We start from the raw sequence: 88,463 nt of genomic DNA on the forward strand, positions 1-88,463 counted from the left end.
AGACCTTCGCCAGGCGTGCAATATCGAGTATCGTGACTTTGTGGGCCATAGGTGTTTGCTTTTCGCCTCCGCTGCATGTGGAACATAACTGCCTCAAGGCAGGCAGGCCGGTGGAAACCTGCCTTCATGTCGTCTCTACTCTGCTTTGCTGCTCCGGGTTCCTGCTCTACTCCGTGAGAGTTGACAGGTGACCTGCTCCGGTTACCTGCTTACGAGATAAGTATACCGAAACGCTAGCATAAGCACAAGCATCCCGACGGTTCCATCCTGCCTGCTATTGTCCCACTCTTGACAATCAAAAACCTTCCAAATTATATACTTGCGTAATCGATTACGGTAACGGTTACGAAAAAGGGCACAGCCACGCGCCTCGCTTGAAGGACGGAGAGACGCACCGGGGTGAGCCGGAGAAGGTCGGAGAGCTAGCGTGGCCTGTGTAGGATCCCTTCCCTCCCTGCTCGGGCCGGGCTGGGTCGGAACAGGCGAGACGAGACGCGGCGCACGATCGGCCAGCCAGTCAGTCTGCTACCTCTCCGGAGAAGAGCGCGCGTGTCCGCGCCGGCTCATCAGCAAAGGAGGACCAGCAATGGCAGGGAAGTCTCCATCGCCGAGGGAAAGCCAACGCGGCTGAGCGAAGCTCCTGGCCGTTGCCGTGCTGCTGCTCCTCTGCCTTGGCAACGTTCCCGCGGTCGCGGCTCGGACGAAGGGCGGAGGGCCGCAGGAGACAGGACGGCAACCATCTCGGCGAGGGCTGCCATCCGCGTTCTTCCCCAGCAGGCGGCAACCCTTATTACCCCTCTAGCCTTTGACGTGAAGAATGCCGTCTGGTACGGCCATCTTCTCGACGCCCAGGTGCCTGCCCTTCTGCGGGCCGGCGGAGTACACGTCATGCGCTATCCAGGTCGGTCGGCCACTGATGTTTTTCAGTAGCAGAGCAACACCATCGAGCCAGACCAGGACAATGCTGGTCTCGTGACCTTTGACCGTTTCATGCAAGTTGTACGCCAGGTGGGGGGCCACGCCCATCATCAGCGTCAACTACGGTTCTGGAACACCCCAAGAGGCTGCTGCCTGGGTGAGGTACGCTAACATCACCCATCACTATGATATCAAATTCTGGGAGATTGGCAACTAAGTTTACCTCAACAGGACCTGTCAACGACTCCTGGCCCAGGCCAGGAGCTTGCCCGCGGCCTGATTAGGCCAGGCTTCAGAGCTGATTGACAGCAGTTCGCAGTTCACTGCCCCACAAGGCAGTCCAGGGTGTACGCCCGCGAATGTTCCGCACCACATTGACATTGGCCTGCTCCCCGTCCCCGCACTGGGGGGCGGGTGCAAAGGTGCCGGCGACGGCTTCCTCGTCGCCCTCAGCGGAAACAGATACGACGGGTATAGGCCGGGTCGACCTCCACGACGCGTAGCCCACGCTCCTGGGCCTGCTGCGCCGCCCAGGGCCGGAGCGCTTGCCCCCTGACACGCGAGCGGGTCCGGGGGCATCGGCAGCCGCTCGAAGGCCAGAACCGCCTGTGGCGGCGCCGACTGCACGAGCCGCTTCGCCACGGTCTGGGCAAAGGTCTGGGCGCGGTGCCGTTGCCGACGGCCGAGCCGTTTCAGCGCCCACCGGACACTCTGCTTGTCCCAGTGCTGGGCCTTGCGAGCCGCCGGCTTTCGCTACAGGCGCGCCCGCGGCCTGATGGTCCGGCGGGTCTGGACCTGCACTGCCTTCCCGCTCACACAGTGCCTCCGGTCCTGGCCATCCACAGCTCCCAGCACCTTGCTCTCGTTGAGATCACTTCCGACCACGCGGGCAGCCTCGGGATCCTCTGTTGGAGACCCGACGCCCCTGCCAGCGTGAGGGTGAGCCGCCCCACAAGCGGTCCCTTGCGCTCGATGGCTGTGAAACCCTCGATGGTCCTGGCCTGGGGGTCAGCCACTGCTGGAAGGGCGCTGGCACGATGAATGGAAGAGGCTTGTGTCCGGTGACGATCCAGAGCGAGAGGGTGCCCTTGACCTGCGTCCGACGGGGGGACAATGGCCGCAGGCGCACCGGGGCTGGTGAAAGCGCCAATGATTGCCATTTCTCCCTCCCTATTCTCTCACCGTGCTCGTGCTGCTCTTCTGGCTCGCATCTCTAAGGGCCTGAACGGCGGTCTGGCAGCCGGGCCGCTAGCTGGCTTTCGATAAAAAGGTGGCCGGCGCTCTCGCTGGCTGTCCCAACTGTCTGCCTGGCCTGTCTGGGAGGGTGCGAAGTCCCGGCATGACCGCGTGGAGTGGCTCCTCCCCCCTATTGACCCGCCAGGGGATGGGACAGGGCTGGCACTCTAGCAGGCCAACCGTCTCATCCCCTGACGCCGCCTCTGGTCCTCCTTGGTGCCCTTGACAGGCTCTACCCTGGCTGCTCCGGCTTGAGGTTGAGGGGCAACTTCTCGCTCAGGCCAGCGCCGCCTCCAGGCGTTCTTGCTCGACCGCGATGGGGCGCTTGAGCACGAAGAGCATGCCGGTGGTCACCAGCGTTCCCACCACGATAGAGAGCAGGTACTGTGGCAAATTACCGACCACGCCCGGGAGGAACATGACCCAGATCCCTCCGTGGGGCACGTGGAGCTGGCAGCCGAAGAAGGCCGAGAGCGCTCCAGTCACAGCCGAGCCGACCATGATAGAAGGAATGACCCGCAACGGATCGTTGGCGGCGAAAGGAATGGCGCCCTCCGTGATGAACGAGAGGCCCAGGACCCAGGCGGCCTTACCGGCCTCGCGCTCATCGGGGGTGAAGCGATTCTTAAAGAGCAGGGTGGCCAGAGCCAAGCCGAGGGGTGGCGTCATGCCGGCGGCCATTGCCGCGGCCATCGGCAGATAGACAGGATTATGGGGGTCGAGCAGCAGACCCGTTGAAAAAGCGTAGGCCGCCTTATTGACCGGGCCTCCCATATCGAAGGCCATCATCAGACCAATAATCAGGCCCAGCACAGCGGCGTTGGCCCCCTGCAGATCCTTGAGAGCGTTGACCAGGACCTGATTGAGCAGGGCCACCGGCGTGCCGATCACGTAGAGCATCAGCAGGCCCACGATCAGCGAACCGAACAGAGGCAGGATCAGTACCGGCATCAGTCCAGCCAGATTGCTGGGCAGGCGAATGCTACGGTTCATCCAATAGACCAGGTAGCCAGCCAGGAAACCGGCGATGATCCCACCCAGGAAGCCCGAGCCGGTCAGGCTGGCCAGAACCCCCCCGATCATGCCTGGGGCGATGCCAGGTCGATCGGCGATCGAATAAGCGATGAAGCCCGAGAGGATGGGCACGAAGAGCAAGAAGCCCGCCTTAGCGCCGATCACGAAGAGGGCGGCCCCCACCGACTGCAGGGGATTGGCGGTAAAGCCCGTAGTCAAGGTAGTCAGATTGGAGGTATCGTAGAAAGCGATACGATAGCCGGCGATAGCGAAGGCCAGGGCGATCAGGATTCCTCCGGCCACAACAAAGGGGATCATATAGGAGACGCCGGTCAGCAAGTGCTTGTAGGGACCACGCCGGGCCTGAGCGCGCGCTGCCTTGGCCTGTTGGACCCGGGCCAGATAGTCGCTGCCCTCGCCTGACTCGGCCCTGGAGGCGCCGCTTGCACTCGTGGTGGTCGCCTGGCGAGAGGCGGCCTCGGCCCGTGCGAGGGCCTCCTGAATGACGCTTTGGCCGTCCTTGATAGCGGCGCTGGTTGAGGTCTCATAGATCGTCTTGGCACCGAAGCGGCTCAGATCCACCTTGGTATCGGCGGCGATAATCACCACATCGGCAGCGGCGATCTCCTCTGGAGTCAAGGTATTCTGGGCCCCTACCGATCCCTGGGTCTCGACTTTGATAGTATGGCCCAGAGCCTCGGCCCCGCGCTGCAGGCCCTCAGCGGCCATAAAGGTGTGGGCAATGCCCGTAGGGCATGAGGTGATGGCTACAATCCGTGCCATTGCGAACTCCTTTGTGTGTGCTAGGCTAGGTGTAGACGAAACGACGCTGCTTCGTTGCTCGTAGATAGAGAGAGTTGGCACAACGCTCAGTCGCTGATCGGCCGATTGCCTGCCTTCCCGAGCTGTTCTGCGCCGGGGCGGACCTGACCTGACCAGTGGGAGAAGACTGGCCCGCTGGTGACCAGGCCAACTGGCGGCCTGGCCACCAGCAAGGACCATGCCGTCCGGTTGCCCAGCTCGCTGCTCACAGCCCAGCCAGCGCAGCGACTCAGCCTCCAGAAACGAGGGCGGGAATGGACCAGAATGCGGGCGCGAGAGACCAGGCTAGCCTTCCGCGGTCAGCAGGGCCAGCGGAGCGAGCTGCACGCGCTCGCTATAGCGCTCCAGTACAGACGGTGAGGGCAAGCTCCCATCGAGGCGCGTAATGCGGGCCAGGGCATAGGCCGTCGCCAGACGGGCTGTGGAGGCCAGATCGAGGCCCTTCAGCTCGGCCAGCACCAGGGCAGCCACCATCGCATCGCCGGCCCCGACCGTGCTCTCGACCGTCACCGCTGGAGGAACGGCCTGCAGAACCTGCTCGCGCTCCACAAAGAGCGCCCCTTGCTCGCCGAGTGAGACCACGACCCGCCGAATATCGTGTTGCAGCAGCGAGCGAGCTGCCTGGGCGATCTCAGTCAGGCTGGTCAACGACCGACCGACCAATTGCTCTAGCTCCGCGCGGTTCGGCTTAACCAGCGTAGGGCCGGCCAGAATGCCCTGAGCGAGGGCCTCGCCGCTGGCATCGAGGACCGTCAACCGGTCCAGAGCCTTCAGGCGTGCGATGAGCATGGCATAGAGGGAGCCAGGGACCGCTGGCGGCAGGGCGCCGGCCAACACGAACCAGCGGCACTCGGTGGCCAGTTCCTCGATGGTTTGCCAGAGCGCTGACAGCGCCTCCTCCGAAGGAGCCAGGCCCGGCAAATTGATATCGGTCGTCTCACGCCGTTCCTCGTCAACAATCTTGATATCGATGCGCGTCTGGCCTGGCAGACGCACAAAGGCGTCGCTGATCCCGCGCTCAGCAAAGAAGCGTTCGAAGAGGGCGGCATTCTCGTCTCCCAAGAAGCCCGTCGCCGTGACCGGGCAACCGCTGGCAGCCAGAAAGGCTGCCACATTAATTCCCTTGCCGCCGGCCTGTAGCAACATCGTCCGGGCCCGGTGGACATGGCCTGGCTTCAGGGTAGCCACCCGCACCGTCTGATCGATTGCCGGATTAAGAGTTACCGTGGCCACCTTCATAAGGCGCGTACCTCCTCTGCTGTGTGGCAGCGCAAAGCCCGTTGAGCCAACGTTTGCAGTTCGGCCAGCGAGCGGCTACGAATCTGGGCTTTGACCGTGGCCAGGGCGGGGATCGTCACGCTTAACTCTGAAACACCAAGGCCGACCAGGAGCGCGGCCCCCAATGGCTCGCTCGCCAGTCCGCCGCAGACACCGACCCACTTACCAGCGGCGCGCGCCGCCTCCACTGTGCGCGCGACCATGCGCAGGACGGCAGGATGAAGGGCGTCGGCCTGGCGGGCCAGCCGTGGATGAAGGCGATCCATGGCCAGCGTGTACTGCGTCAGATCATTCGTACCGATCGAGAAGAAATCGACCTCCGCGGCGAACTCCTCGGCCAGCAGGACTGCCGAAGGCACCTCGACCATCATGCCCAATGGCAAACGCGGCGCATTCAGTTCCTGCCGCACGCGCTCGGCATAGTCACGGGCCTGGGCAAAATCCTCCAGAGTAGCAATCATCGGGAACAGAATGCTGATCGGCCCACAGGCCGCAGCGCGATAGAGCGCGCGCAGCTGTGTCACAAAAAGATCGGGGTAGGCCAGACACAGGCGAATGCCGCGCAGGCCCAGAAAAGAGGAATCCTCGGCAGACAACTGAAGGTAGGGCACCTGCTTATCACCGCCGATATCCAGCGTGCGGATGATCAGAGGACGCCCATTCAAAGCACGGGCCATTGCGCAGTAAGCCGCGTACTGCTCATCCTCCGAAGGGGGAGCGGCCCGGCCCAGAAACAGGAATTCCGTACGCATCAAGCCGACGCCCTCAGCGCCGGCGTCCAGGGCCTGCGGAACCTCCTCAGCGCGGTTGACGTTAGCCGCAATCTCCACATGGTGGCCGTCGCGCGTCACCGCCGGAGCGAAACGCTGCCGCTGAGCCGCCTCCTCCTGCCGGAGCAGCCGCTCCTGGAGGGCGCGGGCCTCAGCCAGATCGGCCTCACTGGGCTTCACATAGAGGCGTCCATTGAAGCCGTCGAGAATAGCGGGCGTCCCATCGGCGAGGGCCAGCACCCCCTCGCCGGCGGCCACCACGGCGGGAATGCCCTGTGAACGAGCGATAATAGCCGTATGCGAGGTTGGACCGCCGCGCGCCGTACACAGTCCACGCACGATGTCCGGATCGAGGGCGGCCGTATCCGAAGGGGTCAGATCCTCGGCCACCAGGATCACCGGGCCACCGCTAGAGAAAGCCCCGGCAGGCTGACCTGATGTGGCCACTCCCAGCAAGTGGCGCAACACCCGCTCACCGACGTCGCTCAGATCCACTGCCCGCCCAGCCAGGACCGGATCATCGATCTGCTGAAGCTGGCTCACGCGCCTGCTGATGGCCTGCTGCCAGGCCCAGGCCGCCCCCTGACCGGCATAGATCAGACGCACGGCCTCCTGAATAAGCTCGGCATCCTGCAAGAACTCGCGATGAGCGCGGAAGATCGCCGCCCGGCTTGAACCGAGGCGCGTCCGCACCTCCTCGTAGATCCGGTCCAGCTCAGCCTGAGCGGCATCGAGCGCGCGCTGCAGGGCCAGGCCGTCGCTGGCGGGATCAAGCGGCTGATCGACAACCTCCAGCCGCTCACGACGGTAGCGCTGCAGGGGAGCGATCGCCAGGCCGCTGGAAGCCCCGAGGCCACTGTAAATGGCCGCCGCCGAGCGCGCAGCCCAGCGCAGTCCAGCATCTGAGGGAGACTCGTCGCGCGCTGGCGGCGGCTCCAGCTCGTCGCCCAGCCCAGTGGCGATAGCCGCCTGCAAGGTGGCCAGAGCCTGGGCTGCATCGGGACCTTCGGCGGAGACCCGAATCCTGGCGCCGCGCTCGGCCCCAAGCTGAAGCAGAGCAATCAGGCTCTTACCATCGGCGACACGCTCGCCATAGCGCACGCGAATGGCTGCCTGGAAGGCGCGAGCTAGCTCTACGAAGCGCGCCGCTGGCCGGGCGTGTAGCCCGGTACGATTCTGAATTACTGCCTCGAACGAAGCGGCATAGTCGGTCACGGCGCTGGGGACAGCGGGCCGCTCACCGGTGAGGGCCTCGATAATATCGCGGGGGTCAGTAGTCTGGATCAGGCGTTCGACAGCGGTCGCATCGCCAAGCACCCGTGTCAGCCGCCGCAAAGCGTCGATATGCTCGTCAGAGCGGGCGGCAATGGCAACAACCAGATGGACGATCTCACCGGGGTTCCAGGTCACGCCAGCGGGCAACTGCAGCACAGCGATCCCTGTGCGATGGATCAGCTCTTGATCGCGGGGCAATCCGTGGGGAATAGCAATGCCGTTGCCAAGATAGGTATTGGCGACCTGCTCACGCTGCAGCATACTGTCAATGTAGCCTGCCTCGATGCAGCCACTGCGCACCAGGAGGTCACCCGCCTGGCGAATGGCTCCTTGCTTATCTGCGGCCTGCGCCCGCAGCCGCACTTGCTGCTCACTTATGCGAATCATGGTTGCCTCCAGGGATAGGAGCCAGGGCACACACTCTTCTCTATTTGTAAACGATTACAATAAATTTGTCAAGTATCCCTCCTTGTGGCGCGGCCTGGAAGGCCAAAAAACTGGCCTTTTTGGCCGATAATGGCAGAGATTTTTGTAAACGATTTCAAGATAGTTACTGGAATGGCCGCATGGTGATATGCCGAGATACAAAATTGTGGTATAGTAAGATTCAAATCGACTGGAGTCAGGTCAGCCCGAGCAAGCGAAGCAAGGCAATCACAAGAGGCATTCGGAGAGCGTGCATGGCGAGCATCAAAGAGGTAGCCAGAGCAGCGGGCGTATCGACGGCCACCGTGTCGCGGGTGCTGGCCAACAGTCCCCACGTGCGTCCGGCCCTGCGCGAGCGAGTCTTGAAAGCCATCAAGGAGCTAGAGTATCGGCCCAATCTGATTGCGCGCAGCCTGCGTGCTCAGCAGACCACGACCATTGGCCTCATCGTCTCAGACATTCGCAATCCTTTTTTCACGGCTATCAGCCGGGCGGTTGAGGATACGGCCTACGAGGAGGGCTACAGTCTGATTCTCTGCAATACCGACGAGGATCCCAAAAAGGAGAGCATTTATCTCAATGTCATGCGCGATGCCAACGTGGCGGGGGTTATTCTCTCGCCGACCGGGCCGACGGCGGCGGGGCTGCGCGAGCTGGAAGCGGGCTTTGCGGTCGTTGTGATTGATCGCTCGATTCCTGACGCTGACGTTGATATGGTCTTACTTGACAACGTGGATTCGGCCTATCGTCTGACCAGGCACCTGCTGGATAATGGCTATCGGCGCATTGCCGCTATCTGCGGCGAGCGCAGTACCACCGGGAGGGAGCGCTGTACCGGCTATGAGCAGGCGTTGCGGGCCTATGGGGTGCAGCCGAGTGCCGAGCTGGTGCGCTTTGTGCCGCCGCAGATCGAGGCTGGCTATGCGGCTGCCCTGCGCCTGTTAGAGTTGGCCGAGCCGCCCGAGGCTGTGCTCACCACCAACAGTCTGCTGGCGGCGGGGGCTTTGGAGGCCATCCGTGAGCGGGGCCTGCGTATTCCCGAGGATGTGGCCCTGGTGACCTTTGATGAAACAACCTGGGCCTCGCTGGTGCAGCCGCCGATTACGCTCATCGAGCAGCCAACCTATGAAATTGGCAAAACAGCCACCGAGCTGCTGCTGCAGCGGGTGGCCGAGCCTGAGCGTCCGACGCGGCGGGTCATTCTCAAGGGCCGCCTGCTGGTACGCGGCTCGAGTGCTCCGCGTCTGCGTTGTGGTTGAGTCCTGTCTGAGGAGAAAGGGGGGGACGGCTGGCTGAGCGGAGCGCTGATCGAAGAAAGAGGAGGGTGCTGGCCATGCGTTACCTATGGCCTGAGTATGTCTACACGTCCCAGGGCTGGCAGAGCGATGTGCTGGTGGCCCTCGCCGAAGATGGGCGTATTGCTGGACTGCAGCCGCGGGTGGTCGCTGGCAGGCCCTTTGTTTTGCCTGCGGGGGCTGTGCTGGAGCGGCTGCCTGGTAAGGCGCTGCTGCCCGGCTTTGTGAATGTCCACAGCCATGTCTTCCAGCGCGCGCTGCGCGGTCAGGCTCAGCGGCCTGTCAGCGGGCGAGATACCTTCTGGAGCTGGCGCCAGGCCATGTATGCCGAGGCCCAGCGTCTCGACCCTGAGCGCCTCCGCGTCCTGGCACGGGTCACCTACCGCGAGATGCTGGCCGCAGGCTACACGACGGTCGGCGAGTTCCACTATGTTCACCATCGGCCCGACGGCCGGCCCTACAGCCCTCCGACCCTGATGGCCGAGGCCCTGCTGCAGGCCGCTCGCGAAGCGGGTATCCGGCTGGTGCTGTTGCTGGCCGCCTATATGCGCAACGACTTTGGCCAGCCAGCCTTAGAGGAGCAGCGTCGCTTCTGTGATCCCTCGCTGGCTGCCTATCTGGAGCGCGTTGAGGCTCTGCGCGCTCTGGGGGTGGCGATAGGGCTGGCGCCGCACTCGGTGCGGGCGGTTCCCGAGGACTGGCTGCGCGCCATCGCTGCTTACAGCCGGCAGCATCGCCTGCCGCTGCATATCCATGCCGACGAGCAGCCGGCGGAGATCGAAAGCTGCCTGGCGGCCTGTGGGTGCCGTCCAATAGAATTGCTGGCGCGCTGTGAGGTACTTGGGCCGCAGACCACTGTTGTCCATGCCACGCATGCCGATGGCAACGAGCTGGCCCTCCTGGCCGATTCGCGCACAACGGTCTGCCTCTGTCCCACAACCGAAGGCGACCTGGGCGATGGTATCCCGCCCTATCGTGAGTTGCGTGCCCAGGGCATTGCGCTGGCCATTGGCTCCGATAGCAATACGCGTCTGGATCCATTTGAAGAACTGCGCTGGGCCGAATATACGGCGCGCCTGCGCTATGGTCAGCGGCGCGTCCTGGTGACCGAGCCGGATGCCTCGCCAGGCCCCTATCTGCTGACCTGTGGCTGCGAGCATGGAGCGGCGGCACTGGGAGTTGAGGGTGGGCGCCTCGAAGCCGGTCGCCTGGCCGATCTGGTAGCGGTTGATCTGGAGCACCCTATGCTCCAGGGCTGGACCCCTGATAGCCTGCTCGATAGCCTCTTTTTCGGTGCCTCAGCGGAGGTCGTGGCCGCCGTCTGGGTTGCGGGAAGGCAGGTCTATACGCGCTGAAGACCGACCCTCCCTTGGGGCGGCGGAGAGAAGCCGCGCCGCGGAAGGTTCCTCAGTTGGAGCCTGGCGGCTCGTTTGCCAGGCCGCTCCCTGCCTGTGGGGCCTTCCTTCATGGCCTCTGATCCTGCGCGCTGGCCTGGTGCGGAGAGAGGACATCTGGCCGCCGTGAGCCGCGTCTGCTGGCAAGTCCGGAGCGGGACAGCAGTTCGCTCGTCAGCCGGGGGCAGAGCAGAGGAGAGGGCGACCGCCGTCCCGCAAGCCATCCAGCTCACTCAGTCGGCCGCCGTCTCCATATCGTCGGCGGGTGCGGAGTCGCTGCCAGAGGCGGCCTCCTCTCTTGGAGAAGAGCCAAACAGACGAGGGCGAGAGCGGCGCGGGCGTTCGCCGGGCTTAGGCTCCAGCAGCGGGTAGCTCTCCAGCAGGCGCAGGGCTTCTGCGACGGCGCGCTCTAGCTGGGGGTCATGGCCGGTGGCGTAGTCCTGGGGGGCGATATCCACCTCGATATCGGGATCAGTGCCGTAGTTCTCGACATTCCAGCCCACATCTTTGAACCAGAAAGCAAACTCCGGCTGAGTGGTACGTGTCCCATCGACCAGGCGATGGCGGGGGCTGATACCGATCACCCCTCCCCAGGTGCGCTTGCCGATCAGCGGTCCCAGGCCCATCAGCTTAAAGCAGTGGCTAAAGATATCGCCGTCCGAGCCGGCCTGCTCGTTGGTCAGGGCAACCATTGGGCCGCACGGCGACTCCGGTGGATAAGGAATCGGCTGGCCCCAGCGGGGGAAATCGTAGCCGAGGCGGCGACGAGCCAACTTTTCGAGCAGCAGCGGTGAGACGTGGCCACCCTCGTTCCAGCGTACATCGATCAAGAGGGCCGGGCGATCGTACTCACTGAGGTAGCTGCGATGAAACTCGGCGTAGCCTTCGGCGCCCATGTCGGGGATATGGATATAGCCGACCTTCCCCTCAGATAGCTCATGGACCAGGCGTCGATTGTGTTCAACCCAATCACGATAACGAGCGCGGCGCTCGCTGGCCAGGGCCTTCACCGTGATTGTGCGTACCTCGCCGGTGGTAGCGCTCTCGATCGTCAGCTGCACCTCGTTATGGGCTTGGTTGACCAGCAGCTCCTCGGGGCTGCGCCGGGCTCCCACGCGCTGACCGTTGATAGCCAGCACCGCGTCACCCTCAGCCACCTGCAAGCCTGGGGCCGTAAGAGGGGAAGAGGCGCGACTATCGGAGGGGTCTCCCCGTACAATGCGGGCGATGCGATAGCGCTCGCTTTCGGAATCGTAGAGCCAATCGACGCCCAGGAAGCCCTGGCGATAGCGTGGTCCGTGGCGATATTCCCCGCCCATCTCATAGGCATGGGAGGTGCCCAGCTCGCCCTGCAGCTCCCAAAGCAAATCGGACAGCTCCGAGCGCGAAGCGACCCGCTCCAGCAGAGGAGCATACTGGGCATGGACCGCCTCCCAATCGATGCCAGACATATCCTCATCCCAAAACTGCTCGCGTTGCAGGCGCCAGGCCTCGTCGAACATCTGGCGCCACTCGGCAGCCGGCTGCACCGAGACCTTGACACGGCTCAGGTCCAGCCAGCCCGTCTCTCGGCTGGCTCGCTCGCCGTTCTCGCCTTTAGGGGCCTTCTCACCGGCCTTAATGACACGCAGATGATGACCAGCGCGGTAGATCAGCATCCGCCCATCGCGGGCCAGCTCGAAATCGTCGACGCCATCGACCAGCCATTCGTACTTCTGGTTCTCCAGGTCGTAGCACTCGATGTGGCCGCGCGCGGGAGGGGTCTGGCCGTCGTTCTGATTATGCAGGGCGCCCTCAATCGGGAAGCTCAGAAAGAGCACCTTGCCCTTCAGGCCGCGTACCTTGCGATAGCGCCCTTCGGGGACAGGGAACGGCAGGACGCGCTCGCTGATCCCTTCCAGGTCGATAGTGATGGGCGCGGGCCGCCGCTGAGCCTCCTCGCCGCTCTCCTCCTCGCCCTCTTCTTTGCGCTCTCCCCGAGCAGCGGCCTCGCCCCCTGGGGGAGGAGTGCGCCGTTCCTCTTTCTCGCGTCCATTCGGCTGGGGGGCGCGTGGCTCCGGCGTAAAGGGTGAGCGCTGATCACGGCGCAGCATAATGGCGTAGGGCTTCACGCCCCGCGGGAAATTCAGGTCGAACTGCAGGGCGTCATAGACAGGGTTGAAGATGCGATAGCCCAAGAAATAGAGAAACTTCCCCTCGGGATCAAAGGAGGGGGCCACATCCCGCAGCAGCGGGTGCGTCGCAAAAGCCAGCTCGCCGCTCTCCAGGTGGCAGAGCTTGATGGCCGTTTGCTGGGGACTGGAGGGGAAGCTGTAGGCCAGCCAGCGCCCGTCGGGCGACCAGGCCACCTGCTCGATCTGGCCAAACGAACTGCGGTCAAGGAGGCGGGCCCGCCCCTCGACCAGATCGACAAGCAGTAGCTCGTTGCGATGATTGGTGATTGCTACCTCATCGGCTACCGGGGAGACCTCCAGGGTTAGGGCCCGCCCAAATTCGATCTCCGGGTAAAGACGAGGCTCAGCAGCGCTCTCTGGATCGAAGATCACCAGCGTTTCGCGTCCAGGAGCGTCGCAGATCGCCACCAGGCGACGCCCATCGTTGAGCCATTTCAGAAAGCGGTAGCGCACGCCGTCAGGCTCGCCGTGCTGAATGACCGGACCTTCCCAGTTCCCGAAAGAGAACGCCTTGCCGCGCGTCGTGAGGGCCACCATATGGCCCTGAGGGTGGAGGGCGTAGGTATCGAGATAGTGCGCTGCCGGGACGAACTTGCGATTGCGCTGCGGGCGCTGACTCGGGAGGAAGACCTCCAGGCGGCGCGTCCGCTCGCTGCTCGGGTCAAAGAGGTAGAGATCGGCCCCCGCGTGATAGACCAGGCGCAGACCATCGCTGGAAAGGTTGCGGGCGTAGAAATCTTCGTGATGGGTATGGCGGCGCAGATCCTCCCCCTCGGGAGTACAGGAATACACATTGCCGATCCCTTCATGGTCGGAAAGGAAATAGATGCGCTCTCCCACCCAGCAAGGAGAACTGATGTTGCCATCGATGCGCAACAGGCGCTCAAAGTGCCCCGTCCCCTCGCGATCACACCACAGGTGGCCGACGGTGCCGCCGCGGTAGCGTTTCCAATAGGCGGCCTCGCGAATGTTGCGCCCAAGGACAACCCCGCCTTTTGGCCCAAAGGAAATTTCGTTGGCGGCCCCATAAGGAAGCTGGCGCGGCAGGCCGCCGGCGGGACTGACGGCGTAGATTACCTCGTAGTGCTGGCTCATCTGAGCGGCGCTGCTGGCGTAGAGAATGGCGTCGCCCGTTGGGGTCCAGCCCAGGACTTTGCAGGGCGACGCCTGATAGGTCAAACGGCGGGCCGGGCCTCCTGCCGCCGGCATCAGAAAGACCTCGCTAGGACCCTCCTCGTGGCCGACAAAGGCCAGTTGGCTGCCATCGGGCGAGAAATGGGGATGGCTGATCGCCCCCGCCCCCGCGGTTAAGCGCTCAGCCCGTCCTCCCTCGCTCGAAACAAGCCACAGGTCATCTTCAGCCACAAAGACAATTTGGTCGCGGTAGATCGTAGGAAAGCGCACATATCCCTGGGAAGGCATACTCTCTCCTTTAGTTGGATCAGAAGTCAATCGCTGCTGAGTCCCCTCAATGACAAGAGCATGGCGTCTAACGCCTTTGCCATATTATATGAGATGAACTATGCTGCTGTGCAGTAGTAGAGAGACTCTAGTGACGCTGCTAGAAGCATTCTAGCATAGATTGCTTCAATTGTCGAGTTTTAGCTGAGAGACGAACGACCAGGCTCGCGGGCGGCCTGCAGCTCTCGTCCGGATCCCCTGATTGAAAGGAGATGGGGCGAGGTGGGCCGCTGGCCGGGAACGGGCGGCTTGCGCAGGCTTGCTCTTGTCAGAGTGGAGGAAACATGTTAATCTCAGCGTAACAATGCACCACCATCACCACCGGGGCAGGCATTCATCACTCACAGATCGACAGAGGAGAGTGTATGACGCAGACAGCACAAGGGAAAAAAGGAGGGTCGCCGAGACAGCGCCGTCCGGGGCAGCGCCAGCAGGAGCGCATCAGGCGTCAGGTGCGGCGTCGGAGGCGTCAACAGTTGATCATCGCCACTACTGTTACGCTCGTCATCGTTGTGCTGGCCGCGCTGGGCTTCTGGCAGTATCAGCGCGTCAGCGCTCAGCAGGCAGCCTCGCGTGAGGCTACCGCCACCGCTGTCAGCAAAGCGCATGCCAACGCCACCGCCACGGCGCTGGCGCGCAACTGCTTTATCGATAGCAGCGCCTCTGCCCAGGTGCCTTCGATCTACAGCGCCACGGCCACGCCAACGGCAGGGCCGGCGACGGCGCCGGCGGTCAATGGGACGCCTGTGGTCAAGAGCGACGGTCTCAAGTATTTAGATATTCGTACCGGCAGCGGCCCGGCGGCCAGGAATGGCAGCACGGTAGAGGTGGAGTACGTTGGCTGGTTGGCCAGCACCTGCAAGAAGTTCGATAGCTCCTATGACAACAAGGGCCAGCCCTTCTCGTTTACGCTGGGCAAGGGGCAGGTCATTAAGGGTTGGGATGAGGGCCTGGTCGGCGTCAAGCCGGGGACGATTCGCCGCCTCTATATTCCGGCCAAGCTGGGCTACGGTAACCAGGCCCAAGGCTCGATTCCGGCTAACTCGGACCTGATCTTCGATGTCATCGTCCTCAGCGTCAAATAGGCTGGCTGGTTAATGTGCCTGGTGGTCTCCGGCGGGCTGGTGCGCGTCACCCTGCCAGGCGTGGGAAAGAGGATGGGGGCGCTCTTAGCCCTGGCGGAGGCCCCAAACTGGGCAGAAGCCCAGCCGGCCGGAAAGAAAAGCGTTGTTTCATCTGGTGGATGTTATGAATGATACGACGGGTGCGGTTTGATGATGGAAGGAAGCGAGCTGCAGGCGCTCTTTGAGCGTCTGGGCGTTGTCTCGAAAGGGCACTTTGTGCTGACATCTGGGCGGCACAGCGACGAGTACTGGGAAAAGTTCCGCCTGCTGGAGTGGCCGCGTGTGACCGAGCAGCTCTGTGCTGAGATTGTGGCGCGCCATGGCCGCCAGGAGATCGAGGCCGTGGCTGGCCCCACGACCGGCGGGGCGCTGTTGGCTCAGGAAGTAGCCCGTCAGCTTGGGGCGCGCTGCCTGGTGGTGGAGCCGGCGGCTGGGGGCGGGAGGGAGCTACGCCGAGGCTTTAGCCTGCGGCAGGGCGAGCGCGTCCTGGTGGTCGACGATGTCCTGACGACAGGGCTGTCGCTGCAAGAGACGCTGCAGGCCCTGCTGGTCTATGAGCCGACGGTGGTGGGAATCGCGGTACTGCTGGATCGCAGCGGCGGCGCAGCAGCGGGCCAGTTTCCTGTGCCCTGTCAGGCGCTGCTGACGGTGGCGGCGCGCACCTATGAGCCGGCTGCCTGTCCGCTCTGCGCCCAGGGACTGCCGTTGACGAAGCCCGGCAGTCGCGGCCTGGGTAGGCCGGGAGGGAGGGCGTCATGAGCGGGCCGGGCTTTTTGGAGAAGTGGCAGCGGGCCAGCCGTGAGCGCGAGAGTCTGCTATGTGTTGGGCTTGATCCCGAGCTGGAGCGCCTGCCGGAGCCGCTGCGTGGGGGCGGCCCGGAGGCCCTGGTGCGTTTCTGTCGCGAGATCGTGGAGGCAACGCTGCCCTATGCCTGTGCCTACAAGCCCAATCTGGCTTTCTTTGAGGCCCTGGGGCCGCAAGGCTGGTCGCTACTGAGCGAAGTTCTGGCGGCCATTCCACCGGAGGTGCCGGTAATTGCTGATGCCAAGCGCGGCGATATCGGACACACGGCCCGCGCCTACGCCAGGGCCATTTTCGAGCAGCTTGGTTGCGATGCCGTGACGGTGCAGCCCTACCTCGGCTACGATGGTCTCCAGCCCTTCCTGGCCTATCGTGAGAAGCTGGTCTTTGTGCTCTGTCGCACCTCGAATCCGGGTGCGCGCGACTTCCAGGACCTGCTGGTGCAGTCTGCTGAGGTGGGCGAGGGAGCGCCGGAAGGGGCAGGCTCTCAGGCCACACCACTCTATCTGGTGGTGGCGGAGCGCGTGCGGCGCTGGCAGGAGCAGCACGGCAACTGTGGCCTGGTGGCCGGGGCGACCTACCCGCGCGAGCTGGCGGCCATTAGAGCGCGGTGTCCGGAGCTGCCGCTGCTGGTCCCTGGCGTTGGAACCCAGGGGGGCGAGCTAGAGGCCGCGGTCCGGGCCGGCCTCGACGCCCACGGTGGGGGAATCCTGGTGGCGGTCTCTCGGGCAATCCTCTATGCTGATGCCGGTCACGACTACGCCGCGGCGGCCGGAGAAGCGGCGCGACACCTGCGCGCTGCCATTAATCAGGCGCGGGGGAGCTGAAATGCAGCTCGCGGTCGAACTGGCGGCGGGACGCAAGAGCAGTCTATGGCTGCGCAATCCGGTGATGTTGGCTGCCGGAACCTGCGGCTATGGTCTGGAGTATGCCAGGATCGCTGAGATTGAGCGCCTGGGGGCCATTGTCAGCAAGGGAACGACCCTGCGCCCGCGCCGCGGCAATCCGCAGCCGCGCACGCGCGAGGTGCCAGCGGGGCTGCTCAACGCCATTGGCCTGCAGAACCCTGGCGTCGAGGTGGTGATTCGCAAGTATGCTCCGATCTGGGCCACCTGGCAGACGCCGGTGATTGTCAACATCGCCGGAGAGACGGTCGAAGAGTTCGCCGAGCTGGCTGAGCGCCTGGAGGGTGTGCCGGGCGTCGCGGGTCTGGAGGTCAACGTCTCCTGCCCCAACGTGCGCGCGGGGGGCCGGGTCTTCGGCGATAGTCCCGAGGCGGTGGCTGCTGTGACGGAGGCCGTGCGTCAGAGTACGACCCTGCCGGTGATTGTCAAGCTCTCGCCTAATAGCGGCGATGCCCGTCCGACCGCTCTGGCGGCCGCTGAGGCTGGGGCCGATGCCGTCTCCCTCATCAATACCTTGACTGCCCTGGACATCGATATTGAGGCTCGGCGCCCCCTCCCGGCCCACGGAACCGGAGGTCTGTCGGGACCGGCGATCAGGCCGCTGGCTTTGCGCATGGTCTATGAGGTGGCACGCGAGTTGCGCGGCCAGGGTGGCCAGGGGCCTGCCGTACCGGTCATTGGCATTGGCGGCATTGCCTCGGCCTCAGATGCCCTGGCCTTTATCATGGCCGGCGCGCAGGCGATCCAGATCGGTACGGCCAACTTTGTCAATCCACGGACCGGGGTGCTGGTGCTCGAGGGGATCGAGCGCTTCATGCAAGAGCATGGGGTGAAGGATATCGCCGAACTGGTGGGAGCAGCTCTACCCTAAAGCCGGGCGGGAACACCTCCAACCCTCAAGGGCCGGCGGCTCAGTCTCATGCGCGCGGGATGGAACGCGCTCCGGCTGCTCGGGACCTTCATGGCTCCCAAGCAGCCCTTTGTTTGGGGACCTGGAGGAGAGGGAGGCCGGCAGCAAGGCTGTGCCGCTCTCGATGGTCCCCTGCGGGCCGCTGCTCAGGTCAAGGGACGCTGCTGCAGCAGGCGCCAGCAGGCTTCGGCGATCATCCAGTCTTCTTCGGCGCGAATGACCAGGACGCGCACGGCTGAGTTGGGGCTGGCGATATCGGCGTCGCTGCCAGGGTTGGCGTTGCGCGCAGGATCAAGGGCCAGGCCGAGGAAGCCCAGGGTCTCGCAGGCGGCGGCCCGGACCTCGGGCGCGTGCTCGCCGATGCCGCCGGTGAAGACGAGGGCGTCGACCCCGCCCAGGACAGCTAGCATGGCGCCAATCTGCAGCCGCAGGCGGTGGATAAAGGTGTTGAAGGCCAGACGCGCCCGCCGGTTCCCTTCGGCGCGTGCCTGGAGGATGAGGCGCATGTCACCAGAGAGGCCCGAGATCCCCAGCAGGCCGGATTCGCGGTTGAGGATGCGGTCGAGATCATCGGGGCTGTAGCCGCCGTGACGCAGCAGATAGAGGAGCAGGCCGGGATCGAGAGAGCCGGAGCGGGTCCCCATCATCAGCCCTTCCATTGGGGTGAAGCCCATCGTGGTTTCGATGCTTTCTCCGCCGAGGATGGCCGCCAGCGAGCAGCCGTTGCCGAGGTGGCAGGTGATGAGGCGCAGGCTGCTCAAGTCGCGGCCCAGGAGCTGGGCCGCACGGCGCGCACTGTAATGGTGGCTGAGTCCGTGGAAGCCGTAGCGGCGCAGGCCCTGGGCGAACCACTCGTAGGGACCAGGGTAGATTTGGGCCGGCAGGGGAAGGTGACGGTGAAAGGCCGTGTCAAAGACGGCGATCTGCTGTGCCTGGGGAAAAGCTTCCTCGGCGATGGCGATGGCTTCCAGACTGGCGCGGTTGTGAGATGGGGCCAGCACTTGCAGACGCTCGATGGCGGCTTTCAGCTCGGGAGTGATGAGGCTCGGTTCGCTGTAGTGGGCGCCGCCGTGAACGACGCGGTGCCCAATCGCTGTAATCTCTTCAGCCCCTTCAATAGCCCGCGTTGGTCCACTGGTGAGGCTGGCCACGATGCGCTTGAGGACGGCTGGCCGCTCGCTAAAGGCCAGCGTCTCGTGGTGCTCTTCTGCTCCCTTTCTGCGAATGGTCAGCTCGGTTTTGCCCGCTTCGTGCGACCAGTCGGCGCTGGCTTCCCATAAGGGGGCTGGCGCTTCGGACGGCAGTGAGGTCTGTACTTCGTATAGTCTGGTCTTCTGGCTGCTGGAACCGGCGTTGAAGACAAGGATTTTCATGGTTGGGCCCTGTCCTTTCGGCTGCTCTGGCTGAGAGCGACTCGTGCGCTCTACTCGCTTCTGTGCTGTTGTGCTCTCTTTCTCTCTATTATCTGATACGGACGGCGAACGTGGCGAGACACAGCCGCTGGCCGGGAAGGCGAGATTGTGAGGGAAGCGAGAGGTGGGGGGGCGGACCTTGTTCGGCCAGGTGGCTGGGTGGTAGCATGAAGTGATCGGTGCGCCGGGGTGAGCGCGCCGATGACGCGCCTATGCAGAAAGGTGGGTGAGCAAAAGGAGATGACGGAGATTCAGCAGCAACCGGCGGTGCCGCCAGTTTCGCCGGATCAGGCCGAAGAGCGCCTCGTCTACTCTGGCTACCATAGCATCATTAGTGGCGTTGAACGCCAGTGGGAGTACGGCGGCTTCCCGCTGCCGGACGGCAGTTTCTGGCGCTACCGCGAGCCGAATGCGGTAGTGGTCGTCGAGGGCGATCGTCTGCGTGTGTCAGCGGTTCCGCTGACACGCTTCCATAACGAGGTACAGATCCTGGATAACGCCAAAAATATGTTTTTCTCGACGCGCCGCTTTACGATGCCGGAGGAGGGGGAGATTCTCTTTGAGTGGGAGATGCGGGGACGCGGCATCAATACGAAGCCGCACGATCTCTACGATGGCTTCGTTTCGGCCCACCTGCTCGATTTCGCGACGGGGATGGCGCTCGATTTCTTTGTTTCGAACGATACGATCGCAACGGTTTATGCGCTCTTGCCCTTCCCCGGGGTGCCAGCCCCTCCCGATCCCGAGCCGGAGCGGGCCGTCAGGCCGAAGTACTTCTGTGATTTTAATGAGCTGCCGGTGGAGACGGCGCCCTGGCAGTGGCATCGCTACGGGATCAGCTACTGTAAGGCCCGCGATGAGGTGCGTTTCTTCCTCGATGGGCGGGAGGTTGGCCACTATAGTGAGGTGCCGTGCAAGATCGAGGGCTGTGTTCTGGCGCTGGGCCTGATGACGGAGAAGAGTATCGAAGATGGGCGCAGTGTCTCCCTCCACGGCCAGGGGCTGATCGGCGAGTGGGGACCCTTCACGGTCACGCTGCGACGGGGCTAACCCTCCCCGGCTTCAGCCGGAGGCTGGCCGAGAGCGAAGGCGAGAGAGCGCCAGCCCTCTCGCCCGTCGCCTGGGTGGGTTGGATGGCCAGGCGCGAGCGCGGACAGCCAGGAGCACCTGGCCGCCCAGATCGCTGGCTGGCTGGTTAGCTGGCTGGCACTGCTCGCGCCGGTCTTCTGCTCCGGCGACCGGATAGACCCCGGCTAACTGGGGTCAGTTGCCAGCTCCGGCCAGCTCTTGCAGAACGCTCAGGACGCGCTCGATCTCGGCGGGCGTGTTGTAGTGGCAGAGGCCGAGGCGCAGGGCGCCGCCGCGTCCTTCGAGACCGAGGCGCTCCATAAGGCCCAGGGCATAGTAGTTGCCGTCCCAGGCAAAGATGCCGCGCTCGCCCAGGGCCGTCGCCAGGGCGCGCGGATGATGGCCGTTGATGGTGCAGGCGACGGTCGGTACTCGCTGTGCCAGCTCGTCGGGCGCTGTGCCGCTGATCCCGTAGATGCGCAGCCCTTTGATCTCGCGCAGGCCAGGCAGTAGCTGGGCTGAAAGCTGGCGTTCGTAGTCGCTGATGGCCTGCATGGCCACTTTGAGGCTGCGGCGTCGACCCTGGTAGGGGCATAGGCGGGGATCGGCAGCGTAGTGGGCCGCCTGCTTCTCTCCGAGGAGGGTCAGGTAGTCTATGGCCCCGATCAGGCCGGCCACTCCCTCGTGGTTTTGGGTGCCGGTCTCCCAGCGCTCGGGGACGGCGTTGCTGGCGGGCCGCACCTTGTAGGCCGGAAAGTGCTCCAGGTGCTGGCGCTTGCCGTAAAGGATGCCCAGGTGCGGCCCAAAGAATTTGTAGGCCGAGCAGACCAGAAAGTCGACGTCGAGGGCCTGGACGTCGATCGGCCCATGGGGAGCATATTGAACAGCATCGATCCATACCAGGGCGCCAGCGGCGTGGGCGAGCTGGGTGATGCGCTGGACGTCGTTGATGGTGCCGACGGCGTTGGAGGCATAGCCGACGGCCACCAGGCGGGTGCGCTCGTTGATCTTCTCCTGCAGATCTTGCAGGTTGAGGGTGACGTTCTCGGGATGGATATCGACGGTGCGAATGACTACGCCGCGCTCCTGGAGGGCGAGCCAGGGGGCGACGTTGGCGTCGTGGTCGAGGACGGTGACGATGATTTCATCGCCCGCCTGCAGCGTTTGGCCGATAGCCCGGCTGAAGGCGAAGGTCAGGGTTGTCATGTTGGGGCCGAAGACGATCTCCGCCGGGCTGGCAGCGTTGAGGAAGTCGGCCATGGCCTGGCGCGCGGTGGCGATGATCTCGTCGGTGCGCTGGCTGGTGAAGAAGGTGCCGTGGGCGTTGGCGTTGGCCTCGCGCAGGTAGCGGGTCATGGCCTCAATGACTTGCTGGGCGACCTGGGTGCCGCCGGGGTTGTCCCAGTAGATGACCGGCTGGCCGTTGATCTCTCGCTGGAGGGCTGGGAAATAACGACGGTAGGCGCTGAGGTCGATGTGGGCTGTCATTGGCTGCTTTCCTCCTTAGCGAAGTCCCTCTTTTTCTCATGATATCACCCGTATGGCTGCCTGGATGGGCTGGCCTGTGCTATAATAGGCCCGAATGTCGGCGGGAAGTCGAGCGAGAAGGGAATGTCAAGTACCCTCACCGCCTGCAGCAGGCGGTGGCTTGCGAGAGGGACGGTCTTGCCAGGCTGCGAAAACTGCGAGGCGGTCACCGACCGCGAAAGACCAGCCCGGCCAGGCAGCCGGACCTGGCGAGGGGATTCCGGGGCGTCTGAAGGCGACTGAGCCGCCCGCCCGTGGCGGGGCAGGGATGTCGCGGATGCTCCTCTAGTTCGCGACCTCTCTGGCGGCCAGCGGCGGCGAGGAGCAATTGCCGCTCGAAAGGGCGAGAGGGAGGGGAACCTCCATGCAGTCTGTTCCTGTCCTGTCCGCTGATGGAAAGCCTCTCATGCCATGTCATCCAGCAAGGGCGAGGGAACTCGTCAGCAAAGGCCGGACGGGGCGACGGTTCCGGAAGGGCTTCTTCTCCATCCGGCTTCTGGACCGCACGGATGGCGCGGTGCTGCCCGTCGCCTGTGGGATCGATCCCGGCTCAAAGTGGAAAGGCTTCAGCGTCGTCGGTCCAAAACGCACGTGCTTGAATATCTATGCCGATGCCGTCACGCATGTAAAGAAAGAAGGCAATGGCAACCCGGCAGGCATTGCGACGGCACCGGCGTGATCGAAAGACACCGAACCGGAAACCGCGGTTGAACCGTTCCCGCGCTTCAAACCCGCTGTCCACGCAAGTCCGCTGGGGATGGAAACTCAAGATTGCGGCCTTCCTCGCGGAGCTGTATCCCATCACGACCTTTGTTGTCGAGGAGGTCAAAGCCGAAACCCGAAAGCGATGGTTCTATGCAGAACTGTTCCGGATGACGCCCGTCGTCACCCGATCCGACTGGAAAACGAAACAGTTTCGGGAGACGTTTGTGTTGCACAAGGTGAGCCGGAAATCCGCCGAGACGTTTTTTGCGCACGCAGTAGACGCCTGGGTTTTGGCCGCCTCTGAGGTTGGTGGAACGCAACCGGACTGCGCGGGGCTTGCCAGGATGGTACCCTGGCGATTCCGCTGCCGGAGCCTGCACTTGCAACATCCGGGCCAAGGCGGCGCAAGAAAGCGGCATGGCGGGACGGTCAGCCTTGGCCTGCGCCGCGGAGCGCAGGCGCTTCATCCGAAGTTTGGCTTCTGCTACGTCGGTGGGCAGATGGGCAATCGGCTCAGCTTGCTCGTAATGCGGGACGGGAGACGGCTGACGCAAAACGCCCGCCGCGAGGGCATCGTTGCGCTCGCTCCATGTTCTTGGCGGGTGTGGATACCAAAAGAAGGGAGGTGAGCGGCGCTCCTCCCCACGGATAAAGCCGGGGGTCTCCGCGCCGCTGCTGGTTGATGAGTATGGCTACGTTGCCACCAACGTATGAGGGGCCGCCACCTGCTTCGCCTGAGCATGTGCGGGCGGTGATCGCTGAACTGCGTCGTCTCTATCCCGAGGCGAAGTGCACTTTGAATTACGAGAATCCGCTACAGTTGCTGATTGCGGTCCAGCTTTCGGCCCAGTGTACGGATGAGCGCGTCAATGAGGTGACGGCCCAGCTCTTTCGCAAGTATCGCACGGTTGAGGATTTTGCGACGGCTGATCCGCAGGAGCTGGAGCAGGATGTGAAGCCGACCGGCTTCTATCGCAATAAGGCGCGCAATCTGCGGCTGACCTGCCAGCGCTTGATCACTGACTATGGCGGCGAGGTGCCACGCAGTATGGAGGCGCTCTTGAGGCTGCCAGGGGTGGCGCGCAAGACGGCCAATGTGGTCTTGGGCAACGCCTTCGGGATTGTGGAGGGGATCGTGGTGGATACACATGTGAAGCGCCTGGCGCGCCGCCTGGGCTGGACGGTGAGCGAGGACCCGGAGCAGATTGAGCGCGATTTGATGGGGATTGTGCCGCGCAAGGATTGGCTGGACCTGTCGCATTTGTTGATTTTCCACGGGCGGGCCCTTTGCCGGGCGCGCGATCCGCGCTGCGCCGACTGCCCGCTGGTGCCGCTCTGTCCTTCGGCCTTTCGGGCCAATGGAGAGTCTTCTGCTGCTGCCACCACCAGGCGCCCGCGCCGGACCTCCCACCGTCAGCCGTCTTCGTAAGGTAAGAGAGCGCACCAGCAGCAGCCAGCCCGCTCCGGCCTTTTGATCAGCACCGTCCGGGCTGGCTCTTTTTTTTGTGGAGATTGCCTTCCTAATTAGTAGATAGAATGGCACAGCCGGGTGACCGCGCTGCTGATCAGGAGAGGAGATAGACGGGCTGGCTGACTTCCTTGCCTGGGTTCGGTCCCCGGCTGGTCTGGCTAGCGGCGCACCAGGAGAGCCTGGGGAAGGACGCGAATCTCGTAGCGCTGGCCGTGGAAGACTTCGCCGTCCATCTGAACGTTCAGGGGAAGGCGGCTTTCGATGGTGAGCTGTTGGAGACGGTAGAAGTGGACTTCTGGAAGTGCGGCATGCTCGCCGCGTTTGACGACGGGGAGGAGTCTGAGAGCGCGCCCCAGCGGCGCGTAGCGAATGGCACACAGGTCAAGCAGGCCGTCGTCGGGACTGGCGCCAGGGTTGATGCGGAAGCCGGAGCCGTAGGTAGGGCCGTTGGTGACGGCCAGCAGAACGTAGCGCTGGAAGGTTGCTGCGGGCGGGGCGGCGGAATCGACGGGGACGAGGCTAAAGCGCAGCCAGGGACAGCGCCGGTAGCCGAAGAGGAGTTGGCGCAGGGTGGAGCTGTAGTAGAGGCGCATGCCGGTCATAAAGGGGATCTTTTTGAGCTGGCGGGCACCGGCGGCGATGTCGGCGTCAAGGCCGACGCTGAAGGAGTTGGCGAAGTAGCGCTCGTTGGCCTGGCCAGCGTCGATGGGCTTGGGTTCGCCGTCAAAGGCGCGCTCGACGGCGGCCTCGGGATGGCGAGGGAGGTTGAGGGTGTTGTAGGCGAAGTCGTTGCCAGAGCCGGCGGCGATGATGCCGAGGGGAACGCGCTGGCCACTGCTGAGGATGCCGTTGACGACTTCGTGGATGGAGCCATCTCCGCCAACGACGATGATTGGCCGTCCCTGGCTGGCGGCCTCGCGCGCCAGGCGCTCGGCCTGACCGGCCTGGGTGGTTTCGCAGTAGTCGGCGCCGGTGGCGGCGGCGCGCTGGCGTACCAGGGCTCGGTAGCGCTGCATGCGGCCCTGGTTGGCGGTGGGATTGAGGATGACCAGGGGCGCTCGGGTGGCAAGCGGAGATGATGAGGGTGAGGTAGTAGAAGCGATCTCCATTGAGGGCCTCCAGGCGGCAGAGTGTGATGAGTGTGATGCGCCTGGATTGTAGCATGTTTGTGCTCTGCCGTGAAGAAGGGAAGGGCAGCCCCTTCCCTTGTCTGCTTCCTGCCCGCTTGCCTGTTGTTGCTCTTGCTTGATTGCTACGCTGCCCACCTGTCTCCCGACCGGCTGGTAAGCGGCTGGGCTGGTGACAGGGAAAAGGCTGACTAAAGGGCGGCGCTGGCCTGGGTGAGGGGAGGACTCTCGGGAGTATTGTTCTGAGCGCGCTGCAGGATGGCGTGCAGCTCGGCCAGACGCTGGCGCCGTTCGGGGCGGCTCTCGGGCTGCAAAGGTCCACTGAGGTAGCCCGCGATCAGGCCGATCACGTTGGCAACGCCCTCTGGCAGGCTAGTGAGCAGATCGCCGTCCTGCTCTAGCTGATAGCGGCCCTGCTCATCGGGGGCGGCGATGAGCCAGAGCAGCTCTGTGGCAGCCAGTTGGTTGCTCCTGGCTCGCGAGGAGACCAGGCTCTCGAAGTAGTATTTCCGACCTTCGCGAAAGCCTCGGGCGAAGGCTTCGTCGTTCAGGACGAGGGTGCTACGACCCCATTGCAGTTGTTCTACCATCTCGGTGTACTCCTTTCGCTCAGCCTGACAACCTCCAGCAATAGCGGTCCTGTGGGACTCTTACCGGCACCTCTGTGCCTCCGACAAGCGAACGGATGGCCAGCTACCAGCGCCATTCGGTCCCCGGCTGGCCTGCTCCGCTCCTTGCCTCTCTCAAAGTATAGCATGGTCAATCTGAGAAATCAATACAAAGTGGTTATAAAGGTCAAATAGATATAATATAAATATTGTTAAAATTGATTAAAGGTGGTTAAAAAGATATAAATGGTCTATTGCTTACTTTTAGAAAAATTTGGTAAAATGGTAAGAGCAAGACAACCTCGAGGGGTTAGCCGTAAATGGAAGACCAGAGAAACCACAACGATGAGTGGCTCACTGCCACTGAGGCCGGAAAGCTTATAGGGGTCACGCGCAGAACGGTGGTGAGGATGGTAGAGAGAGGGGAAATAACGGGGTACCGGGTGGCCTCAGCCTGGAGATTCAAGCGCAGCGATCTCGAGGCATACCTTGATCAGCACCGATATGGTCCGGGGCGCAGTCCGAAGGAGGGGCAGGATCAGGCTGGCGCGGGTGCCGATGGGACGACTGCTGAGCCATAGCTGAACGGGAGAGGCGTGGCCTCAGGAGGGTGCTGGGCAGACAGGAAGTGAGCCGGGGCGGCCAGGGAGTGGCCATGGCCAGGCCAGGATATGGTTGAGCCTTGGGCGAGCTGACCTGGTTAGTCTGGCTGTTCTGGCGGCTCCGGCTCGCTGTTGGCCTGCTTTTGGTCTGCAGCTTCCGGGGACGGCAGTGACCCTTAGGGGGGTATTTCTTCCACCATCGGCTCTGCTCGGGCGGTCTCCCTCAGAATTGTGGAACCGCCTGAAACGTTGGCCTGGCGGCGCAGCACCTCCCAGGCTTCGGCGTGTGCTGGCCTGGATTTCTGCGAGGCATGCAGACTTGCTGTGCCTTGGGGTCTTGGCTGGTTACACTCAGGTGCTGCAGTGGAGGACCTCCTCTGGCCGGCGTGCCCGCGGGCAGGTCAGGACGCGCTGCAGGCGCTGGTGCCGTTCGCTCTCCTCTGGGGGGAAGCGGGTCGAAATCTCTCATCAGGGGGTGGGTAATCTCCTCGCGCTCGCTGGAGCTTGTTTCATCCTGCTCTCCCTCCTGAGCGGGCAGGGTGAGGGATGGCGGGGACGAGTCAGGCACCTGGAGGGAAGCTCCCCCGCCACAGATTGGTGCCTGAGGGGGGCCGCTTCGAAACTCGCCGGACAAGCCCTCAGGAAAAGGGCGTTGAGAGCCTGTAGAGGGCCAAGAAGCTGCCTCTTCTGCAGCTCTGATTATGGAGAGTAGGTTTATGACCGCTCGGAACTTGCCCCTTGAGCGCTGCAGCCGATGAGTTTCGAAGTGAGTCGTGGCAGGGGGGGAATGGAGAGGGAAACGGAACAGAGCGAGGCGCTCAGCTGCCAACAACGGGGCCTGAATCGTTAGGGCAGATGGAAGATGTACCCCAGAGGGGTTTTCGGGGGGTCGGTTGCAGAGGCATCGATCCGCGTGGGGATACTGAAAGTTGGATGTCTGCATACATGCATAGAGCGATAGTAACGTTGCAGAGGCAATGATCCACGTGAGGATACTGCAGGGAGGATACTGAAATGACGGCAAGGGCAACTTTGTTGGCGGGGGCGTCTTCCCGATGGGAGAAAACTGGCGCTTGTGTCTGGAAGTTTGCACACCCGATCGCCGGCTGCATGAGGGAGAGATCCGGCTCCTGATCCGCCAATAAATGGCGGTTTATCCGCGGGCGACCGGCTGAGCCTGGGAGGAGCGAGGGGCCTTCGCTAAGGAGAAAGTGGGCGCTGCCTCCTCGCTCCTCTCCTACCAGGACTAACAGTGCTCGTTGGGGAAGGGAAAAGGTCTAATCTCGGCGACCCGCAAGCCGGCTACGGTGATCAAGGGCCTGGCGAGCGCTCCGGCTGGTGCCTCCCCTGGCGGCAAAGCGGGCGGCGGTCTGGCTTACGAAGTGATAGGCACGTTCCAATTGCCGCCGCCATTGTTATCCCAATTATTGGCATCGTCGTGGAAAGCGAAATTGATCTGGGTAGCATCGGTTGGCACGCTGATCGTCACCTGCCAGAAGCCATCGCTGCGCTTCACCAGGGCTGCATCGGGCGGAATATTCTGCCAGCCGTTCTCGCCCCAGCGGATATAGACGTGGGCATGCGAGGCCAGCCAGCCATTGTAATAGATCGTCAGGGCCTTACCGGGATGGAGCTGGTTGGGATCGTAGTCGACTACCCAGCCACTATGAGGCTGATAGGCATTGGTCACATAGCGGCTGTAGGTGATCGAAGGCATATCAACCACACGGTGGTTAGCCTGTGAGAAGAGCAAGACGATGTACTCGCCCATAGCCCAGTTGAGAGGATTCATCGATTTCGTTGGCGTCCCGGCGGTATAGCCACTGGGGGCGGCCAGGTCCCAGATCTGTTCTGGAATCATCCCTGAGGAATTGGCTGCTGCCATCAGCGCGCTCAAGTACAGGTCGGCATCGCCACCGGCGGCGATGGTGTAAATGCCGCGCTCTGCCGTCAGTACGGGCCACAGGCGTCCGATGCCGGTGCCATTGTAATTGGAGCCGTCGCTATGCTCACCGTAGCCGTCGTGATTATAGCGGAACCAATAGGGGTAGCCGTTGACGGTCTCCTTGATGGTCGCATCAACCACCGGCAAAGAGAGCGTAATATAGGGTGAGTTGGCCGGCATCACTCCCAGGCGCACCAGCTCCAGAAAGCCGGCGTCCACAACGGTCCGCTCATCGTAGGTGCCGCCGCCGTTGGCGATCGTAATGGAGGCGCCATCGTTCGGATTGCCGTTGCCATCGATGCGCTCGAAGTAGTAGCCGCCGCCCAGGGGACCGCTGGTTGTGAAAGTCCAGTTCTGCACCATTCCCTGGTAATAGTCGGCGGTATTCGTATAGCGTGTCTGATCGGTCGTATCGCCGTTGACACGTGCGATGTCGGCGGCGCAGAGCAGGCCGGCGATCTCCGCAGCGATGGTTGAGGGACTATAGCCGCTGTTCTCCTCCCAGCGCTCTTGGCCGGTGCGCGGACCGTTGCTGACGATATAGTCGGCGGCCTTCTTGATGTGGTTCACAAAGGTACTATTATCGGTCAAGCCCAGCTTCCAGGCCAGGATGATGGGGAAAGCCTGCTCATCCATCTGGATCCCATTCCAGTAGGGCGTCCCATTCACATAGCTGTTCTGGGGGAAATGCCCATCGGCCTGCTGCTGGGTATTAAAGGCCCACTGGACAGCGCGCAGGGCGTCAGCGCTATCGCCAGCCACGATCAGGGCACTGGCGATCTTGTACATATCGCGTTCCCAGACCAGGTGATAGCCAGCGTCGCCATCGCCATTGGTATCGCCCCAGGGCGTGCCCAGGCCGGCCACGAAGGCTCCCGTCTGCTTATCCTGAGAAGCCTTCAGCACATTGACAGCCAGGTAGTACTCCTGCTGGCGGGCCTGCTGAATAGCTGTCGTACTGCCAACCGCTGGGGGGCTGACGAGGCCATTGTCGAAACTGTTCCACTGGGAGACGTAGGTTGCCAGCATATTCGAGCTGTCGCTCAGGGTGGCGTTGAGCGTCTGCTCAGCGACCGTTGCGGCGGAGGTACTGCCGCTGGTCTGACCGAAGGAGAGCACGAGCTTAAAGGTGATCGTCGTGGCGGTGCTCGTATTGACGCTGCCGCCGTTCGAGAGGTCGAGCAGGCCCATCTGGGCAGTGTTGCCGTTGCTGGCCAGGCTGTACGTATAGTTCATCGTATAGTCTGGACAGCTACTGCTCCCGCAGTTGCTGGAGGCTTTCAGATCGGTCCAGCCATCGTTGACACCGACAAAGCCCGAGCTGGTCATCCCCGAGACGTAGGGGAGCGAGGCGGCCAGAGCGCTGGCATAGTTGCCCGAGCTATCGGTCGTCACCAGCATCGTGCGCCCGTTGTAGGTTTGGGTAGAGCTGGTATTGTTGTTGCCGGCATTGTGAATGGCCGGATTGTACAGAACGTAGAGGAGATAGTTCGAGAGCGTGCCGCTGAGGGCCGTGAAAGTCACCTGTTGAATCAGCGAGTTGCGAGCGGGATCGGTATAGATGATCTTCGTAATGCGGTAACGCCCATTCTTGGCGGTGTTGGTTACCTGCCAGGCCAGCGAATGAGCGTTGTAAAGTTGGACGCTGGAGGTGGTGGCGACCTTCTCCTCGTCAACCCAGCTATGACCGCTATCGCCGATCAAGAACTGGAGATCGGTGGTGTTGGCCGTATCGGCGGTGGGGAAAAAGACCTCGCTGATAATGCCGTTGAAGCCGGTGAACCAGACATCGCTGGTGGTATTGGCGGCGGTGCCAAGGAAAGCCTTGTTGGAGGGCGCCCAGATAGAAGAGTAGCCCGGCCCATTGGGAGCCGTGCCCGCAGCCCTCACCTGCCGGGCGCCACTGGGAAGAAGCAGCGCACAGACGAGCAAAAAGGCCAGCAGGCCAGTGCGCCCAAGACGGAGCAACCAGGCAGCGTGCCAATGCACGGAGTCGGACGATACTGCATCAAGCCTCTTGCTGCCCATACTTTCTCTCCTTTTTCGACGTTGGCGGCTCAAATGGTCACCAGTGACACAAATCAAGCCAATGAGCAATACACAGGAGCCGCTGCCCCTGGCGACACTCTTCAATAGCTGCAACAATCATGCCAATTTCTGTGTGACACACTGTGACACTCGAGAGGGGCTGACGTCACCAGGAATGGCTGCCCTGGCTGCTGAAGAGGACTCAACGGAGCAGAGGAGGCCGGAAGAGCCGGGCGAGAGGGATAGGAGAGACCTTCGTGAGCCGCTCTTCTGCTGCGAACTGGCTCACTTGACAGTAGCAAGCAAGAGGAGTACCCTGTCTTTGAAGGCTCGTATACCGGGCAAGTGAGGTATGCTGAGCGTATTGCGCAAGATGGCCTGCCGCTTCTGAGAAGCGAGGCGCTAGTTAGCAGCAATCGAGGAGCCTGGCAATGCTGCAACCGGGCCAGCGGCTTGGCAATTACCGGCTGATTCGTCTGCTGGGCAGCGGATCGTACGGCACGGTCTACCTGGCCGAGCATCTTTATTTGGAGACTCGGGTCGCCATCAAAGCTCTTCCCCAGCTTCCGAAAGAGGAGGACGAGCAGGCTTTTTTGCGCGAGGCTCAGATCCTGGCTCGCCTGCGTCACAGGCATATCCTGCCGGTGCATGAGTTTGCCATCAAGCGTGGTCAGCCCTATCTGGTCATGGATTACATCCGTGAGGGAACCTTGCTGGATCGGCACCCCCGTGGCTCACGTCTTCCTCTCCGTACGGTCGTCGGCTATGTCCAGGAGCTGGCAGAAGCTTTGCAATACGCCCATAATCATAGCATTGTCCATCGCGATGTCAAGCCGGAGAATATCCTCCTTGGAAGTGAAGGGCTGTTGTTAAGCGATTTTGGCATTGCTCTCCCCCTCTTGGAGCAGGGGCGCCAGCCTGGCGGTGAAACCGCCCTGGCAGGCACGCTGGCCTACATGGCGCCCGAGCAATTGCGGGGCCAGCCGACCTATGCCAGCGATCAATACGCCCTGGCCATTGTTGCCTATGAGCTGCTCTGCGGTGTACGGCCTTTTCAGGGCCGGGCCGTTGAAGTGGTCAACCAGCATTTCACGCGCGAGCCGCCGTCGCTGCGCGAGCACGATCCTGCTCTGCCGGAGGCCGTTGACCGGGTCATTCGCCGGGCCCTCTCCAAAAAGGCCGAGGAGCGCTATCCGGCTGTCCTCCTCTTCGCCCAGGCCCTGGGCCGGGCTGCCAGGCAGGCGGAACTAAAGTCAGCGATTGAGATCGGGGGGAAGGGAGCTGGCGGCGGTAAAGGCAACGCCTGCGCGATTGTGGCCTTTGGGGATGAGCAGCTTCCTGTCTGTCAGCGTCTCTTGCAGGATCTGCACGAGTGCGGCCTGACGGTTATCTCGGCCCGCAGCTGTGAGCAGGCCGAAGAGCTGGCTCTTCGCCAGATGATGCGTGCTGCTCAGCTCGTGCTGGTAGTCCTGACCATCCAGGATCAGGAGATGCCTGTTTCTGAGCGGCTGCTCCAGATGGCCAGACTCTATCAACGTCCGGTACGCTATTTCCTCATAGGCCAGAGACCCCCGCCTGGGAACGCCTGGCCGCTCGCGGAAGCAGTACCGCCGGCCTTTCTCAGCGATGGTTGCGGTGCCAGGTACGGGGAGGCGCTGGCAGAAATTATCTGGCAGATCAACAGCAGTGAGCGCCGGGAGAAGCAGGAGATCATTGCCATCGATCAAGGGACCGAAGTGCGCAATCCCTACAAGGGACTGCGGGCCTTCACCCAGGAAGATCAGGGCGATTTCTTTGGGCGTGGGAGACTTCTGCAGGAGCTGTTAGCCCGGCTGCTAACCCTGCTGGGTGGAGGAGCGGCAGGCCCCGCCGCGCGCCTGCTGATGCTCATCGGCGGAGTTGGGGTCGGTAAATCCAGCCTGCTCATGGCCGGCCTGCTTCCCCGGCTGCAGGCGGGGGCTTTGCCAGGAAGTCAGAACTGGTGCTATCTGCCCATTTTCAGGCCAGCCTATCAGCCTCTAGAGGCTCTCGCAGAAGTACTGGCTGCTAGTGGAAATCAGGTGGAGAAAGAGGCTATCCGCACCGCCCTTCTCCAGGGAGATAGCGCTGGGCTGCATCGCCTTGCCTTCACGCTCGCTCCCAGCCAGCCCTATCTTGTTCTGGTGATTGACCAGTTCGAAGAACTCTTCACCCCTGAAGTCAGCGAGGCCGAGCGGCAACGCTTCATAGAGCTGATTGCCACCGCAGTTACTGCCCCTCATGGCAAGCTGCTGCTACTGCTTACCCTCCGGGCCGATTGTTACGATCGACCCCTGGCTTATCCTGCTCTGGCCCAGCTCCTGCAAGGGCCGGCCCATTGCCCTGTAGGGCCAATGGGCCTCGACGAGCTGCGCGACATAATCGAGCAGCCGGCTATGCTGCCCGATGTCCGGCTCGTTTTCGACGAAGATCTGGTGGCTGATCTGCTCCTCGATATACGCGACCAGCCTGGCGCTCTGCCTCTGCTCGAATTCACCCTTGACCAGCTCTTTCACCAACGAAGTGGCCGTCGTCTCACCCGGCGTGCCTACGAGGCCATCGGAGGAGTGCGTGGTGCTCTGGCGCGCCATGCTGAGAGCACCTATGCCGCTCTCCCCTCGGACCAGCATCGTTTTCTGGCGCGCCAGCTCTTCCTGCGTTTAGTCCAGCCAGGACGGGAAGGGCAGGCTCCGCTGCGTCGCTGGGTCCGCCAAAGTGAATTAGCTTTTGAAGACGAACGCCAGACCCGTCTGATGGAGGAGACAGCGACCGCCTTTATAAAGGCCCGACTGCTCACGAGCGAGCGCCGGGCGGGAGAGGTCGTGCTCGAAGTCAGCCATGAAGCACTGCTGCAGGAATGGCCACGGCTGGTGGACTGGATGCGTCAGGTCGGTGAAGATCTTCTTCTCCAGCACAGAGTCAGCGCCGATGTCCAGGAATGGTGGCGGCGGGGCAAGCCGCGGGATCGCCTCTATCGTGGCTCGCAGCTCAAGGAGGCCCTGCGCTGGCAGGAGCGATCTTCTCTGAACGTCCATGAGGTCGCCTTTCTGCAAGCCAGCCGGCGGGCCAGCACACTCAGGCGCGTCGGCCTTGTCCTAATCGTCTTGATCATACTAACGCTGCTCATACCTGCAGGCGGACTCCTCTATCTACAGGTTGCGCCGCTGCAGGTCACCTCGCTCCAGGATGACGGACCAGGCTCGCTGCGGCAGGTCATTGCTGAAGCGAAGCCCGGCCAGGCCATCAGCATCCAGTCGGGCCTGACCGGCGTCCTCTCTCTCACTCACAGCCTCGACATCAATAAGAATCTCACCATTCGTGGCCCGGGGGCCGACAAGCTCACGATCAGCGGCCAGCCGGACGCCGAGAATGGCTATGCCATCCACATTCTCGGTCGGACGGAGGTTCTCTTCAGCGACCTCAGCTTCAGCGAGCGGCAGCCCAGTCCCAACAGTTTCTTTTTCAATCAGGGAAAGCTGACCTTGCAGCGCTGCCGTGTCAGCCGAATCACTGTGACCTCTATTACCAGCAGCAACGGGTCGACCCAGGTGGAAGGCAGTGCCATCGAAAATAGCCCGCAGGCCGAGCTGTTTCTGCTACAGAGCAGTATAACCCACGTCCAGAGCAACGGCTTTGGCGCTCATGCCGCGGCCATTCTCAACAATGGAGGAAGCGTCGCTCTGAGCGGAAGCCAGATTACCGATAACAGTGTCAAAGATACGGATAGTCGAGGAGACAGCGCCGGGGGAGGAGTTATCGTCACCCTCAAAGGCAGTCTGACCCTGACTGACAGCATCATCGCGAATAATCAGGTTAGCAGCCAGGAGGACGCCTATGGCGGTGGCATCTCTGCCCTCAATAGCAAAGTGCAGCTCACCAATACGCGACTGGTTGGCAACACCGTCATCGCAGCCCATCGAGGAGTAGGGGCGGGCCTGCAAGCCTCGGGAGGCCAGGTCATCTTGAAAAACAGCCTGGTCAGTGGTAACGTCGCGCAGGCCCAATTTGCTTCTGGGGGAGGTCTCATCATGATTGATGGGCAAATGACCCTTATAGATAGCACGGTGACGGGCAACAAGGCCAATGGCCAGGGAAACGCTGCTACGGGAGGTGGCCTGGTAGTTGAGGGAAGCCTGACGGTCACTGCCAGCACCATTACCAGCAACGTGGCGACCTCAACCACCACAAGCCCAGGCTCTGTTGGTGGTGGGGGACTCACCATTATGGGCAGCCTGATGATGACAGCCAGTACGGTAGCGAATAACCTGGCTCAGGCGCAGGCTGGCGATGCTGAGGGTGGCGGTATCCTGGCCATTCCGCCCTCGTCAGACACGGGATCACAGCAGAGCAGCTTCAGCCTGGTCAATACCACGTTCTCGGGCAATAGCGCCCAGGGACGTCGTCAGAGCTTTGGCGGCGGTCTGGCCCTTGACGAAATCAATGGCCGTCTCGACTTCTGTACTATTTATGGCAACCACGCCGCTGCTGGCGGCGGCCTGGTGGTTGCCACAACGAGTCAGAGCCATTCGCAGATCACGCTTGCCAACTCCTTGCTCGCGGCCAACATTGCGGCGCGTGCCCCCGATCTGTTGGGACGTGTGACGAGCGAAGGCTATAACCTCGTCCAGCAGACTGAGGGAGCCATCTTCTCTGATCCGCTGCAACGCCACCACCTGGATCTGCTAAACATCAGCTCATCCGCGCTCGACGTAGATCCGCTCCTGCGCGCCAATGGAGGAGCCACGCCCACCCATGCTCTGCAGCAGGGAAGCCCAGCCATCAACCGCATTCCTCCCGCCGACTGCGACGTGGCTGCCGATCAGCGCGGCGTGCGCCGGCCCCAGCAAGGCGCCTGCGATATCGGAGCGTACGAATATAGCCCGTCGACGCACTGAAGGTGATCGACCCGCGCCAGACCGGCTCACACTCCGGCTTTCTGGCCGGTGACCGTCCTCCTCAGCCGGTCCGTCCGTCCTTGATACATTACCTCTTCTGCGCCCTTTTCACCCGCCCGCCGCTCAGCTACCGGAATCGCTGTCCTGCTGACCTTGATCATTTAGTTTGAATGTAGTATAGTTGGTAAGTGAGATAATTTGAATATCAAATTAAAGGCTGGTCGCTTGAGGAGGCTGATGCGAGGAGAGCGTTGGCCTGGCGGCCAGAGGAAGGAGGCAGGGTATGAGTGGAGAGTCCAGCCTCATCAACCAGATGAGGGCGGTGACCATCTCGCGTGAGTATGGGAGTGGTGGGGGAGAGATTGCCAGGAGGCTAGCGGAGCGGCTGGGTTGGCATCTGGTGGATCACGAAGTTGTGGTCCAGGTAGCACGGGAGCTGGGAGTCAGCGAAGAGGAAGCGGAGGCGCGCGATGAGCGAGTTGAGGGTCTGCTCTCGCGCATTCTCACCAGCATGCAGGGCATTGCCCCAGCGGTCTACCCAGCGATCTATGATGAGAGCGCGCCGGTGGCCCTCTTTACCAACCCCGAAGAATATCGCGAGGCTGTCAACCGGGTTATCAAGGGGGCCTTTGCTGTCGGGAAGGTTGTCATAGTGGGGCGGGGGGCTCAGGTTGTCCTGGGCGAGCGCCGCGATGTACTGCACGTACGCATTGTGGCCTCACTGGAGAGGCGCATCCCCTACGTCATGCGCCGCGAGGGCCTTGACGAGCATGCTGCTCGATCGCGCATCCAGAGCAAAGACCACGATCGCGAGCGCTATCTGCAGAGGGAGTATCGGCGCCATCCGGCTGATCCCCACCTCTATGACCTGGTGCTCAATACCGATGTGCTAGACCTGGATAGCGTGGTCGATCTGATCGTGCTGGCCCTGGAGCGCAAGGCCCGCCGCCTGGCTCTGCCAGAGCAGGAGCTGGGGCCGGGGGCCGGCCTGGCCCCCTACCGTGGGCGCCCGGGCGATCTGCGCCTTCCTTATGATGAGGAGACGCCTGGGAGAGCCTAGGGAGAGAGACGCGCCGGCCAGGGACGACGCTCGCGCGGCGCCAGCTCAGCGAGTCAGGCAGACCGAACTGAGCTGGCGCTCTCTCTCGGGCTGAGCTGTCTGTCTGAATCGGGCCAGGGAGCGGCTCTTTCTCTCCTCAGTGTATTCATGTAGTGAAATTTATTATAGTTTGAGTGAAAGTAAGAGAGAAGGTGAGCGAGAGCGGTATGGCACGGAGTGAGACGTTACAGCAGCAAGTGCAAGTGAGCGGAGAGCAGCCCCGAATCAGTCCGCACTACAAATGGATTGCGCTGTCCAATACCACATTGGGCATGCTCATGGCAACGGTAAACTCGAGTATTCTGCTAATTGCCCTGCCAGCGATCTTCACCGGTATCGGCATCAACCCGCTGGCGCCTGGGGAGACCAACTATTTCCTCTGGCTGCTGTTGGGTTACATGGTTGTCACGGCCACGCTCCTGGTGACTCTTGGGCGTATCTCCGACATGTTCGGGCGCGTGCGCATGTACAACCTGGGGTTTGCCATCTTCACCCTGGGGAGCATCCTCCTCTTTTTAACGCCGGGCACGGGCAACACCGCGGCCCTGGAGCTAATCATCTTCCGTCTCATCCAGGGGGTTGGAGGGGGATTCCTCTTTGCCAATAGCACGGCCATTCTGACCGATGCCTTCCCTCCACATCAGCGAGGGATGGCGATGGGCATCAACCAGATTGCTTCCATTCTCGGCTCCATCATCGGGCTGATCCTGGGAGGTATTCTGGCCACCATCAACTGGCGAGTTGTCTTCCTTGTCAGCGTCCCCTTTGGTCTCTTTGGAACCGTCTGGGCCTACTGGATGCTGCGCGAGACAGCGACCATTCGCGGTCATCAAAAGATCGACTGGCTGGGAAACATTACCTTTGCCCTGGGTCTGACCATTCTGCTGATCGGCATCACCTATGGCCTTGAGCCGTACGGCAATCAGCCGATGGGCTGGACCAACCCGCTGGTCATTTTGGCGATCGTGCTCGGGGTTGTCCTACTGGTAGCCTTTGTCTTTGTCGAGCTGCACGTCAGTGATCCCATGTTCCGCCTCGATCTCTTCAAGATCCGCATGTTTACGGCCGGGAACCTCAGCAGCCTGCTGGCCAGCATCGCGCGTGGCGGCCTGCAGTTCATGCTGATCATCTGGCTGCAAGGGATCTGGCTGCCGCTGCATGGCTACAGCTTTGAGGAGACGCCGCTGTGGGCCGGCATCTACATGCTCCCTCTGATGATTGGCTTCATTGCCTTTGGCCCCTTGAGTGGCTGGCTCTCCGACCGCTTTGGGGCGCGTCTCTTCTCGACCCTGGGCATGATTGTGCAGGCCCTGGGTTTTCTGCTCTTGACCTTTCTGCCAGCCAATTTCGACTACATCTGGTTCGCTCTGATCCTGCTGCTGATGGGTATTGGGCAGGGAATGTTTGCCGCTCCCAACACGACGGCGATCATGAACAGCGTGCCTGCGGACAGGCGCGGCGTGGCTTCGGGCATGCGCTCGACCTTCCAGAACTCGGCCACGGTCATGAGCATCGGTCTCTTCTTCAGCGTGGTGACGATTGGGCTGGCCTCTGCCTTGCCGCCTGCTCTCTCCTCGGGCCTGACGGCTGCCGGTGTGCCTGCGGCTGTAGCGGAGAAGATCGCCCATCTGCCGCCTACCTCGGCTCTCTTCGCGGCCTTCCTGGGCTACAATCCGATGGCTACCCTCCTGCCTGCCCCAGTTCTGCAGCATATTGCTCCAGCTCAGCGTGCCCACCTGCTAGGGAAGATGTTCTTTCCGAACCTGATCGCCTCGCCCTTCATGTTCGGGCTGCGCTCGGTCTTCTACCTCTCGCTGGTCCTCTGCCTGGTGGCAGCCGTGGCATCGCTGTTGCGTGGCCGGCGCTACATCCATGACATCGAGGCTGCAGCCTCACCGACTGAGGTCGCACCTGCTCCTTCCGCCGGGCGCGACCCTGGAGAATGAGGCACCAAGCCGAACTCTGACCGCTACCTGAAAGCGAGCGTGGGCCTCCGCCGTATCTATGTCCCACGCTCGCTCTGGTCAGCGGTGGTGACTGGAATGCCCCTTTACCCCAGTGCGCGACTCCGGTCTTCTTGCTCTCTCTGACTACCTCCTGGCTACCTCACCGTGACTTTGTACTCAATCCTCGCTACTTGACAGTTTCTCCTGGCCGAACTTACACTCTCTTCTGCTGAAAGGTTGTTCTCCTGTTCCCTGGAGAAAGGTCTATGGTGCTCCTGATTCTTTTGGGCGCTTTCGCCCTCATGCTCGTCCTGATTCTCCTCTGGCGGCGCACCATTCAGGCTAGCGAGCGGGCGTTTCGGCTGGAGCTGGAGTCTACCAGTTACGACAATGGTCTTGGGTCAGCCGGTGAGAGGCTCTTGCCCCTCTTGATCGAGCGCGGCGAGAGGATCGCAGCCATCAGGCACTATCGCCAGCTCACCGGCGTTAGTCTGAAGAGGGCCAGGGATGCCATTGAAGAGATGCTGGCCGGTCGGCGCTCGGCTCTCCCTCCCTTTATGCCGATCGCCGCGCTGGACCTGAGCGCGGTCCGTGAGCTGATCGTGGCTGGTGAGCGTCAAGCCGCTCTCCAGCGCTATCAGGAGGCTACCGGCCTGCCGCAGCGAGTTGCCGCCAGAGCGATCGAGGCTATGGAGCAAGCCGTTGTTGGCGGTAGCCCGGAGGCCGCAGTGCCAGGCGAGTTGGAACGGTCTGCCTGGGAAGAGATACGGGCTGCCATCCGGAGCGGAGAGAAGCTCAAAGCCGTCAAGCTTTATCGCGAGCTAACAGGGGCCAGTCTGCTGAGAGCCAGACAGGCGATCGAGAGGCTGGAGCAGAGTGAGCGATCGTGAGTGAGGCGAGGCAGGCGCCCTCTCTCTATCCTCAGAGCGCCAGGCAAGGGAGAGACAGCCGTCCTCGACGCGCCTCCTGCCTGTCGGACCTGATTGCTCCCCCTGCCATGCGCCTTGTCCTCACTGGCTGACTGGGCGGCTAGCTCCAGTCCAGAATCGGGTTGGCACGGCTAATCCTCGTTGAGACGCAGTGTGCGTTCCATCGTCAGGCGCGAGACGGCGATGACGACGAGTACCAACGAGAGCAGGCAGATAAGAAGCAACCCTGCCAGCGGGATCAGTAGGGGCGGCGGGAAAATAAGCTGCACGGCGGGCACACGCTGCGATACATAGAGAGCTGCACCAGCGAGATTGCTACCGCTTCCAGTACTTGGGGTGCCGGTGAAGATCAGGGCCGGCACCACCAACCGGGCGAGCACGAGGCCAAAGATGCTGCCCAGGGCGGTCGCTACTAGATAAACCAGCCCTTGCTCCCAGGCGATCATCGCGATAAGCTGGCGGCTGCTGGACCCCAAAGCGCGTAGCAGGGCGAACTGGTGCACGCGGCCACGCGTGCTCTGCCAGGATGCCAGCAAATTCCCGATGAGAGCGAGCAGCAAAGCGGTGGAGATCCCCAGCGTGAGCAAGCCGAGCAGATCCAGATAGAGCGGCTCGTAGCGCAGCTCCTCCAGCAGAGCGTGCCGGTCATAGACCAGCGTCAGCTCCAGATCGCCGCTGGTCATCAGAGCGCGCAGGTGCAGCAGGGCCTGACCCTGCTCCGAGGTACGTAGCCCGACATAATTGAGCGGCAACAGATCGCTGCCTGCGGCGAGGGCCGGCCCCTCAAAGATATCGGCGCAGGTCTGGTAGTCGACCAGCACGCCGCCAGCGGGAACGCCGTTGGCAACGTTGCCCTGGGGACTGGAGAGCACTGTAGGAATAGCTGATACCTGGCCAACCACGATAAAGGAAATCTCGACAGGGGGTGAGCCTGGCGTTGCCGTCACGGTGAGCACCAGCGTCGAACCCTTGGAGAGATGCAGCGACTGTGCGGCGGCCTTATCGATGACCGCCGGTACCAGACGATGAGCCTCGCCCCTGCCACGCCCTGCCCGTAGAAGCCCCATTAACGTTGAGAGCGCCGGCTCAGAGCCTTGTCGTTGGGGCCAGAGGGCCACCTGCCCAAAGGTCGTCCTGTCAACGGCTCTTAGCGCGATGGGAAGCTGCAGAGAGCCGCCGGCGCTGGCCGTTGTGGCGCAGCCGAGCGAGGAAGCAAGCACTCCAGGCAGACGCCGATAGGCCGACGTCAGGTTCGTCAGGTCATCAAGCCGATCCGGAAAAGCCAAAGGCCCGCTGATGTCTGCCCCCACAGTATAGATCCAGACATCGGACGCCCGTTGCTCTTGGGTGCTGAGAAAAACCAGGCTAAAGATGGCAAAGGCTGTTGCCAGAGAGAGCAGCAGCGTCATGCGGACTGGCTGATGCGGGGAGCGCGCCGGTTGAGCCACGGCCAACAGAGAAGTCACTCCTCTTCTCCTGACTGCTAGCCTGCTCACCAGAAACAGTAATTGAGGCAAAAATATCAAAAATAGTATAATAGCTACTAATAGTAAGCTTACTGTTCCGAGAAGTGAGAGGGGCGAGAGCAGAAGCGGGCGCATACGTGCGTCGAGGACGTTGCTGTTCATAAAATAGAAGGAGAGGCTGTAGCCGGCGAGCGTCAGGAGCAGAAAGATGACGTCCAGATGGAGGCACCGCCAGAGAGGGTGCTGGGCGGGACGTGTCGTTTCTCGGCGCAGGCTGACAATACTCGAACGCAGCGGGTGCCAGAGCGCTGTCAGCAAGGCCCCCAGGGCGGCCAGGGCGGTCAGCAGGGCTGGCCAACCGAGGGACGGCAAGAGCGAAGGCCAATCCCGGCTGAGCAAGCTCAGCACGCTCGGGCTGCTCGCCGGCAGCAAGCGAACGGCCAGCAATTGTACCAGTAAGCCGCTTCCAATGAGGCCCAGCAAGAGAGCAAACAGGCATAGAACCAATTCCCGAGAGGCAAAAAGGCCCAAGATCTGGCTGCGGCTCAGGCCGCGGCTGCGTAGAACGGCGAGCGACTCGCTCTGGCGCTCAATCAGCAGATCGGTCATGACTGCCACGAACAAGAGCACCAGCACCATGACCAGGGCCACCAGGGCGCAAAGAGAGATGGTGGCGGCCTTCACCTGAAGGTAGCACCCTGCCAGTAAGATGGGTCGACCCGCGGGGAGAAAACTCCCACCACGCGCAGTGTCACATTGCGCAAGACGTGCTCGGTGGGGATCTGCACGTAGGTGAACTGAGCCATCAAGGTTGAGCCGGGACGAGCCTTGAGCTGACTGGCTTCCTGGGGAGAGAGCGCGTTCTCCAGCGTAGCAGACGAGGAAGAAGGCTGCTCGGCCCCGGGGAAGCGGCCTGTCAGCAGGGAAGCATGGGCTGTGAAGCTGGCCGCCGGTTCGGCCACCAGCTAAATCTCACTCCCGCTCACAGCTTGCGAGTGAGCCGCAGCAGTGGGACCAGGGGGGTAGCAATTGAGAGGCTGGCGGAGTCTGGATAGCTCCCGAGCGAGCGCCGAAACTCCTGATCAGGGGTAGTCGAAGCCTGGCGGGGGCCAGAGACCGAAAGCTGTTCAGCACTACCCTGGACCAGAATATCGGCGCTCTCCGAGTGAAGACCAAAGGCCTCCTGCAAGCCAAGAGAGAGGGCCAGAGCCGAATAGAGAGGCACCGTACAGAGAATCAACACCGCCACCACCAGGCCAAGAGCGCTAATCGAAAGCAAGCCCCAGGTGCGGCGTAGGCGCCACAAAGCCAACCTGACAAACGAGCGCGGAGCAGCTTTCCCCCCATTGCCGCCAGCGGAGTCAGGGCCGGCGGAGCGCAAGGCAGGTAGAGAGCGAGCCATCTTCTTTCCTTCCCAGGTAATCCCTGCCCGATCGGGCGATAGTGACAGCCTCCTTACTCGCTAAGGCTCAGGTTGGGGCACGGCAGACGAGCATGCCCAAGTACCCACCTGCAAGGCAAGGAGTAAGGGGGAGTGAAAGCAATAGGCCGCCCAGAAGACAGGTGAAAATCCTGCAATCTCCCTCTAGGGAGAAACGAAGAAACGAGCTGGAGGTCGCGAGCAACCTGCAACACGGCGGGGGCGCGTACCGGGGGCAGTTCCCTGTTCTGGCCCTCCTGGGAAGGTGAGCAAGAGATGCCGCCGATTCCTCAATGGCATGCAGAGGGACTGGTGAGTGCCAACAATCCATACAAATTTTTTTGCCAATGGATAAGCAACAGTTTGGTGAAAGAGACCGACGCAGCTACTGGCGGTCCGCTCCATTGCCTTGCCGGGCCGGCGGAAGCCAATGGAGACCAGAGCCGGGCCGGCGGCTATGTGGCTTGCTTTGTCCCGGTCAAGTTTGATAAACTAACGACCGGTAGGGGCATCAACGTTGCCGTGCGGACGCTCAAAGACGGATACGCACACGCTCGTATGCCGAGTGCCGGGCTGGCCTGAGCACCTTACTTCCCTTTGTTCATTTTGTGCTCGTTGGGTATATTTATCAGACGATACCATGGATTGTTGTTGATTCCCGGCTCAGGAGCCGGTGCGGACATACGGCGGGAAGACAAAGCCGTTGCCAACGTGCCCTAAAAGGAGAACACTCTATGACAATGATGATGAGCCGGAAGGCCCTGGAAGAGTATGGGCTGATGAACCTGGGCAAGATCCACTGGAACCTTGCCCCGGCCATCCTGGTTGAGCATGCTCTGGCGCGCGGCGAGGGGGTTCTGGCCTCGAATGGCGCGCTTGCTACAAAGACCGTCCCGCATACGGGGCGCTCGCCCAAGGATAAATACATTGTCTCGAACGAGGAGTCGGCTGCGCGCATCTGGTGGGGAGAAAACAATCATCCCATGACGCCAGAGCATTTTGAGATGGTCCGGCGCAGCCTGGCGGCCTATCTGCAGGGACGCGACGTCTACGTGTTGGATGCCGCTGCTGGGGCTGATCCGGCTTACCGCATCCCGCTGCAGGTGATCACCGAGCTGGCCTGGCACAATCTCTTCGCGCGCCAGCTCTTCCTGCGCGTGAAGGATGAAGACCTGGCCAGCGAGCGCCCGGGCTTCACGATTCTCTGCGTGCCCAATTTCCACACCGATCCGCGCACCCACGGCACCCGCTCGGAGACGGCCATCATTATCGACTTCGAAGAGCGCCTGATCCTGATTGCCGGTACCCACTACGCCGGTGAGATGAAGAAGGCGGTCTTTACCGTGCTGAACTTTATGCTGCCAGCCCAGGGAGTGCTGCCGATGCACTGCTCGGCCAATGTAGGAGAAAAGGGCGACGTGGCGCTCTTCTTCGGCCTCTCCGGTACGGGCAAGACCAGCCTCTCGGCTGATCCCACCCGTCGCTTGATCGGCGATGATGAACATGGCTGGGGCGATACCGGCATCTTTAATTTCGAGGGCGGTTGCTACGCGAAATGCATCAATCTCTCGCGCGAGAATGAGCCGCAGATTTGGAACGCCATGCGCTTCGGGGCCATCTACGAGAATGTGATTCTCGATGAGAAGACCCGCGAGCCACGCTATGAGGATGCCTCGATCACGGAGAATACGCGTGCTGCCTACCCCGTCGACTTCATTGACAACGTCGTACTGGAGGGCCGCGCTGGCCATCCCCAGGCCATCATCTTCCTCTCGGCGGACTCCTTTGGGGTGCTTCCGCCGATCTCTTGCCTGAGCACCGAGCAAGCTATGTATTACTTCCTTTCCGGCTATACCAGCAAGCTGGCTGGGACGGAGTCGGGCGTGACCACGCCGCAGGCGACATTCAGTCCCTGCTTTGGGGCGCCTTTCCTGCCGCTGCGCCCTGGCGAGTACGCTAATCTGCTGCGCGAGCGCATTGTGGCTCACAAGGTGCGCTGCTACCTGGTGAATACCGGCTGGACCGGTGGTCCCTATGGGGTTGGGCGGCGCATCAACATCAACTATACGCGGGCAATGGTGCGGGCGGCCATCAGCGGCGAGCTGGAGGGAGTGGAGACGGTGACCGACCCGGTCTTCGGTCTCCATATTCCGGTGGCCTGTCCCGGGGTGCCCTCCGAGCTGCTCAATCCGCGCAGCACCTGGCCTGATCCCGCGGCCTACGATCGCCAGGCTGCCGAGCTGGCGGCACGTTTCAAGGAGAATTTCAAGCAGTTTACCCTGCCCGGCGAGGAGGTGCGTGCCGCCGGTCCCCGCTGAAGCGCGCCTCATCCCTTGCAGTCTCCTGCTCAGGCGGGTGAGCGGACGGTCGATCGGGTCGGATAAATGAGCAGACAGAGGCAGCAGGGCGGTACGACCGCTGAGTCGTATCGCCCTCTCCTTTGGTGATCTGGCCGGTCTGGGAGTGGGAGGTAAGCGGAAAAAAGAGACCTACTCTGGCGCCGGCGTCGCTGAGTTTTGGCGCTCCTGGAGGGCGCGCACATAGGCGATAAAGCGCCGACCGCGATCGAACTCGTTTTGAAACATGCCGAAGCTGGTGAAGCCTGGAGAGAGAAGGACAATTTCGCCGGGTCGGGCCAGGGCTACGGCAGTATCGAGGGCCTCCTCGAAGCGGTCGAAGATCCCCTGAACTGGGTTAGGGCGCCCCTGCCGGGCGGCCTCGGCCTCCAGGGCGGGCAGCAGCTCCTCGGTGCCGCTGCCTTTGAGCAAGAGCACGGCGCGGCAGTGGGCCACAATCTGAGCCGGCCAGTCCTCCAGTGGCAAATGCTTGCTGTTGCCTCCGGCGATCAGAAGAATTGGATCGTTGAAGGCGGTCAGGGCCATGCGACCGGCCACCGGGGTGGTGCTAGTGGTATCGTTGATGTAGCGCACGCCGTTGATGACGGCCACCTCCTGCAGGCGATGCTCGACGCCGTGAAAGTGGCGCACGGTGGCGGCGATCACCTCGTCGGGGATCTCCAGCAGCCGGGCGACAGTTGTGGCCAGCAAGATATTTTCCAGATTGTGGCGCCCGGGCAGAGGGGTGTCGCGGAAGATAAAGGGCTGCAGCTCGCTGGAGCCGCGGGGAAAGCTCCCGCCACGCTCCAGGCTGGCGAACCAGGTACGGCCTGGAGCCTCCTCGCCAAAGCGCCGCGTCCAGGGATTATCGTAGTTGAAGACGGCCAGGTCTTCGGGGCGCTGGTGGCGGAAAATATTGGCTTTGGCTGCTCCGTATTCTTCCATGCTGGCGTAGGTGTCGAGGTGATCGGGATAGAGATTGGTCATAACGGCCACACTGGGGCTGAGGCGGTGCTGCTCGAAGCCTTCCAGTTGCCAGCTAGACATCTCCAAAACCACCAGGCTTTGGGGGGTAATCTGTGGCAAGAGCGAGAGCGTCTCAACGCCGGCCACATTGCCGCCGATGACTACCGGCTTGCCGGCGGCGCGCAGGATCTCGTAGATCAGCGTGCTGGTGGTGGTCTTACCGCGAGTACCGGTGACGCCGATGGTGCGACCTGGGCAGGCGAGCATAAAGAGAGCCAGCTCCATTTCGATCTGAGCGCCATGAGCACGGGCGATCTGCAGGTACGGTGAGTTGCGTGGAATGCCGGGATTGCGAATGACGATCTCGGCCCAACGGAAATCTTCTTCGCGGTGTTCGCCGAGGATGAACTCGATGGGCAAGCCGTCTAGAGCGCGTATACTCGGGGCCAGTACCTCCGCCGGCTTCTTGTCGGTGACGCGCACGATGGCACCCTGCTCGGCGGCGTAGCGAGCGGCGGCGACGCCCGAACCCTGTAGACCCAGACCCATAACCAAAACACGTTTCCCGCGTAGCTCCATCCGTTGGTAGCTCCTCTCTCTCCTCAGATCAGAAGATAATGGCGGCCTTCTTTTACGAGTATATAGCTGGTTGTATAGCAGCCCGAGCGGAGAGCTGTCAAGTCTTTCTTCGCGACCTGGGCCGGGCCGATCTACCGGGGAAGGGAGCTAGCCTTGCTGGTCGGTCTCAGTGCCAGGGCGGCGCGGCACCAGGTGGATATCGATATCGCTGCTCAGGCGGAGCAAGCGATTAACCAGTGAACCCCGCAGCAGCTCCTCCCAGCGGCGGCGCGCGGGAAGCCCGAGGACAATCAACGTCACGCGACGTTCGCGCGCGATGGAGGCGAGGGCCTGAGCTATATCGCGGCTGCGGACATGGAGCACCTCGGCCCCAAGATCCTCGGCGAGCAGGGCATGCTCCTCAAGGCGGCGCCGTGCAGCCTCCTCCTCAGCGTGCAAGCGACGACCATATTTGAGCAGGCGCACAAGGCGCGCCATCCAGGCGGCGTAACCGGTCGGCTCGACCGAAACGGCGATCAACTGAGCCTGGAGACCGTGGGCCAGGCGCCAGGCGTCGCGAATGACCTGACGACTGTGGGGGCGGTGATCAAAACCAACCAGGACTCGCTCGCAGGCTGGCCAGAGTCTGGCGATGTTGTGCGAGGCCATGTATTGCTGCAGCTGAGCCTCGGCCTTCTCGGCCGTCCGCCGGAGCGCCAGCTCGCGCAGGGCCGTCAGATTCCCCTCACGGAAGAAATGGTTGAGCGCGGTGTCGATGCGCTCGCGCGGATAGATATTGCCGTGCTTCATACGCTGGCGCAAGGCGTGGGGAGAGATATCGATCAGCTCGACCTCATCGGCCTGATCGAGAATCCAGTCGGGCAGGGTCTCGCGCACGCGCACGCCAGTGATATTGGCCACAATATCGTTGAGGCTCTCCAGGTGCTGGATATTGAGGGTGGTCACCACGTCGATTCCGGCCTCCAGCAGTGCCAGGACATCCTGATAGCGCTTCTCATGCCTGGAGCCGGGGACGTTGGTGTGAGCCAACTCGTCGATGAGCGCGACCTGAGGGTGGCGAGCCAGGATAGCCTCCAGGTCCATCTCTTCAAGCGTCAGGCCACGGTAGACGAGCTTTTTGCGTGGGATGATCTCCAGGTCGCCGATCTGCTCGGCGGTACGTGGGCGCCCGTGAGTCTCAACGTAGCCGATCACCACATCGGTGCCCCGACTTTTGCGTCGGTGCCCCTCATTGAGCATAGCGTAGGTTTTGCCCGCGCCTGGAGCGGCGGCCAGATAGATGCGCAGGCGCCCGCGCCGGCCCGGGGAGAGGCGTGGGGCGCGCCCGGCTGCCGGCCTGGGGTCGCCGCTGACCCCGGCGCCTGCCTGGTCGACCTCCGGCTGGCCGGCTGCGGCCAGATCCTCATCGCGCAGGCCATAGCGCTCCAGCAGCTCCTCGGGAGAAGGGCGACCATCGCCCCGATTGCCCCTCTCTGGCTTGCCTGGCTTCTGCTCGCTCATAGTCGGCAGCTCCTCCTTCTTCCTCCTTCCCTCCTTCTTCCTCCAGCCTTATCCCTGGCCCAGGCCTATTGGGGTCTGGCAGGAGTTCCTGGCGCCTCCTGCTCCGGCGGCCAACTCAGTGCCGGAGCGTGTCGAGGGCCAGGTTCAGATCAAGAACGTTCACGTGTGGCTCGCCGAAGATGCCCAGAAAGCGCCCCTGCACGTGGCTGAGCACCAGTTGCCGCACCGTCTCCTGGCTCAAGCCACGCGCCTTAGCCACGCGCGGCACCTGATAGAGAGCCGCGGCCACCGAGATATCGGGGTCCAGGCCCGAGCCAGAGGCCGTCACCAGGTCGGCGGGCACTGGTCCCGGCGGAGCATCGGGATTCTCCCGCTTGAGGGCCGCAATGCGCTGCTGCACCGTCTGCACCAGCGTCTTGCTGGTGGGTCCCAGGTTGGAAGCGGCGGAATTCTCTGCGTTGTAGGGCTGCGCATGGCTGCCATCGTCGCTAATGGTAGCCGAGGGGCGCCCGTGAAAGTAGCGGGGAGAGGTCCAGTACTGCCCAATCAGTTCCGAGCCGACCAGGCGTCCATCGGCGTAGCGCAGGCTGCCGTTAGCCTGGTAGGGAAAGAGCAGCTGCGCCAGGGCCGTCACCACCCCCGGGTAGAGCAGACCCAGCAGAATGGTTAACAGCAAGGTCAACATCACCGCCGGACGAAGATAGTCGCGTACGATTGACTTGAACGACAGATGCATAATGCTCATCCCCTTAGTCAAGACCGCCTACAGGGTCAGGTGCAGCAGTGTCAATACCAAATCGATAAGCTTGATGCCCACGAAAGGGGCCACAATGCCGCCCAGGCCGTAGAGCAGCAGGTTGCGGCGCAGCAGCGGCCCGGCTCCGATAGGACGATACTTCACGCCGCGCAGGGCCAGTGGGATCAGGGCGATAATGATCAAGGCATTAAAGATCACCGCCGAGAGCACGGCGCTGTGAGGCGTAGCCAGGCCCATAATATTGAGAGCATTCAGTTGCGGATAGGTTGCCGAGAAGGCCGCCGGAATAATGGCAAAGTACTTGGCGACGTCGTTGGCGATGCTGAAAGTGGTCAGAGCGCCGCGCGTGATCAAGAGCTGCTTGCCGATCTCGACGATCTCGATCAGCTTGGTAGGATTCGAATCGAGATCCACCATGTTGGCCGCCTCTTTGGCGGCCTGAGTGCCGCTATTCATCGCCACGCCGACGTCGGCCTGGGCCAGGGCGGGAGCATCGTTGGTGCCGTCACCGGTCATGGCCACCATCCGCCCGCCGGCCTGCTGCTCGCGAATCAGCTTGAGCTTCGTCTCCGGAGTAGCCTGGGCCAGAAAGTCGTCAACGCCGGCCTCCCGGGCAATAGCAGCGGCGGTCAAGGGATTATCGCCCGTGATCATAATCGTGCGAATCCCCATGCGGCGTAGCTGCTCAAAGCGCTCGCGCATGCCGCCCTTAACGATATCCTTCAGCTCGATCACGCCCAGGACACGGGCCTGCTCCTGGTGATCGGCAGCGCTGCGCCAGGTCTCGGCGACCACCAGGGGCGTGCTGCCGGCGCGCGCGATCTCATCGACCGTATGCTGCAGTCGCTCGTCAGGTCCCTGGTCGCCGCCATGCTCACGCACATAAGCAAGAATAGCGTCGGCGGCCCCCTTGCGAATCGTGCGCAGCGGCGGCAGCGCAGAGAGGTCGCTTCCAGAAGAAGGGAGCTGGCCATCGTAGAGATCGAGGCCGCTCATGCGCGTTGTAGCCGAGAATGGCACGAAGCGGCTGACCTGAGCGGGAGTCGTCTCGCGGACTCCGAAGCGCTCCTGGGCCAGGGAGACGATCGAGCGCCCCTCAGGTGTCTCATCGGCCAAGCTGGCCAGTAAGGCGGCCTGAGCCAGGGCCTGCTCCTCAACACCAGGCATGGGCAAGAAGCGCGTTGCCTGGCGATTGCCCAGCGTAATAGTGCCGGTCTTGTCGAGCAGCAACACATCGACGTCGCCAGCGGCCTCCACGGCGCGCCCGCTCATGGCCAGCACGTTGCGCTGTACCAGGCGATCCATGCCGGCGATGCCGATAGCTGAGAGCAGGCCGCCGATCGTCGTTGGGATCAGACAGACCAGCAGGGCGATCAGGGTGGCGATCGACACTGGGCTTCCTGAGTAGATGGCAAACGGCTCCAGCGAGACCACCACGAGCAAGAAGATGATCGTTAGACTGGCGAGCAGAATATTGAGGGCGATCTCGTTGGGCGTCTTCTGGCGTTGGGCCCCCTCGACGAGAGCGATCATACGATCAAGGAAGGTCTCGCCGGGATTGGCGCCGATGCGCACGACGATCCAGTCTGAGAGGACGCGCGTTCCCCCGGTGACCGCGCTGCGATCGCCGCCGCTTTCGCGAATCACTGGAGCCGACTCACCGGTGATCGCCGACTCATCGACCGCAGCCACCCCCTCGATCACCTCGCCATCGCCAGGAATGACATCGCCGGCCTCTACCAGCACATAATCACCCTTGCGCAGAGCGGGGGCGGGCACCTCTTCCCAGGGAGCTGAGCGCTCTGGCCGGCGCAAGCGCTTAGCCGTTGTCGTCGTACGCGCGCGGCGCAAGGTTTCGGCCTGGGCCTTGCCGCGCCCTTCGGCCATCGCCTCCGCAAAGTTAGCGAAGAGGACAGTGAACCACAACCAGAGGCTGACCGCCAGCACGAAGAGCGTTTCCGCATGCAAGCGAGTGCTGCTGAAATCAGCCGTTGGGGCGCTCAGCAGCAGGCGCACAAACTCGATGGTGGTGATGGCGCTCCCGACCTCCACCACGAACATCACCGGATTTTTAATCTGCCAGCGCGGATCGAGCTTTTTGAAGGCGTCCAGCAAGGCGCGACGAATAATGCGAGGCTCAAAGGAGGAGACGGCTCCTTTGCGGCGTGTCTTCCAGGGTCTGACTTCTAACGAAGGCATACTCATAGCTCAGAAAGTCCTTCCCGCCAGCATCAGCAGATGTTCGACAATCGGTCCCAGGGCGTAGGCCGGAAAGTAAGTCAAAGCGCCCACAATCAGAATCACCCCCACCAGGAGCGAGACGAAGAGCGGCCCCGTGGTTGGGAAGGTGCCTGGTCCGGCGGGCACGGCGCGCTTACCCACGAGCGAACCGCCGAAGGCCAGAATGGGGATCAAGAAAGCGAAGCGCCCAATCAGCATAGCGAAGGCCCCGGTCCAGTTATAAAAAGGAGTGTTGCCAGCCAGGCCGGCGAAGGCCGAGCCGTTGTTACCATTGGAAGAGGTGTAAAGGTAGAGAATTTCCGAGAGGCCATGCGGGCCGGCGTTCGTTGTCAGCGAGGCCAGACCCTGGGGTAAGACGCTGGCCACAGCCGAGAAGCCCAGAATGGTGGCTGGGGCGAGCAGCAGAGCCAGGGCGGCCATCATGACCTCCTTGCGCTCGATCTTCTTGCCGAGGTACTCCGGCGTGCGCCCGACCATCAAGCCGGCGATGAAGACCGTGAGGATAGCGAACATCAGCATACCGTAGAGACCCGAGCCGACGCCCCCGAAGATCACCTCTCCCAGGGCCATATTGGCCAGCGGGACCAACCCACCGAGCGGCGTGTAGCTATCAAGGAAGCTATTGACCGCCCCGCAGGAAGTGGCGGTCGTGGTCACCGTGAAAAGCACCGAATCGGTGATGCCGAAGCGCACCTCTTTGCCTTCCATATTGCCGCCTGGCTGGAGGGCGGAAGCCTGCTGATCGACTCCGAGATGGGCCAGCAGCGGGTTGCCGCCCTGCTCGGCGGGAAGAGCCACAGCCAGGGCCAGGATAAAGATGATAGCCGAAGCCGCCCACAAGGCCCAGCCCTGGCGCGTCTCGCCGACCATGCGCCCGAACATGTAGAACATGCCGGCGCCGATGCTGATGATGGCCAGCATCTCGATCAGATTCGTTAGAGCGGTCGGATTCTCGTAGGGGTGGGCGGAATTCGCATTGAAGAAGCCGCCGCCGTTGGTGCCCAGCTCCTTGATAATCTCCTGGGAGGCCACCGGTCCCTGCGCGATGACCTGGAGGCCGCCGTCGAGCGTGTGGACCACCGTATACGGATTGAAATTCTGGACCACGCCCTGCGAAACCAGTATCAGGGCGCCTACCAGGCAGATTGGCAGCAGAATATAGAGCGTGGCGCGCGTCAGATCGACCCAGAAGTTACCGAGGTGCTCGGCGCTTCGTCGCGCCAGGCCGCGTACCAGAGCCACAGCCAGGGCCATGCCAGTGGCGGCCGAGACAAAGTTGTGGTAGGCCAGACCAGCCATCTGGGTCAAATAGCTCATAGTCTGCTCGCCAGCATAGTTCTGCCAGTTCGTATTAGTCGTGAAGCTAGCAGCGGTATTGAAAGCCAGCTGCGGCTCCACTGGTCCCAGATGCTGCGGATTGAGCGGCAGCCACTGCTGTGTCCGTTCAAGCCCATAGAGCAAAAGCATGCCAGCCAGATTAAAGGCCAGCATAGCAATGACGTAGCCAGTCCAGCGCCGCTCACGCTCAGGGTCGATGCCGCAAACGCGGTAAAGGAAGCGCTCCAGCGGCAAGAAGACGGGCGAGAGCCAGGTACGCTCACCGCCGAAGACCTTCGTCATGTAGAGGCCCAGCGGCTTGGTGAGGGCCAGAACCAGGCCCAGAAAGAGCACAATCTGCACAAGACTGTTGAGCGTTACAGGCATTGCGAAGCCATCCTCTGCCATAGAAATGCTCAGAATCGCTCTGGCTTGAGCAGAGCGATGACCAGGTAGATCAGGAGCAACAGGGCGACCAGTCCCATCAGCAGGTATTCCAGAGGCGTATTCATCGAAGAAAGCTCCTCTCACGAAGGCCAGACCAGCCTGCTCACAGACGCTCGCAGGCCAGAGTGAACCCGACGAAGAGCAAGAAAGCCAACAGCGTCACCAGGACAGCCAAAGTATCAAGCATAGAGACCCTCCTCCCAGAAAGAGAAAGTTGCCTCAGAGGTCGGAGCGCTCTGGCTTCCCTCGGCTTCTTTCTGGTCTCGCTGGGGGCAGGCCCGCGCTACCAGGCGCAGAACGGCGCCCAGCGGGCAGATGCGGGGCAGGCAAGCCAGCGGACGTAGCTCGGGGCTGGGCTGCCTCTGACACGGATTAGCTGACAACAGGACGACTGGTAGACAGTGCTGACCCTGTCCCAGCTCACGTAGCGCGAGCAGCCCGCGGGCGCAAGCTCGACGAAGTAAACCCCAGCCAGTATCGTCGCTCAGGGCCTGATCAACGATCAGCAAGGCAGGCTCCTTGGCAGCTAAGTAGGCCAGAGCCGCCTCCGCACTCTCGCAGAGCGCAGTCTCATAGCCCTGGGCCTGCAAGGCCCGTGGCAGCAGAAAACCAAGGAGCGCATCGCTTGTCACAATCACTATATTTTTCTGCGTCATTTTCCAACCTGTACCTCTGCTCTATTGAGCATAATAGGATCTGGCAAACGTTCCCATGGGCGACAGCTAGCGAAGGCTGCCGCTGTGCGCTATTGGGCTGGGGCTATGGGCCTTGAGCCAGGCAAGGAGCCGCTGCAGAGGAGAGAGACTCTCAAAGCTCTCGGCGCGCTCCGGCAAGTAGAAAAGCATCAAGGGGACCAGGCGCTCGCGCAGGAGCCGCTGAACCTGTGGAGCGGGCAGCAAAGCATCGCCGTGCGGACGGCGGATGACGAGCACCCGATCACAGGCGAACTCGTGAGCAAAGCTCACGATGCTTTGCCCGACATCGGCGGTCACTAGCTCATAGGCTTCGCCCTTGACCCCGTAGCGCCTGCTCTTCCAACGCACCACTTCCAGAAAATCCTGAGATTGCTGCCAGTGTTCGGCGCGCAGCTTGCGGGCCGTTGCGCCTGGTAGCAAAGAGAGAGCGATCAGGCTCGCGCTCTCCAGAGCGGCGAGACGCACAATGGCGTCGATAGCCTGGATATCGACCTCCCAGCTAAAGGGGAGCAGCCAACGTCGCATCATCTGAATCCGTCCCTTCTCGAGCTGCCTCGGCGGCGAGGCGATCGTCACCGCAGGCTCTGGTGACCATGCCAGGCGGCTTTGGACCCGCTGCCCTGAACGCGGCCAGGCCGGGTCTTCTTTTTTCTCTCAACCAGAGTCTAAAGCAAGATTGCTCAAGATGCGTTCCGAGTGCCTGGCCTTTCCCTCAAACTTTTCTCTAAAGACGGCAGCTCCTGCTCAAGACAGGCTCAAGACTGTCGGCTATCGAACTCGCCAGCCGCCTCAACCTCGTCGCTGAAGCGGTAACCAACGCCCGGGATCGTCAGGATCAGGCGCGGCTCGCCCGGCCGAGGTTCGATCTTCTGCCTGAGCTGTGCTACGTAGACGTGGAGACTATGCATGCGATCGTGTGAGGAGGCGCCCCAGAGCATTTGTAGCAGCATCTGGCGCGTCAGCAGCTTGCCACGATGCATGACAAAGATCCGCAGCAGCTCATACTCGGTCGGAGTAAGCGCCACCTCGCGCCCATTGACCAGCACCCGACGGCTTCCCAAGTCAACCACCAGCGGCCCGATCCGTAGCCGTTCCTCAAGCGAATGCCTATCTTGCCGCTCCATACGGCGTAAGGCCACGCGGATGCGGGCCAGCACCTCGGCGATCCCAAACGGCTTGGCCACATAATCATCGGCTCCCAGGTCCAGGGCCTCTACCTTGTCATGCTCGCTGTTCTTGACCGAGAGTACGATAATCGGTGTCGATGAAACGGAGCGTATCCGGCGGCAGACCTCCAGACCACTCAGATCGGGCAGCAGCAGATCGAGCAAGACGAGATCAGGATGAGCGCGGGCAAAAAGCTCCAGGGCCTCCTGACCGCTGCCAGTGCTCAGGACCTGGTAGCCGTGGGCAATCAAGCTGCGCTCCAGGGCGCCGGCCAGTTCCGGTTCATCCTCAACCACCAGAACGGTGGCCCCCAAGCTCGCCATTGGTTGGCACCTCCTACTGCCTGCAAGGCCGCAGCCTAAGACGAAGCCGCGACCTTCCACCGTATTCCTCAGACACGGGCCAGTATAGCCTGGAAATGGTCAAAAAACTGGCAGAGGTTCAATAGTGGGCCTCAGGATTCCCTCAAGGAGCCGGCCAGGCCGGGCCAGCTCCTCTTGCAAAGCTAGAAGATCTGCGAGTGAGTTCACAGAGGCAGCATGGCATCAATCAATCAATCAAGCGAAATGGGGCAAAAGCTCACGCGCCAGGGAGGGCAGTGGCGGCTGAAAAGGTTCCAGGTTCAAGGGGCGGGACCAGGGTAAGTTGTCGAGGCGGCGAGGGGCCAGGAGCGAGATGAACAACTCGCGATCAGCCTGGCCCCTCGTCACCTGATCCAGGAGAGAAGGAAAAGGCCTGACGTCAGGGATGTTGACCGAGGGCCTGGCCCCAGACCTCGCGGGCCACGCTGGCCACCAGCTCCAGCTTGCGGCGCTGGTCCTCGAGCGAAAGACGATTCCCCTCGATCGTCGAAGCGAAGCCGCATTGTGGGCTGAGGGCCAGTCGCTCCAGCGGGATATAGCGCGCCGCCTCCTCGATCCGCCGGCGCAGCTCATCGCGGCTCTCCAACTGCGGCTTCTTGGTCGTTACCAGGCCCAACACCACGAAGCGGTCCTCCGGCATGTGGCGCAGCGGCTCAAAGCCGCCCGAGCGTGCATCGTCGTATTCCAGCAAGAAGCGCTGGAAGTGCGTTTTCTGGAAAATACGGGCGATCGGCTCATAGTCGCCACTGGCATAGAACTTGCTCTGATTATTGCCGCGGCAGATGTGGATGCCGAAGGTGATCCCCGGGTGGCCGTCGATAATGGCATTATCCAGCTCGATGCAGCGGTCAATCAGCTTTTCGGGATCATTGCCGCGCTGGCGGTAGCCCTCGCGGATCTGCGGATCGAGTAGGGCGGCGTACTGGGGAGCATCGATCTGGATATAGGTGCATCCCAGGCGGATCAACTCCTCGACCTCGCGGCGAGAGACATCGACAATATCGGCAAGGTAGGCGTCGATCGTGGGGTAAGCGCCCTTTGACTTCTCCGGGTCATAGTAAGCTGCGGCCTGCTGGGCGCTGATCATGGTCACCTTGCCGGCGTGCCTCTTGCGAGCACGCAGATAGACCCACTCCTCGCCGCACATGCTGCGGCGCCAGCGCAGGCGCTCCACCACCACCGGGCGGCGCATCACCAGCTCCTCGCCGCTCTCATCGCGGAAAGGGATCGCCCAGCCACCAAACTTATCGAAGCCATCGAGCGCCTCGACGAGGTGTCCGAAGAAGGCATAGCGACGCTGTTCCCCATCGGTGATCACCTCGATGCCGGCCTCCTCCTGCAGAGCGATGGCCTCATCGACCGCGCGGTCCTCGATCGCCTTGAACTCGGAGGGGCTGATTGTTCCCGCCTCCAACTGCTGGCGAGCCTGATGGAGATAAGGGGGGCGGAGCAAACTACCGATTACCTCGCTGTGGTAGACCATTGCGCTTCTCCTTCTTCTTGCACCTCTCGCTCGTCTCTGGCCACTCTTCCAGCGACGCGCCGCTGCGAGCGGACAGGAGCCTTAGCAAGCTATCGGCTGTCGCTGCGGCCCGTCGACCGACGGCCCAGCGGGAGGGGGGAGCGGCTCCATCCCGCCCACATGACCAGGCGGCGTGTCGCGCGGACCTGGTCAGCGAAAGGCGAAAGGCGAACAGCAAACGGCATCCTGGCCCGATCTGACCTGGCCAGCCAGCCATAGAGCGAGTAGCCAGGCCCTCTGGCCCGATTGGCCCGATAGAAGAGCGGTGCAGTGCGGGAGCAGGCGAAAAAGTCGGCTCAGCTCAACGGCCAGCCCGCGCCCCATCTGGCCAGCATCGGAGCGCCGCAACCTGCCCTGCGTGTCAGCCTGGTTGGCTCTGCCTGCGGATCGCAAGAAGGACTCTGCTCCGCTCTCGCTTTTCCTCATCAGAGGGGATCGAAGACCGGGGAGGGCGTCTGGCCGCCCTGGCTGGCCTGCACAGGCTCAATGACCGGCGTGCCATAGGTTTTGAAGCTCTCTGGCAGGGCGCCGCCCCAATAGACACCGCGTCCGCGCTGCTCGCGGCGCCAGACGATAGGCTCCCAATCGGGAGCGAAAGCGAGGTAGCCACCGGAGTAGACTTCAACGCGATTGCCGCCAGGCTCGTACAGATAGAGGAAGAACGCCTGAGAGACATTATGGCGGGCTGGCCCTGCCTCAATAAAGACGTCATGCTCTGTCAGAATATCGGCGGCGCGCAGCACCTCCTCGCGGCTGTCGAGCCAGTAAGCGATATGGTGCAGACGTCCGTGAGCGCCGCTGAAGTCGCGCATATAAGCGATATCGTGGGTGAGCGGCGTCACACTGAGCCAGGCTCCTTCCTCAACGCCGTTTTCTTCCGGCTGCAGCAGCTCGCGCAGGCGGAACCCAAGCGCTTCCTGCATGAAGAGGCGGTTGGGAGTAATATCGTGGCACATCAGGTTCACATGGTCGAGGCGCTTGACACCCACTCCATGACCAGTGAACTTCTGGGGCTGATTGTAGAGGCGAGAGCGTAGCTCTGCCGAGGCCAGATATTTTTTGGCCTCGTAGTACAGCTCCATCACATGTCCATCGGGATCGGTAAAGCGGTAGGCGCGTCCGTGGCCGATATCGCCATCGATCCAGCCCTGGCCGCAGCCCTGAGAAGACAGCGCCTGAGCGCGTCGCTCCAGCGCCTGGGGGCTGACCATACGCCAACCGACATGGCCGAGGCCGGCATGTGGGGCCTCGGTCAACTTCAAGGTGCAGTGCTCGTAGTCGCCGTAAGCGCGGAGGTAGACCGACTGGCCCTGGCGGTCGGTCACCGTCATGCCGAGCACCTCGGTGAAGAACCAGAGGCTCTCGGCAGGTCGAGGGGTAAGCAGCTCAACATGGCCCAGGTGGGCAACGTCCCTGATTGGCTCCTGAAGATCCGTCATGGGGCCATCTCCTCTCTTGGTTGCGGCAGTGCAGCGCGGTGGAGAACCCAGCCTGACCCGGCCTGGCCCGACTTTCCCTGTAGCTGCAGGAGGCCCCGTTGGACACGGGGGCGGAGACCTCCGCCCGGCAAAGCCGGTCTGGTGCTCTCCCGTCTCGCATCAACGTGGTTCAGACTCCTTTGAACCGTGCTGGTCTTCATCAGCGACCAGTTGCTGAAGAATTTGCGCGCCGAGGTTACCGGCGGGCAACCCGCGAAAGAGAAATGCCAGATTGACCACTGCGTTGAGTTCTTCCCAGGTGGCGCCGGCGCGCCGGGCGGCGCGTGCATGCAGGTGAGCCGCATCGGAGAGCAGCACCAGCAGCATGCCGAAGAGCATCAGCTGAGCTGTCTTTATGTCGAAGCATGAGGGGTACATAGCGCGCCGGCGGATCTCTTCCTGGAGTAGAAGGAAATCAGGATCAAGGCGAGCTAACAGATCGGTCCGGGCCTGAACGCGGGGGGGGACAAAGCCAATCAGCTCGGCGTAGCGCTGGCGCAGCTCCGCAAGCTGCTCCTGGCCCAGCTTCAACTCGGGAAGCCGATCTCCCCCTTGAGAGTGGCTCATACGCGCGTCTCTTCTCCTTGCCCTTCAGTGGGCTAACTGAAGTCGCTGGCCTGCATTCGAGGCCAGCATGTTTGTATACATAATATCATAAAATCGCTGTCGACCTGCAGACGCAAGGAAAGGGTCAGGCGAGGCTGTGGCCGCTGGCTGCAACTTGCAAGCCTGTCCCATCTTCGAGCCGTGAAGATTCCGACTGGAGCCTGTCTGTGGGGAGGGAGAGGACCAGGCCCTTTCCGGCGGGGTAAAAGGGAGAGCCAGGCTGGTTAGCCCCGTGCTTGCGATCGCATCTCCCCTGCCTGGCCTCCGGTCTCCTGGTGGGCCTGCCCCTCTGCCTGTGGAAGACGAACCGGTGCTCTCTTCGGGAGAGGGCCGGGGGGCAACCCTTTAGGGCGTATCCCACTCGCGGCCATCGCGCCTGATCAGCTCCTCCGCCTCGTCTGGTCCCCAGCTACCGGCGGCATAGGGTCGCACGCTCTCGGGAGGCATCTGCTGCCAGGCCGTTGTAATCGAATCGATGAGGCGCCAGGCCGTCTCGATCTCGTCGCGGCGGATAAACAGAGTTGAATCCCCAAGCATGCAATCGGCGATCAGGCGCTCGTAGGCATCGGGCGGCTCCACGCGAAAAGCGCTGGCGTAAGAGAAAGTCATGTCGACCGACTTGAGCCGCTGCGCGGCGCCGGGCACCTTGGCGCCGAACTTGAGAGTGATCCCCTCCTCCGGCTGGATGTGGATCGTCAGCCGATTGGGGACCAGCTCGCGGGCCTCGCTGGGTTTGTAGAGCAGATGAGGGACGCGCTTAAACTGAATCGTGACCTCGGTGCTGCGCTTCGGCAGGCGCTTGCCTGTGCGGATATAGAAAGGTACATCGGCCCAGCGCCAGTTTTCGATAAAGAGCTTGAGCGCCACGAAGGTCTCCGTCGTCGAATCGGCAGGAATACCTTTCTCCTCGCGATAGCCGGGAACCTCCTGGCCGTTAATTGTGCCGCGGGTGTACTGGCCGCGGACCACCTGGCGCGCTACCTCCTCGGGGGATAGGGGAGCAATAGCCCGCAGGAGCTTCACCTTCTCATCACGAATGGCATCGGCCTCAAAAGCGACGGGTGGCTCCATCGCCGTCAGGCAAAGCACCTGCAGAATATGGTTTTGCACCATATCGCGAATGGCCCCGGCTTCATCGTAGTACTCGGCCCGCCCACCGATGCCGATCTCCTCCGCCACCAGGATCTGCACGTGATCGATATATTTCTGGTTCCAGAGCGGCTCAAAAATCCCGTTCGAGAAACGCATCGCCAGAATGTTCTGGACCGTCTCTTTCCCCATGTAGTGGTCAATGCGGTAGATCTGATCCTCGTGCAGAACGCGAGCAATCTCGCGATTGAGTTTCTGAGCGGAATGAAGGTCGCGCCCGAAAGGCTTTTCGATAATCACACGGCTCCAGGGACCATGGTGGTTGGAACGGTGGCCACCATGGGGGCGGTGGATCAGGCCGCTGTCGCCGAGCTGATGGATCACTGGGGCATAGAGATCGGGAGGAATGGCCAGATAGAAGATGCGATTCCCACGAGTCTGGTACTGCTGATCCAACTGCTCTAGCAACTGGGCGAGCTGCTGATAGTCTGCGGCTTCGCTCAAATCAGCCCGGCAATAGAAGGTGCGCTGAGCGAAGGACTGCCGGGCCTCCTCGTCCAGGCCCAGCTCGGGTGGACTGTGCTCGGCGAGAGCTTGCACAACGAACTGGCGCCACTGCTCCTGAGAGAGCGGGCGACGGGCAAAAGCTACCACTACGAAACCCTCTGGCTGGGGGTGAGCATGCATCAGGTGGGCCAGGGTTGGCAGCAGCTTGCGCTGTGTCAGATCGCCGGTGGCTCCAAAAATGACCACAATACAAGGCTCGGGATGAATGCCGTCCTGCCAGATAACGTGGGGCTGAAGAGAGGGTTGTACTTGTGCATCGTTTGCCATTAAGGTCTCTCCTGCTTCTTCGGCGTCTGGACCGATCTTTTGATATTGGTCGGGTGAGCGGTGCGTTGCGGGTCAGGCACGGCCGGCCAGCGGTCTATGAGGGAATGCCTTCCCTTCCCTAATTGTAGCAAAGAGGAGCGCCTGCCGCTATTCGGCCAGAGAAGAAAGGTATCTGCCCCGCCTGGGCAAGGTGGGAGCCTCTGGGAGAGGCAGATAGCGCCAGACAGGCCGACAGTGGGGGAACCAGACTCCGGAGGAGAAGGAGCGAGCGCGCTGCCTCAGGCGCCTGCTCGCAGTCCTGCCCAGGTCTGGCCCCAAGATACTACACTCCCAGAGAGGCTGGAAAGCTTCAGGGCGCTGGAACGGACGAAGCTAGAGAGCGCCGTCAGCTGCCGCTGATTGCTTCTGCCGGAAGGAGGAGCGCCATCAGGACGATGAGGTGGAAGAAGGACGCGAGAGAGTCGCGACCGGCAGACTGACGGCGGCTGGCAGAGCATGGAAACCAGCTAGGCCTCGATATGGAGAGCCTCGAGGACGACGCGGCGGCTCTCCTCACACGAGGGCACGGAGCCGCGCAAGTAGAGCGAATGACGAGCGATGGCGGCCCTGGCAGCCTGACGCAGCGTGATCTGATAGCCGTGCCTGCAGTTGAGGGCCTGAGTGACCTCCTGGAAGTCCTCTAGTTCCTCGGTGCTCCCCTCGGCCCGGCAACAAAGAGCATAGAGGGCCATGTCAGCATAGTGAATGGCCCACCAGCGCCGCCGCTGCTCTTTGGGCGAATCCTGCGCCTCAGCGAAAGCGGCGTATGATTGCTGATAGCATTTGCGAAGCATGGCGGCGGTCCAGTAGCAGGGAGGCTCGCGGAAAACGCTGGCCAGTTTGCTGGCCAGGTCACAGACCTCGTTAATGATCTCGTCATGTTCGGTAGCCCGTTCCAGTTGCAGCTGATTCGCCATAACCTTCCCCTTTCCGTTCCTTCCTTGCCACAAACAGGGATAGCGATTGCCCGATAGAGAACTGCGATATTCCCCTTTATATAGGGTACATGAAAGGCAAAAAATTGTCCAGGTCTATTTCATATTTTTTTTCTTGTATAACAGGTGAAAAACTAGATCTCATGATAAAGGGAAAAAACGGCAAAACTGGTTGTCGCAATCCCTGGCTTCAAGTTTTTGGCCTGGGTGATTTATGAGGGGCACTGGAGTAGTAGGTCGCCATCGCCACCCGGACACGGGCGAACAGGCCAACTAATCCAAGGCAGATCAAAATAGGGACATACAGAGAAAAAGCTAATGAGAGGTGTAATACAAAGTAGAATAGAGACTGGAGCACTGGAAGTGGTACAAGAAGCAGCAAGACAGCAAGCGTCACAGCCAGCGACCAGCGTCCACCGAGGTGGCTGGCCAGGGTCTTATAGCGCAGCTCGGCCTGCTCGCGAATGCTCTGCTGCATTTGCACAAGCTGTTGACGCTCGCTGGCGATCTGCTGGCGCTCGCGAGCCAGCTCCTCCTCAAGCTGGCGAGCGCGGCGCTGGGCATCGCGTATCAAATAGAGAGTAGCGGCGGCCTGTTCATCCTCCTCCTGGCGTATCTGCAGCTCGATTGTCTTCTTGACATCCTGGAGCAGAGAGGGGACATGCTCCGGGCGCATAATAATGGTGTTGGCTGCCTCGGCAATCATCTTGTGAGCTTCTTCCTCGACGGCCTGCTGATAGTTCTTCTGCAACTCATTATACTGCTCCTGGATGCGCTGCTTCTCCGCCTGGAGTTGGCGATTCTCCGCCAGCATATCGCGGAGGTGGGCCTGGTACTGTTCAATCTGGCGCTGATGCCCCTCTTTCAGGGCGGCCAGCTCCTCGTCGAAGCTGGCTTGTTGCGCGTTATATGCGGCGACCAGGCGTTCCAGCTCGGCCTGTTGCTCGGCCAACTCGTTGCGGAGGCGCTTATTCTCCTCGCGCAGCAAGATGAGCTGGCGTTGCAGATTGCGCGCCTGGGAGGGGCCGGCCTCGCGGAGCTGGCTGGCTGGCCATGATCTGAGCGTGCTGGCCGAAGGAGCCTCGTGTTGGTCGGTGGAGGGCTGACTCTCATCGGGGGCTGGAGTCCGCTGCTCTGGTGGTCTCTCCTCTGAAGAGCGTGTCATAGTACTTTTCCTACATCTAGATATGCCTGAAGCGGCCTACCTCTTGATCTATGGAGAGATGTCAACAAACACTATCTATCACATGATAGTATAGCACGCCTCTTAACCTGCTTGAGTGTGCGGCAAGGTAGAAGCACATCAAGCCGGTACAATGCTCTCTACTGCAATTATGTCCCGAACGGAGAAAGGTTTTCAAGAGAGAGTCTCTCGCACCTCTTGGGGCAGTGGCAAGGAAGGCTCCTGACAGAGGGAGGTCTAGAAAAGGCAGCCGGCCCAGCGTCCTGAGAGCCACCGATGCTGACGTCGATGTGCGCTGACGCTGGGCCAGGCAAGCGCTCAAACCTTCTCTCGCTTGCTGAGCCGGCAGAAGCAGCGGCCTCACTCATGGGTGAGGAGTGCCCGTTCCGTGGATCGGCCCAGTGGGAACTGTCACCGTGATGGTCACGGTGGGGAAGGGTACAGCGGTAGAAGTCGCCGTCGGTGAAGGTGTCTCCGGCGTCGGGCTGCTAGTCGCCTGGGGACTGGCCGTCTTCGTTGCTGTCACTGTCCCGCCGCTGCTGATCGTGAAATAGGCGGCCTGGGGCACGGTGCAGCCTGGTGTTCCCGCTTTACTGAAGGTGACATTCACCAGGGTCATCTTGCCGACGGCGTCGGCCCGTGGTGGAATGGAGAAGACCGCCAGGCCATCGCTGGTCGTTTGCACGGTCTGAGTCGTTACGCTGCCATCCCACCAGCGCACCGTGGCTGTGGCAGTTGCATCTCCCACTCCCACCGGGTTCCCATCGACGGTATGGACAAACTTCGCATAGACCATAATCATCTTGCCACTGCTGATCTGCGGCGACGTATCGGTCGCCCAGGCGCCGCAGAGGTAGTCTGGCAGAGAGGGCGTGGGGGAGTCGTTTGTGCCAAAAACAATGGTGGCCGTTGCGCTGGGACTCTCCAGGCCCGCCTGCGAGCTATTGTTTCCGCAGGCCACGATCACCACGCACAGGACTAAAAAGAGACCTAAAGAGCCAAGCTTCAGTATGCTTTTATAAGTGGAAGAAGAAAATATCCTCTTCATCAGTCATCACTGTAGAAATAGCGGCAACTGCTCTGTGTTCAGCCAGTGCTTCACTCTGCCGGAGGAGAGGCCGCTGCTTGAAACTGACATGAGTATAGCATAGGGGCTGGGGTCATCTACAAATCGGCGCCTGCTTGTGACAAAAAGTACTAGCATAGCGAGGGAGAAGGCTGGGTGACCGGGGAGAACAGCAGGCCAGAAGGGTCAGGCAGCAGCAGAGCTGATCTATCGGCGAAAAAGCGCTCCGGAACCGATCGATCGAGAGGGCCGACAACCGGGTGCTCCTGTCCTCGCTGACGGACAAGGGCGATCGCGGGCGACTCGGCCCTCTCGCTTCCAGGCGGTGAGCTGCTCTCCGTTAGGCAGAGCGAAATTCCCCGAGCAGCCCCTCAAGTAGCATCGCGCCTGTGCCACCAACCTTCTCTATTGGGGCTGGCTGGCTCGCTGATTGATTGGCCTGGTAGAGGCCATCCTTCTCCTGCTACTGAACGATGACTGTTAGCTGCATATTGGGGTGGATGGTGCAGAGCAGATGATAGGTGCCAGCGGTGGTGAAAGGCGGAGTCGTAGCGCTTTCGCCCTGCACGCCGTTGAAATTCAGGTCCACTGTGGGGGCGCCAGACTCCTTCGTCACCGCGGGGGTGGAGCCTTTCCAGGTACCATTTTTGATGACATGGGGGACGGCGACATCATCCACCAGGGTGAGTGCCTGGCCCTTCTTTATGGTGATCTGCGTTACTTCGAAGGCCGTAGAACTCATTTTCACCGTTGGACCGGTATTCGCTGCGCCGGCAGCGGTATCGCGGATGCCGCAGGCTGCCAGAACCAGTGTCAGGAGTCCCAAGAGTACCAGACCGGTAACAACCTTTTTATACATAGAAAGACATCCCTTTCATCACGGAGAGATAGCAAAGGAGCAGGCGAGCGAGATCCTGCTGTCGCTGACCTGACGCGAGCTGGCTGAGCCGGGAGCCAGTCGGGCCGGCCAGATGGTGTGTGCAATGCCCCGTTATGCTGACAGGGTGCGGTGCCCTGTTAATAACTATAGCAAAAGCCGCCAGTGACGAGAAGAGAAAAGGACCTCCCCCTCTCAAAATCGCTCATCCGGGGCGGGCCTGCCGGAAAAAACAAAAGGCCCGAGGTATCAATGCAGCGGACCTCGGGCGAGCAGAGGGAGAAAAGAGTAGCGCATACGGGATTTGAACCCGTGATCTCCGCCTTGAGAGGGCGGTGTCCTAGACCGCTAGACGAATGCGCCATCTGGGTGATCAGTTCGTGCCAGCCGCTCTTCTGCCGCTGGCGGAGGTTATCATACCCTATTCCTGGCGCGCTGTCAAGGGTTTTTGGCTAAAAAGCACAGCCATGCTCGCATCCGGATGCCAGCCTGACTGCTGAGGTGGATGCAGGCGCCGGCAGGCGAGGCAGGCGAGAGAGATTTTGACGCTGCCCATCATCCCTTTACCTCTGCTAATGGGCCTGGGCAGGACACCAGGCGGGTGCATGAGCAACAGCTCTAAGAAAGCAGGAACTCCCACTTTCGATGATGCGATCGGGAAAGGCGAGGAAGCTGCTTCCATCACCTCGGCCCTGGACATAGCGCCTGCCATGTGGTACAGTGATGCCTGACATGTGATATTCCTTTCTTGACTAAGGTGAAGCTGCCCGCTCACCGTCTTGAGCAGGCGCCTTTGTTCGGACTAACCAGAACGCTTTGGCGTCCTCGATGAGATGGCTGCTATTCTCCTGGAGCCGGCAGGGACCAGCGGGGCGTGGTCGGGGTCACTCCACCAGATCAGCGACGCCTCATCGAAGAAGCGGAAGCTCTTCGCGGCTGCACAGGCGCATAAGAAGAGAAAGGTAATCCCGTCATGAAGGTGTCGTTTGACACTCCTGTGCTCTGTCCGGTTTGCATTGGGCGCGCGGATCATCTCACCGCTCTGTGCTCTGCTATTGACCAGGCGCGGAGCGGGAAGGGATGCGTTGTTCTGATTTCCGGCGAAGCTGGTATCGGCAAAACGCGCCTGCTCGCCGAGGCGAAAGCTACTGCCGCGGCGCAATCCTTTCTCATCTTGCAGGGGAACTGTTTCCCTACTGATAATTCCTATCCTTATGCCCCACTGCTCGACCTCCTCCGTTCCTTTTTGGCCAGTAACCCTGCTGCCGCTGACTCAATTCCCGTCCTGTTTTCATTCTTTCCTGATATGCTGAATGGAGAGGGATCTACGCGTCTTTCTGCTCCCTTATCAGGACAGGAGCTTCAAATAGAAAAACATCGTCTCTTTACTAGCTTGACACAATTTCTGCTTGAAAGAGCTACCGATCAGCCAGTAGTATTTATTCTCGAAGATATCCATTGGAGCGATGATAACAGCCTGGAGTACCTTTATTACCTGGCGCGTAGCTGTGCCTCCCGACCTCTTCTCGTGCTTCTGACGTATCGTAGCGATGAAGTCTCCCCGGCTCTCGGGCAACTCCTGGCGCACCTGGACCGTGAGCGGCTGGCGCGCGAGATCTCGCTTCCTCGTCTCACGCACAGTGAGATGGCTGCTATGTTGCGGGCCATTTTCACATCTCCCCATGTTGCGCAGTTAGACTCATTTGATCCCATCTACACGCTCGCCGAGGGCAATCCTTTCTTTGTAGAAGAGCTGCTTAAATCTCTTATTGCTTCAGAGGATATCTTTTACATTGAAGGGCGCTGGCACTGCAAACCGCTCAGCAAACTGTCCATACCGCGCAGCGTGCAGCACATGGTACAGCAGCGTGCCGGGCGACTGAGCGAGCAGGCCAGGCAGATACTGGTCCTGGCCGCCGTCATCGGGCATCGTTTTGATTTTGCACTTTTACAAGTACTGACGCCGCATGACGAGTCGCGGCTGCTTGCCCTGATCAAAGAGTTGATCACGGCGCAACTGGTCGTCGAGGAGTCTGAGGAACGCTTTGCCTTTCGGCATGCGCTGACATGGCAGGCAATATATAGCGATCTATTGATACGGGAGCGCAAAAGTCTGCACCGCAGTATTGCAGAGGCCATAGAGCGGCTCTCTGCTTCAAGCGAGGAAGCATCTGTAGCTGACCTGGCGTATCACTTCTATGAAGGTGGAGTATGGGAGAAAGCGCTGGAATACGGGCAGCGGGCCGGGGAAAAGGCCCAGGCCATGTATGCCCCGCGTGCCGCCATTGAGCAGTTCACGCGCGCCCTGGATGCTCTTGGGCACCTGCGAAGGATGGCTTCCCCACAGATCTATCTGGCGCGCGGGCAGGCGTACGAAATTCTGGGTGATTTTGAGCAGGCGTGCAGCGATTATGAGATGGCCCTGGAGAGAGCGCGCTCTCTCCATGACCGGAGCGCTGAATGGCAGAGTCTGATCGCGCTTGGCTTTCTGTGGGCGGGCCGTGATTATGCGCGCACAGGGATCTACTACCAGCAGGCGCTCGTCCTGGCGCGGCACATCGGCGACGCGCGCACCATCGCCCATAGCCTCAATCGTCTTGGAAACTGGCATCTCAATATTGAGCAGCCTGCCGAGTCGCTGCGCTGTCACCAGGAAGCGCTGGCGGCCTTCCAGGCCGAAAACGATCAGCAAGGACTCGCTGAGACGCTTGACCTGCTTGGTATGGCGTACTACCTGAATGGAGAGATGGTGCAGGGCATTGCCTGTAACCAGCAGGCCGTTGCACTTTTCCGGCGGCTCGACGACCGCCGAGGACTGGTGTTCAGCCTGGGCCAGTTAACGCTGGCTTGTGGGCTGGATATGGCAGGCTCGACGGCGTTGGTCCTGAGTTTTGGCGAGGCTTTTGGGGCCGGTGAGGAGGCGCTCAGGATTGCCCGCGAAACAGGCCAGCACTCGGCCGAAGCTTTTGTACTCTTCAATATGAGCATGCTTTTGGCTACACGGGGAGAATACGCGCAGGCATGGAAATTTCTACAGGAAGGGCTTGGTATTGTAGAGCAAATTGAGCATCGCCAATGGCTGATCTTTGGCAGCCTGGGGATGGGATGGTATTTGTTAGATCTTCTCGATCCGCCGGAGGCACAACGACGTCTCGAACGAGCGCTGACTCTGGCCCATGAGAGCGGTTCGGTCTACTGGATGCGAGTCGTATCGGGATTTCTGGCTTTGGCCTGTCTGGCAGAGCGCAATATGACACGTGCCGCCTCTGTTCTCGATGCCGTACTTGAGCCGGGTGCTCCCATGCAAACTACCGGGCAGCGAGTTGCCTGGTATGCCAGGGCAGAGCTGGCGCTTGCTCAGGGGGATCCTGGTACTGCCTTGCATATCATTGACGGGTTGATCAGCTCTAACAGGAATCTTTCTGCCGGGCAGAGCGATCCGCGTTTTCTGAAACTACGTGGTGAGGCCCTGGTCGCGCTGCGACGTGAAGCAGAGGCTGAAGCGATGCTGTGTGCCGCGCGAGAGGCTGCCTGCAGACAGGTGTGGCGTCCGCTGCTCTGGCGCATAGATCTTGCTCTGGGGAAGCTCTACCGGGCGAAGGCACGCCAGCAAGAGGCCGAGCAGGCATTCTCGGCTGCTCGCGCACTCATCGAGGAACTGGCTGCTGACGTCCCGCATGAAGAGCTGCGTGCGCATTTTCTCTCGCAGGCTCTTGCCCTACTGCCACAAAAGGGCGCTGTCCGGCGCCTCTCCGATGGGCTGACCAGCCGCGAACGTGAGGTAGCCATCCTGGTTGCGCAAGGAAAATCCAATCGTGAGATTGCCGACCTGCTGGTGGTCGGCCTGCGAACCGTCGAAGCCCATGTCAGCAACATTTTATGCAAACTGAACTTTACCTCACGGGCGCAGGTCGCGATCTGGGCGCATGAAAAAGGTCTGCTGCGCAGAGAAAAATAGACCCTCCTTCTCTCCTCTCCTCTCCTCTCCTCTCCTCTCCGTATCGTGTCCCTCTCCCAGCGGTTCCCTGGAAGAAATCTCCGTATGCTCCTCTCCAGAAATCTTCGGTTTTCCCCGATGAGGGCAGCGTCTTTTTCGGGCATACTACCAGTGGCGGCTGGCGCGAGGTTGCTGCTAAAAAGACGATCTCGGGTACCTCATCAAGAGAACAGAAAAAGGAGAGGTAGCATGGCAACACAGCAAAGCATTGATTATGAAAAGGCAGAAGCATTTGCTGGCAAGGTGATAGCAGATATTGCCGCTGGCGTTACGCTAGTGATGGCCAGCCTTGGCGATCGTCTCGGCCTCTTCAAAGTGCTGACCCAGGCGCCGGCCACCAGCATCGAACTGGCGGAGCGCGCACACATCAACGAGCGGTATGCCCGCGAGTGGCTCAGCGAGATGGCAAGCGCTGGTTATCTGGTCTACGATCCTGCGAACCAGCGTTTTAGCCTGCCGCCTGAGCATGCCCCGGTACTGGCTCAGGAAGGCGGGCCTTTCTTTCTGGGCGGAGTCTATCAACTGATGATGGCGCAGTTAGGTGTCTACAACCAACTGGTCCATGCTTTCCAGCATGGGGGTGGCGTTCCGATGGAAGCCTATGATCCCGCTCTTTGGGAGGGTCAGGAACGCTTCAGCAATAGTTTTTTTGAGCACCTGCTTGTTCAAGCCTGGTTGCCCGCAATGCCGGATGTCCAGGCAAAACTGGAGCGTGGTGCGCTGGTTGCCGATGTCGGCTGCGGCGCAGGCAGAGCGCTGATCAAGCTGGCTCAGGCCTATCCGCAGTCGCGCTATGTCGGCTACGATATGTTCGCGCCCGCCATCGTCAGAGCAACGGCCAACGCGCAGGCGGCGGGCGTTGCTGATCGCGTGCGCTTTGTCCATCTGGACGTATCGCAGGGTCTGCCTGAGCAATACGATGTGATCAGCACCTTCGACGTTGTACATGATGCGGTCAACCCGCGTGGACTGCTGCGAGCGATTCGTGCCGGATTGCAGCCAGAAGGGCGTTATGTTTGCCTGGAGTTCAATAGCTCAGAAAAACTGGAGGATAATGCTGGCCTGACCGGTTCTCTCTTCTACGGTATCAGTATTCTTTACTGCATGACGGTCTCGCTGGCCGGTCATGGCGAGGGATTGGGCACCCTGGGACTGCCCGAAGCGAAATTGCGCCAGTTCTGCATGGAAGCAGGATTCAGCCATGTGCGGCGCGTGCCGGTTGAGGCCCCGTTTAACGTCCTCTACGAGATCTGGGCGTAGCTCTCTGACTGGGAGATGCATGCCTGGGTCCTGGGTCGGCCTGGCACAACCTGGTTCAGCTGCCAGACTCTGGCAGGCAGATAGCATACGGGTCATCTGAATAATGGCCCGAAGCTGATACAGGAAAGGAAATAACGATGTACGGTACAATTGCAAGGTTCCGCATCAAGCCAGGAAAGGAATCGCAGCTCAGGAAAATCATCGAGGATCAGGCGTATGCAGAGGGGAAAATACCGGGATTTGTGGCAACCTATGCGTATCGCCTGGATAGTGACCCGCAGGAGATCTATATCGCGGTACTCTTCACCACTAAAGAGGCCTACTGGGCAAATGCGCGCGACCCTGAGCAGGATGCCCGCTATCGCCAGCTCCTACCTTTGTTTGAACAAGAGCCAGAATGGCATGATGGCGAGGTCATTTTTGTGCAGCAGGTCTAGGACGGCAATGTAGCAGAGAATCCCATCCCGACATCTCTGACAGGTGTCGGGATGGGATTGAGCTGCAAGCAAGGAGTGTTGCCCATGAATACGGCATCCTTTGTTGTGGCGACAAATGATCGTCTCAAATGGTGGCTCCGGCACACCTTGGGCGATCTCACTCCTGAGCAATTAAGTTACAGTGCTCCGCTCATAGATGACCGGTCGATTATGGAGGTGGCGATGCACGCTGTTGTCATCCTCTTCGGCCAGGCCAGCGTTCTATCTGGCAGAAGCTGGCCAGAAGACTACCCTCCTGATAGCTGGCCGCCCGGGAAGGCCCGCCCCACCTCAGCGGCGGAACTGCTTGAGGTGCTCGAGGCGCTGCTGGTTCAGGTAGATGAGGCGGTGGCCGGGCTTTCCGATGACGAGCTTGGCAGAGAGGTAATGTTCCCCTTTGGTCGGCAGCAGGCGGGCGATGCACTGAGTGCTGCTCTGACCCACGCTCTAACGCATATTGGAGCGATTGCAGGTATTCGCGCTATCGGCGGATTTCCTCTACCACCGGGATATTAGCCTTTCAGCAGGCAAGGGATCAGGAATCCATAGAGGACTACCCGCCTGGACAACGGTACCGGGACGGGAAAGAACACCTGTCCGGCACGACAGGTGGAGGTAAAGTTGCAAGCTGACGAGGCATGGTGGGAACACGCTGACCTGTTTGTTCTATCCCGTGCATGGTACGTCCTTAGACCCGAACCGCCTCGTTGAGGTGTTCAAAAAGCTACTGAGTCAGGCCAGGTGACCGAAGACTTGTTGGCGTGGTAGGCGGCATAGGGCCATCTTCCTCCTGCTCTGTTTCGGTAGCCACCCGAAGGTAGTACAGGAGTTGTTGCGGCCGACGCAGAGTGGCCTCACCATAGAGGTGCATGCTCATCTGCTCCCTGGAATGCAGGAGGGGCCATGCCTCGACTGGACGAGGCATCGAGAGAAAGGCCAGAAGAGGCAAGGAAGGAAGGGAGGTGAGGAATACCGCTGCTAGATTGCGACCTGGATACCAAAAAATCAAACCGTTTCAGGCCAGTACGAATGAGGACTGAAACGGTTTGAAATAATGATGAGTAGCGCATACGGGATTTGAACCCGTGATCTCCGCCTTGAGAGGGCGGTGTCCTAGACCGCTAGACGAATGCGCCATCTGAGTGATTTAGGTCTGTCAGCGGATACCCAACGGCTGACAGCAGTTATGATACCCTGTTCTTTGCCATTTGTCAAGTACTTGCCTCAGCAGGAGAGCGCTCGCTGGGAGCTGAAGGTGGGGCAAGTCATCCCAGGCTCTCATCTGTCCGGATCAGGCTCAATCAGTCGCTGCAGGCAGAAGCTGAAGGTTCGCCTGGAGAGGCGACTTGCACGGGACTGGCCAGGGCGTAGGAACTGCTCCTGCGCTCGCGGGCAAGGGCTGGTCCGGCGGCCAGTGCAGAGACAATGGCCACAACGCTAAAGAGCAGCATCGTTCCAAAGGCGGCGCTATAGCTTGCCGTCTGATCGAGCAAGAAGCCGATCAGGGGTGGGCCCATAATCAGCGTAGGCGAAGAGATGACGCTTACCAGGCTCTGGGCCACCCCTTTGCCGACGCTGCCCAGCGAAGCGGCCTCATTAAAGATAGCTGCGTATGGAGCGCTGGAGCCGAGGGCAGTCAAGATGATCCCCAGCCAGCTCAACCATGAACTATGCCAGGGAAGGGCCAGGCAGAGGATGCCCACACAGCAGAGCAAGGCCATCAGGCGCAACAAGGCGATGCTTCCCAGCCAGCGGCGTCCCAGCACCAGGCCACCCAGCGGGCGAAAGAGCATTCCACTCAGCAGAGCCAGCGAGCCGCAGCTTGCCGCCAGCGTCAGAGGTAAGTGGTCCAATTGCACCAGATAAAGGGCGATCCAGGTAGCGATCGCATTGCCCAGGCCGAAGGTTCCCATATGAGCCAGCCCCAGGCTCCAGACAGACTGTGAGGCCAATCCCTGCCGCAGTCCTCCCTGGCGCAGCGGGCGCTCATTCTCGACATCGACCACAAGCCAGAGCGCGGCCCCCAGCAAGCCCGGCAGTCCCCAGCAGAAGAAGGCTCCCTGCCAACCGACCAGCCGTGCGAGATAAGGAGTCAGGAGCAGACCGAGGCCCGCACCCACCTGAGTCGAGCCGCCATAAAGACCCTGGCCCAGGGCCGCCAGGCGTCCACTGCCAGCCGCTACGCTGGCGCCGGCCACAAAGGCTGCACCGATCCCCAGCCCAGTCAGCAGCCGCATGGCCAGTAGCCAGCCGAGATGCGGAACAAGAGGAAAGAGCAAAGCTCCGCAGGTAGCCAGGAGCGTCGAGACCAGCAGCACCGGGCGGGCGCCGTAGCGATCGATCAGCACTCCCGCCGGCAAATAGGCCAGCGTGAGGCCAAGGAAGAGGAACGTCGAAAAGAGGCCGACCTCACCAGCGCTGATGTGAAGCTTCTCTCGCAGTTCAGGAATCAAAGGACTGTAATTTGTGTACTGGACCGTCAGAATGAGCAGCGTCGTACAGGAAGCAAAAATTTGCCAGGGCGCGCTCCGACGCCGCTCGAAAGCCGGGAAGCCCATTGGGACAACCTTTCTTGCCAAAGTGGAAGAAGCGCAGATGGCCATGGAAAGCAGCCGGCCAGTCGGGCCAAAGGACGGCATGGCCGTCAGCCCTGCTCACCGGTGCCCTCTTGCTTCGTCCCTACAAAGGATGCCAGCCAGAAAGCGGGACGTCAAGGGGCTGGCTGATGAAGGCACAAGAAGGCATAGAGCGCGAAGACTTGACAAACCCTTAAAGGAGCAGGTACAGTCTTGCTATAAGCACAGGCAGAGAGAGAGGCGTAGCAAGGCTACCGGGGCTAGACGTGCAGATGCGCTGGCCTCTCTTGCGGTCCTGGGAGCTGTTGGCCTGGCCGGCGTGCAGCTCGGGCCGAACCGCTCTCTTCCCTCGTGAAAAGGGGAGGAAAAGGTGCCTCCCGTGGAGGGCAGGGCCTTTTGCCCTCACGAGCGCGGGAAGAGCTGAAGAGGAGTGCGTCGTCAACGACCATCCTGACAGAGAGGAGGGAGCCGTCTTCCTCGTGGATAGACCCAGGGGGACCGGCGGCGAATCTCTATGGAAATCGGTAAAGACTCAGGCGAAGTAGCCATGAGCGCCGCGGCGACTGCGGAGCTTCCAGTCCGTCGAGTGTCGCTCCTCGAACAGATCAACATCAACGTCTTCTGGTTCGCTAACAGCTTTCACTGGCAAGCGCTCCTCGCCATCGTCATTCCCAGCATGGTGGCCAAGTTCCTGCCGGTGAGCCAGGAAGCCATCAACCTGACCACGGTTGTGCTCTGGGGAACCATTGTGGCCGTCATTGTCAACCCGCTGGTGGGGGCCATCTCCGACTATGCCACCTTCCGCATGGGGAGGCGGCGCCCCTTCATGATCATCGGCACCATCTTCAATGTCATCGTCCTGATAGCTTTCGCCTTTGCCCCTGGCTGGGCCAGTTCCACGGCTCTGCTCATCCTCTTCGCCGTTCTCTTCATTCTGCTGCAGATCACCAATAATGTAGCTAACTCGCCCTGGAGCGCCATCATCGCCGACAAAGTGCCCTCGAACCAGCGAGGTCTGGCTGCTGGCTTCAATGGATTGCTGTCGCTGCTCGGAACCGCCCTTGGCTCCCTTGTGGCGGGGGCCATAGTCAACAAGCACGATCCTCTTCCCCTTTACCGTCAAGAGATCGTACAAATCTTCCTGCTCATCGCCGTCGTCCAGATCATCTTTGTCGCCTACACGGTCCTGACGGTCAAAGAAACTCCCCTCTCTCGCGTGGGTCAGGAGCGTTTCAGCTTCAGGCGCTTTATCAGGCGCTTCCTCTTCAACCCCCTGCACTATCCTGATATGGCCTGGGTGCTCCTGGCCAGGCTGCTGGTCATGATGGGCATCTGGACTGTCTACTACTTTCTGCAGTACTACTTTGACAACGTGCTGGGGGGGCCAGGAGTCCGGACGATCATCTACAACACGCCCTTCTCGGGAGAGTTTTTCAATGGCCTTGTCTTCCAGCCCGCCCTGTTGCTCACAGCCCTGCTGACCTCGATCATCGGGGGCTGGGCCTCTGATCACTGGGGACGCAAAGGGCTGGTCTACCTCTCTGGGGCAATGATGGCCATCGTCTGTCTGGTCTTTATTTTCTTTCAAAGCCAGTATGGGGCCTTGGTGGCGGGCCTCATCTTTGGTATTGGCTTTGGCGCCTATACGAGCGTTGACTGGGCCCTCACTACCGATGTGCTGCCGCCCACCAACGAGGCTGGCAAGTTTATGGGCTTCTGGTCGATGATGGGTATCCTGCCCCAGGTGATTGGAACGGCCATTGGCGGCGTCATCCTCCAGGTTCTGCAAAGCCTGCCCAATCATTTCGGCTACACGGTCCTCTTTGCCGTGACCACCCTCTATTTTGCCATTGGGACCCTGGCCATCAAACAAGTGCGAGGAGTGCGTTAGGTAGCGCTCAAAGAGGACGAGAGGGAGAGAAGGTCTCCGTCCTGGGCAGGGCAGTAGTTGGGCGGAAGAAGGCGGCAAGCCGACCGGGCTGCTGCCGGCTCAAAGTGGGAGAGATGGCCGGCCAGGACGTAACCACTGGCCGGCCCTGTGTCAGAAGACAAAGTCAAAAATAGGGCTGGCTGCCTGGTACCGACCAGCTCAGACCAGCCCTGACCCTTCGCTCAGCGTCGCTGTGCCTGGAGCGAGCGGCCTTCCTGGCTCAGCAGGCGAGACCCTTTATTGGATGGACCCCTCATAGATGCCCATTACCGTACCCAGGAAGCGCAGGGCCTCATCTTTGCGGCGCTGGAAGGAATTGCGTCCGATGATCGAGCCGAAGCCGCCGCCGTCGCGGATGGCGCGCACCTCCTCAAAGACCTGCTCGTCGGCGGCCGCCGGCCCGCCCGAGAAGATCACGATCCGCCGACCGTTGAAGGCGCTCTGGACCACATGGCGCACGCGATCGGCCAGGGTTGCGATGGGAATCTCATACTTCTGGTAGACCTTTTGCGCCTCTGGTTTCTCGATCTTCTCGCTGGGGAGCTTGACCTTAATGATGTTGGCTCCGAGCTGAGCGGCAATATGCACCGCGTAAGAGACCACGTCGATAGCGGTCTCGCCCTCTTTGCTCAGGCCACTGCCGCGCGGGTAGGACCAGACCACCACAGCCAGGCCGTGGTTCTTAGCCTGGCGAGTCAGCTCACGCAGCTCCTCGTACATCGTATCGCGGGCCGCCGAGCCGGGATAGATTGTAAAGCCGATTGCCGAGCAGCCAAGGCGCAGGGCGTCCTCAACGCTGGAGGTCAAAGCCGGCAGAGGATCGCGCGACTCATAAAGCAGATCATGGTTATTGCACTTCAGGATCAGGGGGATCTCGCCAGCGAACTCAGCGGCGCCGGCTTCCAGGAAGCCCAGCGGGGCGGCGTAAGCGTTACAGCCGGCCTCAATAGCAAGCTGGAAGTGGTAGCGGGGATCGTAGCCAGCCGGGTTCGGAGCAAAGCTCCGTGCCGGACCATGCTCGAAGCCCTGATCGACCGGCAAGATCACCAACTTACCGGTTCCTCCCAGACGGCCATGATTGAGAATGCGGGCCAGATTTGTTAAGACGCCGGGATTCTCGCCGGCGTACCAGCTCAGAATCTCGCGAATGCGCTCGTTCATATGTAGCTCCTTCCTCCATCAACAGCGACAAATACGTCGGTAAACAGGGTCAGAAAGCGTAGCTCAGCTAGAGAGAGTTTACAACCCTTATTGTATCACGGCTCAAACCGCGACCTCGACCGGCGCGCATGCCAACGATGGCGCGCGTCGTCGGGGGAGGCCGCGCCAGGCGAAGGCCGGCTGACATGGCCGAGACCCCGCTCCTCTCCGAGCGGGCCTTGGTTCCCCTCCCCCTCTATCCTACTGAGCGACCAATTGGAAAAAAGAGAAAAAGCGACAAAGAAAGCCAGTCAGCGGCTGCTGACAATCCTGACTTTCCTCCAGGTGGGGTTACCAGCGCTTCACCATGTGCGCCACCTGCATTCCGCCGCCGGGAGTGATCTCGTAGCTAATGCGATCGGGATTAATATCCTCGATCCGAGGCACCTCATTGGCGGGAACGATCGTATCATGAGGATGGACAATTTGCCAGACGCGGGCGATCGTTCCCGGCTCATAGGGGCGATAGACATAGCGGCGGGTACTGATTTTGGCTCGACGGGCCTGATTTTCGGCCTTACCGAAGAGTTCCTTGGCCTGCTCATCCTCCAGGTAGGGATCGACCACCTCGAAGAGGCGGGGTGTGCGAGCGACGCGCGGCTCCCCAACGTAGAGGAAGACCACCGGGCGGCCATCGGCGCTGTGAATCGCCGTTCGGATCACATCCTCATTATGAGGATTATTAGCCGTCAGCACGGCCAGGATAGAGCCGTGGAGATGGTCCTCGATCGTCGTCACAGGCACGGGCAGGCGGCCCATCAGACGATGGCTGCGGTAGTTATAGAAAGCTACCCCCATGCCCAGTAAAGCGACGGAGCCGCCGAAGGCTGTAGCCAGCGGCTTCGCCACCAGGTTAATCGACCAGGCCAGCGTCACCAGGAAGGTTGTAGCGATCCCCAAGTAGAAATCGAGCGTATACCAGAGGCCGCGCCAGCCCTCGTAAGAGCGCTCGGAGCTTTCCACGATCTCCCCATGAGCGGGCCGGGCAGAGGCCTGGTGCTCGTGGTGACCGTTGAGGGGCAGGCCGCTCTCGGGAGCCAGGGCCAGACCCGGCTCCGTGGGGGAATGGCCATTGTGGCTGCTGGCGCGCAGCTCTGCCAGCGCGGCGGCCCGGCTCTGGGCCGCGCGCCGCTCGCGCCAGCGGACGACATCCAGGCCCAGGCAGGTCAACGAGAAGGCCCCGAGCAGGCCGAAGGCGTACATATCGCCGAGCAGGTCCAACTGGCCATGCACCAGCAGCAGGACCAGGATCGGAACGCCGGTGGCCAACGCGATCGAATAGTGAGGAGTCCCGCGCAGGCGGTTCCGCTTCAGCACAAAGGAGGGCAGGAACTCCATGCGCGAGAGGGCCATGAAGACGTGATAGGCACCGATGATCGCGGTATTGCTTGCAAAGACCAGCAGAGCGCTGGCGCTGATGGCCACCTCGCTCTGGAGCCAGATATTGCCCCAGTGGCCGGCCAGCAGCGAAACCAACTGGCTGTTCTTAAGGGGATCAGCCGCCTCCTGGGGCTGCAGGAGCGTGGAGAAGGTTGTAAGTAGGGGGCTGGTGAGACCGATCGTAACGACAACCAGCAGCAGGGCCAGGCCGGCGACCTTCTTGCGCGGAGTCTTCATGACCGGCGAGAGCTGAGAAATACTCTCCAGGCCCGAAAAAGCCAGAAAGGCCCCGCCGAAGCCGACCAGCAGCTTGACCGGGGTCACGGCATTGCCCGCGAACATACTTTCGAAAAGATGGAGAGCCTCGCTGGGGGGGACATGGCTAAAGACCGTGACCAGAATGGCCAGATCGCTGACAAAAGCGATCAAGGCCCCGATCAGGCTTACCGTGGCGCTCTCTGTGATGCCGATCCAGTTGAGGAGGCCCAGCAGAGCCAGGACCCCGATCGTAATCCAGAGGGCGTTAGGTCCCAGGGCTGGAAAGACCACGCTGAAATAAAAGATGCCTGAAAGGCAGCTCAGGGCCGCCGTCAAGAAGTAGTCCACCAGGATGAACATGCCGCCCAGGGCACCGAACCAGGGGTTGAGCGCATGGGCCGCCACGCTCACGACCCCACCGCCTTGGGGAAAGCGGGCTGAGACCTCAGCGTACTTGAGGGTCAGTAGTACGAAGACGGCCATGGTGAGGAGGACAAAGAACCCGGCCAGTTTCCCCACTGTCACGTAGAGAATGCCGGGCGTATAGTACACCGAGGTGCCGATATCGGCAAAGACGACTGCCCAGCAAAGCAGAGGGCCGAGGCGGCCACGGCCCGGCTTGTGCTCCTGCGACTGGTCTATTGTTGCTGCCTGTGTCACCGATTCCTGCATTGTAGAGTCCTTAGCTGAGCTCAGAGGATCTTGGGGTGTGCCATCCCCCGTTTGGCCTAACCATAGTGGGGACCGGCACCTGAGCCGGCGCGTCGGTTATTCCGGCTATAACTGTAACATGCAATCTCAGCCCGGGGCAAGGGGAAAACGTCTCACTCTGGGCGAGTGACCGACGCTCGGCGGCTGTTACTTCGCTGCCGCTGAACCGTTCTAAGCCAAAGAAATGTTTCTGGGGTAATCACCTTGTGTCACTGGTCGGACAGACCTGGGGACAGGCGCGTCTGTCTGCTATCGTACCGGTGGAAGATGGCGGGGCGGGACTGGGCCGGGCTGGCTGAGTGGGCGCCTGGGCAGAGCAAGGAAGCGACGGCTGGTTCAAGCAAGGCGGTGGGGGGCAGATCGAGAGGACTATCTGTTATAGCCCGTCTCTATCTTGTCTGTCTCCAGAGTTCGCGGGCAGCGGTTGGTCGTGGTTGATCGGATCGTCAGGTCTGCAACTGGAGAGGAGAAACTGAATACTATGACAGCAAGTGGCGATACTTTTGATCGTCTTCTAGAAGCAATCTATGCGCAGCAGCGTCTGCTAGAAGAGCTTGAAAGAGAGAATCGCGAACTGCGCCAGCAGCTACTGGATCTGCGCGAGGGGCGAGGGATCTTCGTGGAGATTATGGGAGTGCGCTATCCCCTGGCCGTATCCGGATCAGCCGGGCAGTCAGCCACCGGACCTGCACCGGCCCTGGTGGCGCAGTCTGAATACATAGCGGCTCCATCCTCTCAACCAGGGCAAGAGCGGCCGGGGGAGCGCCCTGGCGGACCAGACCAGCGGGGGATAGGATCGACTGAGGAGCGTCCGGGGGAGATCACCCAGATTCGGGCCTCGATCGGTCCGCTGGAGGCCCAGCAGATGGCTCAACCCCTGCCGGGGCCTCGGCTCTCGCCCTCCTATCTCGAGGAAATGCTGCTCGATGAATTCGCCGCCGCCGCCACGGGGCCGCTAGGAACGCTGGCCGACTCCGCTACAGGCCCTGGATCTGGGCCTGTTCCCCCACAGAGCACGAGCCAGAGCGAACCAGCAGGACCGCCATCTGCGGCTCTCGATGAGGAGAGCAAGGCCGCTCTCAGGCGCGAGCTGATGGGCAGCTTCCTGTTGGACTAAGGCCCGCTCCCTGGGAGGAGCGGCTGCTCTGCTCGAACCAGACAATCACCGCTTTTCGCTGCTCCTGTGGAACACAACTGCTTGCCGTCCCTGGAAGGAGAGACTCCTTCCAGGGACGCGGGCTACTGGCCGGCGGCTCGACCCTGCTGGCACAGGCCCGCTTTCTTTCCCTATATTCCCTTAGTGCTCTCTCTATCCCTTCCTCTGTCTGCCGGCCTATCAGCCTGGGTGGGGCCAGGCCAGTGGCTGGATCGGACGAACTCGCCTGGATCGGGAAAGGAAGGTCCGGCTAGGCAGTCAGACGGAGCGAGACGCTGGCGCTTTGCATACCACTGCCAGACTGGCCCATCGTCAGCGTGAATTGCTGGCTCTTTTGAGGCACGAGGAAGGTGACTGTGCCGCTCTGGTTGGTGGCGCCCTGGGCGAAAGCCACAGGCAGCCTGCTGTAGCTGGGGGCGATGCTGCCGCCATTCTCCGTCTGAAGGCGGATATACTCGTATGGAGACCCCGGAATAGCCGTTTGGGCCAGCGTGTTGTCAACTGTCAGCGTCAACGTCAAGAAAATCTTGCCTCGCGCAGCCTGCTGACCGGCAGTACTCCAGGTCAGGGTCGCCCCACTAACCGTCCAGTTCAGCCCGAAGTACTGCAGCTCCGTGTGCAGTTTCACATTCCGGGGCGCGTAGCGCGAGAGATCCGGATTGCTCGTCAAAGGAATATCCATCTGGGCCTCGCTCTCCGTTCCCAAACGGAGCGCAAGCTGACCCAAGGAAACATTGGCCGGAGCGGCGAAATCCAGCACATTGTTACGGCTGGCCTGGGGGGCAAGCGGGCCGTTGGCGGTCACCAGCAGCGGAGCCTGCGCTCCTTTGCCGGGTACGAGCAGATGGGAGCACTGGTAAAGATTATAGGTGATTTGGCTGTTCGTCGGGTTCTCTTCGTGCAAAAAGATGCGCAACATACCGTCGGATGTCGCCTGGGGGTCGTCGGCAAAAGTTTGGGCCTGCTGAACGCGCTGGATGGTCAGCCGAGCGCTGGCATAGGTCACCGTCGTATTCAGTACGCGCGTCGTAACGGTGCCTTGCTCTGAGCTGCGGAAGCCTGGTACCGGGAGACCGGAGAGGCCGGCGGCGAGGTAGGCGAGGGCGGCCAAAAGCACAAGAACGAGAGGCACCGCCAGCAGCCAGCGCTGTCGCGGGGGACGTCTGGCCAGCGAGCGTGCCGCGGCGGAAGGCGGCGTTCCCTGCGGCTGCCCCGTAGTATTGGGGCTGAACTGAGGAGGCAGAGACTGCCCTGCCGGCCCGTGCAGATAGGGGAAAGCCTCCTCTGCACTCAAGCCGCAGTTCGGGCAGAAGCGCTGGTTAGGTCTTGCCGGGGCGCCGCAGCGGGGGCAAGAGAACAAAGGCGAATCCTGCGCCATAACCACAGACTCCTTCGATGGGTGCTCTCTGGGCCTGGTCAACTGATCGCAAGCGGGCGGAGCCGGAATTTCCCCTGGCCCTTTCATTTCTTAACCATTGTAGCATAGTATCTGACGGAAGTTATCTAAATTCGTTCTTTCTCCCCCAAACTCCCAGCCTCAGCCTGTCTTCCCGCCGGGCGGGGTAGTGGGCGCCAGTCCAGTCGGTCAGGCCACGGCCGGACCAAAGAAAGGGTCGCGACTGGCGGAAGAAGATGGTATAATGGTGAGGACTTTTGGAGACTCGGCCCTTAGTCCAGGCCGGAGAAGCGAACGGCCATCGAGCAAGAAAGATAGATCGATAGACGCAAGCGCTCAGAGATGCAAGGGGGTCAAAACCTGTGCCGGAGTTCAAAGTAGAGGCGCCATTTGCCCCAACCGGTGATCAACCGCAGGCCATAGCGGCCCTCGTGGAGGGCCTTAAAAAAGGCTATCGCATGCAGACGCTGCTGGGAGTCACCGGCAGCGGCAAGACCTATACGATCGCCAAGGTCGTCGAGCAGGTGCAGCGACCGACCCTGGTGCTGGCCCCCAATAAGACCTTAGCGGCACAGCTCTACAGCGAATTCAAAGAGTTCTTTCCGAATAACGCGGTCGAATACTTTGTCTCCTACTACGACTATTATCAGCCCGAGGCCTACATTCCGCGCACTGACACCTATGTTGAGAAAGAGAGCCTCCTCAACGAAGAGATAGAGAAGCTGCGCCTCTCGGCGACGCGCAGCCTCTTTGAGCGACGCGATGTCCTAATTGTGGCCTCCGTCTCCTGCATTTACGGCCTGGGCAGCCCCGAAGAATACGGGGAAGTGGTGCTGACGCTGCGCGTCGGTGAGGAGCGACGACGCGATAAGATCTTGCGTCACCTCACCGAGATTCAGTATGAGCGAAACGACACGAACTTCACTCGTGGGCGCTTTCGGGTGCGTGGCGATGTCCTGGAGATCTTTCCCGCCTATGAGGACGTGGCGGTGCGGATCGAATTCTTTGGCGACGAGATTGAGCGCATGACCGAGATCGATCCGCTGACGGGAGAGGTACTTGGAAGGCGGCAGCGACTGGACATCTATCCGGCCAAGCACTGGGTCACCACGCGCGAGCGCCTCAACCGTGCTATTGAGTCGATTCAGGCCGAGCTGCAAGAGCGTCTGGCCGAGCTGGAGGCCCAGGGCAAGCTGCTGGAGGCGGCTCGCCTGAAGCAGCGGACCAACTTCGACATCGAAATGCTGCGCGAGACCGGCATCTGCTCGGGGATTGAAAACTACTCGCGGCACCTGGCGGGACGCGCGCCCGGAGAGCCGCCCTGGACGTTGCTCGATTACATGCCTGATGACTTCCTGCTGGTAGTTGATGAATCCCATATTGCCCTGCCTCAGGTGCGCGGCATGTACGAAGGGGACCGCTCGCGCAAGCAGGTGCTGGTGGATTATGGCTTCCGCCTGCCCTCGGCGCTCGATAATCGCCCACTGACCTTTGCCGAGTTCGAGCGCCAGATCAACCAGGCGATCTTTGTATCGGCTACCCCGGGTCCCTACGAGTACGAGCACAGCGAAGCGATCGTTGAGCAGATCATTCGCCCGACGGGCCTGGTCGACCCTGAAATTTTTGTGCGCCCCACGCAGGGCCAGATCGATGATCTAGTAGGGGAGATCCGCCGGCGAGTTGAGAAGGGGCAGCGCGTCCTGGTCACTACGCTCACCAAGAAGATGGCCGAGGACCTGGCCGACTATCTGCAGGAGCTGAACATCAAGGTCCATTACCTGCACTCGGAGATCGATACGATCGAGCGCGTCGACATCCTGCGCGATCTGCGCCTGGGAGTCTACGACGTGGTGGTGGGCATCAATCTCCTGCGCGAGGGCCTGGATCTGCCGGAGGTCTCGCTGGTGGCCATCCTGGATGCCGATAAGGAGGGTTTCCTGCGCTCCGAAGGCTCCCTTATTCAGATGATCGGGCGGGCCGCCCGCCATGTCGAGGGAACCGTCATTATGTACGCCGATACGATTACCGGCTCCATGCGGCGAGCCATCGATGAAACCAACCGCCGCCGTCGCCTGCAACTAGCCTACAACGAGCAGCACGGGATCACTCCGCGTGGCATCAAGAAAGGCGTGAAAACCCTTTCCGAGCGCATCAAGGCCATGAGCGGATCGGAGACGGAAGAGCATCGGCGAGAGCAAGGCGCAGCGGTAGCCCTGGCTGGCATCCCAAAGGAGGAGGCCCTGCGCCTGATCAAAAATCTGGAAGCCCAGATGCGTGCCGCCGCCAAGCAACTGGAGTTTGAAAAGGCCGCAGAGCTACGCGATCAGATCATCGAGATCCGGCGCGCCATGATCGAATAAAGGGGCCAGCCTGGCCGAGAGCGGACCGGGCTGCCTTCCGTTGACCTTTGTCGGGCACGGCGCCCACAGGCCCAAAAGAGCGAGTCATTTGCATCTATGCTGGCTTGAGGAAAGCCAACCCTGCCGGAGTCCGGCGCCATTACCGAGCTGACCAGGAAGGAAAGGATTGGCAATACTGTCACTATGGCCCAGCAGCAGAGTCAACACCGTCGACAGCGGAGACAAGGCGAGCAGCGCGAGACAGCAACCAAGGAAGCCGGACAGTCTGAGCAATCCGAGCAGTCAGAAGAACGTCTCTTCCGCGATCAACCGCGTGGCCTCTGCCTGCCTCCTTGTGGGCAGCAAGGCGAGGCGGGCCGGGCGATGGCCAGTGGCCATCACCTCTTTAAACCTGATTATCCTGGTGCGTGCTGGCAGGAGGCAGCACGTTTCTTTATGGCAAGCGCACCGTATGGCTCTCTCGAGTCTCGCGCCCCCCATGGAAGCGGTGACCTCTCTAGTCACGGCGCGCCGCCCCAGCCACTGGAGGCTGAAGCGCAGGGAGAAGGGTGCGACCGCGACCTCGAGGTTCGAGAGTGTTCAGCTCAAGATGCCTTGCTTCTGGGGCAGCAGGCTCTCGACCAGACAAAGCTTGCCTCAGGGGCGGCCTTGAGCATGAGCAGGTGCCGGTGGGGCCAGAGGCGTGTGGCCTTAAGGAAAAGGCCGCTGGTGCCCAAACTCCTGATCTCTGGCGACGAGGCTGCGGCCGGTTTCCCCCTGGTACAGAAGCCGAAGCTCAGGCTGGCTCCTCTGGATGGTCTGAGGGCTGGCAGGTGGGGCCTGAAGAGCGAACCTCTCGCGGCCGGAATAACTCCCTGGAGCCTTGTCAAGCCTGGGCGTGAGCGAAGCTCAGGCATCACGGCCAATGGCGTCCACCCGACAAAGACGCTCCCCTTACTGGCTGCCGGGAGATCGATCTCCAGCAAGACCTGGTTTCCTTCCCGCAAGCGTCTCCACACCAACTGGGGCGCTGCGTGGTTAGCAGGAGCAAAGCGGCTCTCGCGTCGCCTGGCTTGCTGAGTTGAGCGCTGGGGAGTGGTGGCTTTGGGTTTTCTGCGCCCGGCTGGGCTTCTGCCATCTAGCGCCCGCCATTTCTCCCCATATTGCTGAGCCGCTCTCTTCCCTCTTGCCTGTGGGCAGCACCTTCGCTCGCGCCTGCCCACCTGTGCCGGCCGATGAGCTGGTTCCGAGCCAGACGGAGGCCTGGCGGGTCTGGTTGGCTGGCTGGTAGGTGGAGAAGCACTTAAGCTCAGCAGGAGCGATACTGTAACGCTAACACTCGATTACTCGTTCAAACGAGGAGGCAGGCCAATGAGGTGGCTCCCCATAGTAGTCATTCGGGAGCTGAGTGCATTCCTGGTTCAACGCCGGCTCTGATCCTTTCTCCCGGCGAGAGGGCCAGCGGGCCTGGCGCTGACGGCAGCCAGCTCGTGGTTCCATTGACCTGCTACCGTATAATATCACCTGTGCTCAAAACGGCACTTGAATTGATTGCAGCGAGTCGCTAACCTGGCAGTCCGGGCCGAGTAAGGGTGAAGACTCGCAGATTTCATACTTTTGACGTCTACAGGAGGAGTAGCCCGATGCTTGTGCATTTAATGCTGGAGTTGTACGGCTGCAAACGGGAACTCTTGACCAGTGAGCCGCTGCTCAGGCGTGTGCTGGACGAATTCCCGGCACGGGTGGGGATGGAGAAGGTGAGTCCGGTGCATCTCTACGACATCGAGACGCCGAATCCGCTCGACTCCGGCATGTCCGGCTTTGTGATCATCGCCCAGAGCCATATTAGCCTGCACGCCTGGCCCGAGTACGGCGAGGTAGATATAGATATCTGCTCCTGCAAGGAATTCAGCCAGGAGGACGCCATTGCTTATGCCAAAGAGATGTTCCAGACCGAGGACGTCGAGGCCCATTTTGTAGTTCGCGCCACGCGCTCGCTGCGCCCGGATACGCCCGATCCTGTGCGCTATGCCGAAGCGATGGCGGCCCGTCGTGCCAGGCAGGCGGCCCGGGACGAATCCAGACTGACGACGGAGGTGTCCTAAAGGCAAGGACAAGAGGCCGAGGAGCGGCTTCGCGGCCTTCCACAGCCACGGTCGTCCAGGCATTCATCCCGGCTGAGGAGCTATCTGCGACGAGATAGCTCCTCATTTCTTTGCTGGAGGCTCGTAGTCGAAAGAACGGCGGCCGGGAGCCAGCGTGGAACTGTAAAGGGCTGGACCCTTGGGGCGACCTCGGCCAGGCTGGGCTGGGCCGGGCTGGAGCGGCTTGTCTGGAGGCTGGCCTGTCTGTTATCCTGAGAGCGGGCGGTCTCTTGCCGAGGCGGCCTCATCTTGCGAGCAGGAGAAAGCAGCCATGAGTAGTGCCGAGCGATCCGCTGCTGGAGCGGGGACCATACGTCTGAGCTATGGCCCACAGCCCCTCCACTTTGGCGAACTGCGTCTGCCCTCGTCGCCGGGACCTCACCCTGTAGCGGTGCTGATCCACGGTGGCTTCTGGCGCAATCCGTACGATCTCTCGCTCATGAGTGGGCTGGCGAACGACCTGACAGCGCATGGCCTGGCCACCTGGAATATCGAGTACCGGCGCCTGGGCGATGAAGGAGGGGGCTGGCCAGGGACTCTGCAGGATGTGGCCCTGGCCATCGATGCTCTTCGCCAGCTCGCTGGAAGCTATCCACTCGACCTCGAGCGGCTGATTACCGTCGGCCATTCTGCTGGGGGAGAGCTGGCTCTCTGGCTGGCAGCCAGGCCCCTTCTCGCGCGCCAGGCCAACGGTCAAGAGCGCTGGCTGCTCGCTGGCGAGAGCGCCTTGGCCGTGAGTGGGGCGGTCAGCTTAGCGGGCGTAGTCGATCTAGAGGCCGGCTGGCGGCGTCATCTGGGACGCGACGCCGTGGCCGAGCTGCTAGGCGGAAGCCCTGAGGAAGTGCCCGAGCGCTATCGCCTGGCCTCGCCAGCGGCTCTGCTTCCGCTCGGCATCCCCCAGGTCCTGATTCATGGAACGGCTGATGATCGCGTCCCCCTGGAGATCAGCCGCGACTACGCGGACCGGGCGCGGGCGGCGGGAGATCAGCTTACGCTCCTGGAGCTGGCCGGCGTTGATCACTTTGCCCTCATTGACCCAGGCTCGGCAGCCTGGCGCGTGGCCCGTGAGCTGGTGCTGACCCTGGCTCACTAGGGCTTGGAAAGCTGGCCCGTCCGCTCCGCTCTGGCCATACGAGCCGGCGGGCGCAGGCAGGCGCGATCAGAGCAGAAGAAAAAGGAGATAGCGGAGGCCGCGGCCAGCCAGTCGCACCCAGTTTCCGAGAGGGAAGGTGGCCTGTGGCCCAGGCTGTTCACAGTCAGCCTGCCCGGCTAAGACGAGGTACGTTTAGCCCATAGGCCGGTCTGCGAGACAAAGACATCGTAGCTGCCATCAGCCGGATTGAAGACGGCATTGCCGTAGGAGGCCTCCACAAAATTCGAGAGCCAGCTACCGCGCTGATTGCGCATAGTCTGGAAAAAGTTGTCATCGCCCCCGTTCAGGACCACGACGGTGTGCTTGGCATTCGCCTCCAGGTTAGGATCGTCGAAGCGTCCTTCCAGGCGCGTCAGCTTATAGCCCGAGTGGAGGCCCAGAACATTCAGCCAGGAGGGATACTTAATGATATCTCCCTGGAGCATCCACTCGTCGCCGGCCACGATATAGAAGTTATCCGAGAGCTGGCTGCCGTCCTGGCCGTACAGGATTAGCTCGACGTTCATCGTGTGGGGCATGTTGCTGACCGGATGGGCGCGGACCTGGGCCACCTTGATATCGCCAGTCAGCCCGATATAGGTCTGCATGAGCGAGGTCAGCCAGAGCAAGAGGATGGCGAACAGCAACAGGGCCAGCCCGCCCAGACCATGACCCACGCGGTAGCGCCGCCGGTAGCGGAAGAAGCGCCGATGGGGCTGATCATACCAGCCGTGCTCCCAGGCTTCTTTCTCGCTGCGGTAAGGGTGCTTCTGACGGTAATAGACCTTCTCGCCTCGGACTATGCCCAGAATGGCATAGATAAGCAGGGTCAGGCCAAGGGCTGCGATAGCAAAGAGCAAAAGCTGCTGCCAGCCGAAGACAAACGGTGTATTCATCGGGCCTTCCTTATCGTTGCTCCTCCCCGGTATGGCGGGAAGGTTACTTCCCTTCTGCCGATGGAAAACGCTTCTCTATCAGAAAACACGTCCTGCCGGGGGTTTGGGGTTCTCTTCGAGAAGAATCTTACCGGGCACGGTCGGGGGGGTCAAGAGACAGCAGATCGAGAAAAAGGACGGCCAGGAGAGGCGTGACCGGTGCTCAAGACGGGAAAAGAGAGACCATGCCTCGCCTGAAGCTTGAGCTATCGGCGGGCAGAGGAGTGACCTGGCCCGGTCAGCTCCCCCTGCGGGCAAGGGCTTTCTCGCTCACTCAGTCACTCGTGCGATCCGCAGCGAGCAATAACGCGAAGAGCCAACGCGGGCCAGGCAGACCATCAGGCCGGCATGCGCGCGCGAACGGGCGGACGGGCTAGACTTCGGGGAGCAGCGCGGAGGGATGGCGCTGCAGAGCGCCGCACGACTCGCGAATCACAAGGCTGGTGGGCAGGACAAGGTGCGGCACCTCGCGCGGCGGCTCCTCGGCAGTTGGAGGGACACTCTGGCGCCGGCGACGCGGCATCTGCTCCTGCTCGATCATCTCCAAAAGCAGCTTGATGGCCTGCTCGCCCATAGCGTGCACCGGCTGGCGGACCGTGGTTAGCGCGGGTCGCAGATGGGCAGAGGCCGGATTGTCGTCGAAGCCGACCAGCGCCAGGTCCTGGGGGATACGCAGACCGAGCGTTTCGGCGGCAGCAATCACGCCATAAGCCATGTAGTCACTGGCGGCAAAGATCGCCGTTGGACGCTCGCCGGCAGGTCGTGAAAGAAGGTCCAGGGCACAGCGTTGGCCGCCAGCGGGCATGAAGTCACCCTCCAGAACAAGAGCGGGGTCGACTTCCAGGCCGGCTTCCTGAAGGGCATCACAGTAGCCCTGGTAGCGCTCATGGGAGACACAGTACTTGAGCGGTCCCTGAATATGAGCGATACGTCGATGTCCAAGCTCTATCAGGTGGCGCGTGGCTTCGTAGGCGCCGCGCCGATTATCGGCTCCGATCCAGGGAATACCCTCCGGCGGCGGGCTTTGGTCGTCGATAAGCACTACCGGAAAGCCCTGACGGCGCAGCCGCGTCAGATGCTGACTGGACTGACCAGGGAAGACGGCCAGCAGGCCGGCGGTCAGGCGCGTGGCCAGAATCCGGTCGATGATCTTGCCGCAGTCGCGCTCGTGATTCGTGCTGCTAATGCTGTAGAGCACCATCTCGTAAGAGGTGCTCTCTACCACGGATGCCACGCTCAGAAGCAGTTCGGGGATCAATGGCCAGGTCAGGGCCGGCACTAGCACGCTGATCAGAGGGTTACGCCCAGCGGCCAGCCCGGCAGCGGTAATACTGGGAACAAAACCTTGCTCCTCAACAATGCGTAGTATGCGCTCGCGCGTCGCCGGGTCGACATCCGGCTTGTTATGGAGGACACGCGAGACGGTGGTCGTGGAGACCTTCGCCAGGCGTGCAATATCGAGTATCGTGACTTTGTGGGCCATAGGTGTTTGCTTTTCGCCTCCGCTG

At 61.6% G+C, this 88,463-nt stretch carries 63 protein-coding genes and 2 tRNA genes; 26 read left to right on the forward strand and 39 right to left on the reverse strand.

Annotated elements, in window-relative coordinates:
* Nucleotides 1-798 precede the first annotated feature (798 nt).
* The 4 genes from ACFMO7_RS03600 to ptsP form a co-directional block, all read right to left on the reverse strand.
* Nucleotides 799-1,038, reverse strand: coding sequence for a hypothetical protein (locus tag ACFMO7_RS03600; RefSeq protein WP_376794164.1), 240 nt, complete (start codon nucleotides 1,036-1,038; stop codon nucleotides 799-801).
* A 1,392-nt stretch (nucleotides 1,039-2,430) separates the two neighbouring features.
* A complete protein-coding gene (locus tag ACFMO7_RS03605) occupies nucleotides 2,431-3,951 on the reverse strand; it encodes a PTS fructose transporter subunit IIC (RefSeq protein WP_376794165.1) in 1,521 nt (506 codons plus the stop codon).
* 324 nt (nucleotides 3,952-4,275) lie between these two features.
* Complete coding sequence (gene pfkB, locus ACFMO7_RS03610; RefSeq protein ID WP_376794166.1) at nucleotides 4,276-5,229, reverse strand: 1-phosphofructokinase; 954 nt, start codon at nucleotides 5,227-5,229, stop codon at nucleotides 4,276-4,278.
* Nucleotides 5,226-7,700 (reverse strand): phosphoenolpyruvate--protein phosphotransferase, encoded by a 2,475-nt coding sequence (gene ptsP, locus ACFMO7_RS03615; protein ID WP_376794167.1) that lies wholly within the window; start codon nucleotides 7,698-7,700, stop codon nucleotides 5,226-5,228. Before ptsP ends, pfkB begins: the two co-directional genes overlap by 4 nt.
* A gap of 293 nt (nucleotides 7,701-7,993) precedes the next feature.
* Between ptsP and ACFMO7_RS03620 the strand changes: the two genes are divergently transcribed.
* Both ACFMO7_RS03620 and ACFMO7_RS03625 read left to right on the forward strand, forming a co-directional pair.
* Nucleotides 7,994-8,998 carry a LacI family DNA-binding transcriptional regulator gene (locus ACFMO7_RS03620; protein ID WP_376794168.1) on the forward strand — a complete coding sequence of 335 codons (1,005 nt, stop codon included), beginning with the start codon at nucleotides 7,994-7,996 and terminating at the stop codon, nucleotides 8,996-8,998.
* A 74-nt stretch (nucleotides 8,999-9,072) separates the two neighbouring features.
* On the forward strand, nucleotides 9,073-10,389 hold the full coding sequence (locus ACFMO7_RS03625) for a formimidoylglutamate deiminase (RefSeq protein ID WP_376794169.1): 1,317 nt from the start codon (nucleotides 9,073-9,075) through the stop codon (nucleotides 10,387-10,389).
* 272 nt (nucleotides 10,390-10,661) lie between these two features.
* On the opposite strand, the gene ACFMO7_RS03630 is transcribed toward ACFMO7_RS03625, so the two are convergent.
* Complete coding sequence (locus tag ACFMO7_RS03630; protein WP_376794170.1) at nucleotides 10,662-14,024, reverse strand: PDZ domain-containing protein; 3,363 nt, start codon at nucleotides 14,022-14,024, stop codon at nucleotides 10,662-10,664.
* 404 nt (nucleotides 14,025-14,428) lie between these two features.
* On the opposite strand from ACFMO7_RS03630, the gene ACFMO7_RS03635 reads away from it, so the two are divergent.
* The 4 genes from ACFMO7_RS03635 to ACFMO7_RS03650 all read left to right on the forward strand — a co-directional run bounded on the left by ACFMO7_RS03635 (nucleotide 14,429) and on the right by ACFMO7_RS03650 (nucleotide 17,764).
* Entirely contained in the window at nucleotides 14,429-15,148 is a 720-nt protein-coding gene (locus tag ACFMO7_RS03635; RefSeq protein WP_376794171.1) for an FKBP-type peptidyl-prolyl cis-trans isomerase, read from the forward strand.
* 189 nt (nucleotides 15,149-15,337) lie between these two features.
* A complete protein-coding gene (gene pyrE / locus ACFMO7_RS03640) occupies nucleotides 15,338-15,946 on the forward strand; it encodes an orotate phosphoribosyltransferase (protein ID WP_376794172.1) in 609 nt (202 codons plus the stop codon).
* Entirely contained in the window at nucleotides 15,943-16,815 is an 873-nt protein-coding gene (gene pyrF / locus ACFMO7_RS03645) for an orotidine-5'-phosphate decarboxylase (RefSeq protein WP_376794173.1), read from the forward strand. The genes pyrE and pyrF overlap by 4 nt, the downstream gene beginning before the upstream one ends.
* Before the next feature lies 1 nt (nucleotide 16,816).
* Nucleotides 16,817-17,764 carry a dihydroorotate dehydrogenase gene (locus ACFMO7_RS03650; RefSeq protein WP_376794174.1) on the forward strand — a complete coding sequence of 316 codons (948 nt, stop codon included), beginning with the start codon at nucleotides 16,817-16,819 and terminating at the stop codon, nucleotides 17,762-17,764.
* A gap of 185 nt (nucleotides 17,765-17,949) precedes the next feature.
* On the opposite strand, the gene ACFMO7_RS03655 is transcribed toward ACFMO7_RS03650, so the two are convergent.
* Nucleotides 17,950-19,176 (reverse strand): acetate/propionate family kinase, encoded by a 1,227-nt coding sequence (locus ACFMO7_RS03655; protein WP_376794175.1) that lies wholly within the window; start codon nucleotides 19,174-19,176, stop codon nucleotides 17,950-17,952.
* A 279-nt stretch (nucleotides 19,177-19,455) separates the two neighbouring features.
* Here ACFMO7_RS03655 and ACFMO7_RS03660 point away from each other — a divergent pair, with 279 nt between their 5' ends.
* Entirely contained in the window at nucleotides 19,456-20,265 is an 810-nt protein-coding gene (locus tag ACFMO7_RS03660; protein ID WP_376794176.1) for a DUF6081 family protein, read from the forward strand.
* Between the two features lie 213 nt (nucleotides 20,266-20,478).
* On the opposite strand, the gene ACFMO7_RS03665 is transcribed toward ACFMO7_RS03660, so the two are convergent.
* Nucleotides 20,479-21,771, reverse strand: a complete 1,293-nt coding sequence (locus tag ACFMO7_RS03665; RefSeq protein ID WP_376794177.1) for a cysteine desulfurase-like protein — start codon at nucleotides 21,769-21,771, stop codon at nucleotides 20,479-20,481.
* A gap of 403 nt (nucleotides 21,772-22,174) precedes the next feature.
* Here ACFMO7_RS03665 and ACFMO7_RS03670 point away from each other — a divergent pair, with 403 nt between their 5' ends.
* From ACFMO7_RS03670 to nth, 3 genes are read left to right on the forward strand one after another with little or no spacing between them, the layout of a single operon-like run.
* Nucleotides 22,175-22,489 (forward strand): RRXRR domain-containing protein, encoded by a 315-nt coding sequence (locus ACFMO7_RS03670; protein ID WP_376794178.1) that lies wholly within the window; start codon nucleotides 22,175-22,177, stop codon nucleotides 22,487-22,489.
* Nucleotides 22,452-23,144, forward strand: a complete 693-nt coding sequence (locus ACFMO7_RS03675; RefSeq protein WP_376794179.1) for an RRXRR domain-containing protein — start codon at nucleotides 22,452-22,454, stop codon at nucleotides 23,142-23,144. Before ACFMO7_RS03670 ends, ACFMO7_RS03675 begins: the two co-directional genes overlap by 38 nt.
* A gap of 59 nt (nucleotides 23,145-23,203) precedes the next feature.
* Nucleotides 23,204-23,944 (forward strand): endonuclease III, encoded by a 741-nt coding sequence (nth, locus tag ACFMO7_RS03680; protein ID WP_376794180.1) that lies wholly within the window; start codon nucleotides 23,204-23,206, stop codon nucleotides 23,942-23,944.
* 200 nt (nucleotides 23,945-24,144) lie between these two features.
* On the opposite strand, the gene ACFMO7_RS03685 is transcribed toward nth, so the two are convergent.
* Nucleotides 24,145-25,095: a diacylglycerol/lipid kinase family protein gene (locus tag ACFMO7_RS03685; RefSeq protein WP_376794181.1), complete on the reverse strand. Its 951-nt coding sequence runs from the start codon at nucleotides 25,093-25,095 to the stop codon at nucleotides 24,145-24,147.
* A 209-nt stretch (nucleotides 25,096-25,304) separates the two neighbouring features.
* Nucleotides 25,305-25,703: a hypothetical protein gene (locus tag ACFMO7_RS03690; RefSeq protein ID WP_376794182.1), complete on the reverse strand. Its 399-nt coding sequence runs from the start codon at nucleotides 25,701-25,703 to the stop codon at nucleotides 25,305-25,307.
* A 338-nt stretch (nucleotides 25,704-26,041) separates the two neighbouring features.
* On the opposite strand from ACFMO7_RS03690, the gene ACFMO7_RS03695 reads away from it, so the two are divergent.
* Entirely contained in the window at nucleotides 26,042-26,302 is a 261-nt protein-coding gene (locus ACFMO7_RS03695; RefSeq protein ID WP_376794183.1) for a helix-turn-helix domain-containing protein, read from the forward strand.
* A 1,396-nt stretch (nucleotides 26,303-27,698) separates the two neighbouring features.
* Here ACFMO7_RS03695 and ACFMO7_RS03700 read toward each other — a convergent pair.
* Nucleotides 27,699-30,296, reverse strand: coding sequence for a glycoside hydrolase family 15 protein (locus ACFMO7_RS03700; RefSeq protein WP_376794184.1), 2,598 nt, complete (start codon nucleotides 30,294-30,296; stop codon nucleotides 27,699-27,701).
* 431 nt (nucleotides 30,297-30,727) lie between these two features.
* Here ACFMO7_RS03700 and ACFMO7_RS03705 point away from each other — a divergent pair, with 431 nt between their 5' ends.
* The 4 genes from ACFMO7_RS03705 (at nucleotide 30,728) to ACFMO7_RS03720 (ending at nucleotide 39,144) form a co-directional block, all read left to right on the forward strand.
* Entirely contained in the window at nucleotides 30,728-35,209 is a 4,482-nt protein-coding gene (locus ACFMO7_RS03705; RefSeq protein ID WP_376794185.1) for a protein kinase, read from the forward strand.
* A 283-nt stretch (nucleotides 35,210-35,492) separates the two neighbouring features.
* Nucleotides 35,493-36,269 carry an AAA family ATPase gene (locus ACFMO7_RS03710; RefSeq protein WP_376794186.1) on the forward strand — a complete coding sequence of 259 codons (777 nt, stop codon included), beginning with the start codon at nucleotides 35,493-35,495 and terminating at the stop codon, nucleotides 36,267-36,269.
* Between the two features lie 206 nt (nucleotides 36,270-36,475).
* On the forward strand, nucleotides 36,476-38,254 hold the full coding sequence (locus tag ACFMO7_RS03715; RefSeq protein ID WP_376794187.1) for an MFS transporter: 1,779 nt from the start codon (nucleotides 36,476-36,478) through the stop codon (nucleotides 38,252-38,254).
* 266 nt (nucleotides 38,255-38,520) lie between these two features.
* On the forward strand, nucleotides 38,521-39,144 hold the full coding sequence (locus ACFMO7_RS03720) for a hypothetical protein (RefSeq protein ID WP_376794188.1): 624 nt from the start codon (nucleotides 38,521-38,523) through the stop codon (nucleotides 39,142-39,144).
* Nucleotides 39,145-39,314: 170 nt separating this feature from the next.
* On the opposite strand, the gene ACFMO7_RS03725 is transcribed toward ACFMO7_RS03720, so the two are convergent.
* Genes ACFMO7_RS03725 through ACFMO7_RS03735 form a run of 3 tightly spaced genes read right to left on the reverse strand, consistent with a single transcriptional unit; the run spans nucleotide 39,315 to nucleotide 42,051 of the window.
* On the reverse strand, nucleotides 39,315-41,333 hold the full coding sequence (locus ACFMO7_RS03725; protein ID WP_376794189.1) for an FtsX-like permease family protein: 2,019 nt from the start codon (nucleotides 41,331-41,333) through the stop codon (nucleotides 39,315-39,317).
* Nucleotides 41,330-41,611 (reverse strand): hypothetical protein, encoded by a 282-nt coding sequence (locus ACFMO7_RS03730; protein ID WP_376794190.1) that lies wholly within the window; start codon nucleotides 41,609-41,611, stop codon nucleotides 41,330-41,332. The genes ACFMO7_RS03725 and ACFMO7_RS03730 overlap by 4 nt, the downstream gene beginning before the upstream one ends.
* Nucleotides 41,612-41,631: 20 nt before the next feature.
* Nucleotides 41,632-42,051 carry a hypothetical protein gene (locus ACFMO7_RS03735; RefSeq protein WP_376794191.1) on the reverse strand — a complete coding sequence of 140 codons (420 nt, stop codon included), beginning with the start codon at nucleotides 42,049-42,051 and terminating at the stop codon, nucleotides 41,632-41,634.
* 384 nt (nucleotides 42,052-42,435) lie between these two features.
* On the opposite strand from ACFMO7_RS03735, the gene ACFMO7_RS03740 reads away from it, so the two are divergent.
* Nucleotides 42,436-42,651: a hypothetical protein gene (locus tag ACFMO7_RS03740; RefSeq protein WP_376794192.1), complete on the forward strand. Its 216-nt coding sequence runs from the start codon at nucleotides 42,436-42,438 to the stop codon at nucleotides 42,649-42,651.
* A 152-nt stretch (nucleotides 42,652-42,803) separates the two neighbouring features.
* On the forward strand, nucleotides 42,804-44,387 hold the full coding sequence (pckA, locus tag ACFMO7_RS03745; protein ID WP_376794193.1) for a phosphoenolpyruvate carboxykinase (ATP): 1,584 nt from the start codon (nucleotides 42,804-42,806) through the stop codon (nucleotides 44,385-44,387).
* A gap of 171 nt (nucleotides 44,388-44,558) precedes the next feature.
* On the opposite strand, the gene murD is transcribed toward pckA, so the two are convergent.
* The 19 genes from murD to ACFMO7_RS03840 all read right to left on the reverse strand — a co-directional run bounded on the left by murD (nucleotide 44,559) and on the right by ACFMO7_RS03840 (nucleotide 64,799).
* Nucleotides 44,559-45,950, reverse strand: coding sequence for a UDP-N-acetylmuramoyl-L-alanine--D-glutamate ligase (gene murD, locus ACFMO7_RS03750; RefSeq protein ID WP_376794194.1), 1,392 nt, complete (start codon nucleotides 45,948-45,950; stop codon nucleotides 44,559-44,561).
* 147 nt (nucleotides 45,951-46,097) lie between these two features.
* Nucleotides 46,098-47,450, reverse strand: a complete 1,353-nt coding sequence (locus tag ACFMO7_RS03755) for a sensor protein KdpD (RefSeq protein ID WP_376794195.1) — start codon at nucleotides 47,448-47,450, stop codon at nucleotides 46,098-46,100.
* Nucleotides 47,451-47,565: 115 nt separating this feature from the next.
* Nucleotides 47,566-48,186, reverse strand: coding sequence for a potassium-transporting ATPase subunit KdpC (gene kdpC / locus ACFMO7_RS03760; protein ID WP_376794196.1), 621 nt, complete (start codon nucleotides 48,184-48,186; stop codon nucleotides 47,566-47,568).
* Between the two features lie 27 nt (nucleotides 48,187-48,213).
* Nucleotides 48,214-50,412: a potassium-transporting ATPase subunit KdpB gene (gene kdpB / locus ACFMO7_RS03765; protein WP_376794197.1), complete on the reverse strand. Its 2,199-nt coding sequence runs from the start codon at nucleotides 50,410-50,412 to the stop codon at nucleotides 48,214-48,216.
* A 3-nt stretch (nucleotides 50,413-50,415) separates the two neighbouring features.
* A complete protein-coding gene (kdpA, locus tag ACFMO7_RS03770) occupies nucleotides 50,416-52,152 on the reverse strand; it encodes a potassium-transporting ATPase subunit KdpA (protein WP_376794198.1) in 1,737 nt (578 codons plus the stop codon).
* Between the two features lie 29 nt (nucleotides 52,153-52,181).
* On the reverse strand, nucleotides 52,182-52,277 hold the full coding sequence (gene kdpF / locus ACFMO7_RS03775; protein WP_376794199.1) for a K(+)-transporting ATPase subunit F: 96 nt from the start codon (nucleotides 52,275-52,277) through the stop codon (nucleotides 52,182-52,184).
* 114 nt (nucleotides 52,278-52,391) lie between these two features.
* Nucleotides 52,392-52,868, reverse strand: a complete 477-nt coding sequence (locus tag ACFMO7_RS03780) for a hypothetical protein (RefSeq protein ID WP_376794200.1) — start codon at nucleotides 52,866-52,868, stop codon at nucleotides 52,392-52,394.
* A 66-nt stretch (nucleotides 52,869-52,934) separates the two neighbouring features.
* Nucleotides 52,935-53,435 carry a hypothetical protein gene (locus ACFMO7_RS03785; protein WP_376794201.1) on the reverse strand — a complete coding sequence of 167 codons (501 nt, stop codon included), beginning with the start codon at nucleotides 53,433-53,435 and terminating at the stop codon, nucleotides 52,935-52,937.
* A 227-nt stretch (nucleotides 53,436-53,662) separates the two neighbouring features.
* Nucleotides 53,663-54,397, reverse strand: coding sequence for a response regulator transcription factor (locus tag ACFMO7_RS03790; RefSeq protein ID WP_376794202.1), 735 nt, complete (start codon nucleotides 54,395-54,397; stop codon nucleotides 53,663-53,665).
* Between the two features lie 418 nt (nucleotides 54,398-54,815).
* Nucleotides 54,816-55,919 (reverse strand): cobalamin-independent methionine synthase II family protein, encoded by a 1,104-nt coding sequence (locus ACFMO7_RS03795; protein WP_376794203.1) that lies wholly within the window; start codon nucleotides 55,917-55,919, stop codon nucleotides 54,816-54,818.
* A gap of 464 nt (nucleotides 55,920-56,383) precedes the next feature.
* Nucleotides 56,384-57,397, reverse strand: a complete 1,014-nt coding sequence (locus ACFMO7_RS03800) for a catechol 2,3-dioxygenase (RefSeq protein WP_376794204.1) — start codon at nucleotides 57,395-57,397, stop codon at nucleotides 56,384-56,386.
* Nucleotides 57,398-57,556: 159 nt separating this feature from the next.
* The gene (locus ACFMO7_RS03805) at nucleotides 57,557-58,003 is read right to left on the reverse strand and encodes a carboxymuconolactone decarboxylase family protein (protein WP_376794205.1); all 447 of its coding nucleotides are present in this window, start codon (nucleotides 58,001-58,003) and stop codon (nucleotides 57,557-57,559) included.
* A gap of 384 nt (nucleotides 58,004-58,387) precedes the next feature.
* On the reverse strand, nucleotides 58,388-59,965 hold the full coding sequence (zwf, locus tag ACFMO7_RS03810; RefSeq protein WP_376794206.1) for a glucose-6-phosphate dehydrogenase: 1,578 nt from the start codon (nucleotides 59,963-59,965) through the stop codon (nucleotides 58,388-58,390).
* A gap of 506 nt (nucleotides 59,966-60,471) precedes the next feature.
* Nucleotides 60,472-60,921, reverse strand: coding sequence for a hypothetical protein (locus ACFMO7_RS03815; protein ID WP_376794207.1), 450 nt, complete (start codon nucleotides 60,919-60,921; stop codon nucleotides 60,472-60,474).
* 208 nt (nucleotides 60,922-61,129) lie between these two features.
* Nucleotides 61,130-62,104: a hypothetical protein gene (locus tag ACFMO7_RS03820; protein WP_376794208.1), complete on the reverse strand. Its 975-nt coding sequence runs from the start codon at nucleotides 62,102-62,104 to the stop codon at nucleotides 61,130-61,132.
* A 382-nt stretch (nucleotides 62,105-62,486) separates the two neighbouring features.
* The gene (locus tag ACFMO7_RS03825) at nucleotides 62,487-63,170 is read right to left on the reverse strand and encodes a hypothetical protein (RefSeq protein WP_376794209.1); all 684 of its coding nucleotides are present in this window, start codon (nucleotides 63,168-63,170) and stop codon (nucleotides 62,487-62,489) included.
* 481 nt (nucleotides 63,171-63,651) lie between these two features.
* Nucleotides 63,652-64,047, reverse strand: a complete 396-nt coding sequence (locus ACFMO7_RS03830; protein ID WP_376794210.1) for a plastocyanin/azurin family copper-binding protein — start codon at nucleotides 64,045-64,047, stop codon at nucleotides 63,652-63,654.
* A gap of 307 nt (nucleotides 64,048-64,354) precedes the next feature.
* Nucleotides 64,355-64,428, reverse strand: a tRNA-Glu gene (locus ACFMO7_RS03835).
* Between the two features lie 209 nt (nucleotides 64,429-64,637).
* On the reverse strand, nucleotides 64,638-64,799 hold the full coding sequence (locus tag ACFMO7_RS03840) for a hypothetical protein (RefSeq protein ID WP_376794211.1): 162 nt from the start codon (nucleotides 64,797-64,799) through the stop codon (nucleotides 64,638-64,640).
* Between the two features lie 239 nt (nucleotides 64,800-65,038).
* Between ACFMO7_RS03840 and ACFMO7_RS03845 the strand changes: the two genes are divergently transcribed.
* From ACFMO7_RS03845 to ACFMO7_RS03860, 4 genes are all read left to right on the forward strand, one after another.
* Nucleotides 65,039-68,023, forward strand: a complete 2,985-nt coding sequence (locus ACFMO7_RS03845; protein WP_376794212.1) for a helix-turn-helix transcriptional regulator — start codon at nucleotides 65,039-65,041, stop codon at nucleotides 68,021-68,023.
* A 228-nt stretch (nucleotides 68,024-68,251) separates the two neighbouring features.
* Nucleotides 68,252-69,322 carry a class I SAM-dependent methyltransferase gene (locus tag ACFMO7_RS03850; protein ID WP_376794213.1) on the forward strand — a complete coding sequence of 357 codons (1,071 nt, stop codon included), beginning with the start codon at nucleotides 68,252-68,254 and terminating at the stop codon, nucleotides 69,320-69,322.
* Nucleotides 69,323-69,459: 137 nt separating this feature from the next.
* Nucleotides 69,460-69,759, forward strand: a complete 300-nt coding sequence (locus ACFMO7_RS03855; protein WP_376794214.1) for a putative quinol monooxygenase — start codon at nucleotides 69,460-69,462, stop codon at nucleotides 69,757-69,759.
* Between the two features lie 84 nt (nucleotides 69,760-69,843).
* A complete protein-coding gene (locus ACFMO7_RS03860) occupies nucleotides 69,844-70,314 on the forward strand; it encodes a DinB family protein (protein ID WP_376794215.1) in 471 nt (156 codons plus the stop codon).
* Between the two features lie 546 nt (nucleotides 70,315-70,860).
* On the opposite strand, the gene ACFMO7_RS03865 is transcribed toward ACFMO7_RS03860, so the two are convergent.
* Nucleotides 70,861-70,934: transfer RNA gene (locus tag ACFMO7_RS03865), tRNA-Glu, on the reverse strand.
* Nucleotides 70,935-71,099: 165 nt separating this feature from the next.
* Nucleotides 71,100-72,356 carry a nitrate/nitrite transporter gene (locus tag ACFMO7_RS03870; RefSeq protein WP_376794216.1) on the reverse strand — a complete coding sequence of 419 codons (1,257 nt, stop codon included), beginning with the start codon at nucleotides 72,354-72,356 and terminating at the stop codon, nucleotides 71,100-71,102.
* 565 nt (nucleotides 72,357-72,921) lie between these two features.
* Between ACFMO7_RS03870 and ACFMO7_RS03875 the strand changes: the two genes are divergently transcribed.
* Nucleotides 72,922-74,265, forward strand: a complete 1,344-nt coding sequence (locus ACFMO7_RS03875) for an MFS transporter (protein WP_376794217.1) — start codon at nucleotides 72,922-72,924, stop codon at nucleotides 74,263-74,265.
* Between the two features lie 276 nt (nucleotides 74,266-74,541).
* Here ACFMO7_RS03875 and ACFMO7_RS03880 read toward each other — a convergent pair whose 3' ends face one another.
* Together ACFMO7_RS03880 and ACFMO7_RS03885 are read right to left on the reverse strand one after the other, a co-directional pair.
* The gene (locus ACFMO7_RS03880; protein ID WP_376794218.1) at nucleotides 74,542-75,465 is read right to left on the reverse strand and encodes a class I fructose-bisphosphate aldolase; all 924 of its coding nucleotides are present in this window, start codon (nucleotides 75,463-75,465) and stop codon (nucleotides 74,542-74,544) included.
* 330 nt (nucleotides 75,466-75,795) lie between these two features.
* Nucleotides 75,796-77,814, reverse strand: coding sequence for an APC family permease (locus tag ACFMO7_RS03885; RefSeq protein ID WP_376794219.1), 2,019 nt, complete (start codon nucleotides 77,812-77,814; stop codon nucleotides 75,796-75,798).
* Between the two features lie 520 nt (nucleotides 77,815-78,334).
* Between ACFMO7_RS03885 and ACFMO7_RS03890 the strand changes: the two genes are divergently transcribed.
* Nucleotides 78,335-78,970 (forward strand): hypothetical protein, encoded by a 636-nt coding sequence (locus ACFMO7_RS03890; RefSeq protein WP_376794220.1) that lies wholly within the window; start codon nucleotides 78,335-78,337, stop codon nucleotides 78,968-78,970.
* A 289-nt stretch (nucleotides 78,971-79,259) separates the two neighbouring features.
* Here the strand turns inward: ACFMO7_RS03890 and ACFMO7_RS03895 are convergent, their stop codons facing one another.
* Nucleotides 79,260-80,387 carry a zinc ribbon domain-containing protein gene (locus ACFMO7_RS03895; protein ID WP_376794221.1) on the reverse strand — a complete coding sequence of 376 codons (1,128 nt, stop codon included), beginning with the start codon at nucleotides 80,385-80,387 and terminating at the stop codon, nucleotides 79,260-79,262.
* Nucleotides 80,388-80,767: 380 nt separating this feature from the next.
* On the opposite strand from ACFMO7_RS03895, the gene uvrB reads away from it, so the two are divergent.
* The 3 genes from uvrB to ACFMO7_RS03910 all read left to right on the forward strand — a co-directional run bounded on the left by uvrB (nucleotide 80,768) and on the right by ACFMO7_RS03910 (nucleotide 85,981).
* Entirely contained in the window at nucleotides 80,768-82,765 is a 1,998-nt protein-coding gene (gene uvrB, locus ACFMO7_RS03900) for an excinuclease ABC subunit UvrB (RefSeq protein ID WP_376794222.1), read from the forward strand.
* A 1,622-nt stretch (nucleotides 82,766-84,387) separates the two neighbouring features.
* The gene (locus tag ACFMO7_RS03905; RefSeq protein ID WP_052888806.1) at nucleotides 84,388-84,849 is read left to right on the forward strand and encodes an S-adenosylmethionine decarboxylase family protein; all 462 of its coding nucleotides are present in this window, start codon (nucleotides 84,388-84,390) and stop codon (nucleotides 84,847-84,849) included.
* Nucleotides 84,850-85,159: 310 nt separating this feature from the next.
* A complete protein-coding gene (locus tag ACFMO7_RS03910) occupies nucleotides 85,160-85,981 on the forward strand; it encodes an alpha/beta hydrolase family protein (RefSeq protein ID WP_376794223.1) in 822 nt (273 codons plus the stop codon).
* Between the two features lie 176 nt (nucleotides 85,982-86,157).
* Here ACFMO7_RS03910 and ACFMO7_RS03915 read toward each other — a convergent pair whose 3' ends face one another.
* Nucleotides 86,158-86,916: a hypothetical protein gene (locus ACFMO7_RS03915; RefSeq protein ID WP_376794224.1), complete on the reverse strand. Its 759-nt coding sequence runs from the start codon at nucleotides 86,914-86,916 to the stop codon at nucleotides 86,158-86,160.
* A gap of 412 nt (nucleotides 86,917-87,328) precedes the next feature.
* A partial coding sequence (locus ACFMO7_RS03920) for a LacI family DNA-binding transcriptional regulator (protein WP_376794225.1) occupies nucleotides 87,329-88,463 on the reverse strand: 1,135 nt, incomplete at its 5' end.

The sequence above is a fragment of the Thermogemmatispora sp. genome (assembly GCF_042408735.1).
Classification (GTDB): domain Bacteria; phylum Chloroflexota; class Ktedonobacteria; order Ktedonobacterales; family Ktedonobacteraceae; genus Thermogemmatispora.

Coding starts and splice junctions, on each gene's coding strand:
- ACFMO7_RS03815 (WP_376794207.1), bottom strand. CDS start 60,921: ATGGCGAATCAGCTGCAACTGGAACGGGCTACCGAACATGACGAGATC.
- ptsP (WP_376794167.1), bottom strand. CDS start 7,700: ATGATTCGCATAAGTGAGCAGCAAGTGCGGCTGCGGGCGCAGGCCGCA.
- ACFMO7_RS03875 (WP_376794217.1), top strand. CDS start 72,922: ATGAGCGCCGCGGCGACTGCGGAGCTTCCAGTCCGTCGAGTGTCGCTC.
- ACFMO7_RS03675 (WP_376794179.1), top strand. CDS start 22,452: ATGGCAACCCGGCAGGCATTGCGACGGCACCGGCGTGATCGAAAGACA.
- ACFMO7_RS03630 (WP_376794170.1), bottom strand. CDS start 14,024: ATGCCTTCCCAGGGATATGTGCGCTTTCCTACGATCTACCGCGACCAA.
- ACFMO7_RS03625 (WP_376794169.1), top strand. CDS start 9,073: ATGCGTTACCTATGGCCTGAGTATGTCTACACGTCCCAGGGCTGGCAG.
- ACFMO7_RS03685 (WP_376794181.1), bottom strand. CDS start 25,095: ATGGAGATCGCTTCTACTACCTCACCCTCATCATCTCCGCTTGCCACC.
- ACFMO7_RS03830 (WP_376794210.1), bottom strand. CDS start 64,047: ATGTATAAAAAGGTTGTTACCGGTCTGGTACTCTTGGGACTCCTGACA.
- ACFMO7_RS03720 (WP_376794188.1), top strand. CDS start 38,521: ATGGTGCTCCTGATTCTTTTGGGCGCTTTCGCCCTCATGCTCGTCCTG.
- ACFMO7_RS03690 (WP_376794182.1), bottom strand. CDS start 25,703: ATGGTAGAACAACTGCAATGGGGTCGTAGCACCCTCGTCCTGAACGAC.
- pyrF (WP_376794173.1), top strand. CDS start 15,943: ATGAGCGGGCCGGGCTTTTTGGAGAAGTGGCAGCGGGCCAGCCGTGAG.
- pyrE (WP_376794172.1), top strand. CDS start 15,338: ATGATGGAAGGAAGCGAGCTGCAGGCGCTCTTTGAGCGTCTGGGCGTT.
- ACFMO7_RS03820 (WP_376794208.1), bottom strand. CDS start 62,104: ATGACACGCTCTTCAGAGGAGAGACCACCAGAGCAGCGGACTCCAGCC.
- ACFMO7_RS03650 (WP_376794174.1), top strand. CDS start 16,817: ATGCAGCTCGCGGTCGAACTGGCGGCGGGACGCAAGAGCAGTCTATGG.
- ACFMO7_RS03805 (WP_376794205.1), bottom strand. CDS start 58,003: ATGAGCCACTCTCAAGGGGGAGATCGGCTTCCCGAGTTGAAGCTGGGC.
- ACFMO7_RS03910 (WP_376794223.1), top strand. CDS start 85,160: ATGAGTAGTGCCGAGCGATCCGCTGCTGGAGCGGGGACCATACGTCTG.
- ACFMO7_RS03880 (WP_376794218.1), bottom strand. CDS start 75,465: ATGAACGAGCGCATTCGCGAGATTCTGAGCTGGTACGCCGGCGAGAAT.
- ACFMO7_RS03850 (WP_376794213.1), top strand. CDS start 68,252: ATGGCAACACAGCAAAGCATTGATTATGAAAAGGCAGAAGCATTTGCT.
- ACFMO7_RS03825 (WP_376794209.1), bottom strand. CDS start 63,170: ATGAAGAGGATATTTTCTTCTTCCACTTATAAAAGCATACTGAAGCTT.
- ACFMO7_RS03705 (WP_376794185.1), top strand. CDS start 30,728: ATGCTGCAACCGGGCCAGCGGCTTGGCAATTACCGGCTGATTCGTCTG.
- ACFMO7_RS03855 (WP_376794214.1), top strand. CDS start 69,460: ATGTACGGTACAATTGCAAGGTTCCGCATCAAGCCAGGAAAGGAATCG.
- ACFMO7_RS03795 (WP_376794203.1), bottom strand. CDS start 55,919: ATGGTCTACCACAGCGAGGTAATCGGTAGTTTGCTCCGCCCCCCTTAT.
- ACFMO7_RS03655 (WP_376794175.1), bottom strand. CDS start 19,176: ATGAAAATCCTTGTCTTCAACGCCGGTTCCAGCAGCCAGAAGACCAGA.
- ACFMO7_RS03635 (WP_376794171.1), top strand. CDS start 14,429: ATGACGCAGACAGCACAAGGGAAAAAAGGAGGGTCGCCGAGACAGCGC.
- ACFMO7_RS03715 (WP_376794187.1), top strand. CDS start 36,476: ATGGCACGGAGTGAGACGTTACAGCAGCAAGTGCAAGTGAGCGGAGAG.
- ACFMO7_RS03800 (WP_376794204.1), bottom strand. CDS start 57,397: ATGACGGATCTTCAGGAGCCAATCAGGGACGTTGCCCACCTGGGCCAT.
- zwf (WP_376794206.1), bottom strand. CDS start 59,965: ATGGCAAACGATGCACAAGTACAACCCTCTCTTCAGCCCCACGTTATC.
- ACFMO7_RS03885 (WP_376794219.1), bottom strand. CDS start 77,814: ATGCAGGAATCGGTGACACAGGCAGCAACAATAGACCAGTCGCAGGAG.
- ACFMO7_RS03695 (WP_376794183.1), top strand. CDS start 26,042: ATGGAAGACCAGAGAAACCACAACGATGAGTGGCTCACTGCCACTGAG.
- pfkB (WP_376794166.1), bottom strand. CDS start 5,229: ATGAAGGTGGCCACGGTAACTCTTAATCCGGCAATCGATCAGACGGTG.
- murD (WP_376794194.1), bottom strand. CDS start 45,950: ATGGAGCTACGCGGGAAACGTGTTTTGGTTATGGGTCTGGGTCTACAG.
- ACFMO7_RS03790 (WP_376794202.1), bottom strand. CDS start 54,397: ATGGCGAGCTTGGGGGCCACCGTTCTGGTGGTTGAGGATGAACCGGAA.
- ACFMO7_RS03870 (WP_376794216.1), bottom strand. CDS start 72,356: ATGGGCTTCCCGGCTTTCGAGCGGCGTCGGAGCGCGCCCTGGCAAATT.
- nth (WP_376794180.1), top strand. CDS start 23,204: ATGGCTACGTTGCCACCAACGTATGAGGGGCCGCCACCTGCTTCGCCT.
- ACFMO7_RS03785 (WP_376794201.1), bottom strand. CDS start 53,435: ATGATGCGACGTTGGCTGCTCCCCTTTAGCTGGGAGGTCGATATCCAG.
- ACFMO7_RS03890 (WP_376794220.1), top strand. CDS start 78,335: ATGACAGCAAGTGGCGATACTTTTGATCGTCTTCTAGAAGCAATCTAT.
- kdpB (WP_376794197.1), bottom strand. CDS start 50,412: ATGAGTATGCCTTCGTTAGAAGTCAGACCCTGGAAGACACGCCGCAAA.
- ACFMO7_RS03755 (WP_376794195.1), bottom strand. CDS start 47,450: ATGAGCGAGCAGAAGCCAGGCAAGCCAGAGAGGGGCAATCGGGGCGAT.
- ACFMO7_RS03605 (WP_376794165.1), bottom strand. CDS start 3,951: ATGGCACGGATTGTAGCCATCACCTCATGCCCTACGGGCATTGCCCAC.
- ACFMO7_RS03735 (WP_376794191.1), bottom strand. CDS start 42,051: ATGGCTCGCTCTCTACCTGCCTTGCGCTCCGCCGGCCCTGACTCCGCT.
- ACFMO7_RS03665 (WP_376794177.1), bottom strand. CDS start 21,771: ATGACAGCCCACATCGACCTCAGCGCCTACCGTCGTTATTTCCCAGCC.
- ACFMO7_RS03670 (WP_376794178.1), top strand. CDS start 22,175: ATGCAGTCTGTTCCTGTCCTGTCCGCTGATGGAAAGCCTCTCATGCCA.
- ACFMO7_RS03620 (WP_376794168.1), top strand. CDS start 7,994: ATGGCGAGCATCAAAGAGGTAGCCAGAGCAGCGGGCGTATCGACGGCC.
- kdpA (WP_376794198.1), bottom strand. CDS start 52,152: ATGCCTGTAACGCTCAACAGTCTTGTGCAGATTGTGCTCTTTCTGGGC.
- ACFMO7_RS03860 (WP_376794215.1), top strand. CDS start 69,844: ATGAATACGGCATCCTTTGTTGTGGCGACAAATGATCGTCTCAAATGG.
- ACFMO7_RS03895 (WP_376794221.1), bottom strand. CDS start 80,387: ATGGCGCAGGATTCGCCTTTGTTCTCTTGCCCCCGCTGCGGCGCCCCG.
- kdpF (WP_376794199.1), bottom strand. CDS start 52,277: ATGAATACGCCTCTGGAATACCTGCTGATGGGACTGGTCGCCCTGTTG.
- ACFMO7_RS03700 (WP_376794184.1), bottom strand. CDS start 30,296: ATGGGCAGCAAGAGGCTTGATGCAGTATCGTCCGACTCCGTGCATTGG.
- ACFMO7_RS03780 (WP_376794200.1), bottom strand. CDS start 52,868: ATGACGCAGAAAAATATAGTGATTGTGACAAGCGATGCGCTCCTTGGT.
- ACFMO7_RS03710 (WP_376794186.1), top strand. CDS start 35,493: ATGAGTGGAGAGTCCAGCCTCATCAACCAGATGAGGGCGGTGACCATC.
- ACFMO7_RS03845 (WP_376794212.1), top strand. CDS start 65,039: ATGAAGGTGTCGTTTGACACTCCTGTGCTCTGTCCGGTTTGCATTGGG.
- ACFMO7_RS03660 (WP_376794176.1), top strand. CDS start 19,456: ATGACGGAGATTCAGCAGCAACCGGCGGTGCCGCCAGTTTCGCCGGAT.
- kdpC (WP_376794196.1), bottom strand. CDS start 48,186: ATGCATCTGTCGTTCAAGTCAATCGTACGCGACTATCTTCGTCCGGCG.
- ACFMO7_RS03840 (WP_376794211.1), bottom strand. CDS start 64,799: ATGTCAGGCATCACTGTACCACATGGCAGGCGCTATGTCCAGGGCCGA.
- ACFMO7_RS03905 (WP_052888806.1), top strand. CDS start 84,388: ATGCTTGTGCATTTAATGCTGGAGTTGTACGGCTGCAAACGGGAACTC.
- ACFMO7_RS03915 (WP_376794224.1), bottom strand. CDS start 86,916: ATGAATACACCGTTTGTCTTCGGCTGGCAGCAGCTTTTGCTCTTTGCT.
- pckA (WP_376794193.1), top strand. CDS start 42,804: ATGACAATGATGATGAGCCGGAAGGCCCTGGAAGAGTATGGGCTGATG.